At 63.9% G+C, this 106,701-nt stretch carries 108 protein-coding genes, 5 tRNA genes, 2 rRNA genes, 2 pseudogenes and 1 riboswitch; of the genes and pseudogenes, 12 read left to right on the forward strand and 105 right to left on the reverse strand.

Annotated features, from left to right (window positions below):
• Positions 1-80: 80 nt before the first annotated feature.
• The 7 genes from AB3X99_RS34920 to AB3X99_RS34950 all read right to left on the reverse strand — a co-directional run bounded on the left by AB3X99_RS34920 (position 81) and on the right by AB3X99_RS34950 (position 5,310).
• Positions 81-156: transfer RNA gene (locus AB3X99_RS34920), tRNA-Thr, on the reverse strand.
• A gap of 18 nt (positions 157-174) precedes the next feature.
• Positions 175-681, reverse strand: a complete 507-nt coding sequence (locus tag AB3X99_RS34925; RefSeq protein WP_069268268.1) for a ClpXP protease specificity-enhancing factor — start codon at positions 679-681, stop codon at positions 175-177.
• Between the two features lie 79 nt (positions 682-760).
• Complete coding sequence (locus AB3X99_RS34930; protein WP_027797364.1) at positions 761-1,372, reverse strand: glutathione S-transferase N-terminal domain-containing protein; 612 nt, start codon at positions 1,370-1,372, stop codon at positions 761-763.
• Between the two features lie 114 nt (positions 1,373-1,486).
• Positions 1,487-2,287: a cytochrome c1 gene (locus AB3X99_RS34935; RefSeq protein ID WP_083245573.1), complete on the reverse strand. Its 801-nt coding sequence runs from the start codon at positions 2,285-2,287 to the stop codon at positions 1,487-1,489.
• Positions 2,288-2,305: 18 nt separating this feature from the next.
• Positions 2,306-3,706, reverse strand: coding sequence for a cytochrome bc complex cytochrome b subunit (locus AB3X99_RS34940; protein WP_342949839.1), 1,401 nt, complete (start codon positions 3,704-3,706; stop codon positions 2,306-2,308).
• Positions 3,706-4,326 carry a ubiquinol-cytochrome c reductase iron-sulfur subunit gene (gene petA / locus AB3X99_RS34945; protein ID WP_069268266.1) on the reverse strand — a complete coding sequence of 207 codons (621 nt, stop codon included), beginning with the start codon at positions 4,324-4,326 and terminating at the stop codon, positions 3,706-3,708. The genes AB3X99_RS34940 and petA overlap by 1 nt, the downstream gene beginning before the upstream one ends.
• A gap of 237 nt (positions 4,327-4,563) precedes the next feature.
• A complete protein-coding gene (locus tag AB3X99_RS34950) occupies positions 4,564-5,310 on the reverse strand; it encodes a Nif3-like dinuclear metal center hexameric protein (RefSeq protein WP_368619591.1) in 747 nt (248 codons plus the stop codon).
• A 19-nt stretch (positions 5,311-5,329) separates the two neighbouring features.
• On the opposite strand from AB3X99_RS34950, the gene AB3X99_RS34955 reads away from it, so the two are divergent.
• Positions 5,330-6,544 carry a Do family serine endopeptidase gene (locus AB3X99_RS34955; RefSeq protein ID WP_069268264.1) on the forward strand — a complete coding sequence of 405 codons (1,215 nt, stop codon included), beginning with the start codon at positions 5,330-5,332 and terminating at the stop codon, positions 6,542-6,544.
• A gap of 128 nt (positions 6,545-6,672) precedes the next feature.
• Here AB3X99_RS34955 and tatC read toward each other — a convergent pair whose 3' ends face one another.
• The 28 genes from tatC to AB3X99_RS35095 form a co-directional block, all read right to left on the reverse strand.
• Positions 6,673-7,455, reverse strand: coding sequence for a twin-arginine translocase subunit TatC (gene tatC, locus AB3X99_RS34960; protein ID WP_069268263.1), 783 nt, complete (start codon positions 7,453-7,455; stop codon positions 6,673-6,675).
• Between the two features lie 45 nt (positions 7,456-7,500).
• Entirely contained in the window at positions 7,501-8,061 is a 561-nt protein-coding gene (gene tatB, locus AB3X99_RS34965; protein ID WP_368619592.1) for a Sec-independent protein translocase protein TatB, read from the reverse strand.
• 97 nt (positions 8,062-8,158) lie between these two features.
• Positions 8,159-8,401 (reverse strand): Sec-independent protein translocase subunit TatA, encoded by a 243-nt coding sequence (gene tatA / locus AB3X99_RS34970; protein ID WP_069268261.1) that lies wholly within the window; start codon positions 8,399-8,401, stop codon positions 8,159-8,161.
• A gap of 160 nt (positions 8,402-8,561) precedes the next feature.
• Positions 8,562-8,930 carry a histidine triad nucleotide-binding protein gene (locus tag AB3X99_RS34975; protein ID WP_069268260.1) on the reverse strand — a complete coding sequence of 123 codons (369 nt, stop codon included), beginning with the start codon at positions 8,928-8,930 and terminating at the stop codon, positions 8,562-8,564.
• Positions 8,931-8,972: 42 nt separating this feature from the next.
• Positions 8,973-9,365 (reverse strand): hypothetical protein, encoded by a 393-nt coding sequence (locus AB3X99_RS34980; RefSeq protein ID WP_069268283.1) that lies wholly within the window; start codon positions 9,363-9,365, stop codon positions 8,973-8,975.
• 44 nt (positions 9,366-9,409) lie between these two features.
• Positions 9,410-9,778, reverse strand: coding sequence for a phosphoribosyl-ATP diphosphatase (locus AB3X99_RS34985; RefSeq protein ID WP_069268259.1), 369 nt, complete (start codon positions 9,776-9,778; stop codon positions 9,410-9,412).
• Positions 9,775-10,212 (reverse strand): phosphoribosyl-AMP cyclohydrolase, encoded by a 438-nt coding sequence (gene hisI, locus AB3X99_RS34990; RefSeq protein ID WP_069268258.1) that lies wholly within the window; start codon positions 10,210-10,212, stop codon positions 9,775-9,777. Before hisI ends, AB3X99_RS34985 begins: the two co-directional genes overlap by 4 nt.
• 4 nt (positions 10,213-10,216) lie before the next feature.
• Positions 10,217-10,990 carry an imidazole glycerol phosphate synthase subunit HisF gene (gene hisF, locus AB3X99_RS34995; RefSeq protein ID WP_342924273.1) on the reverse strand — a complete coding sequence of 258 codons (774 nt, stop codon included), beginning with the start codon at positions 10,988-10,990 and terminating at the stop codon, positions 10,217-10,219.
• A 222-nt stretch (positions 10,991-11,212) separates the two neighbouring features.
• Positions 11,213-11,965 (reverse strand): 1-(5-phosphoribosyl)-5-[(5-phosphoribosylamino)methylideneamino]imidazole-4-carboxamide isomerase, encoded by a 753-nt coding sequence (gene hisA, locus AB3X99_RS35000; protein ID WP_069268257.1) that lies wholly within the window; start codon positions 11,963-11,965, stop codon positions 11,213-11,215.
• A gap of 174 nt (positions 11,966-12,139) precedes the next feature.
• Entirely contained in the window at positions 12,140-12,781 is a 642-nt protein-coding gene (gene hisH, locus AB3X99_RS35005; protein ID WP_069268256.1) for an imidazole glycerol phosphate synthase subunit HisH, read from the reverse strand.
• Positions 12,782-13,039: 258 nt separating this feature from the next.
• Positions 13,040-13,627 (reverse strand): imidazoleglycerol-phosphate dehydratase HisB, encoded by a 588-nt coding sequence (hisB, locus tag AB3X99_RS35010; RefSeq protein WP_028218451.1) that lies wholly within the window; start codon positions 13,625-13,627, stop codon positions 13,040-13,042.
• A 54-nt stretch (positions 13,628-13,681) separates the two neighbouring features.
• Complete coding sequence (hisC, locus tag AB3X99_RS35015; protein ID WP_069268255.1) at positions 13,682-14,758, reverse strand: histidinol-phosphate transaminase; 1,077 nt, start codon at positions 14,756-14,758, stop codon at positions 13,682-13,684.
• Positions 14,759-14,967: 209 nt separating this feature from the next.
• Positions 14,968-16,287: a histidinol dehydrogenase gene (hisD, locus tag AB3X99_RS35020; RefSeq protein ID WP_069268254.1), complete on the reverse strand. Its 1,320-nt coding sequence runs from the start codon at positions 16,285-16,287 to the stop codon at positions 14,968-14,970.
• Positions 16,288-16,385: 98 nt separating this feature from the next.
• On the reverse strand, positions 16,386-17,084 hold the full coding sequence (hisG, locus tag AB3X99_RS35025; RefSeq protein WP_069268253.1) for an ATP phosphoribosyltransferase: 699 nt from the start codon (positions 17,082-17,084) through the stop codon (positions 16,386-16,388).
• Entirely contained in the window at positions 17,081-18,343 is a 1,263-nt protein-coding gene (murA, locus tag AB3X99_RS35030; protein WP_069268252.1) for a UDP-N-acetylglucosamine 1-carboxyvinyltransferase, read from the reverse strand. Before murA ends, hisG begins: the two co-directional genes overlap by 4 nt.
• Before the next feature lie 108 nt (positions 18,344-18,451).
• A complete protein-coding gene (locus AB3X99_RS35035; protein ID WP_028206568.1) occupies positions 18,452-18,691 on the reverse strand; it encodes a BolA family protein in 240 nt (79 codons plus the stop codon).
• A 15-nt stretch (positions 18,692-18,706) separates the two neighbouring features.
• Complete coding sequence (locus tag AB3X99_RS35040) at positions 18,707-19,462, reverse strand: ABC transporter permease (protein WP_042269663.1); 756 nt, start codon at positions 19,460-19,462, stop codon at positions 18,707-18,709.
• Entirely contained in the window at positions 19,459-20,385 is a 927-nt protein-coding gene (locus AB3X99_RS35045; protein ID WP_368606643.1) for an ABC transporter ATP-binding protein, read from the reverse strand. Before AB3X99_RS35045 ends, AB3X99_RS35040 begins: the two co-directional genes overlap by 4 nt.
• A gap of 277 nt (positions 20,386-20,662) precedes the next feature.
• On the reverse strand, positions 20,663-20,935 hold the full coding sequence (locus tag AB3X99_RS35050; RefSeq protein ID WP_069268249.1) for a lipid asymmetry maintenance protein MlaB: 273 nt from the start codon (positions 20,933-20,935) through the stop codon (positions 20,663-20,665).
• Positions 20,932-21,564: a phospholipid-binding protein MlaC gene (locus AB3X99_RS35055; RefSeq protein WP_069268248.1), complete on the reverse strand. Its 633-nt coding sequence runs from the start codon at positions 21,562-21,564 to the stop codon at positions 20,932-20,934. The genes AB3X99_RS35050 and AB3X99_RS35055 overlap by 4 nt, the downstream gene beginning before the upstream one ends.
• A gap of 177 nt (positions 21,565-21,741) precedes the next feature.
• Entirely contained in the window at positions 21,742-22,752 is a 1,011-nt protein-coding gene (locus tag AB3X99_RS35060; protein WP_069268247.1) for a VacJ family lipoprotein, read from the reverse strand.
• A gap of 14 nt (positions 22,753-22,766) precedes the next feature.
• Complete coding sequence (gene mlaD, locus AB3X99_RS35065) at positions 22,767-23,330, reverse strand: outer membrane lipid asymmetry maintenance protein MlaD (RefSeq protein ID WP_368619593.1); 564 nt, start codon at positions 23,328-23,330, stop codon at positions 22,767-22,769.
• 73 nt (positions 23,331-23,403) lie between these two features.
• Entirely contained in the window at positions 23,404-24,180 is a 777-nt protein-coding gene (gene mlaE / locus AB3X99_RS35070) for a lipid asymmetry maintenance ABC transporter permease subunit MlaE (RefSeq protein WP_342949830.1), read from the reverse strand.
• A complete protein-coding gene (locus tag AB3X99_RS35075) occupies positions 24,177-24,998 on the reverse strand; it encodes an ABC transporter ATP-binding protein (protein ID WP_028206560.1) in 822 nt (273 codons plus the stop codon). Before AB3X99_RS35075 ends, mlaE begins: the two co-directional genes overlap by 4 nt.
• A 170-nt stretch (positions 24,999-25,168) precedes the next feature.
• Positions 25,169-26,281 (reverse strand): thiamine phosphate synthase, encoded by a 1,113-nt coding sequence (thiE, locus tag AB3X99_RS35080; RefSeq protein WP_368619594.1) that lies wholly within the window; start codon positions 26,279-26,281, stop codon positions 25,169-25,171.
• Positions 26,278-27,093 carry a thiazole synthase gene (locus AB3X99_RS35085; RefSeq protein WP_069268246.1) on the reverse strand — a complete coding sequence of 272 codons (816 nt, stop codon included), beginning with the start codon at positions 27,091-27,093 and terminating at the stop codon, positions 26,278-26,280. Before AB3X99_RS35085 ends, thiE begins: the two co-directional genes overlap by 4 nt.
• Positions 27,094-27,173: 80 nt before the next feature.
• Positions 27,174-27,371, reverse strand: a complete 198-nt coding sequence (gene thiS / locus AB3X99_RS35090) for a sulfur carrier protein ThiS (RefSeq protein WP_069268245.1) — start codon at positions 27,369-27,371, stop codon at positions 27,174-27,176.
• A 42-nt stretch (positions 27,372-27,413) separates the two neighbouring features.
• Entirely contained in the window at positions 27,414-28,562 is a 1,149-nt protein-coding gene (locus AB3X99_RS35095) for an FAD-dependent oxidoreductase (protein WP_069268244.1), read from the reverse strand.
• Positions 28,563-28,826: 264 nt separating this feature from the next.
• A riboswitch (TPP riboswitch) is annotated at positions 28,827-28,941 on the reverse strand.
• 311 nt (positions 28,942-29,252) lie between these two features.
• On the opposite strand from AB3X99_RS35095, the gene AB3X99_RS35100 reads away from it, so the two are divergent.
• The 4 genes from AB3X99_RS35100 to AB3X99_RS35115 all read left to right on the forward strand — a co-directional run bounded on the left by AB3X99_RS35100 (position 29,253) and on the right by AB3X99_RS35115 (position 34,763).
• The gene (locus tag AB3X99_RS35100) at positions 29,253-31,010 is read left to right on the forward strand and encodes an ABC transporter ATP-binding protein/permease (RefSeq protein WP_069268243.1); all 1,758 of its coding nucleotides are present in this window, start codon (positions 29,253-29,255) and stop codon (positions 31,008-31,010) included.
• On the forward strand, positions 31,007-31,774 hold the full coding sequence (locus AB3X99_RS35105; protein WP_368619595.1) for an SDR family NAD(P)-dependent oxidoreductase: 768 nt from the start codon (positions 31,007-31,009) through the stop codon (positions 31,772-31,774). The genes AB3X99_RS35100 and AB3X99_RS35105 overlap by 4 nt, the downstream gene beginning before the upstream one ends.
• Before the next feature lie 279 nt (positions 31,775-32,053).
• Entirely contained in the window at positions 32,054-33,349 is a 1,296-nt protein-coding gene (locus tag AB3X99_RS35110; protein WP_368619596.1) for an MFS transporter, read from the forward strand.
• Between the two features lie 49 nt (positions 33,350-33,398).
• The gene (locus AB3X99_RS35115) at positions 33,399-34,763 is read left to right on the forward strand and encodes a D-amino acid dehydrogenase (protein WP_368619597.1); all 1,365 of its coding nucleotides are present in this window, start codon (positions 33,399-33,401) and stop codon (positions 34,761-34,763) included.
• Positions 34,764-34,796: 33 nt separating this feature from the next.
• Here the strand turns inward: AB3X99_RS35115 and thpR are convergent, their stop codons facing one another.
• From thpR to AB3X99_RS35135, 4 genes and pseudogenes are all read right to left on the reverse strand, one after another.
• Positions 34,797-35,357 (reverse strand): RNA 2',3'-cyclic phosphodiesterase, encoded by a 561-nt coding sequence (gene thpR / locus AB3X99_RS35120; protein ID WP_069268241.1) that lies wholly within the window; start codon positions 35,355-35,357, stop codon positions 34,797-34,799.
• A gap of 157 nt (positions 35,358-35,514) precedes the next feature.
• Positions 35,515-36,981 (reverse strand): glutamate synthase subunit beta, encoded by a 1,467-nt coding sequence (locus AB3X99_RS35125; protein ID WP_069268240.1) that lies wholly within the window; start codon positions 36,979-36,981, stop codon positions 35,515-35,517.
• A 104-nt stretch (positions 36,982-37,085) separates the two neighbouring features.
• Positions 37,086-41,786, reverse strand: a complete 4,701-nt coding sequence (locus AB3X99_RS35130; RefSeq protein WP_368610404.1) for a glutamate synthase-related protein — start codon at positions 41,784-41,786, stop codon at positions 37,086-37,088.
• A 650-nt stretch (positions 41,787-42,436) separates the two neighbouring features.
• Positions 42,437-43,126, reverse strand: a pseudogene (locus tag AB3X99_RS35135) (transposase); the annotation flags it as partial.
• A 189-nt stretch (positions 43,127-43,315) separates the two neighbouring features.
• Between AB3X99_RS35135 and AB3X99_RS35140 the strand changes: the two are divergent.
• Together AB3X99_RS35140 and AB3X99_RS35145 are read left to right on the forward strand one after the other, a co-directional pair.
• Complete coding sequence (locus AB3X99_RS35140) at positions 43,316-44,035, forward strand: OmpW family protein (protein ID WP_368619598.1); 720 nt, start codon at positions 43,316-43,318, stop codon at positions 44,033-44,035.
• Positions 44,036-44,409: 374 nt separating this feature from the next.
• On the forward strand, positions 44,410-44,784 hold the full coding sequence (locus AB3X99_RS35145; RefSeq protein WP_368619599.1) for a YqjD family protein: 375 nt from the start codon (positions 44,410-44,412) through the stop codon (positions 44,782-44,784).
• A gap of 36 nt (positions 44,785-44,820) precedes the next feature.
• On the opposite strand, the gene ugpQ is transcribed toward AB3X99_RS35145, so the two are convergent.
• The 8 genes and pseudogenes from ugpQ to pilM all read right to left on the reverse strand — a co-directional run bounded on the left by ugpQ (position 44,821) and on the right by pilM (position 52,876).
• A complete protein-coding gene (gene ugpQ, locus AB3X99_RS35150; RefSeq protein ID WP_368619600.1) occupies positions 44,821-45,579 on the reverse strand; it encodes a glycerophosphodiester phosphodiesterase in 759 nt (252 codons plus the stop codon).
• A 49-nt stretch (positions 45,580-45,628) separates the two neighbouring features.
• Positions 45,629-46,762 (reverse strand): annotated as a pseudogene (locus tag AB3X99_RS35155) (deoxyguanosinetriphosphate triphosphohydrolase); the annotation flags it as partial.
• Positions 46,763-46,889: 127 nt separating this feature from the next.
• Positions 46,890-47,981, reverse strand: coding sequence for a 3-dehydroquinate synthase (aroB, locus tag AB3X99_RS35160; protein ID WP_176732982.1), 1,092 nt, complete (start codon positions 47,979-47,981; stop codon positions 46,890-46,892).
• 66 nt (positions 47,982-48,047) lie between these two features.
• Positions 48,048-48,602, reverse strand: coding sequence for a shikimate kinase AroK (gene aroK, locus AB3X99_RS35165; protein ID WP_069268233.1), 555 nt, complete (start codon positions 48,600-48,602; stop codon positions 48,048-48,050).
• Positions 48,603-48,733: 131 nt separating this feature from the next.
• Positions 48,734-50,344, reverse strand: a complete 1,611-nt coding sequence (pilQ, locus tag AB3X99_RS35170; RefSeq protein WP_368619601.1) for a type IV pilus secretin PilQ — start codon at positions 50,342-50,344, stop codon at positions 48,734-48,736.
• Entirely contained in the window at positions 50,341-51,213 is an 873-nt protein-coding gene (locus AB3X99_RS35175; RefSeq protein ID WP_368619602.1) for a hypothetical protein, read from the reverse strand. The genes pilQ and AB3X99_RS35175 overlap by 4 nt, the downstream gene beginning before the upstream one ends.
• Entirely contained in the window at positions 51,210-51,899 is a 690-nt protein-coding gene (locus AB3X99_RS35180; protein ID WP_342949814.1) for a fimbrial assembly protein, read from the reverse strand. The genes AB3X99_RS35175 and AB3X99_RS35180 overlap by 4 nt, the downstream gene beginning before the upstream one ends.
• Complete coding sequence (gene pilM, locus AB3X99_RS35185) at positions 51,896-52,876, reverse strand: type IV pilus biogenesis protein PilM (RefSeq protein ID WP_368619603.1); 981 nt, start codon at positions 52,874-52,876, stop codon at positions 51,896-51,898. Before pilM ends, AB3X99_RS35180 begins: the two co-directional genes overlap by 4 nt.
• Before the next feature lie 288 nt (positions 52,877-53,164).
• Between pilM and AB3X99_RS35190 the strand changes: the two genes are divergently transcribed.
• Positions 53,165-55,600 carry a penicillin-binding protein 1A gene (locus tag AB3X99_RS35190; protein ID WP_368619604.1) on the forward strand — a complete coding sequence of 812 codons (2,436 nt, stop codon included), beginning with the start codon at positions 53,165-53,167 and terminating at the stop codon, positions 55,598-55,600.
• Between the two features lie 121 nt (positions 55,601-55,721).
• On the opposite strand, the gene cyaY is transcribed toward AB3X99_RS35190, so the two are convergent.
• Complete coding sequence (cyaY, locus tag AB3X99_RS35195) at positions 55,722-56,039, reverse strand: iron donor protein CyaY (protein ID WP_342949811.1); 318 nt, start codon at positions 56,037-56,039, stop codon at positions 55,722-55,724.
• A 35-nt stretch (positions 56,040-56,074) separates the two neighbouring features.
• Here cyaY and AB3X99_RS35200 point away from each other — a divergent pair, with 35 nt between their 5' ends.
• On the forward strand, positions 56,075-56,434 hold the full coding sequence (locus AB3X99_RS35200) for a lipoprotein (RefSeq protein WP_368606212.1): 360 nt from the start codon (positions 56,075-56,077) through the stop codon (positions 56,432-56,434).
• Positions 56,435-56,444: 10 nt separating this feature from the next.
• The gene (gene lysA, locus AB3X99_RS35205) at positions 56,445-57,716 is read left to right on the forward strand and encodes a diaminopimelate decarboxylase (RefSeq protein ID WP_069268226.1); all 1,272 of its coding nucleotides are present in this window, start codon (positions 56,445-56,447) and stop codon (positions 57,714-57,716) included.
• A gap of 76 nt (positions 57,717-57,792) precedes the next feature.
• Here the strand turns inward: lysA and msrQ are convergent, their stop codons facing one another.
• The 5 genes from msrQ to AB3X99_RS35230 form a co-directional block, all read right to left on the reverse strand.
• Positions 57,793-58,518, reverse strand: coding sequence for a protein-methionine-sulfoxide reductase heme-binding subunit MsrQ (gene msrQ / locus AB3X99_RS35210; protein ID WP_368619605.1), 726 nt, complete (start codon positions 58,516-58,518; stop codon positions 57,793-57,795).
• Between the two features lie 12 nt (positions 58,519-58,530).
• Positions 58,531-59,532 (reverse strand): protein-methionine-sulfoxide reductase catalytic subunit MsrP, encoded by a 1,002-nt coding sequence (msrP, locus tag AB3X99_RS35215; RefSeq protein ID WP_368606210.1) that lies wholly within the window; start codon positions 59,530-59,532, stop codon positions 58,531-58,533.
• A 206-nt stretch (positions 59,533-59,738) separates the two neighbouring features.
• Entirely contained in the window at positions 59,739-60,983 is a 1,245-nt protein-coding gene (gene ccsB / locus AB3X99_RS35220; RefSeq protein WP_368619606.1) for a c-type cytochrome biogenesis protein CcsB, read from the reverse strand.
• Positions 60,984-61,029: 46 nt separating this feature from the next.
• A complete protein-coding gene (locus AB3X99_RS35225) occupies positions 61,030-63,267 on the reverse strand; it encodes a cytochrome c biogenesis protein ResB (RefSeq protein ID WP_368619607.1) in 2,238 nt (745 codons plus the stop codon).
• 164 nt (positions 63,268-63,431) lie between these two features.
• Complete coding sequence (locus AB3X99_RS35230; RefSeq protein ID WP_069268222.1) at positions 63,432-64,106, reverse strand: cytochrome c; 675 nt, start codon at positions 64,104-64,106, stop codon at positions 63,432-63,434.
• Between the two features lie 238 nt (positions 64,107-64,344).
• Here AB3X99_RS35230 and yihA point away from each other — a divergent pair, with 238 nt between their 5' ends.
• Both yihA and hemB read left to right on the forward strand, forming a co-directional pair.
• The gene (yihA, locus tag AB3X99_RS35235; RefSeq protein WP_069268221.1) at positions 64,345-65,004 is read left to right on the forward strand and encodes a ribosome biogenesis GTP-binding protein YihA/YsxC; all 660 of its coding nucleotides are present in this window, start codon (positions 64,345-64,347) and stop codon (positions 65,002-65,004) included.
• Positions 65,005-65,401: 397 nt separating this feature from the next.
• A complete protein-coding gene (gene hemB / locus AB3X99_RS35240) occupies positions 65,402-66,400 on the forward strand; it encodes a porphobilinogen synthase (RefSeq protein ID WP_069268220.1) in 999 nt (332 codons plus the stop codon).
• 95 nt (positions 66,401-66,495) lie between these two features.
• Here the strand turns inward: hemB and dsbD are convergent, their stop codons facing one another.
• From dsbD to AB3X99_RS35500, 52 genes are all read right to left on the reverse strand, one after another.
• Positions 66,496-68,463: a protein-disulfide reductase DsbD gene (dsbD, locus tag AB3X99_RS35245; RefSeq protein WP_368619608.1), complete on the reverse strand. Its 1,968-nt coding sequence runs from the start codon at positions 68,461-68,463 to the stop codon at positions 66,496-66,498.
• Positions 68,456-68,767 (reverse strand): divalent-cation tolerance protein CutA, encoded by a 312-nt coding sequence (cutA, locus tag AB3X99_RS35250; RefSeq protein ID WP_368619610.1) that lies wholly within the window; start codon positions 68,765-68,767, stop codon positions 68,456-68,458. The genes dsbD and cutA overlap by 8 nt, the downstream gene beginning before the upstream one ends.
• A gap of 248 nt (positions 68,768-69,015) precedes the next feature.
• Entirely contained in the window at positions 69,016-69,408 is a 393-nt protein-coding gene (gene rplQ, locus AB3X99_RS35255) for a 50S ribosomal protein L17 (RefSeq protein ID WP_027797304.1), read from the reverse strand.
• 128 nt (positions 69,409-69,536) lie between these two features.
• Complete coding sequence (gene rpoA / locus AB3X99_RS35260; protein WP_069268218.1) at positions 69,537-70,514, reverse strand: DNA-directed RNA polymerase subunit alpha; 978 nt, start codon at positions 70,512-70,514, stop codon at positions 69,537-69,539.
• Between the two features lie 124 nt (positions 70,515-70,638).
• Entirely contained in the window at positions 70,639-71,262 is a 624-nt protein-coding gene (gene rpsD / locus AB3X99_RS35265) for a 30S ribosomal protein S4 (RefSeq protein WP_069268217.1), read from the reverse strand.
• Positions 71,263-71,418: 156 nt separating this feature from the next.
• Positions 71,419-71,823, reverse strand: a complete 405-nt coding sequence (gene rpsK, locus AB3X99_RS35270; RefSeq protein WP_006052224.1) for a 30S ribosomal protein S11 — start codon at positions 71,821-71,823, stop codon at positions 71,419-71,421.
• A 28-nt stretch (positions 71,824-71,851) separates the two neighbouring features.
• Positions 71,852-72,217 carry a 30S ribosomal protein S13 gene (rpsM, locus tag AB3X99_RS35275; RefSeq protein ID WP_028213337.1) on the reverse strand — a complete coding sequence of 122 codons (366 nt, stop codon included), beginning with the start codon at positions 72,215-72,217 and terminating at the stop codon, positions 71,852-71,854.
• A gap of 35 nt (positions 72,218-72,252) precedes the next feature.
• The gene (gene rpmJ / locus AB3X99_RS35280; protein WP_027819338.1) at positions 72,253-72,369 is read right to left on the reverse strand and encodes a 50S ribosomal protein L36; all 117 of its coding nucleotides are present in this window, start codon (positions 72,367-72,369) and stop codon (positions 72,253-72,255) included.
• Positions 72,370-72,390: 21 nt separating this feature from the next.
• Entirely contained in the window at positions 72,391-72,609 is a 219-nt protein-coding gene (gene infA / locus AB3X99_RS35285; protein ID WP_004521905.1) for a translation initiation factor IF-1, read from the reverse strand.
• An 8-nt stretch (positions 72,610-72,617) separates the two neighbouring features.
• Positions 72,618-73,964, reverse strand: a complete 1,347-nt coding sequence (gene secY / locus AB3X99_RS35290) for a preprotein translocase subunit SecY (protein ID WP_028206524.1) — start codon at positions 73,962-73,964, stop codon at positions 72,618-72,620.
• Positions 73,965-74,023: 59 nt separating this feature from the next.
• On the reverse strand, positions 74,024-74,458 hold the full coding sequence (gene rplO / locus AB3X99_RS35295; protein ID WP_028206523.1) for a 50S ribosomal protein L15: 435 nt from the start codon (positions 74,456-74,458) through the stop codon (positions 74,024-74,026).
• Positions 74,459-74,488: 30 nt separating this feature from the next.
• Positions 74,489-74,671 carry a 50S ribosomal protein L30 gene (rpmD, locus tag AB3X99_RS35300; protein ID WP_010106952.1) on the reverse strand — a complete coding sequence of 61 codons (183 nt, stop codon included), beginning with the start codon at positions 74,669-74,671 and terminating at the stop codon, positions 74,489-74,491.
• Positions 74,672-74,682: 11 nt separating this feature from the next.
• Positions 74,683-75,201 carry a 30S ribosomal protein S5 gene (rpsE, locus tag AB3X99_RS35305; protein WP_028206522.1) on the reverse strand — a complete coding sequence of 173 codons (519 nt, stop codon included), beginning with the start codon at positions 75,199-75,201 and terminating at the stop codon, positions 74,683-74,685.
• Between the two features lie 14 nt (positions 75,202-75,215).
• A complete protein-coding gene (rplR, locus tag AB3X99_RS35310; protein WP_027819343.1) occupies positions 75,216-75,581 on the reverse strand; it encodes a 50S ribosomal protein L18 in 366 nt (121 codons plus the stop codon).
• 12 nt (positions 75,582-75,593) lie between these two features.
• Positions 75,594-76,124, reverse strand: coding sequence for a 50S ribosomal protein L6 (gene rplF, locus AB3X99_RS35315; RefSeq protein ID WP_069268216.1), 531 nt, complete (start codon positions 76,122-76,124; stop codon positions 75,594-75,596).
• 18 nt (positions 76,125-76,142) lie between these two features.
• Positions 76,143-76,538, reverse strand: a complete 396-nt coding sequence (rpsH, locus tag AB3X99_RS35320) for a 30S ribosomal protein S8 (protein ID WP_069268215.1) — start codon at positions 76,536-76,538, stop codon at positions 76,143-76,145.
• 14 nt (positions 76,539-76,552) lie between these two features.
• Positions 76,553-76,858: a 30S ribosomal protein S14 gene (gene rpsN, locus AB3X99_RS35325; protein WP_069268214.1), complete on the reverse strand. Its 306-nt coding sequence runs from the start codon at positions 76,856-76,858 to the stop codon at positions 76,553-76,555.
• Between the two features lie 7 nt (positions 76,859-76,865).
• Positions 76,866-77,405 (reverse strand): 50S ribosomal protein L5, encoded by a 540-nt coding sequence (gene rplE, locus AB3X99_RS35330; RefSeq protein ID WP_069268213.1) that lies wholly within the window; start codon positions 77,403-77,405, stop codon positions 76,866-76,868.
• Positions 77,406-77,421: 16 nt separating this feature from the next.
• Positions 77,422-77,730: a 50S ribosomal protein L24 gene (gene rplX, locus AB3X99_RS35335; protein WP_069268212.1), complete on the reverse strand. Its 309-nt coding sequence runs from the start codon at positions 77,728-77,730 to the stop codon at positions 77,422-77,424.
• A gap of 9 nt (positions 77,731-77,739) precedes the next feature.
• On the reverse strand, positions 77,740-78,108 hold the full coding sequence (gene rplN / locus AB3X99_RS35340) for a 50S ribosomal protein L14 (RefSeq protein WP_028206517.1): 369 nt from the start codon (positions 78,106-78,108) through the stop codon (positions 77,740-77,742).
• A 346-nt stretch (positions 78,109-78,454) separates the two neighbouring features.
• Positions 78,455-78,727 carry a 30S ribosomal protein S17 gene (gene rpsQ, locus AB3X99_RS35345; RefSeq protein ID WP_028206516.1) on the reverse strand — a complete coding sequence of 91 codons (273 nt, stop codon included), beginning with the start codon at positions 78,725-78,727 and terminating at the stop codon, positions 78,455-78,457.
• Positions 78,724-78,918, reverse strand: a complete 195-nt coding sequence (rpmC, locus tag AB3X99_RS35350) for a 50S ribosomal protein L29 (protein WP_028206515.1) — start codon at positions 78,916-78,918, stop codon at positions 78,724-78,726. The genes rpsQ and rpmC overlap by 4 nt, the downstream gene beginning before the upstream one ends.
• A gap of 10 nt (positions 78,919-78,928) precedes the next feature.
• Positions 78,929-79,345, reverse strand: coding sequence for a 50S ribosomal protein L16 (gene rplP / locus AB3X99_RS35355; protein ID WP_027797288.1), 417 nt, complete (start codon positions 79,343-79,345; stop codon positions 78,929-78,931).
• A gap of 2 nt (positions 79,346-79,347) precedes the next feature.
• A complete protein-coding gene (gene rpsC, locus AB3X99_RS35360; protein WP_027797287.1) occupies positions 79,348-80,139 on the reverse strand; it encodes a 30S ribosomal protein S3 in 792 nt (263 codons plus the stop codon).
• Between the two features lie 11 nt (positions 80,140-80,150).
• The gene (gene rplV / locus AB3X99_RS35365) at positions 80,151-80,480 is read right to left on the reverse strand and encodes a 50S ribosomal protein L22 (RefSeq protein ID WP_004199272.1); all 330 of its coding nucleotides are present in this window, start codon (positions 80,478-80,480) and stop codon (positions 80,151-80,153) included.
• A 12-nt stretch (positions 80,481-80,492) separates the two neighbouring features.
• Entirely contained in the window at positions 80,493-80,768 is a 276-nt protein-coding gene (gene rpsS, locus AB3X99_RS35370) for a 30S ribosomal protein S19 (RefSeq protein ID WP_027797286.1), read from the reverse strand.
• 10 nt (positions 80,769-80,778) lie between these two features.
• Positions 80,779-81,606 (reverse strand): 50S ribosomal protein L2, encoded by an 828-nt coding sequence (rplB, locus tag AB3X99_RS35375; RefSeq protein WP_069268211.1) that lies wholly within the window; start codon positions 81,604-81,606, stop codon positions 80,779-80,781.
• 2 nt (positions 81,607-81,608) lie between these two features.
• Positions 81,609-81,923, reverse strand: a complete 315-nt coding sequence (gene rplW / locus AB3X99_RS35380; protein ID WP_028206513.1) for a 50S ribosomal protein L23 — start codon at positions 81,921-81,923, stop codon at positions 81,609-81,611.
• Entirely contained in the window at positions 81,920-82,540 is a 621-nt protein-coding gene (rplD, locus tag AB3X99_RS35385) for a 50S ribosomal protein L4 (RefSeq protein ID WP_028206512.1), read from the reverse strand. Before rplD ends, rplW begins: the two co-directional genes overlap by 4 nt.
• Complete coding sequence (gene rplC / locus AB3X99_RS35390; RefSeq protein ID WP_052406167.1) at positions 82,540-83,199, reverse strand: 50S ribosomal protein L3; 660 nt, start codon at positions 83,197-83,199, stop codon at positions 82,540-82,542. The genes rplD and rplC overlap by 1 nt, the downstream gene beginning before the upstream one ends.
• 200 nt (positions 83,200-83,399) lie before the next feature.
• Positions 83,400-83,711 carry a 30S ribosomal protein S10 gene (gene rpsJ, locus AB3X99_RS35395; RefSeq protein ID WP_017777154.1) on the reverse strand — a complete coding sequence of 104 codons (312 nt, stop codon included), beginning with the start codon at positions 83,709-83,711 and terminating at the stop codon, positions 83,400-83,402.
• A 137-nt stretch (positions 83,712-83,848) separates the two neighbouring features.
• Complete coding sequence (tuf, locus tag AB3X99_RS35400; protein WP_028371383.1) at positions 83,849-85,039, reverse strand: elongation factor Tu; 1,191 nt, start codon at positions 85,037-85,039, stop codon at positions 83,849-83,851.
• A 95-nt stretch (positions 85,040-85,134) separates the two neighbouring features.
• Entirely contained in the window at positions 85,135-87,237 is a 2,103-nt protein-coding gene (gene fusA / locus AB3X99_RS35405; RefSeq protein ID WP_069269330.1) for an elongation factor G, read from the reverse strand.
• Between the two features lie 148 nt (positions 87,238-87,385).
• Complete coding sequence (rpsG, locus tag AB3X99_RS35410; RefSeq protein ID WP_006053291.1) at positions 87,386-87,856, reverse strand: 30S ribosomal protein S7; 471 nt, start codon at positions 87,854-87,856, stop codon at positions 87,386-87,388.
• Positions 87,857-88,044: 188 nt separating this feature from the next.
• Entirely contained in the window at positions 88,045-88,425 is a 381-nt protein-coding gene (rpsL, locus tag AB3X99_RS35415) for a 30S ribosomal protein S12 (RefSeq protein WP_027797953.1), read from the reverse strand.
• Between the two features lie 267 nt (positions 88,426-88,692).
• Positions 88,693-90,540: a DNA helicase RecQ gene (gene recQ / locus AB3X99_RS35420; RefSeq protein WP_342949804.1), complete on the reverse strand. Its 1,848-nt coding sequence runs from the start codon at positions 90,538-90,540 to the stop codon at positions 88,693-88,695.
• A gap of 159 nt (positions 90,541-90,699) precedes the next feature.
• Positions 90,700-91,029, reverse strand: a complete 330-nt coding sequence (locus tag AB3X99_RS35425) for a hypothetical protein (protein WP_368619609.1) — start codon at positions 91,027-91,029, stop codon at positions 90,700-90,702.
• Between the two features lie 247 nt (positions 91,030-91,276).
• Positions 91,277-95,530: a DNA-directed RNA polymerase subunit beta' gene (rpoC, locus tag AB3X99_RS35430; protein WP_069269332.1), complete on the reverse strand. Its 4,254-nt coding sequence runs from the start codon at positions 95,528-95,530 to the stop codon at positions 91,277-91,279.
• Positions 95,531-95,551: 21 nt separating this feature from the next.
• Positions 95,552-99,658, reverse strand: coding sequence for a DNA-directed RNA polymerase subunit beta (rpoB, locus tag AB3X99_RS35435; protein ID WP_069269333.1), 4,107 nt, complete (start codon positions 99,656-99,658; stop codon positions 95,552-95,554).
• A gap of 376 nt (positions 99,659-100,034) precedes the next feature.
• Positions 100,035-100,409, reverse strand: coding sequence for a 50S ribosomal protein L7/L12 (rplL, locus tag AB3X99_RS35440; RefSeq protein ID WP_027821097.1), 375 nt, complete (start codon positions 100,407-100,409; stop codon positions 100,035-100,037).
• Positions 100,410-100,487: 78 nt separating this feature from the next.
• Positions 100,488-100,985, reverse strand: coding sequence for a 50S ribosomal protein L10 (gene rplJ / locus AB3X99_RS35445; protein ID WP_069269335.1), 498 nt, complete (start codon positions 100,983-100,985; stop codon positions 100,488-100,490).
• 310 nt (positions 100,986-101,295) lie between these two features.
• Positions 101,296-101,991 (reverse strand): 50S ribosomal protein L1, encoded by a 696-nt coding sequence (rplA, locus tag AB3X99_RS35450; RefSeq protein WP_069269336.1) that lies wholly within the window; start codon positions 101,989-101,991, stop codon positions 101,296-101,298.
• Positions 101,992-102,423, reverse strand: a complete 432-nt coding sequence (gene rplK / locus AB3X99_RS35455) for a 50S ribosomal protein L11 (protein ID WP_069269337.1) — start codon at positions 102,421-102,423, stop codon at positions 101,992-101,994.
• Between the two features lie 191 nt (positions 102,424-102,614).
• Positions 102,615-103,172, reverse strand: coding sequence for a transcription termination/antitermination protein NusG (nusG, locus tag AB3X99_RS35460; RefSeq protein ID WP_028208939.1), 558 nt, complete (start codon positions 103,170-103,172; stop codon positions 102,615-102,617).
• 1 nt (position 103,173) lies between these two features.
• A complete protein-coding gene (secE, locus tag AB3X99_RS35465) occupies positions 103,174-103,554 on the reverse strand; it encodes a preprotein translocase subunit SecE (RefSeq protein WP_028208940.1) in 381 nt (126 codons plus the stop codon).
• Between the two features lie 37 nt (positions 103,555-103,591).
• Positions 103,592-103,667, reverse strand: a tRNA-Trp gene (locus AB3X99_RS35470).
• A gap of 70 nt (positions 103,668-103,737) precedes the next feature.
• The gene (gene tuf / locus AB3X99_RS35475) at positions 103,738-104,928 is read right to left on the reverse strand and encodes an elongation factor Tu (RefSeq protein ID WP_028371383.1); all 1,191 of its coding nucleotides are present in this window, start codon (positions 104,926-104,928) and stop codon (positions 103,738-103,740) included.
• A gap of 109 nt (positions 104,929-105,037) precedes the next feature.
• A tRNA-Thr gene (locus tag AB3X99_RS35480) sits at positions 105,038-105,112 on the reverse strand.
• 32 nt (positions 105,113-105,144) lie between these two features.
• Positions 105,145-105,218: transfer RNA gene (locus AB3X99_RS35485), tRNA-Gly, on the reverse strand.
• 50 nt (positions 105,219-105,268) lie between these two features.
• A tRNA-Tyr gene (locus AB3X99_RS35490) sits at positions 105,269-105,354 on the reverse strand.
• A gap of 143 nt (positions 105,355-105,497) precedes the next feature.
• A 5S ribosomal RNA gene (gene rrf, locus AB3X99_RS35495) occupies positions 105,498-105,611 on the reverse strand.
• 195 nt (positions 105,612-105,806) lie between these two features.
• Positions 105,807-106,701 (reverse strand): 23S ribosomal RNA (locus AB3X99_RS35500); the annotation flags it as partial.

Here is a 106,701-nt window from a genome sequence, read left to right on the forward strand (position 1 = left end):
TTGATGAATTTTGGAAACGCGGAGGGTGTTTTGGAAACGGCAAGGGGCTACGCAAACATCGCGTAACCCCTTGCTGTGTATGGTGCCGGCTGCAGGACTCGAACCCGCCACCTGATGATTACAAATCAACTGCTCTACCAGATGAGCTAAGCCGGCGTAGCCCGCCATTCTACTTCATTTAACGATCTTGAGGTGGCCCTTGCCGCCCTTGTTGCCGCCATCGTCATCTTTGTCGGCGGCGCGCGTCGCGACCGGCGCGAGCGGCGCGGCGGGCTCCTCGGCAGGTTCGTCGCGCACTGCAGGCGCCTCATGTGCTTCGGCTTCTTCGTGGTCCTCGGAGGACAGCACGTCGTCGGCGTCGCCGGGCGGCGACTCGACTGGGAACGCCATGCCCTGACCGTTCTCGCGGGCGTAGATCGCGAGCACGTTCGACACCGGCACCTCGATCTTGTGCGACTTGCCCGAGAAGCGCGCGTGGAACTCGATCATCTCGTTGCCCATCTGCAGCTGGCTCGTCGCCTCGAAGCTGATGTTCAGCACGATCTCGCCGTCACGCACGAACTGACGCGGCACGCGTGTGCGGTTATCGACCCGCACCGCGATGTGCGGCGTGAAGCCGTTGTCCGTGCACCACTCGTACAGCGCGCGCAGCAAATACGGCTTGGTGGAAATCTCTTGCATCAACAATCCTTTCACGAGGCGGCGTCCACACCCACGCTGTGTACGCCGCCTCTGTTACCTGCAACTGCCAGGATACTGCTTAACGGCGCATGACCTTTTCAGACGGCGTCAGCGCTTCGATATACGCCGGACGGCTGAAAATGCGCTCGGCATACTTCATGAGCGGCGCGGCATTCTTCGACAGCTCGATGCCGTAGTGGTCGAGGCGCCACAGCAGCGGCGCGATGGCGACGTCGAGCATCGAGAACTCTTCGCCCAGCATGTACTTGTTCTTCAGGAAGATCGGCGCGAGCTGCGTGAGGCGGTCGCGGATCGCGAGGCGCGCCTTCTCGTGGTTCTTCTCGGCGGCCTTGCCCTTCTCGTTTTCGAGCGTGCTCACGTGCACGAACAGTTCCTTCTCGAAGTTGAGCAGGAACAAACGCGCGCGGGCACGCTGGACCGGGTCGGCCGGCATCAGCTGCGGATGCGGGAAGCGCTCGTCGATATACTCGTTGATGATGTTCGACTCGTACAGAATCAGGTCGCGCTCGACCAGAATCGGCACCTGACCGTACGGATTCATCACGGCGATGTCTTCCGGTTTGTTGAACAGGTCGACGTCGCGGATTTCGAAGTCCATGCCCTTTTCGAACAACACCAGCCGGCAGCGCTGGGAGAACGGGCAGGTAGTGCCGGAGTACAGAACCATCATGATTTACATTTCCTCAATAAACCCAAAAGGCCAGCGGGCGAAAAAACCGTCTGACGGTCCCTGAACCGTCAGACGGCATCTCGTCGCACCGGCCCCACGTCGGTCAGGACGTGCCTATTTGATATCTTTCCAGTACGCGGCGTTCAATCGCCACGCGAAAAAGCTCAAGACGCCGAGGAACAAGAGCACCCACACGCCAAGCTGCCTGCGGGTTTTCTGCTCGGGTTCGGCCATCCAGCCGAGGTAGGCCACCAGGTCGGCCACGTCGGCATCATAATCCACCGGCGAGAGCGTTCCCGGCGTGACCTGCTGGAACCCGGCAAAGCGACGGACCTTTTCCCCGGTTTCCTCGTCCGTCGTGTCCTCGAACTTCGCCGTGCGGATGCCCTGCAACTGCCACAGCACGTGCGGCATGCTCACGTTTTCGAACACCAGATTGTTCCAGCCAGTCGGCCGCGTATCGTCGCGGTAGAAGCTGCGCAGGTACGTGTACAGCCAGTCGCGCCCTTTCGCCCGCGCTTCCACGGAGAGGTCCGGCGGCGCTACGCCGAACCACGCCTTCGCGTCGTCCGGGCGCATCGCGATGGACATCGTGTTGCCGACCTTGTCGGTCGTAAACAACAGATTATCTTCGATTTGCTTCTGCGGAATGCCGAGAACCTGCAACCGGCTATAGCGCATCAAGTTCGCACTATGGCAATTCAGACAATAGTTTACAAACAATTTGGCGCCGTGTTGCAGCGAAGCAAGATTTTCGCCGTTATCGGGAGCGCGGTCGAGCGGAATGTTTTCCTGCGCCGCGACAGATCCGACCCCAAAGACGCATGAGAACGCCAGCGCGGCCAAGCCGGCCCGGACGCCGGCAGCCCGTATGCTCACCTTCGCGAGCGTCGAAAAAAGAGAACGTTTCGTCATATCTTCCTCGCTCGTCAGTTAATGGGGCTTGAACCGCACGCGCTCGGGCGGCTGCTTGAAAGTGCCAAGCGGCGTCCAGAACGGCATGCCGAGGAAGAAAGCGAAGTAGACGAGCGCGCAGATCTGGGCGATCAGCGTGGCCGCCGGCGATGGCGGCTTCGTGCCGAGGAACGCGAGCGTCAGGAACGCCAGCACGAAGATGCCGAGAAATACCTTGTGGAAGAACGGCCGGTAACGGATCGACTTCACCGGCGAGCGGTCGAGCCACGGCAGGAAGAAGAGCGAGATCACCGCCGTGCCCATCACCACCACGCCCCAGAACTTCGACTCGGTGAAGTACATGGCGAGGATCACGAGCACCGCCAGCACCGGCAGCCCGGCGCGCCATTTGCCGCGGGCGCGCACGAGCGCGAGTAGCCCGAGCAGCGCGATCACGACCATCAGCACGATCTTGAATGGGTCGGTCGTGGCGCGCAGCATCGCGTAGAACGCCGTGAAGTACCAGACCGGCGCGATTTCGGGCGGCGTTTGCAGCGGGTTGGCCGGCACGAAGTTGTTCGACTCGAGGAAGTAGCCGCCCATCTCCGGCGCGAAGAACACGATCGCCGCGAAAATCATCAGGAAGATGCACACGCCCATGAAGTCGTGCACCGAGTAATACGGATGGAACGGGATGCCGTCGAGCGGAACGCCGTTCGCGTCCTTCTTCGCCTTGATCTCGATGCCGTCGGGGTTGTTCGAGCCCACTTCGTGCAACGCGATGATGTGACAGATCACGAGCCCGACGAGCACCAGTGGAATGGCGATCACGTGGAACGCGAAGAAGCGGTTGAGCGTGACGTCCGACACCACGTAGTCGCCGCGAATCCACAGCGAGAGGTCCGGGCCGATGAAGGGAATCGCCGAGAACAGGTTCACGATCACCTGCGCGCCCCAGAACGACATCTGGCCCCAGGGCAGCAGGTAGCCGAAGAACGCCTCGGCCATCAGGCACAGGAAGATCGCGCAGCCGAAGATCCACACGAGTTCGCGCGGCTTGCGGTACGAGCCGTAAAGCAGCCCGCGGAACATGTGCAGGTACACGACCACGAAGAACATCGAAGCGCCCGTGGAGTGCATGTAGCGGATGAGCCAGCCCCACGGCACCTCGCGCATGATGTACTCGACCGATGCGAACGCGAGCGTCGCATCGGGCTTGTAATTCATGGTGAGGAAAATACCAGTGATGATCTGGTTCACCAGCACGAGCAGCGCGAGCGAGCCGAAGAAGTACCAGAAGTTGAAGTTCTTCGGCGCGTAGTACTCAGAAGCGTGAGCGCGCCAGCTCGCCGTCATCGGAAAACGCTTATCGATCCAGCCCTGCAGGCCGGAAGATGCGCCGGTCGTTTCCACCACGTCCTTTTCGGTTCCCGTCGCCATCACGCTTCTCCTTTTTCGTCCTTGCCGATCACGATCTGCGTCGGGGACGCGAACATGTAGCGGGGAATGTCGAGGTTTTGCGGCGCCGGCTTGTTCTTGAACACGCGACCGGAGAGATCGTAGGTGGAGCCGTGGCACGGGCACAGGAAGCCGCCCGGCCAGCTGTCGGGCAGGTTCGGCTGCGGGCCTTCCTGGAAGCGCGCCGTCGGCGTGCAGCCCAGATGGGTGCAGACGGCCACCGCCACGAGAATGTTCTGATGCTCGGCGCGCGAACGGAATTCGTTCATGCAGTACTCCGGCATCGGCATCGAGAACGGGTGCTCGGAGTTCGGGTCGGCCAGATCGGGATCGGCCTTCTTCACGTCGGCCATCATGCGATCCGTGCGATTCAGGATCCACACGGGCTTGCCGCGCCAGGCGACGGTCATCATCGAGCCGGGCTGCAGATTCGTGATATCGGCTTCGACGGGCGCGCCGGCGGCGCGGGCTTTTTCGGATGGTGCAAAGGACCCTACGAAAGGTACGACAGTGGCCACGCCTCCAATGCCACCTGCTACGGACGTCGCAATCAGCCAGGTTCGGCGGCTGCCATCGACGCGGTCATTCTCGTTGTCTCGCATCACATCGCCCCACTTCTGAGTTGGATTTTTCCGTCACGCCAGCTTACCCGCGGTGCTGCCGAACGCTAGTTTGCTCGAATGGAGTTGGCATTTACAAGGGGCGCTCTCGAAAAAGCCTCGGAAGTCCTTGATATCTCGGGGTTTTCCCGCAGAAAAGAGGGCCACTTTCTTTTCAGTTTGTAAATGCCTCATGAATAAAACGATGCTGCGCCACGACAATTTGCGCCGAATACGCAATCAAACGGGATTGTCGATATCGATGAAAAGATGCTCGATGTCGAAGGCTTCCGAGAGGTGCGCGCCCACCGCCTGCACGCCGAAGCGCTCGGTCGCGTGGTGGCCCGCGGCGAGGAACGCAACACCGCTTTCCGCGGAGGTGTGCGTGGTCGGCTCGGAGATCTCGCCGGTGAGGAAGACGTCGGCGCCAGCGTCGATCGCCGCGTCGAAGAGACTTTGCGCCGCGCCCGTGCACCAGGCCACACGGCGCAGTTGCCAGTCGGGGTCGCCGAGCACGAGCGGCGTGCGGCCGAGCGTCTGCTCGACCTCGGCGGTAAAGTGCGCGAGTGTGATCGGCATGGGCAGCGTGGCCATCCAGCCAAGATCCTGGTCGCCGAAGCGTTGTTCGCCGATCCAGCCGAACCGGGCGCCCAACTGCGCGTTGTTGCCGAGTTCGGGATGGCTGTCGAGTGGCAGATGGTAGGCGAACAGGTTGATGTCGTTCGCGAGCAGCGTCTTCAGGCGACGGTACTTGCGGCCCGTAATTTGCGGTGCTTCGTTCTTCCAGAAATAACCGTGATGCACGAGCACCGCGTCGGCGCCCCACTCGAGCGCGGCTTCGAGAAACGCGAGCGAGGCGGTCACGCCCGTGGCGATCTTCTCCACGCGCCGCCGCCCTTCGACCTGCAGTCCATTGGGGCAGTAGTCCTTGAACCGCGCGGATTCCAGAAGATTGTTCAGATACAATTCCAGTTCGATCCGATCCATATAATCCTCTAATCTTCAGATGCTTAGACGCTTTTGGCTGTTCTTCGCCCAGGCGGTGACGGTCCTGCTGGCGTTGATGTTCATCATCGCCACGCTCAAACCGCAGTGGCTGCAGCACCAGGGGCAGTTCGGCAAGCAGCTTGCCGAACCGATCGTCGCACTGCGGGAAGTGGCGCCAGGCATCGGTGGAGGCGCCGCCCAGGGCTCCTATGCGGACGCCGCCCAGAAGGCCATGCCCGCGGTTGTCAACGTGTTCTCGAGCAAGGATGGGTCGCTGCCGCCCGACCCTCGCCAGAACGATCCGCTATTTCGCTATTTCTTCGGCGATCGCAACAAAAACCAGAAGCAGCAGGAGCAGCCTGCCGCCAACCTCGGTTCGGGCGTCATTGTCAGTCCGGACGGTTACATTCTAACGAACCAGCACGTAATCGACGGCGCGGACCAGATCGAAATCGCGCTTTCCGACGGCCGCACCACCAACGCCAAAGTGATCGGCATCGACCCGGAAACGGATCTCGCGGTGCTCAAGATCAATCTGCCGAACCTGCCCACCATCACGCTCGGCCGCATGGATCAGACGCGCGTGGGCGACGTCGTGCTCGCCATCGGCAATCCGTTCGGCGTGGGCCAGACGGTCACGATGGGCATCATCAGCGCGCTGGGCCGCAATCACCTCGGCATCAACACGTTCGAGAATTTCATTCAGACCGATGCGCCGATCAATCCGGGCAACTCGGGCGGCGCGCTCGTCGACGTGAACGGCAACCTGCTCGGCATCAACACCGCCATCTACTCTCGCTCGGGCGGCTCGCTCGGCATCGGCTTCGCGATTCCCGTTTCCACGGCGCGCAGCGTACTGGAGAGCATCATCACCTCGGGCTCGGTCACGCGCGGCTGGATCGGCGTGGAGCCACAGGACGTGACGCCGGAGATCGCCGACTCGTTCGGGCTGAAGGAGAAGTCGGGCGCGATCGTCGCGGGCGTGCTGCAGGGCGGCCCCGCCGACAAGGCCGGCATCAAGCCGGGCGACGTCCTGACCTCGGTGAACGGTGAGGCCATCACCGACACCACGCGCCTTTTGAACGTCATCGCGCAAATCAAACCGGGCAGCGACGCGAAGGTCCACCTCGTGCGCAAGAACAAGGACATGGATCTCGACGTACTGATCGGCAAGCGCCCGCCGCCGCCGAAGCAGCCGGCTCAGGAAGACGGCGAAGGCGACGACGGCGGTTGATATCTCAACGCAGGCGGGGCATCGCGCCCTGCCCGCGTCCGGACTCGCAACCGGAAAACGAAAAGGCCGCGAACGTGGGTTCGCGGCCTTTTGCTTTCCTGCGGCTTTCCTCCGCCAGGCCCGCGGGGCTAGCCCGCCGCCTGACTCTCGTCCGCGGGCTTCTTCTCGCCCGTGCCGATGAAGATGCGCGCCGCGATGATGCCCGCCTCGTAGAGGAGGATGAGCGGCAGCGCGAGGATGAGCTGCGAGAACACGTCCGGCGGCGTCACCACGGCTGCGACGATGAACGCGCCGACGATCACGTAGGGCCGGATCTGCTTGAGCTTCTTCACGGTGACCACGCCCATGCGCACGAGCAGCACGACGATGATCGGCACCTCGAAGGTCACGCCGAACGCAATGAACATGGTGAGCACGAAGCTCAGGTAATTGTCGATGTCGGTCGTCATCTCCGCGCCGAGCGGCGCGTTGTAGTGCGCCATCACGCGGAAGATGGTCGGGAACACCACGAAATACGCGAACGCCATGCCGCACAGGAAGAGCGTGTAGCTGCTTGCCACGAGCGGCGCGACGAGCTTCTTTTCATGCTGGTAGAGGCCTGGGGCGACGAACGCCCAGATCTGGTAGAGCACGACCGGCAGCGCGATCACGAACGCCACGAGCATCGTGACCTTCATGGGCACGAAGAACGAGCCGGTCACGTCGGTGACGATCATCTTGCCGTCACGCGGCAGGTTCTGCATGAGCGGACGCGCGAGCAGCCGGAATATGTCGGGCGCCCAGTAGACGAGCCCGACGAACACGACGATCACGGCAACGCCTGCGCGAATGATGCGGTCGCGCAGTTCGACGAGATGGGAAATGAAGGTCTCTTCGGAGCCTTCTTCCAGTTTTTGCTGGGGGTCGCTCACACCGGCCCTCTGTTGGAAATAGTCGTGCGCAAAGGCGGATCCGCGTCAGAAGAACCGCGTGGGCCGGCGCAGGCTCGCCGGCGTGTGCTGCGCCACGCGTGCAGCACCCGATTGCACCCGCGTGCGGCGCAGCGTGGCGCGTTTGTACCAGACCGGCGCGGCGCTCTGCTTCATGCGCCAGTTCTTGCGTTTCGCGCCGCTTGCGCCCGCGTTGCCGGAGCGCCATCCCGATTGCGTGGCGACGGCATCCGCGGCATTGGCGGCAGCGCCTTCCAGGCTGGCAGATTCCGCGCCGCCTGCAATGCTCGGCGACACCGAGGTGCCCGCGTTCCACGCGTCGTTCAACTCGGTTTCATGCTTGCGCAGATTGTCCTGAACGTTCTTCTCGACGTTCTGCGCCGCCGTTTCGAACTCGGTCTTCATGCGGCGCAACTCGTCGAGTTCGATCTCGCGCGTGACTTCTGCCTTGACGTCGTTGATATAGCGCTGCGCGCGACCGAACAGCGCGCCGGCCGTGCGTGCGACCCGCGGCAGCCGCTCCGGCCCGAGAACGACCAGCGCGACGACGCCGATCAGCGCCATCTTGGTTAAACCGAGATCGAGCATGAATGGAGTTTTCCGTCAGCCTTGGCTGCCTTAATGGAAACGAACGGGAAACATGCGGAAAAACTTGTGGCGGCGAAAAAGGCGGCCGCCACGCGTTTTAGCGGAAGTCGTTCGAGCGCTGCGTCTTGTCCTTGGCTTCGACGTCGACTGCACCGCCGTCGGCCGGGAGTTCGCGCTTTTGCGTGTCGGCGCCGGCGCCTTCGTTCTCGCGCATGCCTTCCTTGAAACCCTTCACCGCACCGCCCAGATCGCTACCGATATTGCGCAGCTTCTTGGTGCCGAAGACGAGCGCAACGATCAACAAGACGATCAGCCAGTGCCAGATGCTCAACGAACCCATGATTGACTCTCTCCTTAACCCCGCCGCCGCGCGAGGTGCGCGACGCGATAAATTGTGCCTGTTCGATGTTGCATGGTCGTGGCGTGCGACCCTTTAGCGCGACGCTTTAGTGAGAACCACGCCATCCGTCATTTATACCGACTTTCCCCGCCGCCGGCACTCAGCCCATGCGGTGCCACGGACGCGGCCCAGCCAGCAAATGCGCGTGCAGATGGTAGACCTCCTGCCCGCCGCCCGGCCCCGTATTCACCACCGTGCGAAACCCGGTTTCGCCACCCGTGTACGAGACGCCCAGCTCTTTGGCCAGCCGTGCGACCAATACAAACATTCTACCAAGCAGCGGTGCGTCGTTTTCACCGCAATCGGCAAGGGTGGAAATATGTTGGCGCGGAATCACGAGGACGTGAGTTTCGGCTGCAGGCCGGATGTCGCGGAAGGCGACGAACTCTTCGTCCTCGTACACGCGCGTGCTGGGAATGTGGCCGTCGGCGATCTTGCAGAAGAGACAGGTGCTGCGGTCGTGACTCATGGCGCTCCTGGTGAGCAAAACCGCACGCGCGCCCGAAAGCCCTCAGAACCAGGCGCGCGGGTTGTGCAGCGGCTTGTTGTCGTACAAGTAAAGCCAGCCTTTGATGATACGGTACAACGTCCAGATTGCGACAGCCCACAAAATCGGAATGCCGACCAGCACGAAGATGAGCACACCGCCGATCAGATGGCCGGCCAGCCCGAGCCAGAACGTGCGGATTTGCCACGTGAAGTGCTGCTCATAAGGCGTGCCGAGCGATTCGTCGCGTTTGAGGTAATTCAGGATGATGGCCACCAGCACCGAAATGCCGCCGGTCAGCCAGTAGACCGCATAGAGCGCGTACAGCACGTGCGTGAAAGTCCGCAGGCTGCGCAAACGGTCCGCGTCGACGCCGTTGCGGTACGAAGGGGGCGGGTAATCGCCGGACGTGGACATGTCGTTCATCTCCCTCTGTGGAGCGCTGTGCGCAGCGTTGGGCCTCAGTCGCCGTTCTCTTCGCGCTCGCGGCTTTTGCGCAGCGCTTTTTCCTCGAGACCCGAAAGGCCTTCGCGGCGTTCGAGTTCCGCGAGCACGTCGGCGGGACTCAGATCGAAGTGCGAGAGCGTGACGAGGCAATGGAACCACAGGTCGGCCATCTCGCCGACCAGCGCCTTGCGTGCACCGCCCTGGCGCACGTCCTTCGCGGCAAGCACGACCTCGGTCGCCTCTTCGCCGACCTTCTTGAGCACCGCGTCGTCGCCCTTGTGAAAGAGGCGTGCGACGTAGGAGGCGTCCGGGTCGCCGCCCTTGCGGCTGTCGATCACCGCCGCGAGGCGCAGCAAGGTGTCGTTGGTATTCAGTTGCGTCATTTGTAGATGTGTTCGGGGTCTTTCAGCACCGGGTCGACGGCGACCCAGCGGCCTTCGTCGACGGTGCCTTCGAATTGCTGGAAAAAGCACGAGTGGCGGCCCGTGTGGCACGCAATACCCGAGACCTGCTCGATCTTGAGCAGCACGACGTCTTCGTCGCAGTCGAGGCGGATGTCGCTCACGTGCTGCACATGGCCGGACTCCTCACCCTTGAACCAAAGGCGCTGGCGCGAGCGGGAGAAGTACACGGCGCGGCGCAGCTCGACCGTCCTGGCGAGCGCTTCGCGGTTCATCCACGCGAACATCAGCACGTCGCCGGTGGTCGCTTCCTGCGCGATCACGGGCACGAGGCCGTTGGCGTCCCAGTTGACCTTGTCGAGCCAGTTGGCGTTGGCAAGGTCGTTGTCGGGTTTGCCGGTTTGAGTGTGGCTCATCGCGTTACATCCTCACCGAAATGCCCTGGTCGGCCATGAAGCGCTTTGCCTCGCCCACCGTGTGCTCGCCATAGTGGAAAATGCTCGCGGCCAGCACGGCGTCGGCACGGCCCTTGACGATACCGTCCGCGAGATCCTGCAGGCCGCCCACGCCGCCCGAGGCGATCACGGGAATCGGCACCGCGTCGGACACCGCACACGTGAGGTCGAGGTCGAAGCCGCTCTTCGTGCCGTCGCGGTCCATGCTCGTGAGCAGGATTTCGCCCGCGCCCAGTTCCGCCATCTTGCGCGCCCATTCCACGGCGTCGATGCCCGTGGCCTTGCGCCCGCCGTGCGTGAACACTTCCCAGCGCGCGGGTTCGCCCGGCGCCGACGTTCGCTTCGCGTCGATGGCGACGACGATGCACTGCGAGCCGTATTTGTCGGCGGAATCGCGCACGAGTTGCGGATTGGCGACCGCCGACGAGTTCATGCTGACCTTGTCGGCACCGGCGTTGAGCAGGCGCCGCACGTCCGCCACGGCGCGCACGCCGCCGCCCACGGTGAGCGGAATGAAGACCTGCGAAGCCACCGCCTCGATGATCGGCAGGATCAGGTCGCGCTGGTCGGAGGTCGCGGTGATGTCGAGGAACGTGAGTTCGTCGGCGCCCTGGTCGTCGTAGCGGCGCGCGATTTCGACGGGGTCGCCCGCGTCGCGCAGTTCGACGAAATTGACGCCCTTGACGACGCGCCCGGCGGTCACGTCGAGGCAGGGGATGATGCGTTTGGGTAGAGCCATGATCTTGCCGAAGTTGCCAGTCGGTGTGTGTGCGGCGAGCACCTTTCGCGAGAAGGCTGCCGGCCCCGATTCGGGCGTGGCGCGCAGCCCATTGTCGCGCGCTTTGCACCGTGCCTTGCGCCCTGAGGCGAAATTATCCCGCGCGAGCGCCAGTCCCCTTGGAGATGGCGGCGCAGCGCCAAAACAAAAGGCCTCCAGTGACGGAGGCCGGCATTCGACGCTTTACGCGTCGTCCGATTCGCGCAGGCTGTCTGCACGCGTTTGCGCGGCAGCGAAATCGAGGTCGCCCGAGTAGATCGCGCGGCCGCAGATCACGCCTTCCACGCCTTCGTCCTCGACTTCGCACAGTGCGTCGATATCGCCGAGGTTGGAAAGCCCGCCACTCGCGATGATCGGAATCTTCACCGCGCGCGCGAGGCGCACCGTCGCTTCGATGTTGATGCCCTGGAGCATGCCGTCCCGGCCGATGTCGGTGTAGATGATCGACTCGACGCCGTAGTCCTCGAACTTGCGCGCGAGATCGACGACTTCGTGACCGGTGAGCTTGCTCCAGCCGTCGGTCGCGACCTTGCCGTCTTTCGCGTCGAGGCCCACGATGATATGGCCCCCGAATGCGGTGCACGCTTCCTGGAGAAAGCCCGGATTCTTGACGGCGGCGGTGCCGATGATCACATAGGACAGGCCGTCGTCGAGGTAACGCTCGATGGTGTCGAGGTCGCGGATGCCGCCGCCGAGCTGCACGGGAATCTCGTCGCCGACTTCGCGGATGATCTCGCGAATCGCGTCTTCGTTCTTCGGCTTGCCGGCGAACGCGCCGTTGAGGTCGACGAGGTGCAGGCGCCGCGCTCCGCGCTCGACCCAGTGTCGGGCCATAGCCGCCGGTTCCTCGGAGAAAATCGTCGCCTGGTCCATATCGCCTTGTTTGAGGCGCACGCAGTGACCGTCTTTGAGATCGATGGCCGGAATCAGCAGCATAGCTTCGGGTGTGTCTGGGAATGGGGTTGAAGTCTGCAGCGCCGGCGGAAAAAAGGCCCGATCCGACGCCGTTTCGCTAGTTTAGTACAACTCTTTCGGCGGCCTTGCTAACGCAAATCTAATGCCGCGGCGCGCGTGCGCGAAGGCGGCTGTGAGCGTCAGCGCCGCAGGAAATCAGGGGTTCCAGTGGACGAAGTTGCGGTAGACGCGCAAACCCGCAGCGGCGCTCTTTTCCGGGTGGAATTGGGTGGCGAAGATGTTATCCCGCGCCACTGCCGAGGTAAAGGCCGCGCCGTACGGCGTTTCGCCTACGGTGTGCGACGCATCCGCCGGAACCACATAGTAGCTGTGCACGAAGTAGAAGAAGCTTTCGTCGGGCACACCGTCCCACAGGGCGTGCGCGCGTGCCTGACGCACGCGGTTCCAGCCCATTTGCGGGACCTTGAAGCGCGAGCCGTCGTCCTGCAGCTGGCCTTCCAGATCGAAGCGCACGACCTTGCCGGGCAGCAGGCCCAGGCCCTTCGTGCCGCCTTCCGCGCTCCAGTCGAACAGCATCTGCTCGCCCACGCACACGCCCATGAGCGGCTTCGTGCGCGAGGCTTCGAGCACCGCGTCCTGCAGGCCCGACTCGGCGAGGCTGCGCATGCAGTCGGGCATCGCACCCTGCCCCGGCAGCACCACGCGGTCGGCAGCACGGATCGCCTCGGGACGCTCGACGATGGCCACGTCGGCTTCCGGCGCGGCCTGCCTCAGCGCCTGGGCCACCGAACGCAGGTTGCCCATTCCATAATCAACAATCGCAATTGAAGTTTTCATCTCGAATCCGGCCTGCTCAAAAGGCCTTGCCCTTGGCTGTGTGGACGCATGTGCGCCGCGATGTGCCCTGATCTGCCTTCGAAGCCGTCAATGTACGCCAGTCGGCGCGTGCGAGCCCATAAGCCGAATGGCTAATGTGGCGCGCACGCCGCATGTGGGCGACGGCCCCGGCGCGGCGCGCTGGAGGTCCTGCCCCAGGCATGCGCCCGGCACAGTGCGCGTAGCGCGGCCGGCCTTCTGGTCGGTGAAAGGCGTCGCCTAGAGGCTGCCCTTCGTCGACGGAATCTTGCCCGCCTGACGTTCGTCCAGTTCGGCCGCCTGGCGCAGCGCGCGGCCGAATGCCTTAAACACGGTTTCCATCTGATGGTGCGCGTTGAGGCCGCGCAGATTGTCGATGTGCAGCGTCACGCCTGCGTGGTTCACGAAGCCGCGGAAAAATTCGATCGACAGGTCGACGTCGAACGTGCCGATGCGCGCGCGCGTGAACGGCACGTGGAATTCGAGGCCCGGTCGGCCCGAGAAGTCGATCACGACGCGCGAGAGCGCTTCGTCGAGCGGCACATAGGCGTGGCCGTAGCGGCGAATGCCCTTCTTGTCGCCGATGGCCTGCGCCACCGCCTGGCCGAGCGTGATGCCGACGTCTTCCACCGTGTGGTGGTCGTCGATATGCGTGTCGCCATGCGCCTCGACCTCGAGATCGATCAGACCGTGTCGTGCGATCTGGTCGAGCATGTGGTCGAGAAACGGCACGCCGGTCGCGAGCTTTTGCTCGCCGGTGCCGTCCAGATTGAGTTTCACGCGGATTTGCGTTTCGCTGGTGTTGCGAACGACTTGCGCGACGCGCATGGCAATATCCTTCAAACAGCCCGTAACAGGAGAGTGGGAGAACGAAGCATCGGCCTAACGGAGCACGAGCTTCAGGGCGGCGAGCAATTGCGCGTTTTCGTCGGGGGTGCCAACGGTCAGGCGCACGCAGTTCGCAAGCAATGGGTGCATTTTACCCACGTTTTTGATCAGAATCCGGGCAGACAGCAGCGTGTCGAAAACGGCCGCCGCGTCGGGCACGCGCACGAGCAGGAAATTGCCCGCGCTTTCGAACACCTCGGCGCCCGGCAGCTTCGCGACTTCGGCGGCCAGCGTCGCACGTTGCGCGCGCAATTCGGCGGCCTGCGCATCGAGCACGTCCACATGATCGAGCAGCAGATCCGCCGCCGCTTGCGTGAGGACGTTCACGTTGTAGGGCGGACGCACCTTGTCGAATTCGTTGAGCCACGAGGGACGCCCGGCCAGATAGCCGAGGCGGATGCCCGCGAGCCCGAGCTTCGACATCGTGCGCATCACGACCACGTTGTCGAACTCGCCCGCGCGCGGCATCCAGCTTTGCATCGCGAACGGCTGGTAGGCCTCGTCGATCACCACGAGGCTCTTCGCTTCTTTCGCCGCCGCGATCACGCGCTCGATGTCGGCGTCGTCGAACAGCGTGCCCGTGGGGTTGTTCGGGTAGGCCAGCCAGATCACCGCAGGCGTGTGCTCAGCAATGGCCGCGAGCGTCGCTTCGAGGTCGAGCGTGAAGTCGCTCTTGAGCGGCACGCCGACGAATTCCAGCTGCGCGAGCTTCGCCGACATCGCGTACATGACGAAGCCCGGCACCGGCGCGAGCACCTTCGCGCCCGGCTTCGCGCACGCCATGGTGATCATGCTGATGATCTCGTCCGAGCCGTTGCCGAGCAGCACGTCGCAGTCCGCGGGCACGCGCATCGTCTCTTTGAGCTTCGCGATCAGCGCCTCGGGGCGCGGCGCAGGATAGCGGTTGAGCGCGACCGCCGCGAGGCGTTCGCCCAGAAGCGCTGCGAGGTCGGCGGGCAGGGCAAACGGGTTCTCCATGGCGTCGAGCTTCACGAAACCGGAAGCGTCGGGCACGGGGTAACTCGTCATCGCGAGCACGTCGCGACGGATGATGTCTTGTGGTGTCGTCATGTCGAAAGGCGGCTCGCGAAAGCGGGGCCGCCGGCACGGGCAGCTCGGCAAGCCGGCTGCCCTGGTTATCGTCGTGGTCTCTGCTGCGTGCGGGTCAAACTGAAGGCCAACTGCTGCGCCCCGCGCACTCGCGGGACTTGCTGCCGCGCAACGTCTCCATGCTGCGCGGCGGCGCATTCAACCGGCTTCTGCCAGTTGCGAGGCGTGCCTTACACCTGCTTCATGCGGAATTCGGCACTGCGCGCGTGGGCTTGCAGGCCTTCGCCGTAGGCCAGCTCGGCCGCGATCTCGCCGAGCGTTTGCGCGCCTTCCGCGCTCACCTCGATGAGGCTCGAACGCTTGATGAAATCATAGACGCCAAGCGGCGACGAGAAACGTGCGGTACGAGACGTAGGCAGCACGTGATTCGGCCCCGCGCAGTAGTCGCCGAGGCTCTCGCTCGTGTAGCGGCCAAGGAAAATCGCGCCCGCGTGGCGGATTTCGGCGCCCCACTTCTGCGGCTCCAGCGCCGAGATCTCGAGGTGCTCCGGCGCGATCTCGTTGGCGATGGCGCAGGCCTCGGCCATGTCGCGCACCTTCACGAGCGCGCCGCGGTTCGTGAGCGACGTGGCGATGACTTCGGCGCGCGGCATGGCGGGCAGCAGCTCGTCGATGGCGTCTTCCACGCGTTTGATGAAGCTCTCATCCGGGCACAGCAGGATGGATTGCGCGAGCTCGTCGTGCTCGGCCTGCGAGAACAGGTCCATGGCCACCCAGCGCGGATCGGTCGTGCCGTCGCAAATCACGAGGATTTCCGAGGGGCCCGCGATCATGTCGATGCCGACCGTGCCGAACACGCGGCGCTTGGCCGACGCGACATAGGCGTTGCCCGGGCCGCAGATCTTGTCGACGGCGGGGATCGTATCCGTGCCGTAGGCGAGCGCCGCCACGGCCTGCGCACCGCCGATCGTGAACACGCGATCGACGCCGCCGAGCAGCGCCGCCGCCAGCACGAGCGGGTTCTTCACGCCGTCCGGCGTGGGCACGACCATGATGATTTCGCGTACGCCCGCGACCCGCGCGGGAATGGCGTTCATCAGCACGGACGACGGATACGCGGCCTTGCCGCCGGGCACATAAAGGCCCACGCGGTCGAGCGGCGTGACCTTCTGGCCGAGCACCGTGCCGTCGGATTCGGTGTACTGCCAGCTATGCGAGCCGCACTCGATGCGCTGCTTCTCGTGGTAGCCGCGCACGCGCGCCGCCGCGGCTTCGAGCGCCGCGCGCTGCTTGGGCTCGAGGCTCTCCAGCGCCGCTTCGAGTTCGCTGAACGGCAGTTCGAGCGCCGCGACGCTCGGGGCGGCAAGGCGGTCGAAGCGGTTCGTGTAGTCGAGCACGGCGGCGTCGCCGCGCGCCTTGACGTCGGCGAGAATCTGCGCGACGGAGCGCTCGATGGCCTCGTCCTCGCTCGCCTCGAAGGCGAGCACCGCGTGCAGCGCCTTTTTGAAGCCTTCGGCGCCGGAATCGAGTTTGCGCATCGTGATAGCCATGCTGGTATCCATCCGTTACGTTTGTGCGCGCCGCGCCGTTTGAGGCGCACTGCGCGCGAGGCGGCGCGTCATTGCGCCTGCCCTTTGCTTCTACCCGGTCAGCTCGCCTGCGTGCCGCGCGACGCGCGTTCGAACGCGTCGATGATCGGCCGCAGCGCGGCGCGCTTGAGCTTGAGCGCCGCCTGATTCACGACGAGGCGCGAGGAGATCTCCATGATCTCCTCGACCTCGACCAGATTGTTCGCGCGCAGCGTGCCGCCCGTGCTGACGAGGTCGACGATCGCGTCGGCGAGGCCCACGAGCGGCGCGAGTTCCATCGAGCCGTACAGCTTGATGAGGTCGACGTGCACGCCCTTGGCCGCGAAGTGCTGGCGCGCGGCTTCCGTGTACTTGGTCGCCACGCGCAGGCGCGCGCCCTGGCGCACCGCGTTCGCGTAGTCGAAGCCGCCCTTCACGGCCACCGAAAGACGGCAGCGCGCGATGTCGAGATCGATCGGCTGATACAGGCCGCCGCCGCCGTGCTCGTTGAGCACGTCCTTGCCCGCCACGCCGAAGTCCGCGGCGCCGTACTCCACGTAGGTGGGCACGTCGGTCGCGCGCACGATGATCACGCGCAGGTTCGGGTCGGTCGTCGGCAGAATGAGCTTGCGCGAGGTTTCCGGGTCTTCCGTCACATGCACGCCGGCCGCCGCGAGCAGCGGCATCGTCTCTTCGAAGATGCGGCCCTTCGAGAGCGCAAGCGTGAGCGGCGCGCTGGCCGCGGCCGCCGGCGTGGGCCTCGACTCGACCGTGCTCATTGCGCGCTCCCCTTGATCCGCTTCACGTTCGCGCCGATCTTCGTGAGCTTCTCTTCCATGCGGTCGTAGCCGCGGTCGAGGTGATAGATGCGGTCGATCAGCGTTTCGCCGTCCGCGCACAGGCCCGCGATCACGAGGCTCGCCGAGGCGCGCAGGTCGGTTGCCATCACCTTCGCACCCGAGAGCTTCTCGACACCGGCGACGAGCGCCGTCTTGCCGTCGATCGTGATGTGGGCGCCCAGGCGATTGAGTTCCTGCACGTGCATGAAGCGGTTTTCGAAGATGTTTTCGACCACTTGCGAGGTGCCGTCCGCGATCGTGTTGAGCGCCATGAACTGCGCCTGCATGTCGGTCGGGAACGCCGGATATTCGGAGGTGCGCACGTTTACGGCGCGCGCGCGCTCGTGCATGCGCACGCGCATCCAGTCGTCGCCTTCTTCGATCGTCACGCCCGCTTCGCGCAGCTTGTCGGTGACGGCGTCGAGGATGTGCGGACGCACGTGGCGCAGCGTGACGTCGCCCCCCGCGGCCGCGACCGCGCACAGGAACGTGCCCGCTTCGATACGGTCCGGAATGACGGTGTGGTGCGCGCCGTGGAGCTTGTCCACGCCTTGAATGACGAGGCGGTCGGTGCCGATGCCTTCGATCTTCGCGCCCATCGCCACGAGCAGGTGCGCGAGGTCGCCCACTTCGGGCTCGCGCGCGGCGTTCTCGATCACCGTTTCGCCATCGGCGAGTACGGCGGCCATCAGCAGGTTTTCCGTGCCGGTGACCGTGATCATGTCGGTGACGATGCGCGCGCCCTTCAAGCGCTTCGCGCGCGCCTCGATGAAGCCGTGCTCGATGTTGATCTCGGCGCCCATCGCCTGCAGGCCCTTGATGTGCTGATCCACGGGGCGCGCGCCGATCGCGCAGCCGCCCGGCAGCGACACCTTCGCCTCGCCGAAGCGCGCGACGAGCGGCCCGAGCACGAGGATCGACGCGCGCATGGTCTTCACGAGCTCGTACGGCGCCACGAGATTGTTGACCTTCGAGGCGTCGAGCTGCACGCGCGCGCCGTTCTGCTCGGTACGCACGCCCATCTGGCCGAGCAGCTTGAGCGTGGTGCGCACGTCCTGAAGGTCGGGCACGTTGTCCAGATGAACGGGTTCCGCGCTCAGAAGGCCCGCGCAGAGAATGGGCAGCGCCGCATTCTTTGCACCGGAAACAGCCACTTCCCCTGCGAGCTTCTGCCCGCCGACGATGACGAGTTTATCCATGCCTGAGGTTTCCTGATCGGTGCGGCCGGTTTGCAGGGTCGCTTGGTGTTGAGCTGCGCCGCTCGCGGCGGCGTCTTTGTCCTGGGTAATTCGCACTGAGATTCCAGATTATGCGTTCTGCCATTCGGCGGGCGTGAGCGTCTTCATGCTGAGCGCGTGGATTTCCTCGCGCATGCGGTCGCCGAGCGCCGCGTAGACGAGCTGATGGCGCTGGATCAAGCGCTTGCCGTCGAATGCTGAGGAGACGATCGTCGCGAAGAAGTGCTGGCCATCGCCTTCGACTTCGAGGTGCTCGCACGCGAGCCCTGCCGAGATGTACTGCTTGATCTGTTCCGGAGTCGGCAACATGAGTATGGCTCCTGCTTAGTGACGCAGCTTGTACCCGCTCGCGAGCAAACGCATGGCGAGCGTGGCCAGCGCCACGAAAAACACGAAAACGATCGACAGGCTCACGAGCGGGTTGATGTCGGACAGGCCGAAGAACCCGAAGCGGAAGCCATCGATCATGTAAAAGAACGGATTGAGCCGCGACACTTCGCGCCACAGGGGCGGCAGCGTATGCGTCGAATAAAACACGCCCGAAAGAAACGTGAGCGGCATGATGAGAAAGTTCTGAAACGCCGCGAGCTGGTCGAACTTCTCCGCCCAGATCCCGGCGATCAGGCCGAGCGTGCCGAGGATCGCCGAGCCGAGCACCGCGAACGCGAGGATGTAGAACGGCGCGGCGAAGCTCATCGGAATGAACCAGATCGTCACGACGAACACGCCCGCGCCAACGGCGAGGCCGCGCACGATCGAGGCGAGCACGTAGGCGCCGAACATCTCCCATGCAGCGAGCGGCGGCAACAGCACGAACACAAGATTGCCCGTGATCTTCGACTGGATCAACGACGACGAGCTGTTCGCGAAGGCGTTCTGCAGCACGCTCATCATCACGAGGCCCGGAATCAGGAAGCTCGTGTACTCGACGCCCGGATACACCTCGACATGGCCGCGCAGCGCATGGCCGAAGATCGTGAGATAGAGCAGCGCGGTAATGACGGGCGCGAGCACGGTCTGGAAAGCGACTTTCCAGAAACGCAACACTTCCTTGTAGAACAGCGTACGGAAACCGCTCATGCGAGACCCTCGACCACTTCAGGACCGTTCATCACCTGCACGAAGACATCCTCCAGATCGGCCTTGCGCACTTCCACTTCTTCGAGCTTGCAGCCGTTCGCGCGGCACTTGGCCAGGATGCGCTCCACGTCGTCGTAGCTCGCGAGGCGCAGCAGATGCTGGTGCGGGCTGGCGTTGGAAAGATCGACTTCGAGCGCGCGCAAATCGCTCGGCAGCACGCCTTCCGAGAAGCGCAGGAACAGCTGCGTGCCCGCGAAGCGCTGCAGCAGCGCGCTCGTGCGCTCCAGCGCGACCATCTCGCCGCGCCGGAGCATGGCGATGCGGTCGCACAACTGCTCGGCTTCTTCGAGATAGTGCGTGGTGAGCACGATGGTGTGCCCTTCGCGGTTCAGGCGCGCGATGAACTTCCAGAGCGTCTGGCGCAGTTCCACGTCCACGCCGGCGGTCGGTTCGTCGAGCACGATCACGGGCGGCCGGTGCACGAGCGCCTGCGCCACGAGCACGCGGCGCTTCATGCCGCCGGACAGCGCGCGCATGTTCACGTCGGCTTTCTCGGTGAGATCGAGATTGGCCATGACTTCGTCGATCCACGCGTCGTTGTTGCGCAGGCCGAAGTAGCCGGACTGGATGCGCAGCGTCTCGCGCACCGTAAAGAACGGATCGAACACCAGTTCCTGCGGCACGACGCCCAGGTTGCGGCGCGCGTTGCGGTAGTCGGCGACGACATCGTGGCCGCGGACGGCGATCGAGCCCTCGTCCGCGCGCGCGAGGCCGGCAAGAATGCTGATGAGCGTCGTCTTGCCCGCGCCGTTCGGGCCGAGCAGCCCGAAGAACTCGCCGTCTTCGACCGTGAAGCTGACGCCCTTGAGCGCCTGAAGCGACCTGTAGCGCTTCTTGACGTTACGGATTTCTATGGCTGGCATGACTAATACGCCGCCCGTTTGCGAACGGCGCGGCTCAAGAGTGCATCAATGCTGCGGGGAAGACCGGAATTGGGGACGGCTTATCAGGCCGGCTTTGCTGTCTCACTGCACGCTTATTACGTACCAGGCGGCACTTTTTGCGCCGAGGCAGCGCCCAAAAAACGGTTGATTATAGGCCAAGTCGGGAAGCGCGGCCTGGCCCTGGAGGGGAACGGCGTCGGCCCGGCAGTGCGGTGTGATCCCGCTTGAACGCTAGCGTCCGGCCAGGCGACGCGGGTCAATGTCGCTCGTTGAGAAGCGAATCGACGCCGTAGGCGCGCGCGAGAGAGGCGAGCGCGGGGGGCATGTTGAGCACGGCAAGGGAAGCGCCGCGCTCACGCGCGGCACGCTGCCACGCGATCAGCACAGCGAGCGCCGATGAATCGAACTGGGTGAGCGCCGCGCAGTCCACGGCGGTTGCGCCCGCCGAGATCTGCGCGAACCCGGCCGAGAGCGCGGCCTTAGCGCTCTCGTGGGTCAGGTTGGCGCCGGTGGCGAAACGCTCGCTCACGAGGTCGCCTTGCCCGATGCGAGTTGCTGGTTACGCTGCGTGAGGAACTGGATCAGGCCGTCCACGCCGCCTTGCTGGATCTTTTCCTGGAACTGCTGCTGGTACGCCTGGATGAGCCACGCGCCGAGCACGTTGATGTCATACACGCGCCAGCCTTGCTGCGTCTTGTAGAGGCGATAGTCGAGCTCGATCGGCTGGCCGCCGTTCATGACCGTCGAACGGACCACGACGTCGGTGTCGTCCGGGTTCGCGCGGAACGGCTTGTACTGGATCTGCTGGTCGCGCACCTGGGCGAGCGCGCCCGAGTACGTGCGGATCAGCAGCGTCTTGAACTGTTCGATGACCTGTTGCTGCTGCTCCGGCGTGGCCGTGCGCCAGTTGCGGCCCATCGCGAGTTGCGTGGTGCGGCGGAAATCGGTGTACGGCAGGATCTTTTCGTTCACGAGCTGCGTGATCTTGCTGATGTCGCCGGACTGGATGGACTTGTCACCCTTGATCTGGCTCATGACCTGCTGCGTGACTGTCTGGACCATCGCGTCGGGATTGCTGGTGTCTACCGTCTGGGCAAATGCGCCGCCGGCAAACGAAAGAAACATGGCGAAAAACGGGTACAGAAAGAATTTTTTCATCTCGAGCCCTGCTAGTTGGGGGACATCGCCCCGTTGGAACCAACGATATCACGCGAGATCTATCGCGCTGTGTCAAAACCGCCAGCAAAGTGCGACAAGCGTTTCTGCTTGTTACGTCAGACGTATACGTCGGACGAACGCTCCGGCGAGGCGTTCCAGCACGCCGGAGCGCAGCGCTCAGTGCAGCCGCAGCATGCTCGGGAAGCCGATGCGCGCGGGCGGAATCATCTGGTCGCCTGGCACCGTGGTTTCCGACGCGCCCGTGGGCGCCGCGGCGCCGGCCGGGCCTTCCAGCGTGGCCGGGGCGGTCGTTGCGCCGTTGGGGTTGGCGGGTGCCATGCTGGCCGCATTCGGGGTGGCCGCAGGCGCAGTGCCCGAAGCGGGCACTGCCGCACCGGCAGCCGCACCCGAAGCGGGGGCCGCCGCGCCCTCGTCGGTGTCGTCGTACTTCGGCAGCGGCGCGCCATCGCCGTAATCCGGCAGATTGCTGTTGCCCGACGACGCGCGGCCGTCCGACAGCAGATAGCGGCGGCGCTGCAGATAGGCGTTGCGGATGAACGAGTACCTGTCGATCGCCGCGCCTTCGAGCAGGTCGCTCGCGCCAAGCAGGTTGGCGCGCGTGCTCACCACGTTCAGCCCGTAAAGGCCCCACGACAGCGCGGCCGGATCCACATAGGTGAGCGGGTTGATGAAGTAGTTCGGCACGAGGCCCACGCCGTCACGCACCGTGCTCGGACCGAACAGCGGCAGCACGAGGTACGGGCCGGGCGGCACGCCATAGTGACCGAGCGTGAGACCGAAGTCCTGGTTGTGCTTGGGCAGCTTTGCGAGCGTCGCGACGTCGAACAGACCGCCGAGGCCGAAGACCGTGTTGATCACGATCCGCATGATGTCCTCGACACCATCGGTGATCTTCAGCTGCAGGAAGTTGTTCGCGGCGTTGTACACGTCGCCGATGTTCGCGAAGAAGTTCGTCACGCTGTCGCGCACGGGCTGCGGCGTCACCTTCACGTAGCCCTGCGCCACCGGCTTGAGCGCGTACGTGTCAACCTTGTCGTTGAACGTGTACACCGTGCGGTTGAACCCTTCCCATGGATCTTCCTTCGATGGCGTCTGCACCGTCGAACAACCCCCGAGTGCAAGCGCTGCGACGCCAAGCGTAATGGCGCGCATGCGTATGGTCGTCATTCTTTTTCTCCTTCTTATTGGGCCGCCGAAGCCGCCGGTGCAGGCGCCTGAGCCGGTGCGGGCGCGGGTGCTGCAGCAGGCGCCGCATCCGTGCTCGCGCCGCTGGACGGCTTCGCGGCGCCCGAATCGGCCGCCTTGCTATAGAGGAACTGGCCGATCAGGTTCTCGAGCACGATGGCCGACTGCGTCATCGAAATGGTGTCGCCGGCCTTGAGCATTTCCGAATCGCCGCCCGGTTCGAGGCCGATGTACTGCTCGCCGAGCAGACCCGACGTCAGGATCTTCGCCGACGTGTCCTTCGGAAACTGGTACTGCTGGTCGAGGTTGATCGTCACCAGCGCCTGATAGGTGTTGGAGTCGAAGCCGATCGAGGCCACCCGGCCCACGGTCACGCCCGCGCTCTTCACGGGCGCGCGCGGCTTGAGGCCGCCGATATTGTCGAACTTGAGCTTCACCGGGTAGGTGGCCTGGAACGACAGGGAACTCATGTTGCCGGCCTTCAGCGCGAGAAACAGCAGCGCGATAAAGCCCAGCACCACGAACAGGCCGACCCAGAAGTCGAGAGCATTCTTTTTCATCGTCATCCCAATGAGAATCCGTTGCAGCGTCGCTCATATGCGCGCCGCGCGGCCGGGTCGCAGCCCGGCCTCTTTAGCTGAACATCAGCGCGGTGAGCAGGAAGTCGAGGCCGAGCACCGCGAGCGACGCGTACACGACCGTCCTGGTAGTCGCGCGCGACACGCCCTCGGGCGTGGGCTTCGCCTCATAGCCCTGATAGAGCGCGGTAAACGTCACAGCGAAGCCGAACACGATGCTCTTCATCACGCCGTTGCCCACGTCTGCCCAGACATCCACGCCGCCCTGCATTTGCGACCAGAACGCGCCGGCGTCCACGCCGATCAGCAGCACGCCCACCACATAGCCGCCCAGAATGCCGACCGCGCTGAAGATGGCCGCGAGAATCGGCATGGCGATCACGCCCGCCCACATGCGCGGCGCGACCACCACGCGCACGGGGTCCACCGCCATCATCTCCATGGCCGTGAGTTGCTCGCCCGCCTTCATGAGGCCGATCTCGGCCGTGAGCGAGGTGCCCGCGCGGCCCGCGAACAACAGCGCGGTGACGACGGGCCCGAGCTCACGCACGAGCGAGAGCGCGACCAGCAGCCCGAGCGCCTGCTCGGAGCCGTAGCGGTTGAGCGTGTAATACCCTTGCAGACCGAGCACGAAGCCCACGAACAGGCCCGACACGGCAATGATCAAGAGCGAATAATTACCGACGAAGTGGATCTGCTTCGTGACAAGACGCGGCCGGCGCAGCAGCGGGAAGAATTCGAGGACGAGGCGCACGAAAAAGCGCGTGGCGTGCCCCGCGCGCGCGATCGTTTCGAGCACGGTGCGCCCGATCGAGCTGATGGCACCGGTCATGAGCGGCCTCCGCCAATGCCGAAGTCCGCTTCGAGCGGCAGGTTCGACGGGTAATGGAAGCGGAACGGGCCGTCCGGCGCGCCGTCGATGAACTGGCGCACGATCGGGTCGGTCGAGGCGCGCAGCTCGGCGGGCGTGCCCTGCGCCTGCACCCGCCCGTTCGCCATGAAGTACACGTAGTCGGCGATCGCGAACGACTCGGGCACGTCGTGCGTGACGAGGATCGAAGTTGCGCCGAGCGCGTCGTTGAGCGTGCGGATGAGATTCGCGGTGATGCCGAGCGAAATCGGGTCGAGACCCGCGAACGGCTCGTCGTACATCATGAGTTCGGGGTCGAGCGCGATGGCGCGCGCAAGCGCCACGCGCCGCGCCATGCCGCCGGAAATTTCCGAAGGCGCGAGGTCGCGCGCGCCACGCAGGCCGACGGCGTTGAGCTTCATGAGCACGAGGTCGCGGATCAGCTCTTCAGGCAGGTCGGTGTGCTCGCGCAGGGCGAAAGCGACGTTCTCGAACACCGACATGTCGGTGAAGAGCGCGCCGAACTGGAAGAGCATGCCCATCTTGCGGCGCAGGGCGTAGAGGCCGTCGCGCGATTGCGCGCCGACGTCCTGGCCGCCGAACAGCACCTGGCCGCGCTGGGCGCGAACGAGGCCGCCGATCAAGCGCAGCACTGTCGTTTTTCCGCCACCGGAACCGCCCATGACTGCCACGACCCGACCGCGCGGGAAGCGCATGTTCAGTCCGGACAGGACGAGCCGGTCGCCGTAGCCGAAGTCGACGTCGCGCAGCTCCAGGAGGGTCTCAGAGGTTGAGGGCACGTGGTCTGACAGTCCATTTACACGAAGGCGGGATTATAGGGCCATCGTGGAAAACCTGCCGTGACGCCCCCGGACCCGCCGATGTAAGCCGCAAGCGCCCGCTGCTGCGGGTTGCGGCCCCCTTGGCCCCGGGTCGCGCTCGCGGCGCAGCCCGAAGCCAGGGCGGACCATTATTGCGTAAACGCGTTGCGCAATGCAGCAACCGCGGCAGCCGGGTCGGCCGCCTCGGTCACGGCGCGCACCACCGCCGCGCTGCCGGCGCCCGTGGCGAGCACTTCGGGCAGCACATTGCCGTCGATGCCGCCGATCGCCACCATCGGCACGACGCCGTCCAGCAGCTTCACGTAGCGGGCAAGACGCGCGAGGCCCTGGGGCACCGTGGGCATGGCCTTGGTCGTGGTGGCGAACACGGCGCCGCACGCGAGATAGCTCGGACGGAAGTGAAGCGCCGTGAGCATCTCGAAGTAGCCGTGCGTCGAGAGGCCAAGACGTGCGCCCGCCGCCGCGATCGCGCCGAGATCGGCTTCGCGCAGGTCTTCCTGGCCGAGGTGCACGCCATATGCGCCGGCCGCGACGGCCTCCTGCCAGTGATCGTTGATGAAGAGCTGCGCGTCGTGCTTGCGGCCCGCCGCGACGCAGCGCTCGATTTCGTTCGTGAGCGCCGGCGACTTCGGCTGCTTGCTGCGCAACTGCACCGTCTTCACGCCGTAGTCGAGCACGCGCTCGACCCAGTCGGCCGTGGGCAGTACGGGATACAAGCCAAGCTTCGCGGGACACGGCGCAAACGGCTGTGCGGGCGCGTCGGGCAGGCCCAACACCCGCGGAAAACGCTCGATGTCGACGGGCCAGGCGTCAGCCTGCTGCTCGTCGCCGTCGCGCCAGGCGAGCGCGAGCACGAGCGCGTCGTGCGGATCGAAACCGCAGTCGAGGAACGCCGCCAGCGCCGGAATCCAGTCTTCCGCCAGCTCGCCTTCGAGCGCGTAGCGCTCGCCGCCCAGATGCAGCGTGGCGCGCGCCGCCTTCGGGTTTTCGCCCGCGGCTTCGATCACGCCCGCGCCGTCGGTCATCCAGCGCGCGATGTTGGCCAGATGCGGCGCCGCGTCGGTCACGATGATCAGATCGCCGCCGTTGGGCGCGTCGGGCGGCGTGAGACAGATGCGCCACGGCGCATGCGTGGGCTGCCAGTCGCCCAGGCGCGCGCGGATGCGCTCCGCCGTTTCGGTGAGTTCGTCGGCGGGCGGCCAGAACAGTTCGCGGTCTTGCAGGCGCAGCGTTTCAGTCATCGCTTGTCTCCATCCTGGTGCCAGAAAGGCATGCCGACCACGGGCGTGCTCGCGACCGCCGCTTCGCGCTCGGCCATCGGTCCGGCGAGAAACGCGGCGCGCCCCGCCTCGACACCCAGCGCGAACGCGCGCGCCATCGCCTCGGGGTGCGTGGCCTGCGAAACGGCCGTGTTGAGCAGCACGCCGTCGAAGCCCCACTCCATTACCTGGCACGCGTGCGAAGGCACGCCCAGGCCCGCATCGACGATGAGCGGCACATCGGGCAAGCGCTCGCGCAGCACGCGCAAGCCGTAGGGGTTGATCACGCCCTTGCCGGTGCCGATCGGCGCGCCCCACGGCATGAGCGCCTCGCAGCCGGCGTCGAGCAGACGCCGGCCGATCACGAGGTCCTCGGTGCAATACGGCAGCACCTTGAAGCCGTCCTTCACGAGGCGCGACGCGGCCTCGATCAGGCCGACCGGGTCGGGCTGCAGCGTGTAGTCGTCGCCGATCAGTTCGAGCTTGATCCAGTCGGTTTCGAAGACTTCGCGCGCCATGTGCGCCGTCGTCACCGCCTCGTTGACGGTGAGGCAGCCGGCCGTGTTCGGCAGGAGCGGCACGCCGTGGCGCTTGAGCAGATCGAAGAAGCCGGCCTCGGCGGTGCCCTCGTTCATCTGGCGGCGCAGCGCGACGGTGATCATGCCGGGGCGCGCGGCAGCCATGGAGTCGGCGAGCGATTGCAGCGACGGATAGCGCGACGTGCCGAGCAGCACGCGGCTCGCGAAGGTTTCGCCGTAGAGCGTGAGCGCGTCGGCAGTGGTTGTGGTGGTCATGGGTTGGAATCCTTGGCGGTGTCGTGAACGCGCTCGCCGTGTATGCGATGCGCGCGACCGGTGGCCTGGGCGAGCGAGGCTCAGCCGCCGGCCACGGGGCTCACGACGTCGAGGCGGTCGCCCGCCTGGAGCGAGCGCGCGCCATGCTGGGTACGCGCCACGAAATCGCCGTTCAGCGCGACGGCGAACGGCGGACGCGCGCCGAATGCGGTGAGCGCATCGGCGACAGTCGCGCCCTCGGGCAGCGTGATCGGCTTCTGGTTGATTTGAATGTCCATGGCAAATACGTTCTCAAACTGCGGATTATTTCTGGTGAGGCGTCAGGCCGGCTCGTGCGCGCCCTGCGCGTGCAGCATGTCGCCCCAGCGAGACGCGCGGCGCAGCGACTCGAAGGATTCGGCATCGCTCACGCGGGCGTCGAGCAGCGCCTGGGCGAAGCGCGCGGCTTCGTCGGCGACTTCCGGCGCGATCATGAAGCCGTGCCGATAGAGACCGTTCACACGCAACGTGGTCTTGCCGTCCCAGATGAGCGCCGGGCGGTGGTCGGGCAGCGTCGGGCGGCACTGCGTGTTCAACTCGAGGATGCGCGCCTCGCCGAACGCCGGATGCACCGCGAACGCCGCGCTCAGCAGTTCGAGCGCCGAGCGCACGCTCACCGGCGAGCGGTCCTCGCCTTCGATCTCGGTCGCGCCGATCACGAAGACATCGTGTTCCTTGGGCGCGATATAGAGCGGATAGCGCGGATGCAGGAGCCGCACCGGGCGCGTGAGCGTGATGCCCGGCGCGTGCACGCGCGCGACTTCGCCGCGAATGCCGCGCAACCCCGGCAGCGCAGGTTTGGCGCCCAGCCCGCGGCAATCGATCGTCACGCGCGCGGGCGGCGGATTGGCCTCGTCGACCGTGGTGTGCCAGTGGGTTTCCACGCCGCGCGCAGCGAGCCCCGCCGCCAGAGCGGCCAGGGCCTGGCGATTGTCGAGCTGGCCCTCGCCTTCGAGCAGCCAGCCGCGCGCGAAGCGCCCCGCGAGCGCCGGTTCGGCGGCGTCGAGCTGCGCACCGGCGAGCGCGACGAAGTTGGCATCGGCGAGAGAACGCGGCGCGTTGGCGCGCACGCGGCGCTCGAAGAGCGGCGCTTCGGTGCGATCGGCGCTATGCCAGACCACGAGCGTGCCGTTGCGCTGGAAGAACACGGGCTCCGGCAACTCGGCCAGAATGCGCGGCCAGGTTTCGAGCGATGCGACGCCCAGCTCGGTAATGAGCATTTCGGCGACGGCAGCCTCCGCGAGCGGCGCGAGCATGGCCGCCGCGACCCAGGCTGCGGCTTCGCCGCCTTCGGGGCCGCCGCGCTCGTAAAGCGCGACGCGATGGCCCTCGCCGGCCAGACGCCATGCGACGAGCCGGCCGCTCAGGCCGCCGCCGAGCACGGCGAAGTCGGGCACGCTGCCCACGTCAGGGTTGCGGGCGCGGCTCATGACGACGCTCCGTCACGCAAGGCGAACGGCAAGGCGAACGCGATAAGAATCGGGGAACAAAGAGAATAGGCGGTCATCGTATCCTTTCCGTACGGCAGCAGCAGACGTACCCAAGGACGAAACCGGCTGGCAAGGCCGACCGTGGAGGCTATGCGGCGCAGACGGCCCGATACGGAATGCGTATACGAACCCAGGCGCCCAAAGCGCAGCCCGGCGGGAATCCTGGCGCCCCCGCCTTTTCAAAACCCAGGCTGGGCGCTCCGGTAAGACTTTCTGGAAACTTCCCGCGCCGGTATTACCCGGATCGGGTGCAAAGGGTTTCTCTCAGCCTCACTGGCGGCATGCCCGGCATACCGGTGAAGCACCCCTGTTTCGTCAACGACGATTAGACCACAAAACGCGCGCGGCCCGCAAACCTCGGCGGAACCGGGGGGCGTGGTCTGGCACAATGCCCTGAACCCGCCTCTTTCGCCTCGCGAGCCCGCGCGGTGAGACAATGAGCGCCACGCTACGGCGGCGCCAGCGTGCGCTTTTGTCTCCACGCCTCGCGCCGGTTTTGGCTCCGCCTGTGGCCCGTTAAGACTCACTTAAGCGCCCGACGACAGAATCGCTGCAAAAATCGCTGCAACGCTGCCGCCGTGCGGCGCGCGGCGCATGCCCCCAGCGGGCCGCCACACCTTCAGGACGCACATGACCAACCAACCTGCCCGCGCCACGCCCGATCAGAACGAGCATCAGAAGATCACCGCGTGGAGCCTGATCAAGCCCTACTGGGTCTCCGAGGAACGCTGGATCGCCTGGGGCCTGCTCGTCGCGATCATCGTGATGAACCTGCTCGTCGTGTGGATCAACGTGCGCCTGAACGGCTGGAGCGCGGAGTTCTACAACGCGTTGCAGGCCAAGGACGTCAAGCGCTTCCCGCCGCTGTTGATGACCTTCACCGAACTGGCGTTCGGCTTCATCATCCTCGCGGTGTATGGCCGCTATCTGCGCCAGATGCTCGGCTTTCGCTGGCGTCAGTGGCTCACCACGCGGTTCCTGAACGAGTGGCTCGGCAAGGGCGCGTTCTACCGCATCGAGCGCGACCGCCTCGCCGACAACCCCGACCAGCGGATCAGCGACGACCTCCAGTCGTTCGCCACGACCACGCTCTCGCTCACGCTCGACCTGCTCTCGACGGTCGTCACGCTCATCTCGTTCATCACGATCCTGTGGACGCTCGCGGGCGCGCTCACCGTCACGCTGGGTGGGCAGCCGCTCGCGATTCCGGGCTACATGGTGTGGGCCGCGGCGCTCTATGCCGTGTTCGGCTCGCTCGTGATCCAGAAGGTCGGCCACCCGCTCGTGTCGATCAACTACCAGCAACAAAAGGTGGAAGCGGACTTCCGCTTCGGCCTGATCCGCCTGCGCGAAAACGCCGAGCAGATCGCCCTCTACGACGGCATGGACACCGAGCGCAGCAACGCGCAGGGCCTCTTCGCGCACATCAAGGACAACTGGTGGCGCGTGATGAAATACACGAAGCGCCTCACCTTCGTGCTGAGCTTCTACGGCCAGATAGCCATCATCTTCCCGCTCGTGGTGGCCGCGCCGCGCTACTTCGCGGGCGCCTTCACGTTCGGCGTGCTGATGCAGATCTCGCAGGCGTTCGGCACCGTGAGCGACTCGTTCTCGTGGTTCATCAACAGTTACTCCACGCTGGTCGAATGGCGCGCTACCGTGAATCGTCTGCGCGAATTCGTGCGTGTGGTGCACTCGCCGCGTCTGAAGGAATCGGTCTCGCCCGCCACCGAGCACGGCGGCATCAACCTGCACTTCATCGACAACAACGAGCTCGCCACCGAGCATCTCAAGCTCTCGCTGCCCAACGGCACGCCGCTCTCGGAAGTGCGCGACATCGCCATCAAGCCGGGCTCGCGCTGGCTCGTGCGCGGCCCCTCGGGCGCAGGCAAGAGCACGCTGATGCGCGCGCTCGCGGGCCTCTGGCCCTTCGGCGAAGGCTCGATCGACGCGCCTGTCGATGCGCGCATGATGTTCATCCCGCAGCAGAGCTATCTGCCCATCGGCACGCTCAAGGCAGCGCTCACCTACCCGTCGCCTGCCGACGACTACAGCGACGAAGACTGCCGCGAAGCGCTGCGCGCCTGCCGCCTCGAAGAGTACGTGGATCGTCTCGGCGAATCGGCGCACTGGACGCGCGTGCTCTCGCCGGGCGAGCAGCAACGCCTTGCGGGCGCGCGCGTGCTGCTGCACAAGCCCGACTATCTGTTCCTCGACGAAGCGACGAGCGCGCTCGACCCCGACAACGAAAGCCGTCTCTACAAGCTGTTCATGGAACGTCTGCCCAAGGCAGCGATCGTGAGCGTCGCGCACCGTGAGTCGCTCGCGGCGTACCACCACGAAACGCTCGAGATCGAGCGCATGCCCGAAGAGCGGGTTGCCGCGTGAGCGCAAGCGCGCTGCGCGTCGTGCTGATCACGGGCGCGGGCTCGGGCATCGGCGCGGCGCTCGCGCGTCGCCTCGCGGCGCCGGGTGTAGCGTTGATGCTGCACACGCGCGGCGCGGATGAGGCATCGCGCGCCCGGCTCGCCGCCGTTGCCGCCGGGTGCGAACAGCGCGGCTCGACCTGCGCCACCGCGTACGGCGATCTCGCGCTGGCCGGCCAGGCGAGCGCGCTCGTGGACGCCACGCTCACGCGCTTCGGCTCGCTCGACCAGCTCGTCGCCAACGCCGGGCACGCGCAGCGCCAGACGCTCGCCGCGCTCGACGCCGCGTCGCTCGAAGGCGCTTTCGCGGCCATGCCTGCCGCGTTCGCCGGGCTCGTGCAACGCGCGCAGCCGGCGCTGGAACGCTCGGCGGGCGCCCGCGTGGTCGCGCTGAGCTCGTTCGTCGCGCACCGCTACCGCGCCGGCGCGCCCTTCGCGGCCACCGCCGCCGCGAAGGCCGCGCTCGAATCGCTGGCGAAAACCGCCGCGGCAGAACTGGCGCCGCACGGCGTGACCGTGAACTGCGTCGCGCCCGGCTATACGCGCAAGGACAAGGGCCCCGCGCCGGAAAACGCGCCGGTGTGGGAGCGTGCGGCACAGGAAACGCCGCTCGGCCACGTGGCCGATCCCGCCGATGTCGCCGAACTGATCGCCTTCCTGCTCTCGGATGCCGCGCGCCACATCACCGGCCAGGTGATTCATGTCGATGGCGGGCTCACGCTCTAGCGCCTTGCGGTTCCCGCGCGCCATCGTTCGCTCGCTATCGAACTAGATATCGGAATACAACGATAGCGGGCGCCCCCAAATTGCCCCTCGCCTCAGCGCGGTTTCGCACCGTAAAATACCCCTCCAGCACACCGGAGACGGGCGGCGTCGCACCGCGCAGCCCGCCAGCGTCAAGCGCACACGCCACCCAACGCGTCTGCGCCAGCCGGGTCGCTTGCGCAGCACGGGCCGCTCAGCCCGGTTCGTTGCGCGCACAACAAATATGGGGGAAGACACGCGATGGGCTACTTTCACTGGTTCACCGAATTGAACGCGCGCGAGCGGCGCACGCTTTATGCGGGATTCGGCGGCTACGCCGTCGACGCGTTCGACTTCATGATCTACTCGTTCCTGATCCCGACGCTCATCGCGACCTGGGGCATGACCAGGAGCGAGGCCGGCATGATCGCGACCAGCTCGCTGATCTCCTCGGCGGTCGGCGGCTGGCTCGCCGGCATCCTCGCCGACCGTTACGGCCGCGTGCGCGTGCTGCAGTGGACCATCGCCACCTTCGCGCTCTTCACCTGCCTCTCCGGCTTCACGCATTCATTCTGGCAACTGCTCGCCACGCGCACGCTGCAGGGCATCGGCTTTGGCGGCGAATGGACGGTCGTCACGATGATGATGGCCGAAACGATCCGCTCGCCGCAGCATCGCGCGAAAGCCGTGGGCACGGTGCAGAGCAGCTGGTCGTTCGGCTGGGGCGCGGCTGCCATCCTGTACTGGGCCTTCTTCGCCCTGCTACCCGAGGAATACGCGTGGCGCGCGTGCTTCTGGATCGGCATCGTGCCTGCGCTCTGGATTCTCTATGTGCGCCGCAACGTGAGCGATCCCGACGTGTTCGTCGCCACACGCCGTGCGCGCGAAAGCGGCGCGGTGCAAAGCCACTTCATGCAGATCTTCGCGCCCGCGCATCTCGTCACCACCCTGCTCGGCAGCGCGCTGTGCACCGGCATGCTCGGCGGTTACTACGCGATCACCACCTGGCTGCCCACCTACCTCAAGACGGTGCGCCATCTCTCGGTGTTCAACACGAGCGGCTATCTGATCGTGCTGATCGTCGGCTCGTTCACGGGCTACATCGTCGGCGCGATCCTGTGCGACAGGATCGGCCGGCGCGCGTCGTTCATCCTGTTCGCCATCGGCTCGTTTGCGCTCGGCATGGCCTACACCATGCTGCCCATCACCGACACCGCCATGCTCCTGCTCGGCTTTCCGCTCGGCATCGTCGTGCAAGGCATTTTCGCGGGCGTGGGTGCGTACCTCTCGGAGCTTTACCCCAACGCGATCCGCGGCTCGGGCCAGGGCTTCTGCTACAACCTCGGACGCGGGCTCGGCTCGTTTTTCCCCATTCTCGTAGGCACATTCGCGCAAACCACCTCGCTCGTGAAGGCGATCGGCGTGGTGGCCGGCGCGGGCTATCTGCTCGTGATCGTCGCGGCGCTGTGCTTGCCGGAGACGAAGGGCAAGACGCTGACCGAGGAAGTGCCTGCTGCCGGGAGCGAGCGAGCGTCTGCGGAGTCCACTGCACGATGAGCGCGAACATGCTGCAATACCGACCGTCCCTCCCTGTTGTGCGACCGGCATGAAAACGATCGTCCTCGGCGCCGGTGTGATCGGCGTCGCTACTGCGTACTATCTGAGCGAACGAGGCTGCGACGTCACGGTCGTCGAACGGGAACCGGGCGTCGCGCTCGGCACGAGCTTCGGCAACGCCGGCGTCATCGCGCCCGGCTATGTCACGCCGTGGGCCGCGCCCGGCATGCCCGCGAAGCTCATCAAGTATCTGCTCAAGCCGACCTCGCCGCTGATCTTCCGGCCCACGCTCGATGCCGCGCAGTGGCGCTGGATCGCGCGCTGGCTGCGCGAATGCGATCTCGCGCGCTTTCGCGTGAACAAGCAGCGCATGCAGCGCATTGCCTATTACAGCCGTGAATGCCTGCACGCTTTTCGCGCCACGCACGCGTTCGAGTACGGGCGCAGCCAGGGCTATCTGCAGCTCTTTCGCAGCGACTACGACCTCGAGCTCGCGCAACCGGCGCTCGGCGTGCTGCGCGATGCGGGCATCGTCTATCGCGAACTCGATGCCGCCGCTTGCGCGCAGGTCGAGCCGGGGCTTGCGTGGTCACGTGTGAAACCGGTGGCGGGCGTCTATCTGCCGGAAGACGAGGCCGGCGACTGCGCACGCTTCACGCGCGAGCTGCGCTCCGTCTGCGAATCACGCGGCGTCACGTTTTTGTTCGATACCGAAGTGCTCGCGCTCGAAGCCGCGGGCGGCAAGGTGAACGGCGTGCGCGTGCGCGCCGTGCCCGGGCGGCGCACGGCCAACAACCGCAAGGACCGGCGCGAGCAGCGCCGCGCGCCGGCCGAGGTGCTGCGCCCGGCCGAGCGCAGCGAGCCCACCGACGACACGCCCCACACGCTCGCCGCCGACGCCGTGGTGGTCGCCCTGGGCGTGGAGAGCGCGGCGCTCGTCGCGCCGCTTGGCGTGCGCGTGCCGTTGTATCCGGTGAAAGGCTATTCGGCCACGCTGCCCGTGGTCGACGAGCAGAAGGCCCCGCGCGCCGCGCTCATGGACGAGTCGCTCAAGACGGCGATCACGCGCTTCGGCCCGTATCTGCGTGTGGCGGGGACGGCGGAACTGGGCGACCACCGCGCGACGCTGCGCGAGCAGGCGCTGCAAACGCTCATGAAGGTGCTCGACGACTGGTTCCCGCACGCCGCGACGCCTTCGTCGGCGCAATTCTGGGTGGGGCGCCGGCCGATGGTGCCGGACGGCGCGCCGCTGCTCGGCACGTCGGGCGTGGATGGCCTGTGGCTGAACGTCGGGCACGGCTCGACGGGCTGGGCGATGTCGATGGGCTCGGGCCGCGTGCTCGCGGACCTCGTCACGCAGCGCGTGCCGGAAATCGATCTCGATGGACTGACGCTGGCGCGGTATCGCCACTAAGCGTCGGTCGAGACTCCAACGCAGGGCGACACCTCAATCGAGCGCGACGCTCGCCAACGCCTCGTAGCGCGCGCCCTGCCTCGCCAGCGTGCTCGAATACAGCACCAGCGACTCGAAGCACAACGGCGGCAGCGCTTCGCCGCCGCTTGGCGCCGGCGCGCCCACGGCGTCGCGCGCGAAGCGCGCGAGCGTCACATGCGGGCGGAACGCTCGTGCGTCGAGCGGCAATCCCACGTCTCCCATGAGTGAGCGCACGTGCCAGTCGAGCGCCGTGAACGCATCCGACATCGCGAGCACGGCCACCATGAGGCGCGGATGGGCGCGTCCCGGCCAGCATTCGATATGCGTGACTTCAGCGGGTGGGAGGAGCGGCGCGTGCTCGGCGAGCCGCCGCGAGAGCACGTGTCCCTGGTCGAACGACATTGCGCCGATGAACGTCACTGTCAGATGGAGTTGCGCATAGGGCACGCGCCGCGCATTGGGCGGCACGTCCAGCGCGGCGAGCGCATCGCGCGACGCCGCAGTGGGCGAAAGCGCGATGAAGCAGCGCCGCCATTGCTGCGTGTCACGATCGGTCTCGCGGGCTTCGGACATGATCGGCGGGCCTCGTTCGGTCGGGCAATCGCGTCATGGTAATCCTCTCGCGCGCAGACGTAAAAAAGCCGGGTCATCCTTGCGGATGCCCGGCTTTCTGGCTTCGTGTCTCCTGCCGTCTCCCGTGCGTCCCAGCGAATAGCGGGACGCACCGGATTTAACGCGGCAACTCCGAGCTGCCCATCAGGTACGCATCGACCGAGCGCGCGCATTGACGGCCCTCACGGATCGCCCACACCACGAGCGACTGGCCGCGGCGCATGTCGCCGGCGGTGAAGACCTTGTCGACCGACGTGTAGTACGCCTTCTCGCCCTCGGTCGAGGCACGCACGTTGCCGCGCGCATCCTTCTCGACGCCGAATGCTTCGAGCACCGGCGAAACCGGCTGCGTGAAGCCCATGGCGAGCAGCACGAGATCGGCCTTCATTTCGAATTCCGAGCCTGGCACTTCGACCATCTTGCCGTCCTTCCACTCCACACGTGCGGCGATCAGCTTCTCGATCTTGCCGTTCTTGCCTTCGAGGCGCTTGGTGGCGACCGACCAGTCGCGCGAGCAGCCTTCGTCATGCGACGACGACGTGCGCAGCTTGATCGGCCAGTACGGCCACACGAGCGGCTTGTTCTCTTCCTCGGGCGGCTGCGGCAGCAGTTCGAACTGCGTGACGCTCTTCGCGCCGTGACGGTTCGAGGTGCCCACGCAGTCGGAACCCGTATCGCCGCCGCCGATCACGACCACATGCTTGCCCTTGGCGAGCAGCTGGTTTGGCAGCTTGTCGCCGGCGTTGACCTTGTTCTGCTGCGGCAGGAACTCCATGGCGTAGTAGATGCCTTCGAGTTCACGGCCCGGCACCGGCAGGTCACGCGGCGTTTCCGAACCGCCTGCGATCACCACGGCGTCGAACTGGTCCTTCAGTTCGTCCGGCGAGATCGTTTCCTTCGCCGTGTTGCCGATGTACGCAGGCAACTCGCCACGGCCGATGAACACGTTGGTGCGGAACGTCACGCCTTCGGCCTCCATCTGCCGCATGCGGCGGTCGATCAGCCACTTCTCCAGCTTGAAGTCGGGGATGCCGTAGCGCAGCAGGCCGCCGATACGGTCGTTCTTCTCGAACACCGTCACGTCGTGACCGGCGCGCGCGAGCTGCTGTGCGGCGGCGAGGCCCGCGGGGCCCGAACCGACCACGGCAACCTTCTTGCCCGTCTTGTGCTTCGCGACTTGAGGCGCGACCCAGCCTTCGGCCCAGGCCTTGTCGATGATCGCGTGCTCGATCGACTTGATGCCGACCGGGTCGTCGTTGATTCCGAGCGTGCACGCCGCTTCGCAGGGCGCCGGGCAGATGCGGCCCGTGAACTCGGGGAAATTGTTCGTGGAATGCAGGACGTCGATCGCGCTCTTCCAGTCCTGGCGGAACACGAGGTCGTTGAAGTCCGGAATGATGTTGTTGACCGGGCAGCCGTTGTTGCAGAACGGGATGCCGCAGTCCATGCAGCGTGCGCCCTGGATCTTCGCGTCGGCGTCGGAGAGCGCCGCCACGAATTCCTTGTAATGCTTCACGCGCGTGAGCGGTGCTTCGTACGCCTCATGCTGGCGCTCGAACTCGAGAAAACCGGTTGCCTTACCCATAGGGTTCTCGTCTATCTCTATCTATTCGGTGAGGGGCCCGCGCCCGCCGCCGCTTCAGTGAGCGCGGCGGGCGCTTCGTCTTCGTTCAGTCGTCGTCTTGCGGATCAGGCGGCCAGTTCTTCCTGGTTCGCCTTCTTCGCGCCGAGTTCGCCCAGTGCGCGCTTGTATTCCGTCGGGAACACCTTCACGAACTGGCGGCGCGCCGCATCCCAGTTTTCGAGCAGCGCCTTGGCGCGCGTCGAGCCCGTGAACTGGAAGTGACGCTCGACGAGTCCCTTGAGCAGCGCTTCGTCGGTCTGGCCCGTGTGCCACAGTGCGCGGTCCACAGTGCGCTCCTGTTCGGCCTGCTGCAGGACCGGGTCGAGCGCGACCATCGACTTGTTGCACTTGCCGGCGAAGGTGCCGTCCGGGTCGTACACGTAGGCGATACCGCCCGACATGCCCGCCGCGAAGTTACGGCCCGTTTCGCCGAGCACGACCACCGTGCCGCCCGTCATGTATTCGCAGCCGTGGTCGCCCGTGCCTTCGACGATCGCCGTCGCGCCCGAATTACGCACCGCGAAACGCTCGCCCGCGACGCCGCGCAGGAAGGCTTCGCCTTCGAGTGCGCCGTACATCACCGTGTTGCCGCAGATGATGTTTTCTTCGGACTTGCCGCGGAAGTCGTTGGTCGGACGGATGATGATGCGGCCGCCCGAGAGGCCCTTGCCGACGTAGTCGTTGCCGTCGCCCACGAGGTCCAGCGTGATGCCGCGTGCGAGGAACGCGCCGAAGCTCTGACCCGCCGTGCCCTTCAACTGGATGTGGATCGTGTCTTCCGGCAGACCGTCGTGGCCGTACTTCTTCGCGACGACGCCCGAGAGCATCGCGCCGACCGTGCGGTTCACGTTGCGCACCGGCTGGATGAACGAGACGTGCTCGCCCGTTTCGATCGCCGCCTTCGCCTTCTCGATCAGCGTGTGATCGAGCGCGCGGTCCAGACCGTGGTCTTGCGTGTCGACGTGCTTCTTCGCGACTTCAGCGCCGACCGACGGCTGATAGAACACGCGCGAGAAGTCGAGACCCTTCGCCTTCCAGTGCTCCACGCCACGGCGCGTGTCGAGCAGATCCGCGCGGCCGACCAGATCGTCGAACTTGCGGATACCCAGTTGCGCCATGATTTCGCGGACTTCTTCAGCGATGAAGAAGAAGAAGTTGACGACGTGCTCGGGCTGGCCCGAGAACTTCGCGCGCAGCACCGGATCCTGCGTCGCCACGCCGACCGGGCAGGTGTTCAGGTGGCACTTGCGCATCATGATGCAGCCCTGGACGACGAGCGGCGCCGTCGCAAAGCCGAATTCATCCGCGCCGAGCAGCGCGCCGATCACCACGTCGCGGCCCGTCTTCATCTGACCGTCGGCTTGCACGCGGATACGGCCGCGCAGCTGGTTCAGCACCAGCGTCTGCTGCGTTTCCGCCAGACCGAGCTCCCACGGCGTGCCGGCGTGCTTGAGCGACGAGAGCGGCGAGGCGCCCGTGCCGCCGTCGTGACCGGCGATGACGACGTGGTCGGCCTTGGCCTTCGCCACGCCGGCTGCCACCGTGCCCACGCCCACTTCCGACACCAGCTTCACCGAGATCGACGAAACCGGGTTCACGTTCTTCAGGTCGTGAATCAGCTGCGCCAGGTCTTCGATCGAGTAGATGTCGTGGTGCGGCGGCGGCGAAATGAGGCCCACGCCCGGCACCGAATAACGCAGCTTGCCGATGTACTCCGAAACCTTGTGGCCCGGCAGCTGACCGCCTTCGCCCGGCTTCGCGCCCTGCGCCATCTTGATCTGGATCTGGTCCGCCGACGACAGGTACTCCGCCGACACGCCGAAGCGGCCCGACGCCACCTGCTTGATCTTCGAACGCAGCGAGTCGCCATCCTTGAGCGGGATGTCCTTGACGACTTCCGGCCCAATGATCGACTGCATCGTGTCGCCGTTCTTGATCGGAATGCCGCGCAGTTCGTTGCGGTAGCGCTTCTCGTCTTCGCCGCCTTCACCCGTGTTCGACTTGCCGCCGATGCGGTTCATCGCAACGGCCAGCGTGGCGTGCGCTTCCGTCGAGATCGAGCCGAGCGACATCGCGCCAGTCGCAAAGCGCTTGACGATTTCCTTGGCCGGCTCGACGTCGTCGATCGAGATCGCGCGCGCCGGGTCGAGGCGGAATTCGAACAGACCGCGGAACGTCATGTGGCGCCTGGTCTGATCGTTGATCAGGTGCGCGTATTCCTTGTACGTCTGGTACGAGTTGCTGCGCGCCGAGTGCTGGAGCTTGGCGATCGCGTCCGGCGTCCACATGTGGTCTTCGCCGCGCACGCGGTAGGCGTACTCGCCGCCCGCGTCGAGCATGTTGGCGAGAACCGGGTTGTCGCCGAATGCGTCGCGGTGCAGACGGATCGCTTCTTCAGCCACTTCGAACAGGCCGATGCCGCCCACCTTCGAGGCCGTACCCTTGAAGTACTTGGCGATCAGATCGTCAGCCAGACCGACGGCTTCGAAAATCTGCGCGCCCGTGTACGACATGTACGTGGAGATGCCCATCTTCGACATCACCTTGAGCAGGCCCTTGCCCACTGCCTTGGTGAAGTTGTAGACGGCCTTCTCGCCCGACAGGTCGCCCTTGAGGCCCTGCGCCATTTGCGCGAGCGTTTCCATCGCGAGGTACGGGTGCACGGCTTCCGCGCCGAAACCGGCGAGCAGCGCGAAGTGGTGCGTTTCACGCGCCGAACCCGTTTCCACGACGAGACCCGTGCTCGTGCGCAGGCCGTGCTGCACGAGGTGCGAGTGGATCGCCGAGGTGGCGAGCAGCGCGGGAATCGCGACGTTGTCGCGGTCCGCGCGGCGGTCCGACACGATCAGAATGTTGTAGCCCGACTTGACCGCATCGACGGCTTCCGCGCACAGCGACGCGAGACGCGCTTCGATGCCTTCCTTGCCCCAGGCCACCGGATAGCAGATGTTCAGCTCGTAGCTGCTGAACTTGCCGCCCGTGTACTGCTCGATCGCGCGGATCTTCGCGATGTCCTTGAAGTCGAGCACCGGCTGCGACACTTCGAGACGCATCGGCGGGTTGATGTTGTTGGTGTCGAGCAGGTTCGGCTTCGGGCCGATGAACGACACGAGCGACATCACCATGTTTTCACGGATCGGGTCGATCGGCGGGTTCGTGACCTGCGCGAACAGCTGCTTGAAGTAGTTGTAGAGCGTCTTGTTCTTGTTGGACATGACCGCCAGCGGCGAGTCGTTGCCCATCGAACCGACCGCCTCTTCGCCCGACATCGCCATCGGCGCCATCAGGAACTTGAGGTCTTCCTGCGTGTAGCCGAACGCCTGCTGACGGTCGAGCAGCGCGGCGGCTTCGGCGCGCGCGGTCGCGACGTCTTCCGCCTTCGGCTCGATCTCGTCGAGCTTGATGCGCACGGCGTCGATCCAGCTCTTGTACGGCTTGGCGTTGGCGAGGTTGTCCTTGAGTTCCTTGTCGTCGATGATGCGGCCGTGTTCCATGTCGATCAGGAACATCTTGCCCGGCTGCAGACGCCACTTCTTGACGATCTTCGACTCGGGGATCGGCAGCGTGCCGGCTTCCGACGCCATGATGACCAGGTCGTCGTCCGTGACGATGTAGCGCGCCGGACGCAGACCGTTACGGTCGAGCGTCGCGCCGATCTGGCGGCCGTCGGTGAATGCGATCGCGGCGGGGCCGTCCCACGGTTCCATCATCGCAGCGTGGTATTCGTAGAACGCCTTGCGGTTCTCGTCCATCAGCGTGTGCTGTTCCCAGGCTTCCGGGATCATCATCATCATCGCGTGGACGAGCGGGTAGCCCGCCATCACCAGCAGTTCGAGACAGTTGTCGAACGATGCGGTGTCGGACTGGCCCGGATAGATCAGCGGCCAGAGCTTGGGCAGGTCGTCGCCGAGCACGTGCGAGGCGATCGCGCCGGTACGGGCGTTCAGCCAGTTCACGTTGCCCTTGACGGTGTTGATTTCACCGTTGTGGGCGATCATGCGGTACGGGTGAGCCAGTTCCCACGCCGGGAACGTGTTGGTCGAGAAGCGCTGGTGCACGAGCGCCAATGCCGACACCACGCGCTCGTCCTGCAGGTCGCGGTAATACACGCCAACCTGGCCGGCGAGCAGCAGACCCTTGTAGACGACCGTGCGCGCCGAGCACGACGGCACGAAGTATTCCTTGCCGTGCTTGAGCTTGAGCGCCTGAATGCGGTGGCTCGCGGTCTTGCGGATGATGTACAGCTTGCGCTCGAGCGCGTCCGTAACCATCACGTCCTTGCCGCGGCCGATGAAGATCTGGCGGATCAGCGGCTCGCTAGCCTTCACCGTGGGCGAGATCGGCATGGCGTGATCGACCGGTACGTCGCGCCAGCCCAGCACGACCTGGCCTTCTGCACGCACCGTGCGCTCGAGTTCCTGCTCGCAGGCGAGACGCGAGGCGTGTTCCTTCGGCAGGAAGATCATGCCGACGCCGTACTCGCCGAACGGCGGCAGCGTCACGCCCTGCTTGGCCATCTCTTCGCGGTAGAACGCGTCCGGAATCTGGATCAGGATGCCCGCGCCGTCGCCCATCAGCGGATCGGCGCCCACGGCGCCCCGGTGGTCGAGGTTCTCGAGAATCTTCAGGCCTTGCTGAATGATTTCGTGGCTCTTCTTGCCCTTGATATGGGCGACGAAACCGACGCCACAGGCGTCGTGTTCGTTTTGCGGGTCATAGAGACCTTGCGCGGCGGGCACCGCGGCGCGCTGCTGGTGATCGTTCATGGGGACACCGTCAGAGTGGGGCCGTTGCCAGCCGTTGAATCCGTTTTCTTGATTTACGCCGCTTACGTGACCGCTGTACGGCGTTGCGCGGGTACTACGTGCTTCCCGCGTTATGCGCCCAGGAGAGCCGAAAGGCGAATATACGCGACGAATCAAGGGGATGCAAATAAAACGTGATGTTCGAACCCCAATTATCGAGTTGGTGCATTCGCACATTTTTTTATTGGGGTCACATTAAATTCGGGCAAAAGAAAACGGCATCCGGGGATGCCGTTTATTTCGTAAACACTTGAGCCGAAAAGCAATCAGTGAGTGCCGGTGCCCGGCTTGCGCTCGTCGTGTTCCGAACTCGAACCGGAGGAGCCTCCGCTGCCGGAACCCTGCGAACCACCGGAATGGCCGCCCGCGCCACCCGGATTTCCACCCGATGTTGTAGCCGAACCACTCCCAGGGTGACCTCCTCCCTGCGTCGAGGTCGGGCCAGCCGGGTTGGCGCCGGCGTGCGAGGTAGAATGGGGGCCAGATTGTGTCGCGCCATGGCTCGCCGGCTGACCACCGGCCCCGCCCGATCCGGCCGCAGGCGTCGAAGCCGGGCTCGCGGTGGCCGCGGCGCCAACGGCGCCCGGCGTCGCCGCAGACGTGCCTGGCGCCTCGCGCACCTTGCGCGGGCGCCCACGCGGCAGCGGCGAGACGCGCCGGTTCGCCGTGCGCGACGCCCAATCGCGGTACGTGTCGCTGCCGAGCACCCAGCCCTTGAGCGTGGCCTGCATGAGCTGTGTCGTTTCGCGTTCGTCGAGCACCTGCTCGCAGAGTTCGCGATACGCGCGCTGACGCTCGAAAGGCGTATTGCCGAGCGCCCAGTACAGCGGATGGTCGGTGATGAGGCTGTCGACGGTGAGGCCGATGTGATGCCGGTAGCTCGACCATCGATAGTCTTCGGGCGCCGTCACGAGGTGGCTGCGCACCGGTGCGAGCTCGACGACGCGGCTCGCCAGCAGGAAGAAGCGCTCGCCCTCGATGACCGTCGCGCGATAGCGCCCCTCCCAGAGCGTGCCGCGACGCGCATAGCGCCGGTTGAAATGCGCCACGTAGCGCCGGCCGACCGCCTGCATTGCCTTGGGCAGGCTGGATTCGTCGGAAGGCGTGACGAGCAGTTGCACCGCGCCGGGCATCAAAACCCACGCATGCACCGCCAGATGATGATCGCGCGCCGCGGCCTTCAGGCAGTCGATGAACAGTTCGTAGTCCTGGTCATCGACGAACGCGGGCTGCTGATCGAGTCCGCGCAGGATCACATGCTGTGGCTGATCGGGAACATAAAGACGTGCAAGCCGTGCCATGCTCGATTTTCCTGGTTCCGTTGGTGAATACCCGCAGACCCGCCAGGCCCCACCAGCGCTAGTTCTCGCTGGCATGCGGCTTCGGCGGAAAGCTCGCGGCGCTTAGTAAAAAAGCTCTAACGGTCGCGTCTGGTTTGTTGCAAACGTTGTGTTCATAATGAGCGGGCCTTTCATGGAGGAGCAATTAATATGAAATTAAAACAGGCGCTGGCAGGGGTCGCCGCGCTCGCCAGTTTCACGGCGGCACACGCACAATCCGCAAACACGTTCTACGTCACCACCGGCTGGTTCCGCTTCATGCCGCAGGACACCAGCGATCCGCTCAAGATCGACAGTGTCGGCGGCACGCCCGTCAACATGGCCATTCCGAACACCGGCGCCAGCGTCGGCTCGGCCGACACCGTGGGCTTCTCCCTCGGCTACTACATCACCGACCACTTCGCGACCGAAGCCGAACTCGGCATTCCGCCGAAGTTCGATATTTCCGGCGGCGGCAGCTTCAGCAGCTTCGGCAAAGTCGGCTCGGCGAAACTGTGGAGCCCCGCGCTGCTGTTCAAGTACTACTTCAACAGCCCGGAAGCCAAATTCCGTCCTTACCTCGGCGTCGGCGTGACCTACGCCTGGTTCACCGACGCGAAGATAACCAACGGCTCCTTCGAAAACGGTGTGCTTGGGGGTCCGACCAGTGTTTCGACGGATCGTTCCTGGGCCCCCGTGTTTAACCTGGGCTTCAACTACAACTTCACGAAGCACTGGTTCGCCGGTTTCTCGCTCTCGTACATTCCGATCAACGTGACGGCTACGTACAACACGACGCTGAACAACCAGTTCGGGACGCAGCGAGTCGCGGAATCGAAGATTCACCTGAACCCGCTCGTGACGTACCTGAAGGTCGGCTACAACTTCTGACGCCCTTCGGCGCCCCGCACCACCTCGCGCCGGCCCTTCGCCTCGCCCTTGCGGCGTCTGGCGGAGGGCGGCGTTTCCCGCCCGGCCGTGCCCTTCCCGTCTTGGCGTCTCCATCGATTTTCCCCGCCTTCGCATAGGCTTATCCTGATTCTATGCCTCTGCGAAAAAGCGTGCTGTCCCCGTAATCACCTGTTTTGTCACCAGAGAAGGAAGCCCCGCCTGGCGGGCGTTTGCGCCCGGCTCGCTGCGCGCGTTCAAGGCTCGGGCACTGGAATTGCGCAATACTTGCACTCCGGTCCTCGCCCTCCCGCGCCCTTTTTCGTGCGCGCCGCGGCGAGCCTTTTACCTGTGACTTTTCAACGACGGAGCTATACATGAGCGCCTTTCCGAACACGCGAGAAGCCCTCGGAGATTCCTGGACGCGCACGAGCCGACACGCGCGGCGCATTGCACGCCGCGGCCGCAGCGCCGCCGCCGATATCGCCGACGAGTTGCGTGATCTGCTCGCCGAGCTGGAAAACACGCTGGGCGAAGGAACCCAGGCCGATGCAGCTGCGCTGCGCGCCGACATCCGCAAGCGTCTGGACGCCGCCCGCGAGCGGCTCGAAGTCGCGCGTGCAGCCGCGCGCGACCACACTGACGCGGCCATCGCCGGCGCCGACGACTACGTACACCGCAATCCCTGGCAGGCCGTAGCGATTGCCGGCGGCGTCGCGCTGGTACTGGGCGCGCTGCTCTCGCGCCGCTGAAGGAGGAGCCGGGCACCGGCCGCCCGGCCCGGGGCCTCAGGCGTCGAGCGCGTGCGGCCCGATCAGGTCGATACGGTCGGTGCAGACCGTATCGACGCCCCAGCTCACGAGTTGGCGAGCGCGGTCGAGTTCGTTCACCGTATAGGCGAGGATGAAAAGCCCCGCCGACTTGATGCGCTCGACGAGCGCCTCGTCCAGATGGCGATGGCTCGCATGCAGCGACACACACTCGAGCGCCGCCGTCTGCTCGCGCCAGTCGGCGGGCACCCGCTCGAATAGCAGCCCGCGCGGCAGTTCCGGCGCGCTCTCGCGCGCCGCCTCGAGCGCCGCATAAGAGAACGACGACAGCAAAGGCGGCGTGCCTGCCCGCGCTTCGCTCTCCCATAGGCGCGCCGTTTCGGCGCCGACAATGCGCCCTGTCTCCACGTCGCGACTCGCGCAGGGCTTGATCTCGACGTTCGCCGCAAGCCCCAGTTCGCGACAACACGCTGCAACTTGAGCGAGCGTAGGCATTGGCTCGCCCGCAAAACGCGCGTCCCGCCAGCTGCCCGCGTCCAACGCGGCAAGTTCCGCATAGCGCATGGACGCGGCCGCGCCGTGCCCGCTCGACGTGCGATTCACCGAGTCGTCATGGAGCAGGAACGCGACGTTGTCGACGGACAGCTTGGCGTCGAACTCGACCATCTTATGGCCGAGGCTCGCGCCGGTGCGCAGACCCGCCAGGGTGTTCTCGGGCGCGAGCGTGCCGCCCCCTCGGTGCGCGGCAACGCGCGGATACGGCCAGGACTTGATCAAATCGGCTCCCGGAATCGGCAGGGGCGGTGAGAGGGGGCGAGCCGCGCCCTCAAACGTCATCGGCGACGACGAAGAGGCGGCGGTACTCCTTCAGGGCATAGCGGTCGGTCATGCCCGCGATGTAATGCGCGATCAGCCGCGGCTGCAGGGCGGCGTCCTGCGTCTGGTACGGCGGCGGCAACAGGCGCGAGTCTTCGCTGAACGCCTCGAACAGCCCCTTCACCACGCGCCGCGCCTTGTTGGCCATGCGCATCACGCGATAGTGGCGGTACAGGTTGCGGTACAGGAAGCGCTTGAGCGCCGCCGCCTGCGCGGCCACGCGCTCGCTGTGCGCGACGAGCGCAGGCGCCGCGCGCACGTCGTCGAGCGACTGCGGCGCGCACTCGGCGAGATTGCGCCGCGTCTGCCCGATCAGATCGACGATCAGCGTGTTGATGATGCGCCGCACCGTCTCGTGAATCAGCCGACGGCCCTCGATCTGCGGATATTCGGCGCGCGCGGCGTCGTAGTGCGTTTGCCAGAGCTCGACCTCGGCGAGTTGCTCGATGGTGAGCAGGCCCGAGCGCAAGCCGTCGTCGACGTCGTGGTTGTTATAGGCGATTTCGTCGGCGATGTTGGCGATCTGCGCTTCGATGGACGGTTGCCGGCCGAGCAGAAAACGCTCACCCAGATCGCCCAGATGCCTCGCATGCTCACGCGAGCAGTGCTTGAGAATGCCTTCGCGCGTCTCGAAGCACAGGTTCAGGCCGTCGAACGCGCCGTAGTGCTCTTCGAGCTCGTCCACGACCGCGAGACTCTGGAGATTGTGCTCGAAGCCACCGTGCTCGCGCATGCACTCGTTGAGCGCGTCCTGGCCCGCATGGCCGAACGGCGTATGGCCGAGGTCGTGGGCGAGCGAGATCGCCTCGACCAGATCCTCGTTCACGCGCAGGTTACGGGCGACCGAGCGGGCGATCTGCGCGACTTCCAGGCTGTGCGTGAGCCGCGTGCGAAAGAGATCGCCCTCGTGATTCACGAACACCTGGGTCTTGTACTCGAGGCGGCGAAACGCCGTCGAATGGACGATGCGGTCGCGATCGCGCTGGAACTCGCTGCGCGCGGCGGGCGGCGGCTCGGGATAGCGCCGCCCGCGCGTGCGCGAGGCGTGCGCCGCGTAAGGCGCGAGGCCCGCCTCGAATGACGCGATCAGCGCGGCGCTGGCGTCGCCGCCATGCGCGTCGCTACCTTCCTGGACACTACGGGGATCACTACGGTTGTCGCTGCGGGTGTCGCTCACCGTTCCTCCGCAAGGGGTTGTCGCCGGCGCCGCCTCAGCTCTGCGTCGCGGCGGCGAGCGTGGCCTGCACGGCTTCGTCCGGCGCGCGGCCGATGTGCGTCTCGCCGAAGCGCTTGAGCAGGATGAACTTGATCGCCCCGCCCTCGGCCTTCTTGTCGACCTGCATCAGCTCGACATAGCGGTCCGCGCCGAGCGCGGGCGCACGCACCGGCAGCTTCGCGGCCTCGACCACGCGCACGAGGCGCGTGCGCGAGGCTTCGTCCAGCATGCCCATGCGCACCGAAAGGTCCGCCGCCATCACCATGCCGCAGCCCACCGCCTCGCCGTGCAGCCACTCGCCGTAGCCGAGCCCGGCCTCGATCGCGTGGCCGAACGTATGGCCGAAGTTGAGGATGGCGCGCAGGCCGCCCTCGCGCTCGTCGGCGGCCACGACCGATGCCTTGATCTCGCACGAGCGCTTGACGGCGTGCGCGAGCGCTTCGGGCTCGCAACGGTTGAGCGATTCGACGTTGGCTTCGATCCAGTCGAAGAATTCGGCATCGGCGATTGCGCCGGTCTTGATGACCTCGGCGATGCCCGCCGCCAGCTCGCGCTCCGGCAGCGTGGCGAGCGCGCCGATGTCGGCGATCACGGCCTGCGGCTGGTAGAACGCGCCGATCATGTTCTTGCCGAGCGGATGATTGATGCCCGTCTTGCCGCCCACCGACGAATCGACCTGCGAAAGCAGCGTGGTCGGCACCTGGATGAACGGCACGCCGCGCATGTAGCAGGCGGCCGCGAAACCCGTCATGTCGCCCGTCACGCCGCCGCCCAGCGCGATGAGCGTGGTCTTGCGGTCGGCGCGCGAGGTGAGCAGCGCGTCGAAGATCTCGTTGAGCGTTTCCCAGTTCTTGTGCGCCTCGCCATCGGGCAGCACCACCGTATTGACGTCCTTGCCGAGCGGCGCGAGCGCGGTGCGCAGCGTCTCGCCGTAGAGCGGATCGACGACGGTGTTCGTTACGATCGTGACCGACTTGCCGGCGATATGAGGCGCGAAGAGCGCCGTCTGACCGATCAGGCCGGAGCCGATATGGATGGGGTAGGCGCGCTCGCCCAGTTCGACGTTGACGGTAATCATGCTCTGAATCTTTTGGGTTTCCGATGCACTGCCTGCTTCACGACTCACTGCGCGACTCACTGCGCCACCTGCGCCCTACTCGCGCGCAGTGGCCCGCACGACGCCGGCCATGTCGAGCTGCATCAGTACCATGTTGACGAGTCCGTTGACGGAAGGCCGGCCGGTTTCGATCACGAAGTCCGCGACTTCGCGATACAGCGGGTCGCGCACTTCGTAGAGCGCTTCGAGCCGCGCCTTGGGGTCTTCGGTTTGCAGGAGCGGACGATTCTTGTCGCGCCGCGTGCGCAGCCACAGGTCGTGCGGATGCGCGCGCAGATACACGACGAAGCCGCGCGCCTTGAGCGCCGCGCGATTCTCGGGCCGCAGCACCGCGCCGCCGCCGGTCGCGAGGACGATGCCTTCACGCCCCGTGAGCTCTTCGATCATCTGGGCCTCGCGGTCGCGAAAGCCCGCTTCGCCTTCGAGTTCGAAGATCACCGGGATGCGCGCGCCCGTGCGCGCCTCGATCTCGTGATCGGAGTCGAAGAACGGACGCTCCAACCGGCGCGCGACCGCCCGGCCCACGGTCGTCTTGCCGGCGCCCATGAGCCCTACGAAAAATACATTGGCGTTTGCGTCCCGCACTTGCAGCGTTTCCTACGAAAGGTTGGTGCCGCAGCTTACTGGCAAAGCGGCGGCATTGTCGAGCCTGCGGCCTCGGTGTTCCGGCCCCGCAAGCATGCGGCTTCGCGCTTGCGGCCGGGTCGCCCGATCAATCAGGGTCAATTCGGCTCCACGACGCGCGGCGTGATGAATACCACCAGCTCGCTGCGTTGATCCCGGTGCGCGCGATGCGAAAAAAGCGCGCCCAGAACCGGTATTTTGCCCAGGAGTGGCACGCGCGTCACATCATCGCGGTCATCCGTCGCGTCGATGCCGCCAATTGAGACCGTCCCGCCGTCCTCGATCTCCACGCGCGTCTGCACGTGTTTGGTGTTAATTGCAGGCCCGGCGGCCGTTTGCTCGCCGACACTGTCCTTCGCCACATCGAGGTCGAGTATCACGCGGCCATCGGGTGTGATCTGCGGCTCGACTTCGAGTTTCAGGCTTGCGCGCCGGAACTGCACGCCCGAAACGCCCTGCCCGACCTTGGCCTGATAAGGCAGCTCGGTGCCCTGCTCGACGACGGCCTTCGTGCGGTCGGCGGTGACGACGCGCGGACTCGACACCACGCGCCCGCGCCCTTCGGCCTCGAGCGCGCTCAACTGGATGTCGAGCAGGCGCGTGGCGCGCGCGGCCAGCAGCGTGAGCCCAAGGCCTGCAGGCTCGAAGCCGGAAATCGGGCCCGCCGCGAGGTCGTACACCGTGCCGTCGGCTCGGGCGGTCAAGCCGCGGGCCGTCGAGCCGTCCACACTCACCGGCGTTACGCCAAGACGCACGCCCAGCTCGCGCGACAGCCCCTCGTCTCCTTCGACGATGCGCGCCTCGATCAGCACCTGACGGGCGGGCGCGTCGAGCCGCCACACGAGCTCGCTGATCTGGTCGAGTCGCGCCGGCAGGTCGGTGACGAAAAGGAGGTTCGTGCGCGCGTCCGCCACCGCCGTGCCGCGCTTCGAGAGTGCGCGCTGTGAGCCCGTGCCTGTCAGGAAACGCCGCAATTCCTCGGCGCGCGCGTAATGCAGCTCGAACGAGCGGCTGGCGAGCGGCTCCAGCTCCGCGGCCCGGGCGTGCGCCTCGTAACGCTGCCGCTCGCGCGCGGCCAGCTCCGCGGCGGGCGCGACCCAGATCACATCGCCGATGCGCGACATCGCCAGGCCGTTCGCCTCGAGCAGCAGGTCGAACGCGGTACGCCACGGCACGCGGTCGAGGCGCAACGTCACCTGGCCGCGCGCTCGTTCGCTTGCGACGATATTGAGCTTCGTGAACTGGGCGAACGCTTGCAGAACGGCGATGATTTCAGCGCGCTGGAAGTTGAGCGTGATCGGCCGGTTTGGCGGCAAACCGTCGTTGTCTGCCGCCGCGTCGCCAAGCCGCATCGGCGCGCGCAGCGGTACGGGCGGCCCTTCGAGCGGCCCGGCTGCCGACGCGTCGCCGGGTTCGCGCGAAGGTTCGGCTGCAGGTTGGGATACGCGAGCGCCGCCGTCTGCGCGTGCCTGCGAAACGTCTTCGGGCATCGGGGCATCGCTGCCTCCTACGAACGGATTGGCGGTCCACTGTTTCGCTGCGGGCTCCGCCGCACCATCGGGCAACGGCGGCACTTCGTAGTGCGCGAGCGCCGCCGGCGAATGTGCCCACCCGGGCCGAGGCTGAGGCACCGCGGCCCATGCAGCGCCCGCGGCAACACTCACCATCAACGGGGCGAGGACGGCAACGGTCCACTTCAGCGCGCTCATTTCACCGGCTCCGCCCAGTCGAGCGCGCGCGTCGTCCCACTCGCCGCGACGACGACCCCCGCCGGCCTGATTTCCAGCACGCGAGCGTCGCCGATCGCCTCTCCCGCCTGCGCGGTCACGACGCCATCAGGCGTTTCCACCAGCGCGACGATGCGCTGCCGATCCTGGAGGATGCCGGTAAGGCGCCACCCGTCTTCCGCCGTACCGGCCGCAGCCGCATGCGTGAAGGGATCACGAGCCGCCGCTCCCGGAGCCACCGCCAGCGGCACTGCGGGCAGCGCATCGTACACACGCAACGTTGCCGAGACCGACAAACCGGTTCCCGTGCGCCGGACTGCAAGCTCGGATGGCACCGTGAGCGCCGGCTCGCGCGCCAACCCTTCGAGCAGTCCGCGCAGTTGCGCGAAGCTGCCTTGCGCGACCAGCTTGATCGACCGGAACGCCTCGGCTTGTGCGCCGCCCGCAACGCCAGGCTCCAGCGCATGCAGCACGAGGCCCGATTGCGCGGCGAGCTGCGAGATGCGGCGAATATCGTCAGCGGAATTGCCAGCACGCGGCGCACGCGAAGCCGTTCGCGCCGCAGCGTCTCGCAGCGCGGGCAGGCGCGCCAGGACTTGCTGGGCATCGCCGTAGCGCTTTTGAGCGGTTTGCAGCTCGGCGCGAGCTGCATTCACACCGAGTGGATCCCCGACGATGCAGGCGACGCCCGCGGCGGCGAGAGCCAGCACGGCAATCATCGACGCGACAGCCCGGCGGCGGCGCGTGCTCCACGCGTGAAGCGGCGGCCATCCGCGCAATGCGCTGCCCCTGCCTGACTGCGGCGAAACAAGCCCCCGCTCCTGTCCAGCGTGCGCAGGCATCGTGCTCATGTCGCCTCCTTCGCGGCGGCGCCGCTCGACGCTCGGGACGCCTCGCGCACTCGCGGTGCGCCGCCCTGCGGCACAGTGCTCGCGCCTTGCCAGACGAGATGAGCTGCCACGCGAATCGGTTCGCCATCGGGCACACGCTCGCGTGCAGCGCCAGCCGGCACGCCGCGCTTGAGTTCGCGCACGCTCAAGGCCTCGACGTCGGGCAGCGAGCGTAGGCGTCCGAGCCAGGCCGCAGCCGCCGATTCGTCCGCCGCGCTCGCCTGTAGATCGGTTTCATCGGCGGACTGCGCAAGCTGCTGCAAGCCGACGCCTGGAGCAGGCTCACTCGCCAACGCGTCCGCAAGGGCGAAAAAGCGCGCCGTCGCCTGCGCGTGCTGTCGGGCGAGTCGATCGCCGATGCGGCGCGCTTCGATCTCCCGCGTGAGGCGCTGCGCCTCGGCGAGCGGTGCGCGCCACTGCGCCAGTGGCCGCTCCAGCGCCTCGCGCCGAGCCTCGAGCGTGCTGCATTCGATGCGCTGCCAAAGCACGACACCCAGCGCACACGCGCATCCGCCAAGCGCCGCGGCGCCCCATTCGAGCAGGCGCCAGCGGAGCCTCCTGCGGATGGCGCGGCGCCGCCACGGCAGCAAGTTGAAACCGCCGACGGCCCGGCCCGGAAAGCCGCGCACAGCGCGCGCGAGCGTCATTCCGCCACCCCGCGCAGCGCGAGCCCGAAGGCCACCGCGCACGCCGGATCGTGCAACAGCGTCGCCGCGAGCGGCCACTCGACGTCGGCCAGCGGTGCGCATTCGAACGGCAGCACTGGCGCACCCAGCGCGTCGCCGATGTCGGCCATCGTGAAGTTTGCGCCGCGAAGCATGGCAAGCTCGCCCGAGACCTGCACGCAGCCGGCCTGCTCGCCGTCGACGAGGTCGTGCAGCGCCTCCACGAGATCGGCATGTTCGAGCGCGGGAAAGCGCATGTGCCGGATGACCGAGTCGTCGACGAGCAACCAGCCGTGCACGCCTTCCGGGCCGACCCAGATCGCCACCCAGGGTTCGTGCGGCGGCAACTCGTACACCGCCGCGTGCCGCATGGCGCGCAACGCGGCGTGCGCCTCGCCGTCCACGGCGCACAGCGTGATGCCCGCCATAGCCGCGCATTCGATGCGCGATTCGAGATGCTGCCGCGGCGTCGCCGCGATGGTCACCTGTGCTTCGCGGCTGCGCGGGGTAGCCGGCAGCACGCTCCAGTCGACCGCCAGCTCGCCGCGCTCCACGGCCGCCGTGCGCTCGGCCTCCGCCAGCACGAGCGGCTCCAGCGCTGCGTGAATACCCGATTCGTCCGTCGCGCCCGCCGGCGCCAGACGCGCAAGCGGCACGGTCGCGACGAGCGTCGCGCTCGTGGGCAGCGCCATGGCGCAACGCAGCGACGCCGCCGCGCTGGCGCGCGGCAACTCGCCAAACACGCAGCGAAGCGCCGCGACGATGGCCGCCCGGTCGACGATCTCCGCGCCGGCGAGCGCCTCGCGCGCGAGCGGCGCGCTCGCCAGCCATTCGAGGCGGACCGGCCCCGCCCCGACAATGCGCTGGCTCAACACCACCAGCGTGACCCCGCGCGCGCTTAAATCCACACCCGCGGCAAACCGGCGAGCGCCCAACAACAGCGGATTCCCGAAACCCATCGCATCCCTCCCGTACGTCCGCGCGCCGCAAACCGTTCGCAGCGCGTCGATGGAGAAATTGTGCGAATCGCGGTGGCGCACGAATACTCGGCCGAACGGCCAACGGTCGCCGCCAGCGCTATCCACGCGCCAGGGGCGCGTCTACAGTGCGAATATCAGCAGAGGCGTCAGCGGACGCATCGACAGAAACAGCGGATCGCGTGCTCGCCCGCGCCGTCCATGTAAGCGTATCGAAAGCCAGCGGGCGAGCGGCGGCTATAATCGCGGGACTGTTTTTCTGGTGTTCGTATGCAAGATCAGCTTCCTTCGTCCGTACCGCCTTCCACGCCGCCCGAGCCGCCCCGGCGGCGCAAGCGCCCGTGGTGGGCCACGCTGCTGATCGCCTTTTTCGGCCTCATTTTCGCCGGCGTGGTGTGTGTGGCGCTCGTACTCGGCTACGCGCTCGTCGTGGCGACACCGAACCTGCCGTCGCTCGAGGCGCTCACCGACTATCGCCCGAAGGTGCCGCTGCGCATCTACACGCGCGACCATGTGCTGATCGGCGAATTCGGCGAGGAGCGGCGCGACATCGTCCATTTCAAGGACGTGCCGGACAACCTCAAGAAGGCCATTCTCGCCATCGAAGACGCGCGCTTCTACGATCACGGCGGCGTCGACCTCGCCGGCATTGCGCGCGCGGGCTTTGTCGCGCTCACCAATGGCCATGCCACCCAGGGCGCCAGCACGATCACCATGCAGGTGGCGCGCAACTTCTTCCTTTCGAGCGAAAAGACCTACACGCGCAAGATTTACGAGATGCTGCTCGCCTATAAGATCGAGTCGAAGCTCTCGAAGGATCAGATTCTCGAGGTGTACATGAATCAGATCTATCTGGGCCAGCGCGCATATGGCTTCGCGAGCGCCGCGCGCGTGTACTTCGGAAAGGATCTGAAAGATCTCACACTCGCCGAGTGCGCGATGCTGGCCGGGCTGCCCAAGGCGCCGTCGGCCTACAACCCGGTCGTCAATCCGAAGCGGGCGAAGGTGCGCCAGGAGTACATTCTCCAGCGCATGCTCGAGCTGCATTACATCACCCAGCAGCAGTACGACGAGGCCGCGGCGCAGCCGCTCGTCGTCAAGGGTGCGGGCAAGGAATTCAGCGTCCACGCCGAGTACGTCGCGGAAATGGTGCGCCAGATGATGTACGCGCAGTACCACGAGGAGGCGTACACGCGCGGACTGAACGTCGTCACCACCATCGACTCCGCCGATCAGGATGTCGCCTATCGCGCGCTGCGCAGGGGACTGATGGACTACGAACGGCGCCACGGCTATCGCGGGCCCGAGGCGTTCATCGACCTGCCCACGGACAGCGACGAGCGAGAGCAGGCCATCGACGACGCGCTCGTCGAGCACCCCGACAACGGCGAACTCGTGGCGGCGGTCGTCACGGCGGCGAGCCCGAAGGAAGTGCGGGTCACGTTCATGGACGGCAACACTACGAGCGTCACTGGCGACGGGCTGCGCTTCGCGCAGTTCGCGCTCTCCACGCGCGCGCAGCCGTCGCAGAAGATCCGGCCGGGCGCGATCATCCGCCTCGCGCGCAACAACGCAGGCGACTGGTCGATCACGCAGCTGCCGCAAATCGAAGGCGCATTCATCTCGATCGTGCCGCAGGACGGCGCGATCCGCGCGCTCGTGGGCGGCTTCGACTTCAACAAGAACAAGTTCAACCACGTCACCCAGGCGTGGCGTCAGCCGGGTTCGAGCTTCAAGCCGTTCATCTACTCGGCGTCGCTCGACAAGGGGCTCGGGCCGGCGACGGTCATCAACGACGCGCCGCTCTTCTTCAGCGCCGCCGAAACGGGCGGCCAGCCGTGGGAGCCGAAGAACTACGGCGGCGGCTTCGACGGCCCCATGAGCATGCGTACGGCGCTCATGAAGTCGAAGAACCTCGTGTCGATCCGTATCCTCAACCACATCGGCACGAAGTACGCGCAGCAGTACATCACGCACTTCGGCTTCGACGCCGGCCGGCATCCCGCCTACCTGCCGATGGCGCTCGGCGCGGGTCTCGTCACGCCCCTGCAGATGGCCGCCGGCTACTCGGTGTTCGCCAACGGCGGGTATCGCGTGAATCCGTATCTGATCGCCGAAGTCACCGACCAGCGCGGCATCGTGGTCGCCCAGGCACAGCCGCTCGTGGCCGAGCAGAACGCGCCGCGCGCCATCGACCCGCGCAACGCGTACATCATGAACAGCCTCTTGCAGAGCGTCGCGCAGCGCGGCACGGGCGCGAAGTCGAACGTCCTCAAGCGCACCGACCTGGGCGGCAAGACCGGCACGACCAACGACTCGCGCGACGCGTGGTTCGCGGGCTATCAGCACACGCTGGCCGCGATCGCCTGGATCGGCTACGACAACCCGCGCAGCCTCGGCGACAAGGAAACGGGCGGCGGTCTCGCGCTGCCGGTCTGGATCGACTACATGCAGAAGGCGCTCAGCGGCGTGCCCGAGTACAAGATGGCGATGCCGGACGGCATCGTTACGCTCGGCGACGAGCTCTACTACGCCGACGCCACGCCGGGCCACGGCTTCGTCTCGACAGTGGGCATCAGTCAGGCGGCGCTCGAAGCGTCGGCTGGCGGCGCATCGGGCGCCGACGATGCCGGTGCAGATCCGACGCCCGAGCACGTGAATGCGAAGGAGAAGGAAGACATCATGAATCTGTTCCGCGGGCACTGAGGCACACCGCAGCAATGGCCATGAAAAAACCCCAAGGGTCGGATCTATGTCCAACTCTTGGGGTTCAGTTCACAGTCTTGCGACTCGCGCCCGTTTCTTTTATGAGCTCACGCTTGCGCGCTTATGGCTCGAACCGTACCGGCTCGCCCGCCTGCTCCGTTGCATAGGCCGTGAGCGCCGAGAAGAATTCGGTGCCCGTGCGCGTGTCGCGCCATTTGTCGTCGATGAAGCGATAGTGGAAACCGCCCGCCTTCGCCGCGATCCAGATTTCGCGCATCGGCGGCTGCAGGTTCACGATGATCTTCGTGCGATTCTCGAATTCGAGCGTCAGAACGTTGCCGCTGCGCTCGAGTTCGATGTCCGCTTCGGCCTCGTCCACGGCCCGCTCTACGGCCGCCAGCACGGCCTCCGCGCGGCTCAGGTAGTCATTGTCTGGCATGCTAAACTCCACCGGTTATTCATTCAGGGACAATTATGCGTGTCATTTCCCGGACGCGCGCAGCGGCCCCCAGCGCATGGACGCCCCGCGCGATTCTAGCGGCTTTTGCGATCGGCGCCGTCGCGCTCGCAGGCTGTGGCCAGCGCGGCGCGCTCTACATGCCCACCGTGCCGCCGCTTCCGCCCAAGCCCAATTTCGAAACCACGCAGCCGGAAACCGGCGCGACGAGTGCAGGCGCGCCCGCGAGCGCTCCCGAGTCTGCATCGGCGCCCATCGGCACGATTCCGGACACCTCCGGCACGCCGCTGTCGTTGTCCCCGGACACCGAACTCGGCACCCCACCCGCGACCACCGGCAGCCCGCAGGCGGCTTCCGACGCCACGCCAACCCAGTAAAAACGCTCGCATGACCCAGTCCGCTTTTCACCGCGATAACGGCACGCTCTTCGTAGAAGGCGTCTCGGCCGCAGATCTCGCCGCACAGTACGGCACGCCGCTTTATGTGTATTCGCGCGCGGCGCTCACCGCTGCATGGCACGCCTACGCCGACGCCTGCGCCGGCCGCCGCGCCAAGGTGCACGTCGCGGTCAAGGCGAACAGCAACCTCGCCGTGCTCAACGTGTTCGCGCGCGAAGGCGCGGGCTTCGACATCGTTTCGGCGGGCGAGCTCGCCCGCGTGCTCGCGGCAGGCGGCAAAGCGCAGGACGTGGTGTTCTCGGGCGTCGGCAAGACCGCCGGCGAAATGCGCGAGGCGCTCGAAGCGGGCGTGAAGTGCTTCAACGTCGAATCGATTCCCGAACTCGACCGCCTCAACGAGGTGGCGGGCAAGCTCGGCAAGAAGGCGCCGGTTTCGCTGCGCGTGAATCCGGACGTCGATCCGAAAACGCATCCGTACATTTCCACCGGCCTGAAGGCGAACAAGTTCGGCGTGGCATTCGACGAAGCGCGCGCGACCTATCGCGCGGCCGCGGCCATGGCGCACCTGGACGTGGTCGGCATCGACTGCCATATCGGCTCGCAGATCACCGAAATCGCGCCGTATCTCGACGCCATCGACAAGCTGCTCGAACTCGTCGACCAGATCGAAGCCGACGGCGTGAGCATCCGCCACATCGACGTGGGCGGCGGCCTCGGCATCACCTACGACGACGAAACGCCGCCCGACATCGGCGAGTTCGTGCGCACGGTGCTCGACCGCATCGAGGCGTATGGCGCGAAAACGGGCAAGGCGCGCGAGGTGTACTTCGAGCCGGGCCGCTCGCTCGTGGGCAATGCGGGCATCCTGCTCACCACGGTCGAGTTCCTGAAGCCGGGATCGGAGAAGAACTTCGCGATCGTCGACGCCGCGATGAACGACCTCGCCCGTCCCGCCATGTACGACGCGTATCACGCGATGGAGCCGGTCGTTGCGCGCCAGTCGGCACCGCAAACCTACGACGTGGTCGGCCCGGTGTGCGAAAGCGGCGACTGGCTGGGCCGCGCACGCTCGCTCGCGATCGAACCGGGCGACGTGCTCGCGATCCGCTCCGCGGGCGCCTACGGCTTCGTGATGAGCTCGAACTACAACACGCGCGCGCGCGCCGCCGAAGTGATGGTCGACGGCAAGCGCGTGCATCTCGCGCGCGAGCGCGAAAACGTGGCGGAGTTGTTTGCCAGTGAGCGCGTGCTGCCGGACTGAGTCTTTCGTCCGCCCGCCCGTGAAAAAAGCGACGCCTCGGCGTCGCTTTTTATTTGCCTGCCTGCGTGCTCTGCACCTACGCGGCGCCCGCACCCGCGCGCGCGGCACGCCAGCGCGCAAGCAGCCACACGGCCACGCGCCAGCCGAGCAGCGCCAGCATGATCGCGCCGTAGAGCTTGGGCAGCACGAGGTCGTGCTTGCCCGCCTTCATCCACCAGAAATGCAGAATCGCCAGCACGCCGATCGCGTAGATGAGCCGATGCAGCGTCTGCCAGCGCCGTCCGAGCCGGCGCGCCATCGCGCGCGTGGACGTCACGGCGAGCGGAATCAGCAGCACGAACGCGGCAAAACCCACCGTGATGAATGGCCGCTTGCCCACGTCCTTGAGCATCGCGGCGACGTCGAACCACTTGTCGAACCAGATGTAGGTCGTGAAGTGCAGCGTCGCGTAGAAAAACGCGAAGAGGCCCAGCATGCGTCGAAAGCGGACCAGCGTATTCCAGCCCGTGATTCGTCGCAGCGGCGTGACCGCGAGCGTGATGCAGAGGAATACCAGCGTCCACAGGCCCGTGGAACGCGTGATGAACTCGATCGGATTCGCACCGAGCCCGTCCGTGAAGCCGAACAGCACGAGGCGCGCAAGCGGATACAACGCCGTGACGAACACCGCCACCTTCGCCCACGGCAGCCAGCGCGGGCCCGTCACGCTCGCCACACCCGCCTTTCGCGCAGGGCGCGCCTGGCCCGCCCCCACGCGCGCGGCGGCCTGTGGTGTCGTCGTCGATTCCATCTCTCGCTCCATCAAGCTCGTTGCTCAGAAGTTCTTGCGCAGATCCATGCCTTGATACATCGACGCGACGAGGTCGCCGTAGCCGTTGTACATGAGCGTCTTGCGCTTGGGCTGGAAGAAGCCGTCTTCGCCGATGCGCCGCTCCGTGGCCTGGCTCCAGCGCGGGTGATCGACGTTCGGGTTCACGTTCGAATAAAAGCCGTACTCGTTCGGCGCGTACTTGTTCCAGCTCGTGGGCGGCTGGTTCTCGACGAAGCGGATCTTCACCAGCGACTTCGCGCTCTTGAAGCCGTACTTCCACGGCACCATCACACGCACGGGCGCGCCGTTCTGGTTCGGCAGCACCTGGCCGTAAAGGCCGACCGTGAGCAGCGTGAGCGGATTCATCGCTTCGTCCATGCGCAGGCCTTCGGAATACGGCCAGTCGAGAATCGGCTCGGCGAGACCCGGCATTTGCGAGGGGTCGGCGAGCGTGATGAACTGCACGTAGCGCGCGTTGCCCGTGGGCTGCGCGCGGCGGATCAGTTCGGAAAGCGAAACACCGATCCACGGCACGACAATCGACCAGCCCTCCACGCAACGATGCCGGTACACGCGCTCTTCGAGCGGCGCGAGCTTGAGAATCTCGTCGATGTCATAGACCTTCGGGTTCTTCACCTCGCCCTCGACGCTCAGCTTCCAGGGACGCGGCCGCAGCGTGTGCGCGTTTTGAGCCGGATCGCCCTTGTCGGTGCCGAACTCGTAGAAGTTGTTATAGGTCGTGATGTCCTTGTAGGGCGTGACCTTGTCGAGCGCGACGAACTTCGTGTTCGTCTGCGCGGCGAGCTTCTGCGCCTTCGGGTCGCCGGGGGCGTATTCCGCAAACGCCTCTCTTGCACCGAACGGCCCCGCAATGCTGCCGAGCGCAAGCGCGCCCGCTGCCCGCAGAATGCGCCGACGCTGTTCGTACACCTTTTGCGGCGTGATTTCGCTCGCGGGGATGTCATCACCGTTGAGCAAGATCCTGCTGCTCCGCTTGATCCACATATCGCTGCTCCTGCTCCTTGCGTGGCGTGCGCCGCCAGCACATTGATCGTATGTCGACCCGTCCTGCCGTGCTGTGCACGACGTGGATCGACGGGATGACCTCAAGCGGGCAAACGCGCAATTCGCAGAAAACTTCCCGGCGGACGAAAAAAAACCGTCGGAGCGCGAGGCATCCGACGGTTAGTTCGTCTTGCAGGCCGATTCGGTTACAGCTTGCCGTAGCTGTGCAGGCCCGAAAGGAACATGTTCACGCCGAGGAATGCGAAGGTCGTGACGAGCAGCCCGGTAAGTGCCCACCAGGCCGCCACGCCGCCTCGCAGGCCCTTCATGAGGCGCATATGCAGCCAGGCGGCGTAGTTGAGCCACACGATCAGCGCCCAGGTTTCCTTCGGGTCCCAGCTCCAGTAGCCGCCCCAGGCCTGCGCCGCCCACAGCGCGCCGAGAATGGTCGCGATGGTGAAGAACGCGAAACCCACGGCGATCGACTTGTACATGACGTCGTCGAGCACCTCGAGCGCGGGCAGACGGTCCGCCAGCACGCCGCGCTCCTTCATGATGTACGCCACGCCCACCATGGCCGAAAGCGCGAAGCTGCCGTAGCCGATGAAGTTCGCCGGCACGTGGATCTTCATCCACCAGCTCTGCAGCGCGGGCACGAGCGGCTGGATCTGCTGCGCGTCGCGCGAGATCGAGTACCACATCAGGAAGCCCACGGCCGCGCTGATCACGAGCAGCACGAACGCGCCGAGCGCGCGCGTGTTGTAGTGCCTTTCGTAATACAGATAGAAGAGCGCGGTGATGAGACTGAACAGCACGAACACTTCGTAGAGGTTCGAGATGGGAATGTGCCCGACGTCCGCGCCGATGAGATAAGACTCGTACCAGCGCACCATCAGGCCGACGAAGCCCATGAGCACCGCCGCCCATGTGAGCTTCGAGCCGATCGAGCCGCCCGAGGGCGAGCGCGAGAGCAGGCCGATCCAGTAGAACAGCGTGGCGAGCACGAACAGCGCGCTCATCCACAGAATGGCCGACTGGCTGGAGAGGAAATACTTGAGAAAGAACGCCTGATCCGCGCGCGCGAGGTCGCCCTGGTAGATCTGGATCGCGAACAGCGCGAGCACCGCGATACCGGCCATGAGGAGCCGCGCCGGCTTCCAGCGCCAGCCCAGCACGACGAGCGCCGGCGTCGTGCCGCACAGCACCAGCTTGTCGTAGTAGTTCATGTGCGCGTGGTAGCGCGAGAGCGCGAAACCCGCGCCCCCCACGAGCGCCAGTGCGAACAGCCAGTCCACCACCGTCAGGCGGCGCAGGAAAGGACGTTCGTCGAACAGGACGCCGGCGAGCGGATCACGGGCAGTCGCGGCGCCGTGCGCCACAGCGGCATTGGCCACCTGCGCACGTTCGGCGCGGCGAGCCTTCGCGGAGGAGGAAACCTGAGACAAGTCCATGGGCTTACCGGTGTTGATCGTGAGTGGCTGCAATCACGTGCGTGAATCAGGGCGCACGGTCCGTGCCGCTGCCGTTCGTGTCGCCCGCATCGTCCGCGGCGCCCGTTTGCGGCGCCGCGCCTAGCGCACGGCCGACCGCATCGCGGGTACGGGCGAACTCCTTCTCGAAGTCGAGGGTACGGCGGGCGGTCGACATCGCCATGATGACGTCGACGCCGTGGTCCTGACCGTCCTGCCCCTTCCGGTCCTTCAGCCAGAACCACAGACGCCGCTCACGCACGTAGAACATCGAGAAGATGCCGAGCACGAGCAACAGGCTGCCAAGATACACGACTTTCTTGCCCGGCGCGCGCGTCAACTGAAATACCGAAGCTTGCACCTGCTTGAATGAATCGAGCTGTAGATAGACAGGAGATCCATACAGGAAGCTGTCGGATATCGCGTTGATCGAGTCCTGCACGAAGCGCGCGGCGTCGGCATCGGGCTTCAGGTCGGGCTCGCCGGCCTGCTCGCGCGCGAGCTGCCAGAGATCCCATGTCGCACCCTCGAGCATGCGCAGCAGGAGGCTCGCGGCCTTTTCCTGCTGCTCCTTCGGCACCGACTTGTCGATGAACGCGGCCACGGCCTGGAAGCCGCCAGCGGCGCCTGCAGCAACCGCAGCACCTGCCTGCGGCGCGTCCGAGCCCGCGAAAAGGGTCAAGACGCGCTCGGCGCTGTCTTCGAGATGCTGTTGCAACTCGCGGTTCGAATCGGGGACGGAGCGCGCGGCGAAACGCTTCGCGGCCTGCGCGCGCAAGGCGGGGTCCTCGAAAGCCGCGCGCAGCATCATCCACTCCTTCGGCGTGCCGCCGGTGTCGGCGGGAATACGCAGGTAGCGGAACGGATCGTCGGGATTCTCGCGCATGCCCGCGAGGAACATGCGGTCGCCGCCGCCCACGTCCACGGGCAGCATGTAGTTGTTGTACTCGCGCGCCTGGCCGTTCTTGTCGCGCACCTTGTACTGCACCGAGGGGCCGACGTTATGCAGATCGAGCGGCTTCGAGCTCTTCGCACCGGAGCCGAGGCGCTCGTCGAACGCTTCCTTGAGCGACTGGTGGGCCACACCGCGCGCGTCGTTCGCGCCGCTGCCGTTCGAGATGTTCTCGACGTTGATCGCCCGGAAGTCCGCGAATTCGATCGTCTGCCCATCCACGCCCGGCACCGTCTGGCCGGCGGGCACCGCGAGCGGCGCCGAATTGCCGATCGTGCCGCCGAACGGGAAGTGCTTCGCGCTCGCGCCCGACATGGGCCACGCCGTCATCGACATCTGCGAGCCGCCGTCCTGGAAGCTCGACTGATAGATCGACACGCCGTCGTACTCGAACGGCTCGTTCACCTCGATGCGCGCCGGAACGCGCTGGCCCGTCTTGTGGTCGATCACGACGATGTCGCTCGCAAAGAGCTTGGGCATGCCGGTCGAGTAGTAGTCGACGATGAACTTGTTGAGCTGGATGGAGAACGGCAAGTCCTGGATCAGCGAGCCGTCGGGCTGGTTGAGGATGGCCGTGGAAACGAACTGGCCCTCGGGCACCCAGGCGTAGCCGCGGAAGGTCGGGTTCGACTGCGAGAGCCGGTGCTCGGGGGGAATGTCGTTGATGACCGCGTTGCTGCGGATGGGCGTCTTGTCGAACAGCCACATCTGGAATTTGATCGGCAGATTGCTGTCGAGCAGGCCGCCGAGGCAGATGATCACGATCGCGAGGTGCGCGAAGATATAGCCGATCTTCGTGAGCGCACCGCGCTTGGCGGCGATGAGCGTGGCCCCATCGCTCTCGCGCGTGACGAACCGGTAGCCCATGCGCCCCGCCAGCTTCTCGAGCGTGGCGGCCGTTTGCTCGCGCGTGCCGCCCTCCACCGCGAACTCGCCCTTGTGATGGAACGCGCGCAGGCTGCCTTCGCGGACCTTGTCCTTCCAGCTCTTCATGTCGGCGATCATCTTCGGCGCGTTGCGGATCACGCACAGCGAAACCGACACCACGAGAAAGCCGAGGATCGTCATGAACCACCACGCGCTGTAGACCGTGTAGAGGCTCAGCGAGCGGAAGATGTCGGCCCAGAAGGGGCCGAACTGGTTGACGTAGTTCGGGTACGGGTCGTCCTGCGTGAGCACCGTGCCGATGATGCTCGCGATGGCGAGCACGACGAGCAGCGCAATCGCGAAGCGCATCGAACTGATCAGCTCGACGGCGCTTTTCACGGCCTTCTGGCGAACATTCAACTGCAAACCCTGCGTGGTGACGCTCATTCAAACTCCGCTTTTTCGCTCTTGCTGCTTTCTTGCCGATGAGGCGCTACAGCAAAAAAGGGTGCAGGCGCGCCGTCAGCGTGACGACGCCCTCACCCTTTTCTTGTTTTCCGGCCAGCCGCGCCGTGAGACTGCTGATCACACGCGCGGCGAACCTGCTGCGCTCAATGCAGGCCGGCGGCGTAATCGGCGACGGCCTTGATCTCGTCGTCCGAGAGCCGGTGCGCGATGGTTCGCATCGGATCGTTATTGTTACGCGTGCCCTGCTGGAAAGCATTGAGTTGTGCAACGACATATTCCGACCACTGGCCAGAAAGGCGCGGAAACTGGATCGGAATTCCCTGTCCCGTGGGTCCGTGGCACGCTGCACAGGCTGGCACGCCCTTGTCGGCAATGCCGCCGCGCCAGATCGACTGGCCAAACGGCACGGTCTTCGCGTCGTGCGCGTAGCCGGGCTTGGGTGTCTGGGAGGCGAACCAGGCTGCGACGTTGATCATATCCTGGTCTGACAGCGCGGCAGCGAAGCCGGCCATGATGGGGTTTGCGCGCGCCGCCGGCTTGCCGCCGGGCTGCGGTTTGAAGTCCTTGAGTTGCTTGACGAGATAGTCGGCGTGCTGCCCGGCGAGCTTGGGATACGCGCCGCCGGAGCTGTTGCCGTCGGCCGCGTGACAGGCCGCGCAGACCTGCGCCGCAATGGCTTGCCCCCGGGCGACGTCGGGCTTGGCCGGCGTTCCCTGATCCGCCGCGCTTGCCTGCCCCGCCATCATGAATAAACCTGCTGTAAGACCTGACGCTATCGCACTCTCGAACACCTTCAAGCACTTGCCCAGTCGATTCATTCGCGCACCTTGTTTCGTCTTGTGGGAATCAGGTTCTGCAATGTACGACAGCGACCGATCTACCTCGAAAGGCCCGCGCTGGCCTTGCTGGTATTCAGTAAACCATCGCATTGTACAATAGCGCGCAAGGCGCCACGGCGCCAGTCGGGCCTGCCCCCGATATCCCAGAATCCATCCCGGGCGCGTCCGGGCCCGGCGGGCCAACCGCCGCGTTGTCTCACATTGTGGTCCTTTTCCGATGGCCTTCCTGCTGCACCAAGCCCGCTTCTTCACGACGGTGAATCATCTGCGCGACCTGCCCGCTACGGCGCGGCCCGAGGTCGCGTTCGCCGGCCGTTCGAACGCCGGCAAGTCCACCGCCATCAATCTGCTGTGCAACCAGAAGCGGCTCGCCTTCGCCTCGAAGACGCCGGGCCGCACCCAGCACATCAACTACTTCTCGGTCGGCCCCGCCGACGAACCCGCGGGCTATCTCGTCGACCTGCCCGGCTACGGCTATGCCGAGGTGCCGGCCGCCGCGAAGGCGCACTGGGAGCAACTTCTCTCGCTGTATCTGCAAACGCGCGCGCAGCTCTCGGGCCTCATTCTGATGATGGATGCCCGCCGCCCGCTCACCGACCTCGACCGCCGCATGATCGAGTGGTTTGCACCGACGGGCAAGCCGATCCACGCACTCCTCACAAAGTGCGACAAATTGACGCGCCAAGAAAGCCTGCTCGCGCTGCGCACGACGAACAAGGCGTTCGACGAGTACAGCAAGCAAGGCTACGAAGGGAAGCTGAGCGCCCAGCTTTTTTCGGCGCTCAAGCGCGTGGGGCTCGACGAGGCGCATGCCGTAATCGAGAGCTGGATTGTGCCGCGGGAAGCTGTCGGCGAAACCGACACGCAAGCGGAATAGCGCACCTCGGGCCAGTCGCTTCGGGCAGGCCCTCAGTCGTCTGAAAGCCCACACTGTCGGGCTTTTCATGCGCTTTCATCATATCTTTTCGCAAGGCCGGCGCGGCATTTTCCGCGTTATGTGCGCTACCGCATACAGACCACGCCAAACGCTGGCACAAGCGCCCGTTCCGGCTTGCGCCGCGGGGCCTTGCCACGCGCCCTTTCGGCGCACATAAAAAAACCCGCCGTGATTTCCGGCGGGTTAAACAGCCTTATCGAAAAACGACAGGCACCCGCTCAGGGAGGAGAAGCGGGGAGCTCGGCGCCAGGCGCCTCGCTCGATCGGTATGATATACCATTGTCCCGAAAAGTTTCCTGCGCCCCGGGACCCATCCCGTTTCAAGATATCCGCCGACATGAGCTTCTATCCGCATCATCGTCCGCGCCGCATGCGACGTGACGATTTCTCGCGCCGTCTGATGCGCGAAAACCTCCTCACCACGAACGACCTGATCTACCCCGTATTCGTCATCGCGGGCAACAACGTGCGCGAAGCCGTGCCGTCGATGCCCGGCGTCGAACGCGTGTCGATCGATCTGCTGATGGGCGTCGCCGAGCAGTGCGTCGAACTCGGCATTCCGGTGCTTTCGCTCTTCCCCGTTGTCGATCCGGCGCTCAAGACGCCCGATGGCATCGAGGCGACGAACCCCGACGGCGTGATTCCGCGCGCCGTGCGAGAACTGAAGAAGCGTTTCCCCGACCTCGGCGTGCTTTGCGACGTCGCGCTCGACCCGTACACGAGCCACGGCCAGGACGGCGTGCTCGACGAGAACGGCTACGTCATCAACGACGAGACCATCGAGATCCTCGTCGCGCAGGCGCGCGCGCAGGCGCAAGCCGGTGTCGATATCGTCGCGCCTTCGGACATGATGGACGGGCGCATTGGTGCGATCCGCGAGATGCTCGAAAGCGAGAACCACATCCACACGCGCATCATGGCGTACTCGGCCAAATACGCCTCGGCGTTCTATGGTCCGTTCCGCGATGCCGTGGGCTCGGCGTCGAATCTGGGCAAGGGCAACAAGATGACCTACCAGATGGACCCGTCGAACTCCGACGAGGCGCTGCGCGAAGTGCGCCTCGACATCGAGGAAGGCGCCGATATGGTGATGGTGAAGCCCGGCATGCCGTATCTCGACATCGTGCGCCGCGTGAAGGACGAATTCCGCTTTCCGACCTACGTGTACCAGGTGAGCGGCGAGTACGCCATGCTCAAGGCCGCCGCGCAAAACGGCTGGCTCGATCACGACAAGGTGATGATGGAATCGCTGCTCGCGTTCAAGCGCGCGGGCGCCGACGGCATCCTCACGTATTTCGCGCTAGACGCCGCGCGTTTGCTGCGCGCACAGAAGTAAGCACTGCACGCGTCGCATGAAAAAAGGCACGTCCATGGACGTGCCTTTTTGCTTTTGGGCCGAGGCGCGTTCTCACGCGCGCGCCTTGCCGCCGATCAGGCCGATGGCGCTGCCGGCGTCTGCGGCGCCGGCGCCGTCACGCGATCGAGACGCGCGAGGAACCGGTCGGCATTTTCGTAGCCGACCACGCGCAGCACTTCGCGCCCTTGCGTATCGAAGAAGATGATGCCCGGCGGTCCGAAGAGGCCGAAGCGCTTGAGCAGTGCCTGGTCGTCCGAATTGTTGGCGGTCACATCGGCGCGCAACAGGCCCAGCTCCGCGAGGCGCGCCTGCACGCGCGGGTCGCTGAAGGTGAACTTCTCCATTTCCTTGCAGCTCACGCACCAGTCGGCGTAGAAGTCGAGCATCGACGGCTTGCCCGCGGTCTTGAGCGCCGCATCGAGTTGCGCGGGCGAGCGCACGGGCGCGAACACCAGCGCGTTCGCTTCGTTGGCGCCGCCGGACTGCGCCGCGCCTGCAGCGGCAACATCGCTCGCGCCGCCCACGCGCGCGGCCAGCACCGCGAGCGGACGCAGCGGATCCGTCGAACCCGCCGCAAGACCGACGATCAGCGTCGCCGCCCAGATCGCGAACGCAGCGCCGAGGCCACGCCCGAGGCGCCGCCACACATTGGCCGCACCCGCGTTCGGCGTGAAGAGGCCAAGCGCGGCGGCCGCGAGCAGCAGCCAGAGGGCAGCGAGCAGCATCTGCGCGGTGGCGCCAAGCACCGGCCAGACGATCCAGAGCGCGGCCGCGAGCAGCACGACGCCGAAGAACACCTTCACGCCATCCATCCACGTGCCCGCACGCGGCAGCAGCGAGCCCGCGCCGAGGCCGAGGATCATCAGGGGGACGCCGAGACCCAGGCCCATCGCAAAGAGCGCCGCGCCGCCGAGCACGGCGTTGCCCGTGTGCGCGATGAACGCCAGCACCGCGAAGAGCGGCGCGGTCATGCAGGCGCCCACCACGAGCGCGGAAAGCGCGCCCATCACGGCGACCGCGGCGAATTTGCCGCCGGAACGGCCCTGGGTGGCGCGCGAGGCGCCGTCCTGCCAGCGCTGCGGCAGGGCGATGTCGTAGCCCGCGATCAGCATGACGGCGAATGCGGTGAGGAGCACTGCGAACACGCCCAGCACCCACGGGTTCTGCAGCCATGCGCCAAGGCTCTGCCCGACCAGCGCAGCGGCAATGCCCAGCACCGTGTAGACGAGCGCCATGCCGAGCACGTAGACGAACGAGAGCGCGAAGCCGCGCGAGCGCGTGACGCGCTCGCCCTCACCGACGATGATCGCCGACAGGATCGGGATCATCGGGTACGAGCAGGGCAAGAGGCTCAGCACCATGCCGGCTACGAAGTACAGGCCGACCACGGCGAAAAAGCCGCCGCCTTGCAACAGCGATTGCGCGTAGTCGGCGCTCGTGGCGCGCTCGTACCAGGGTTCTTCGGTGTCACCTGCTGCGGGTACTGCGGTGGTTTGCGGCTGAGGCGCGGGCGTCGGGTTCGCTGCGCCCGGCACGGCGCTCTGGCCAGCCGTCGCGTCCTGCAAAGCGGCGCCGCTCACGTGGAACACGTGTTCCGCGGGCGGATAACAGATGCCAGCATCGGCGCAGCCCTGCGATGTCACCGCAAGATCGAACGGACCGCTCGCCTTCTGCACCGGCACGCGGATCGTCAGCTCGCTGCGATAGGTTTCGACATTCTTCTGGAAGGTCGGATCGAACTTGACGTGGCCGGGCGGGATTTGCGCCTCGCCCAATTGCGCCGTGCCGTTGCGGACTGCGAAGGCGAAGCGCTCGCGGTACATGTAGTAGCCGTCGGCGATCTTGAAGTGCACGTCGACCATGCCCGGCGCTTCGCTCGCACTGAACGTGAAGGCCTGGTCGGGCGGCAGGAAGTCGTCGTCGGCCGCACGCGCGAGCGACGCACCGAGCAGCATTGGCAGCAGAGCGCAGACGAGCAGGAGAAAGCCGGACAGCGTAGCGTACGGCGCGGCGCGCAAGCGCCGATCGAAGCGGTTAGACATGTAGGGTGCGCTGAGTCTCGGCATTGACCCATTGCCCGTAGGCGTTCGACGCCATGGCTTGCCACGAGAGAATCTCGGGCGTCTCGTAGGGATGCTGGGTCTGGATGAACTGTTCGAGCTCGGCCGCGCGGGCGAGACTCGTCTTGAAGAGCAGCTGGATCTCGTTGCCCGACTCGATGCTGCCCTGCCAGTGATACTGCGAGTGCACGGCGCCCAGGCGCGTCACGCACGCGGCGAGACGCTGCGCGAGCGCTCCGGCAGCGAGCGTTTCGGCGGTGCCCTCATCGGGCACCGTAGTCAGCATCAGGGTCACATTGAGGGTCACGACGAACTCCGGCGTGGTGCCCGCGTGCGACGGCAAACGGGCTTCGGGGCAGAACGTAATCGTACCATCGGCGCCGATCGGCTTCTCTCGTGCACCGTGTGGCAAAAGGGGACTGCAACCGGCAAACACGGTACGGCGCGCTTTCATCCACGCCGGAAAACAAAAAAGCCAGGCTAGGCCTGGCTTTTTCGCATGCCGCTCAATCCGGGGATCGAGCGACGGAAAGCTTATTCCGCTTCCTGGACGTTCTCTTCCGCGACTTCCGGACGGTCGAGCAGTTCGACCAGTGCCATCGGTGCGTTGTCGCCAACACGGAAACCGAACTTCAGGATACGCAGGTAGCCGCCCGGACGGTTCGCGAAACGCGGACCGAGCACGTCGAACAGCTTCGTGACCGAGTCACGATCGCGCAGGCGGTTGAACGCCAGACGACGGTTTGCGAGCGACGGCTTCTTGCCCAGCGTGATGAGGGGCTCGACAACCTTACGGAGTTCCTTCGCCTTCGGCAGCGTCGTCTTGATGACTTCGTGCTCGATGAGCGAGTTGGACATGTTACGGAGCATTGCCAGACGGTGGCTGCTCGTGCGGTTCAGTTTCCGCAGACCATGACGGTGACGCATTTCAATTTCCTTGAAACAAAGTTTTGGTCCAGCTCTTCTATCGCCCTGCAACTACCAGGGCACGGGCCGGTACGTGAAAAAGGCAAGACGCGGATTTTAAAGGAAAATCCGCGTCCGTGCCAGACTTCTTACTTGTCGAGACCAGCCGGCGGCCAGTTTTCGAGCTTCATGCCGAGCGTGAGACCGCGCGAAGCGAGCACTTCCTTGATCTCGTTGAGCGACTTGCGACCCAGGTTCGGGGTCTTGAGCAGCTCGTTCTCGGTGCGCTGGATCAGATCGCCGATGTAGTAGATGTTCTCGGCCTTCAGGCAGTTCGCCGAGCGAACCGTGAGTTCGAGATCGTCCACCGGACGCAGCAGGATCGGGTCGATCTGCGGGGCGCGCGAAGGCGCTTCCGCGGCCGTTTCTGTGCCTTCCAGAGCCGCGAACACCGACAGCTGATCCACGAGGATGCGGGCCGACTGGCGGATCGCTTCCTCAGGCGAGATCACGCCGTTGGTTTCGATGTTCATCACGAGCTTGTCGAGGTCGGTACGCTGCTCGACACGCGCGCTTTCCACGGCGTAGCTCACGCGGCGAACCGGCGAGAACGACGCGTCCAGCACGATGCGGCCAATGATCTTGGCCGACTCTTCGCCGTAACGGCGCACGTTGCCCGGCACGTAGCCACGGCCCTTTTCGATCTTGATCTGCACGTCGAGCTTGCCGCCCTTCGTCAGATGCGCAACCACGTGATCGGGGTTGATCACTTCGCAGTCGTGCGAGAGTTCGATGTCGCCAGCGGTGACAACGCCTTCGCCTTCCTTGCGCAGCGTAACCGTCACTTCGTCACGGTTATGCAGCTTGAAAACGACACCCTTCAGGTTCAGCAGCAGGTTGACCACATCCTCTTGCACACCATCGAGCGTCGAGTATTCGTGCACGACGCCTGCGATCGTCACTTCGGTCGGCGCGTAGCCCACCATCGACGACAGCAGCACGCGCCGGAGCGCGTTACCCAAGGTGTGGCCATAACCGCGTTCGAACGGCTCCATGACCACTTTCGCGTGGTTGTCGCCGAGCGATTCCACAGCGATGATCTTGGGTTTCAACAAACTGGTTTGCATAGGTTTTCCTTTTCAATACCCTCGGCTCGTTACACCGATAAGGCTGAGATGGCAACAACCTGAAAAAAACGGCCGAGGCCGCCTCCTGCGCGAAGCACAGAGGTTACCCCGGCCGTCAATCCGATTACCGCGAATACAATTCGACGATCAGGCTTTCGTTGATGTCGCCAGCGATGTCGCTGCGCTCAGGCATGCTCTTGAACGTGCCTTCGAACTTCTTCGCGTCGACCGACACCCAACCTGCCATGCCGCCTTGCTCTGCGAGCGAGAGGGCTTCGACGATACGCGCCTGCTTCTTCGCCTTTTCGCGAATCGCGACGACGTCGCCTGCCTTCACTTGCATCGACGGGATGTTCGAAACGACGCCGTTCACCGTGAGAGCCTTGTGGCTCACGAGCTGACGCGCTTCAGCGCGGGTCGAAGCGAAGCCCATGCGGTACACGACGTTGTCGAGACGCGATTCGAGCAGTTGCAGCAGGTTTTCGCCGGTGTTGCCCTTGATACGGTCAGCTTCCGCGAAGTAGCGGCGGAACTGGCGCTCGAGCACGCCGTAGATACGCTTCACTTTCTGCTTTTCGCGAAGCTGCGTGCCGTAGTCGGACGTACGTGCGCCCGAGGTGCGGCCGTGCTGACCCGGCTTGCTGTCGAGCTTGCACTTGTCGGCGAGCGAGCGGCGTGCGCTCTTCAGAAAGAGGTCGGTGCCTTCACGGCGGGACAGCTTGGCCTTCGGGCCGATATAACGTGCCACGTTGCTTTCCTTCGATAATTGATCACGCGAGGGCTAAACGCCGGCCTTCGCGCTAGTCCGGCTCTTTGAACCGAACGGTGGGCTTAGTCAATTCAATAACGCCGAGAGCCTGGGTCGCCGTTTCCGGCGGCTCAGGCGTTCGGCTAAAGCGACGCCTTAGATACGGCGGCGCTTCGGCGGACGGCAGCCGTTGTGCGGGACCGGCGTAACGTCGGAGATCGCGGTGATCTTGATGCCAAGACCATGCAGCGCGCGCACCGCCGATTCGCGACCCGGGCCGGGGCCCTTGATACGCACTTCGAGGTTCTTGACGCCGTATTCCATTGCAACACGGCCAGCCGATTCAGCTGCGACCTGAGCTGCGAAGGGCGTCGACTTACGCGAACCCTTGAAGCCCTGACCGCCCGACGTTGCCCAGGCAAGCGCGTTGCCTTGACGGTCGGTGATCGTGATGATCGTGTTGTTGAACGACGCGTGAACGTGAACCACGCCCTCGGCGACGTTCTTCTTAACCTTCTTGCGAACGCGTTGCGCCGCGGAGTTGTTCGAAGCCTTAGCCATTACGTTTTCCTGTAACTTTCAGTTCCGCTTACTTCTTCAGCGACTGTGCTGCGCGGCGCGGACCCTTACGCGTACGTGCGTTGGTACGCGTACGCTGGCCACGCAGGGGCAGGCCCTTGCGATGGCGCACGCCGCGGTAGCAGCCGAGGTCCATCAGGCGCTTGATGTTCATCGTCACTTCACGGCGGAGATCGCCTTCGACGACAAACTTGCCCACTTCCTCACGCAGCTTTTCCAGATCCGCGTCGTTCAGGTCCTTGACCTTCTTGTTGAACGGCACACCGGCGGCCACGCAGATGTTGCGCGAACGCGTGCGGCCAACACCAAAAATTGCCGTCAGGCCGATTTCGGTGTGCTGGTGGTTCGGGATGTTAACCCCTGCAATACGAGCCATTGTTTTTCCTCAAACAAAAAGCGCAAGCGCGCTAATCAGCCTTGGCGCTGCTTGTGGCGCGGGTCCGAGCTGCAGATCACGCGAACGACGCCGTTGCGCTTGATGATTTTGCAGTTGCGGCAAATGCGCTTTACCGATGCCATCACTTTCATGATATTACCCTTTTTCCTAAATCACTTCGCCCGGAACACGATCCGCGCACGCGACAGATCGTAAGGCGTCAACTCAACCGTCACCTTGTCGCCCGGGAGAATGCGGATGTAGTGCATCCGCATTTTTCCGGAAATATGTCCCAGAACGACATGGCCGTTTTCCAGCTTCACCCGGAAGGTTGCGTTGGGGAGGTTTTCGATAACCTCGCCTTGCATCTGGATTACATCGTCTTTGGCCATAGGTCCTTTTAACGCATCGGGACGCCGCCGCCCTTGAAGTTAGCCTTCTTGAGCAGCGATTCATATTGTTGCGACATCACGTACGACTGCACCTGCGCCATGAAGTCCATTGTGACGACGACAATGATCAGCAGCGACGTTCCACCAAAATAAAACGGCACATTCCAGCGCAGCACCAGAAACTCCGGCAGCAGGCAAACAAACACGATATAGATCGCACCGGCCAGCGTCAGACGCGTGAGGATGCGGTCGATATAGCGTGCCGTCTGATCGCCCGGACGGATGCCAGGTACGAACGCGCCACTCTTTTTCAGGTTGTCGGCCGTTTCCCTGCTGTTGAACACCAGTGCGGTGTAGAAGAAGCAGAAGAACACGATCGCCAACGCGTACAGCAACACGTACACGGGCTGGCCAGGCTTGAGGGCTTCGGCCACGTTGTGCAGCGTGTCCGCAAACCAGCCGGTTCGCGAACCCGAACTGAACCAGTTCAGGATGGTTGCCGGGAACAGGATGATCGACGACGCGAAGATCGGCGGAATCACACCCGACATGTTCAGCTTGAGCGGCAGGTGGGACGACTGCCCGCCGTAAATCTTGTTACCGACCTGGCGCTTCGCATAGTTCACGAGGATCTTGCGCTGGCCGCGTTCGATGAACACCACCAGGTAAGTCACGGCTGCGATCAGAACGACCACGATGATCGCCGAGATGATGCTCATCGAGCCGGTGCGAACCAGTTCGAAAAGCCCACCGAGCGCATTCGGGAAGCCTGCCGCGATCCCGCCGAAGATGATGATCGAGATACCGTTGCCAAGCCCGCGTTCCGTGATCTGCTCACCAAGCCACATCAGGAACATCGTGCCCGTTACGAGCGTCACGACCGTCGTCAAGCGGAACACCATGCCCGGATCGATCACGAGGCCAGGCTGGTTTTCCAGCGCGACCGCGATGCCGAACGCCTGAAACGTCGCCAGCACCACCGTGAAGATCCGCGTGTACTGCGTGATCTTGCGTTGTCCAGCCTGCCCTTCCTTCTTCAGCGCTTCCAGCTGCGGCGAGACGATCGCCATCAGCTGCAGGATGATCGACGCCGAAATATACGGCATCACACCCAGCGCGAAGATCGTGAACCGAGACAGTGCGCCACCCGAGAACATGTTGAACATGCCAAGGATGCCGCCCGACTGGCTCTGAAAGAGCTTCGCCAGTTGGTCCGGATCGATACCCGGAACCGGAATATGCGCGCCGATACGATAAACGACCAACGCCAGCAGCAGGAACACTGCACGCCGGCGCAGGTCGCCGAACTTCGGAGCGCTGCGACCGGTTTTTGCGAGACTCGGGCTGTTAGCCAAGTAGCTTCTCCGATGCAGATGCTAGTGACGGCGGGCAAGCCCGCACGCACCACTCACAATCACTCGGCAAAAGAACCGCCTGCTGCTTCAATCGCAGCACGCGCATTCTTCGTCGCACCCAGACCCTTCACGACGACCTTACGCTTGATCTCGCCGGTAGCGATGATCTTCGCGCTCCTGGTCAGTTCGCCCACGAGGCCTGCCTGCTTGAGAGCCAACAGATCGATTTCGTCGACCGGCAGCTTCTCGATGTCGGCGAGGCGCACTTCACCAACGAATTCCTTCGTCAGCGAGGTGAAGCCACGCTTGGGCAGACGACGCTGCAGAGGCATCTGACCGCCTTCGAAGCCGACCTTGTGGAAGCCGCCCGAACGCGATTTCTGACCCTTGTGACCACGGCCAGCGGTCTTGCCGAGGCCGGAGCCGATGCCGCGGCCGACGCGACGCTTTGCGTGCTTCGCGCCTTCTGCCGGCTTCAGGTTATTCAATTCCATTTTCAACTCCTGGAGTCTTTGGTCGACCGCTTAGCCGATGACCTTAACGAGGTACGAGACCTTGTTGATCATGCCGCGCACAGCCGGCGTGTCCTGCAGCTCGGAGACCGAGTTCAGGCGGCGCAGGCCGAGACCGCGCACAGTGGCACGGTGCGTTTCGCGGGTCCCAATCAGGCTCTTGACGAGCTGAACCTTGACAGTTTTTTCAGACATGGTACCCACCCTTAGCCCAGAATGTCTTCGACGGACTTGCCGCGCTTCGCCGCGATGTCAGCCGGGGTCGACTGCTTGCGCAGACCGTCCAGCGTGGCGCGAACGAGGTTGTACGGGTTCGTCGAACCGTGGCTCTTGGCCACGACGTTCTGCACGCCCATCACGTCGAACACTGCGCGCATCGGGCCGCCGGCGATCACGCCCGTACCTGCCTTCGCCGGAGCGAGGAGGACGACCGATGCGCCATGCTTGCCGTGCACTTCGTGTTGCAGGGTGCCGTTCTTCAGGGGCACCTTGAACATGTTGCGGCGAGCTTGTTCCATCGCCTTCTGGACAGCGACGGGCACTTCCTTCGACTTGCCCTTGCCCATACCGACGCGGCCATCACCATCGCCAACCACGGTCAGAGCGGCGAAGCCGAGAATACGGCCGCCCTTCACAACCTTGGTCACGCGATTGACCGAAATCATTTTTTCGCGGAGGCCGTCGTCGCGTTCGTCAGCCTGAACTTTCGCTTGCATCTTTGCCATGACGAATTCCTTCCTTAGAACTTGAGCCCGGCTTCGCGCGCAGCATCAGCCAGCGCCTTGACGCGGCCGTGATAGCGGAAACCCGAGCGGTCAAAGGCGACGGATTCGATGCCGGCGGCCTTAGCCTTTTCTGCAATACGCTTGCCGATCAGCGAGGCTGCAGCGACGTTGCCGCCCTTGCCCGACTGGTCAGCCAGTTGCGCACGCACTTCAGCTTCAAGCGTCGACGCGCTGGCCAGCACCTTGGTGCCGCAGGGCGAGAACACTTGCGCATAGATGTGCGTGTTCGTGCGATGCACGGCCAGACGCGCGACCTGCAGCTCAGCGATCTTGAGACGCGTCTGACGAGCGCGGCGCAGGCGAGATTGAGTCTTATCCATGATTGCGCACCCTTACTTCTTCTTCGTTTCTTTGAGGATCACAACCTCGTTGGCGTAGCGCACACCCTTGCCCTTATAGGGCTCCGGCGGGCGGTAGCCGCGGACTTCCGCAGCGACCTGGCCAACTTGTTGCTTGTCGATCCCCTTGATCACGATTTCCGTTTGCGACGGGGTTTCAGCCTTCACGCCTTGCGGCATCTGGTGCACCACCGGGTGCGAGAAACCCAGCGACAGGTTCAGCTTGTCGCCTTGCGCTTGAGCACGATAACCAACGCCAACCAGCGTCAGCTTGCGCTCGAAACCCTTCGTCACGCCTTGCACCATGTTCGCGACAATCGCGCGCATCGTGCCCGACATCGCATTGGCTTCGCGGCTTTCGTCGGTCGGCTCGAACTTGAGCGTACCGTTGTCGTTCACCACCTTCACGAGGCGGTTCGCAGCTTGCGAAATCGTACCCAGCGGGCCCTTGACGGTAATCTTCTCGTCGCTGAGCGTCGCTTCTGCGCCTTGCAGCGCGATCGGGCTCTTACCTACTCGAGACATGTTTCTTCTCCTTAGGCCTTAAGCGACGTAGCAGATAACTTCGCCGCCGACGCCAGTAGCGCGCGCCTTGCGGTCCGTCATCACACCCTTCGGCGTCGAAACGATCGCCACACCAAGGCCGTTCATGACCTGGGGGATTTCGTTGCGGCCGCGGTACACGCGCAGACCCGGCTTCGAGACGCGTTCGATGCGCTCGATAACGGGACGGCCAGCGTAGTACTTCAACGCGATGTTCAATTCCGACTTCGCACCTTCGGTCTTCACCGCGAAGTCGTCGATATAACCTTCGTCCTTCAGAACCTGCGCAATCGCAATCTTCACTTTCGACGAGGGCATAGCAACCGAAACCTTCTCGACCATCTGCGCATTGCGGATGCGAGTCAGCATATCGGCGATAGGATCACTCATGCTCATTTATGTTTCTCCTATTACCAGCTCGCCTTGGTGATGCCAGGGATCTCACCACGGAACGCGATTTCACGAATCTTGTTACGTGCGAGACCGAATTTGCGGAACGTGCCACGCGGACGACCCGTGAGTGCGCAGCGGTTACGCTTGCGAGTCGGGTTCGAGTTGCGGGGCAGTTGTTGCAGTTCCAGGCGAGCCGAATAGCGCTCTTCTTCCGACTTGCTTTGGTCGTCGATGATCGCCTTCAGCGCTGCGCGCTTCGGCGCGAATTTCGCTGCCAGACGAGCGCGCTTCTTTTCACGTTCGATCAGTGCCAGTTTAGCCACGGTAACCTCAGTTTCTGAACGGGAACTTGAAGCCGGCGAGCAGTGCCTTTGCTTCTTCGTCGGTCTTCGCGGTCGTCGTGATGCTGATGTTCAGCCCACGCAGCGCGTCGATCTTGTCGTAGTCGATTTCGGGGAAAATGATCTGCTCTTTCACACCGATGTTGTAGTTACCACGGCCGTCGAATGCCTTGCCCGACACGCCACGGAAGTCGCGCACGCGGGGCAGCGCAACCGTCACGAAACGATCCAGGAATTCGTACATGGCATTGCCACGCAGCGTAACCATCGTGCCGATCGGGTAGCCTTCGCGAATCTTGAAGCCGGCGATTGCCTTGCGCGACTTCGTGATGACGGGCTTCTGGCCGGCGATCTTCGTGAGGTCGCCAACGGCGTGCTCGAGGACCTTCTTGTCAGCGACGGCTTCACCAACACCCATGTTCAGGGTGATCTTGGTGAGGCGCGGCACTTCCATGACCGACTTGTAACCGAACTTCTCGATCAGGCCAGGAACGACCTTCTCTTTATAAAATTCTTGCAAACGTGCCATTTTTTACTCCGCAGCGTCAGGCGCTCAGAACAGCACCGGTCGTCTTCAGGAAACGAACCTTCTTGTCCCCTTCGACCTTGATGCCCACGCGCGACGGCTTACCGTTCGCGTCGACCAGTGCGACGTTCGAGATAGCCAGCGGCATTGCCTTGGCTTCCACGCCACCCGTCGTACCCTTCATGGGGTTCGGCTTCACATGCTTCTTCGCGATGTTGATGCCTTCGACAGTGACGCGCTCTTCGCCGATGGCCAGCACGACGCCGCGCTTGCCCTTGTCTTTGCCGGTAACGACGATAACTTCGTCACCCTTGCGAATCTTGTTCATCGCGGCTCCTTACAGCACTTCCGGCGCCAGCGAAACGATCTTCATGAATCGTTCGCTACGCAGCTCACGCGTAACCGGCCCGAAGATACGGGTGCCGATCGGCTCAAGCTTGGTATTCAAAAGCACGGCGGCGTTGCCATCGAACTTGATCAGCGAGCCGTCTTGACGGCGCACGCCCTTCGCAGTGCGAACCACAACAGCGTTGTAGATTTCGCCCTTTTTCACGCGCCCGCGCGGCGTTGCTTCCTTGACGCTCACCTTGATGATGTCGCCAATGCTGGCATAACGACGCTTCGAGCCGCCGAGCACCTTGATGCACAGAACTTCGCGTGCACCCGTGTTGTCGGCTACTTCAAGCCGAGTTTCGGTCTGGATCATGGTTTATCTTTCCCAACTTAATCCGGTCGCGCCACCATGGCACATCCGGTCAGTCTTGGTCCCGTCAGCCGCGCCGCCACTAGAACGACCGCTCAGCTGCTTGGGTAAGAACAGCAGCGACGGCAAACGAAACCGGCCATCGCATTCCGGTGAATCTTGCTAACCCGGACTGGCGCCCGAATCTGCTTCCCCACCTACATCCGCCTGCTGCTTTGCCAACAGCAAACCCATAAGCAGGGAAGACCAAGACTATAACTCGATAATCTTGGTCTAGCAAGCGAAATCTTCAGCGATTTCAATTACTTCTACACCCCGGGAAATGGCTCCCCGGGGTGTTGCGTCACTTTTAGATGACGCGTGCTGCTTCGATCAGCTTCGACACGGTCCAGGCCTTCGTCTTCGAGAGAGGACGGGTCTCCTGGATTTCAACGAGGTCACCCTCGTTGTACGTGTTCGCTTCGTCGTGCGCGTGGTACTTCTTCGACTGCACAACGTACTTGCCGTAGATCGGGTGCTTGACGCGGCGCTCGACCAGGACGGTGACCGTCTTGTCCATCTTGTTGCTGACGACTTTGCCGACCAGCGTCCGCTTAAGCGAGGTTTTCACGCTTTCGTTCATTTCTGGTTCGCCTTCTGAGTCAGGACGGTCCGCACACGTGCGATGTCGCGACGAACCTTCTTCAGCTGGCTCGTGTTGGTGAGCTGCTGGGTCGCGAGTTGCATGCGCAGGCCGAATTGCGCCTTCAAGAGGTCCGACAGCTCTTTGTCGAGCGCGGCCTTGTCTTTCTGAAGAAGTTCAGATGCCTTCATCAATCACTCCTTAGGCGCCGAGCTGGCGAACCATGAAGACCGTCTTCAGCGGCAGCTTGGCTGCAGCCAGACGGAAGGCTTCACGGGCCAGTTCTTCGGACACACCATCCATTTCATACAGCATCTTGCCCGGCTGAATCTCGGCGACGTAGTACTCAGGGTTACCCTTACCGTTACCCATACGCACTTCCGCCGGCTTTTGCGAGATCGGCTTGTCCGGGAAGATACGGATCCAGATGCGGCCGCCACGCTTGATGTGACGCGTCATTGCACGACGCGCTGCTTCAATCTGACGCGCGGTCAGGCGACCACGACCGATAGCCTTCAGACCGTATTCACCGAACGAAACTGCGTTGCCGCGCGTTGCGACGCCGGTGTTACGACCCTTCTGCTCTTTGCGATACTTCCTGCGTTTCGGTTGCAGCATCGTTATTCTCCACTCTTGCCGTCACCGCCGGCGCCACGGCGCGGTGCGCCACGACGGGCACCCGGTGCGCCTTCGCCATCACGGCGCGGACGACGATCGCCCGGACGCGCGTTGCGGCGCGGACGCTTTTCTTCGGCGACTTCTTCCACCACCGGTGCGTCGTTGCGGCCGAGCGTGTCGCCCTTGTAGACCCAAACCTTCACGCCGATGATGCCGTACGTCGTCTTCGCTTCCGAGGTTGCGTAGTCGATGTCAGCACGCAGCGTGTGAAGCGGCACTCGACCTTCGCGGTACCACTCGGTACGTGCGATTTCGATACCGTTCAGACGGCCGGCGCTCATGATCTTGATGCCCTGGGCACCCAGACGCATCGCGTTCTGCATCGCGCGCTTCATTGCGCGACGGAACATGATGCGGCGCTCGAGCTGCTGCGTGATCGAATCGGCGATCAGTTGAGCATCGGTTTCCGGCTTGCGGATTTCTTCGATGTTCACGTGAACCGGAACGCCCATGCGCTTCTGGAGTTCGGCCTTGAGGAGTTCGATGTCCTCGCCCTTCTTGCCGATCACCACACCCGGACGCGAGCTGTAAATCGTGATGCGAGCATTCTTTGCCGGACGCTCGATCACAACACGGCCCACCGAAGCGTTCTTCAGCTTCTTCTTCAGGTATTCACGAACACCGATGTCTTCCTTCAACATCGCCGCGAAATTGTTGTTGTTCGCGTACCAACGCGAAGCCCAATTGCGGCTGACGGCCAAACGGAAGCCAGTCGGATGAATTTTCTGTCCCATCGTATGGCTCCTTAATTCCCGACCGTCACAGTGATGTGACAGGATTGCTTCTCGATGCGGTTGCCGCGGCCCTTGGCGCGCGCGGTGAAACGCTTCAGCGAAGCTGCCTTGTCGACGTAAATGCTCTTGATCTTGAGCTCGTCGATGTCAGCACCTTCGTTGTGTTCCGCGTTTGCGATCGCCGAGAGCACAACCTTTTTCACGATGCCAGCCGCTTTCTTCGGCGAGAACGTCAGAACGTTCAGTGCCTTGTCGACCGGCAGACCGCGGATCTGGTCAGCCACAAGGCGCGTCTTCTGCGCCGAGATGCGGGCACCGCGATGAATTGCCTTCACTTCCATCTTGATTGCCCCTTATTTCTTGGCCTTCTTGTCGGCCGCGTGACCCTTGAACGTACGGGTCAATGCGAACTCGCCAAGCTTGTGGCCGACCATGTTTTCCGTGACATACACCGGAACGTGTTGACGGCCGTTGTGCACGGCAATCGTCAGACCGATGAAGTCCGGCAGGATCGTCGAACGACGCGACCAGGTCTTGATCGGTTTCTTGTCGCGCGTAGCTGCAGCCGCCTCAACCTTCTTCAGCAAATGGGCGTCGCAGAACGGACCTTTCTTAATAGAACGTGCCATTGCCTACTCCTTAACGCTTGTGACGGCGCTGGACGATCATGCTCGTCGTGCGCTTGTTGCTGCGGGTGCGATAGCCCTTCGTCGGCGTGCCCCACGGGCTCACCGGGTCGCGACCAGCCGCAGTCTTGCCTTCGCCACCACCGTGCGGGTGGTCGACCGGGTTCATTGCAACGCCACGGACCGTCGGGCGGATACCGCGCCAGCGGTTCGCGCCAGCCTTACCGATTTGACGGAGGCTGTGCTCTTCGTTGCCGACTTCACCGATCGTTGCGCGGCATTCAACGTGCACGCGGCGGATTTCGCCCGAACGCAGACGAACCTGCGCGTAGACGCCTTCACGTGCCAGCAGCATTGCCGACGTGCCAGCCGAACGCGCCATTTGCGCGCCCTTGCCCGGCAGCATTTCGATGCAGTGGATCGTCGTACCGACCGGAATGTTGCGGATCGGCAGCGTGTTGCCTGCGCGGATCGGCGCTTCCGAACCCGACATCAGCTGCGTGCCAACCGTCACGCCCTTCGGCGCGATGATGTAGCGGCGCTCGCCGTCTGCGTAAAGAACCAGCGCAATGTTCGCGCTACGGTTCGGGTCATACTCGAGACGCTCCACCTTCGCGGGGATGCCATCCTTCGTACGACGGAAATCGATCACACGGTAGTGCTGCTTGTGACCGCCACCCTGGTGACGCGTCGTGATGCGACCGTTGTTGTTACGGCCGGCCGTCGAGGACTTCTTTTCGAGCAGTGCCGCGAACGGCGCGCCCTTATGGAGGTCCTTGTTGACGATCTTGACCATCGCGCGGCGACCCGGCGAGGTCGGCTTAACTTTCACGATTGCCATGATTACTTGGCCTCCGCTTCAAAGTTGATTTCCTGGCCGGGCTTCAGGCAGACATACGCCTTCTTCACGTCCTTGCGCTTGCCGTTGAAGCGGCCAAAGCGCTTGGCTTTGCCCTTCTGGACCAGCACGTTGACGGACTCGACTTCCACCTTGAACAGCAGCTCGACAGCAGCCTTGACTTCCTGCTTGTTCGCGTCCGGCGCGACTTCGAAGACGACTTGTTCGTTCTTCTCCGCAACCAGCGTCGCCTTTTCGGAGATCACCGGTGCGAGCAGGACCTGCATCAAACGATGATCGTTCTTGCGAATCTCGCTCATGACAGCAACTCCTCGATCTGGGCGACCGCTGCCTTCGTGATCAGGATCTTCTTGAAGTAGATCAGCGAGAGCGGGTCGGCAAAACGCGGCTCAACGACTGCCACGTGGGGCAGGTTGCGCGACGCGAGATACAGGTTCTCGTCGACCGTGTCGGTGATGACCAGCACGGATTCGAGACCCATGGCCTTGAACTTTTCGGCCAGCAACTTCGTCTTCGGCGCTTCGAGCGAGAGCTCTTCGACGACCGAGATGCGGCCTTCGCGGGCCAGCTGCGAGAAGATCGAGCAGAGACCTGCGCGATGCATCTTCTTGTTGACCTTGTGCGAGAAGTTTTCTTCCGGCGAATTCGGGAAGATGCGACCACCGCCACGCCACAGCGGGCTCGACGACATACCGGCACGAGCGCGGCCCGTACCCTTCTGACGCCACGGCTTCTTGGTGGTGTGCTTGACCTGTTCGCGGTCCTTCTGCGCGCGGTTGCCGCTGCGCGCGTTCGCCTGGTAGGCGATAACGATCTGGTGGATCAGCGCTTCGTTGTAGTCACGGCCGAACACGACGTCCGACGCGTTAACAGCTGCGCCTTCCTGACCATTAGCGTTCAGGAGCTTCAGTTCCATTATTGCGCTCCTTTCTTGGCGCGCGCCTTGACGGCGGGCGTCACGAAAACCTTGCCGCCCTTTGCACCCGGCACGGCACCCTTGACCAGCAGCAGCTTGCGCTCTGCGTCGATACGGGCGATTTCGAGGTTTTGCACCGTCACGGTTTCGTCACCCATGTGACCGGTCATGCGCTTACCCGGGAACACGCGACCCGGATCCTGCGCCATACCGATCGAGCCCGGCACATTGTGCGAGCGCGAGTTACCGTGCGAAGCACGACCCGAAGCGAAGTTGTAACGCTTGATGGTACCGGCGTAGCCCTTACCGATCGAGGTGCCTTGCACGTCGATCTTCTGGCCTTCTTCGAAGAGTTCCACACCGATCACGGCGCCAGCGGACAGTTCGGCGGCCTTAGCGGCGTCGATCTGGAATTCCTTGAGGATTTCACCGGCTTGAACGCCAGCTTTGGCGAGATGACCTGCGAGCGGCTTCGTCACGCGCGATGCGCGGCGAGTACCGAAAGCAACCTGCACGGCCGTGTAGCCGTCGGTTTCAACAGTCTTGATCTGCGTCACGCGGTTGTCGGACACGTCCAGCACGGTCACGGGAATCGAATCCCCTTCGGCCGTGAAGATACGGGTCATGCCAACCTTGCGACCTACGAGTCCAAGGCTCATCGTTTTCTCCATTCCCGACTGCGATTGGTCGGGGCTAATTTACAAAGTACCGGCATGTTTTCGAGGTAAAGGCTCGAAGGGGACACACCGATTTTTTGCGCAAACGCGCGAAAAGACGTCAAGTATAACGTCCTTTTTCGTTTTCCGCAAGCAATCAAAGACTTAGCGCCACCCGAAGATTCTGGCGGCGCTGGAGGCTCTTACTGCAGCTTGATTTCGACGTCCACGCCAGCCGGGAGGTCCAGCTTCATCAGCGCGTCAACGGTCTTGTCCGTCGGGTCGACGATGTCCATCAGGCGCAGGTGCGTGCGGATTTCGAGCTGATCGCGCGACGTCTTGTTGACGTGCGGCGAACGCAGGATGTCGAAACGCTGGATACGCGTGGGCAGCGGCACCGGGCCACGAACGATTGCACCCGTACGCTTCGCCGTGTCGACGATTTCAGCAGCCGACTGGTCGATCAGGCGGTAGTCGAAAGCCTTCAGGCGGATACGGATTTTTTGGTTCTGCATGATGATTCCTTGAAAAGAGCGAGGCGGACTTGCGCCGCCAGACGATATAAAGAGCGCAGGACCACCCCGCGGCAAGGCGCCGCGAGGTGGTCCCTGGGTACATCAACTTCTACAGCAAGCCGGGTATTCTACCCGATTTACTCGATGATCTTTGCAACCACGCCGGCGCCGACGGTACGGCCACCTTCGCGGATTGCGAAGCGCAGACCTTCTTCCATCGCGATCGGAGCGATCAGCTTCACCGTGATCGACACGTTGTCGCCCGGCATGACCATTTCCTTGTCCTTCGGCAGCTCGATCGAGCCCGTCACGTCCGTCGTACGGAAGTAGAACTGCGGACGGTAGTTGTTGAAGAACGGCGTGTGACGGCCGCCTTCGTCCTTGCTCAGCACGTACACTTCAGCCGTGAAGTGCGTGTGCGGCGTGATCGAACCCGGCTTGGCCAGCACCTGGCCGCGCTCCACGTCTTCACGCTTCGTGCCGCGCAGCAGGATACCCACGTTGTCGCCTGCCTGACCCTGGTCGAGCAGCTTGCGGAACATTTCCACGCCCGTGCAGGTCGTCTTCACCGTCGGCTTGATACCGACGATTTCGATTTCCTCGCCGACCTTGACGATGCCGCGCTCGACGCGACCCGTCACCACCGTGCCGCGACCCGAGATCGAGAACACGTCTTCCACCGGCATCAGGAACGCGCCGTCAACGGCACGCTCCGGCGTCGGGATGTACGTGTCCAGCGCGTCGGCCAGGTTCATGATCGCCACTTCACCCAGTTCGCCCTTGTCGCCTTCCAGCGCCAGCTTGGCCGAACCCTTGATGATCGGCGTGTCGTCACCCGGGAAGTCGTACTTCGACAGGAGCTCGCGCACTTCCATTTCGACCAGCTCGAGCAGCTCGGCGTCGTCGACCATGTCGCACTTGTTCAGGAACACGATGATGTAAGGCACGCCAACCTGACGGGCGAGCAGGATGTGCTCACGCGTTTGCGGCATCGGGCCGTCAGCGGCCGAGCACACCAGGATCGCGCCGTCCATCTGTGCCGCGCCCGTGATCATGTTCTTCACGTAGTCAGCGTGGCCCGGGCAGTCGACGTGTGCGTAGTGGCGGTTAGCCGTTTCGTACTCGACGTGCGCGGTGTTGATGGTAATGCCACGCGCCTTTTCTTCCGGCGCTGCGTCGATCTGGTCGTACGCCTTCGCTTCGCCGCCGAACTTGGCGGTCAGAACCGTCGTGATCGCTGCCGTCAGCGTGGTCTTGCCGTGGTCAACGTGACCGATCGTGCCCACGTTCACGTGCGGCTTGGTCCGTTCGAATTTACCTTTTGCCATGTTTCTCTTCTTTCAAAAAAGTGGTGAATCGGTGACTGAGCGATGCGAACCAGACCCATGCCTGGTTCGCCGCATGGTCAACTGAATGCCGATGCTTACTTCGCCTTCGCGCTGATGATCGCGTCGGCCACGTTACGCGGTGCTTCTGCGTAGTGCTTGAATTCCATCGTGTACGTTGCGCGGCCTTGCGACAGCGAGCGCAGCGACGTCGAATAGCCGAACATTTCCGACAGCGGCACTTCGGCGCGAACGATCTTGCCGCCGCCAACCATGTCTTCCATGCCCTGGACGATACCGCGACGGCTCGACAGGTCGCCCATCACGTTGCCCATGTAGTCTTCCGGCGTTTCGACTTCCACAGCCATCATCGGTTCGAGGATGACCGGGCTTGCCTTGCGCATTGCTTCCTTGAAGGCCATCGAGCCGGCCATGCGGAACGCGTTTTCGTTCGAGTCAACGTCGTGGTACGAACCGAACGTCAGGTGAACCTTCACGTCGACGACCGGGAAGCCCGCCAGCACGCCAGCCTTCAGCGTTTCCTGGATACCCTTGTCCACCGCCGGGATGAATTCGCGCGGAATCACACCGCCCTTGATCTCGTCCAGGAACTCGTAGCCCTTGCCCTGCTCGTTCGGCTCAAGCGTGATGACAGCGTGACCGAACTGGCCGCGACCGCCCGACTGCTTGACGAACTTGCCTTCGACGTCCTTCGCCGTAGCGCGGATCGTTTCGCGGTATGCAACCTGCGGCTTGCCGACGGTCGCTTCCACGTTGAATTCGCGCTTCATGCGATCGACCAGAATTTCGAGGTGGAGCTCGCCCATACCCGAAATGATGGTCTGGCCCGATTCCTCGTCCGTCTGGACGCGGAACGACGGGTCTTCCTGCGCCAGGCGGTTCAGGGCGAGGCCCATCTTTTCCTGGTCAGCCTTGGTCTTCGGCTCGACGGCCTGCGAAATCACCGGCTCCGGGAACACCATGCGCTCCAGGATGATCGGGTTCGCCGGGTCGCACAGCGTGTCGCCCGTGGTTGCTTCCTTCAGGCCAACGGCTGCAGCGATGTCGCCTGCACGAACTTCCTTGATTTCTTCGCGGTTGTTCGCGTGCATCTGCAGAATACGGCCGAGGCGTTCCTTCTTGCCCTTGGTCGAGTTCAGCACGGTGTCACCCGAGTTGACGACGCCCGAGTACGCGCGGAAGAAGATCAGCTGGCCGACGAACGGGTCGGTCATGATCTTGAACGCGAGTGCCGAGAACTTCTCGTCGTCGGATGCGCGGCGCTCTGCCTTCTCGCCGTTTTCGAGTTCGCCCGTGACCGGGGGAATGTCCACCGGCGACGGCAGGAAGTCGATCACGGCGTCGAGCATACGCTGCACGCCCTTGTTCTTGAACGCGGTGCCGCACAGCATCGGCTGGATTTCGCAAGCGATGGTCCGGTCGCGGATCGCCTTGACGATTTCCGCTTCGGTCAGCTCTTCGCCGCCGAGGTACTTTTCCATCAGCTCTTCGCTGGCTTCAGCAGCCGACTCGATCATCTTTTCGCGCCACTCGTTGCACGTATCAACGAGTTCGGCCGGGATGTCGACGTAGTCGAACTTCGTGCCTTGCGAGGCCTCGTCCCAAATGATCGCCTTCATCTTCAGGAGGTCGACGACGCCCTTGAAGTTTTCTTCAGCGCCGATCGGCACCACGACCGGAACCGGGTTTGCCTTCAGGCGGTTCTTCAGCTGGTCGTAGACCTTGAAGAAGTTCGCGCCGGTACGGTCCATCTTGTTGACGAACGCGAGACGGGGAACCTTGTACTTGTTCGCCTGACGCCACACCGTTTCCGACTGCGGCTGCACGCCGCCCACTGCGCAGTAGACCATGCACGCGCCGTCGAGCACGCGCATCGAGCGCTCGACTTCAATCGTGAAGTCGACGTGGCCCGGGGTGTCGATGATGTTGATGCGGTGCTCGGGGTAGTTGCCGCCCATGCCCTTCCAGAACGCGGTCGTAGCAGCGGACGTGATCGTGATGCCACGCTCCTGTTCCTGCTCCATCCAGTCCATGGTCGCGGCGCCGTCGTGAACTTCACCAATCTTGTGGTTCACGCCGGTGTAAAACAGAATGCGCTCGGTCGTCGTCGTCTTGCCGGCGTCGATGTGAGCGCTAATACCGATGTTACGGTAGCGCTCGATAGGAGTCTTGCGAGCCACTTTGATCCTCTATCGGGAGGTGCGCGCCGGATCGATCCCGACCGGGTTGATCCCAACGCGCCTGAACACAAACGGGCGAGGCGCTCGATAAGCGCACCCGCCCGGAATTTTTTCCGTTTTTTGAGCAAACCCCGGTAGGGGCTTTCTCTTAGAAGCGGAAGTGCGAGAACGCCTTGTTCGCTTCTGCCATCCGGTGAACTTCGTCGCGCTTCTTCATCGCGCCGCCACGGCCTTCGGCCGCTTCGGAGAGTTCACCTGCCAGACGCAGGGCCATCGACTTCTCGCTGCGCTTCTTCGCGGCTTCACGCAGCCAACGCATCGCCAATGCCATACGACGCGAGGGGCGCACTTCGACCGGAACCTGATAGTTCGCACCACCAACGCGGCGGCTCTTCACTTCCACCACCGGCTTCACGTTGTTGAGCGCGACAGTGAACACTTCCAGCGGGTCCTTGCCACCCTTGGTCTGGATCTGTTCGAAAGCGCCGTACACGATACGCTCGGCAACCGACTTCTTGCCGGAGAGCATCAGCACGTTCATGAACTTGGCTACATCAACGTTGCCGAACTTCGGATCCGGCAACACTTCCCGCTTGGGGACTTCGCGACGACGCGGCATGTTTCTTCCTTTAACTTTTCAGTTGAAGCGCGGGTTCACACCTTGCGCTCCGCGGCCACCAACTAACCCGATTCATCCATTACGACTTACCAGCCTGGTCGGGTGACCACTTACTCGACAGCACCGGCCAATCCGGCACCTGTCGCTTTTATCGCCGGCACTCTTGCGAGCACGACGACACCTGACTCTTACTTCGCAGCCTTCGCGCGCTTTGCGCCGTACTTCGAACGAGCCTGCTTACGATCCTTGACGCCCTGGGTATCCAGCGAGCCACGAACCATGTGGTAACGCACACCCGGCAAGTCCTTCACACGGCCGCCGCGGATCAGCACGACCGAGTGTTCCTGCAGGTTGTGGCCTTCACCACCGATGTACGAAATGACTTCGAAGCCGTTCGTCAGGCGCACCTTGGCGACCTTACGGAGTGCCGAGTTCGGCTTCTTCGGCGTCGTCGTGTACACACGGGTGCACACGCCGCGACGCTGCGGGCAGTCCTGCAGGGCCGGCGACTTGCTCTTCGTAGCTTCCGAAGCGCGGCCTTTGCGAACCAGTTGATTGATGGTTGGCATTGTTTATTCCTGAAATTGAACAAAATCGACGCATTTATTTCCGGGCAAAGCGGAAAACCATACGTATCGAACTCCGGACTGGGTATTTGACGTTAGTTTTCGTCAAATCGATCGACGAGCACAGACATCCCAAAGACCGGAACCCAGCATGATATTCCGAAAAGACCAAGCGAGTCAATGGCTTGCGACATTTCGGACGACGGAGGAAGCGACAGCGCCGTGACAATCCGGCGGCGTCCGGAATACCCGGTGCGGGAACAGCGCGCCTTATTCGTCGCCGACGACCTCGACGAGTTCCTCGCCGAAGCGCTCGAGCTTGCGCGCGCCGATGCCGGGGATGTCACGCAATTCGTCCACCGACTCCGGGCCGTTGCGCGCGATTTCCGCCAGCGTAGCGTCGTGGAAGATGACGTAGGCCGGCACGCCCTCGCTCTTCGCGGTTTCGGTGCGCCACAGGCGCAGGCGCTCCCAGCGCGAGCGCTGACGCGGGCTCATGCCAAGGGTCGGATCGGCCCGCTCGCTGGTGCGGCTTGACGAAGTCCGCGTACGCGTGGGTTTCACGTAACGACGCATCGTGACATTCTGCTCGCCCTTGAGCACCGCCTTGCTCGCCTCGGTGAGCACGAGCGAGCCGTAGCCGTCGTGGTCGACGGTGAGATAGCCGAATGCCACCAGTTGCCGGAAGATCGCGCGCCATTCCGGCTCGGAAAGCGCGGAGCCGATGCCGAAGGTAGAGATTTTCTCGTGCCCGCGCTGCAGGATCTTCTCGTTGCGGTTGCCGCGCAGGATGTCGATCAGGTGGCCGGCGCCGAAATTGAAGCCGCTCGCGCGCTGCGCGCGGAACACACACGAAAGCGCCATTTGCGCCTCACGCGTGGCGTCCCACGTGGCGGGCGGCTCGAGACAGGTATCGCAGTTGCCGCACGGCTTGCTCTCTTCGCCAAAGTACGCGAGCAGGCGCACGCGCCGGCATGTGGCCGCTTCGCACAGGCCGAGCAGTGCGTCGAGCTTGCCCGTCTGCACGCGCTTGTGCTGCTCGTCGGCTTCGGACTCGTCGATCATCTTGCGCTGCTGCACCACGTCGCCCAGACCGTAGGCCATCCATGCGTTGGCCGCCAGCCCGTCGCGCCCCGCGCGGCCGGTTTCCTGGTAGTAGCCTTCCACGCTCTTGGGCAAATCCAGATGCGCGACGAAACGCACGTCCGGCTTGTCGATGCCCATGCCGAATGCGATGGTGGCGCACATCACCACGCCTTCTTCGCGCTGGAACAGCTCCTGGTGCTTCTGGCGTACCTCGAATTCCATGCCGGCGTGGTACGGCAGCGCGCGCAAGCCCTGCCCCTTCAGCCACTCGGCCGTTTCCTCGACCTTGCGGCGCGAGAGGCAATACACGACGCCGGCATCCGTGGTGCCGTCGGCGCGCGTATGCTCCGCGCGGATGAAGTCGAGCAGCTGCGAGCGCGCGTTGTCCTTCTCGACGATGCGGTAGCGGATATTCGGCCGGTCGAAGCTTGAAACGAACACACGGGCGTCGTCGAGCGCGAGACGGTGCGCGATCTCGTCGCGCGTGATGGCGTCCGCGGTTGCCGTGAGCGCGATGCGCGGCACGTTCGGAAAGCGCTCGTGCAGCACCGAGAGCTGGATGTATTCGGGCCGGAAGTCGTGGCCCCATTGCGAGACGCAGTGCGCTTCGTCGATGGCAAAGAGGCCGATGCGCGTGCGCTCGAGCAGGTCGAGGAAGCGCGACGTCATGAGGCGCTCGGGCGCGACGTAAAGCAGGTCGAGATCGCCCTCGCGCAGCGCCCGCTCGGTCGCCGCCGCTTCGGCGCCGCTCAGCGTCGAGTTGAGATACGCGGCGCGCACGCCCACTTCCGTGAGTGCGGCCACCTGGTCCTGCATGAGTGCGATGAGCGGCGACACGACGATGCCGGCACCGAGCCCGGCTTCGTGCCGCACGAGTGCGGGAATCTGATAGCAGAGCGATTTGCCGCCGCCGGTCGGCATGAGCACCAGCGAATCGCCGCCCCCTGCGACGTGCTCGACGATTTCGGCTTGCTGCCCTCTAAACGCGGGATAGCCGAAGACTTCGTTGAGGATTTCGAGGGAACGGGACATGAAGGCGGTGAGCGTGCGGAGCAAAGGCGGTGGGCCGGATTTTACCAACCCGGACGCGCCTTGACCGCCGCTACCGTGAAGATTGGCCATTCGGCCAGGAGAAACCGCGGAAATCGCGCGCAGATTGCGAACGCGAACAACCAGGATGAAGCGGGCTCGTCAGGCAGCGAGGCGCCGGCGCGCGATCCGAAACGCACCGACGATCGTCACGACGGCCACGACCGCGGCGGCGATCGTGAATGCGCTCGCCCCGAAGAGCACGACGTTGGCGCCGACGAACATGAGTGAGCCGATCGTGAGCAGCGCGGCGCCGCCCTTGACCCTGCCCGCCAGCAGCATGATGAAACCGATGATCAGGAAGGCCCACATCACGAGGAAGGTCGCGAAGAAGTTCGCCGCGGACTGATTGCTGACGTGATGCAGCAGCTGCGAAAAGCTGGCGACACATGCCACCAGATTCAGGATGAGACCGCCCCCGACCACCCACATGATTACCGCCTCCAGATTCAGATAAACGCCGCCAGTGTCGTACGAAAAGACCCACACAGGCGGACTTGGCGCGCTACGTTAGCACGCCTCACCGATGTGCGCAGCGAGCGGGCCGGCACTGCGGCACGAGGCCGCAGGCGTAAGCGAGAAACGCGCGCGCCAATAAAAAAGCCGCCCGGTGAAAACCAGGCGGCTTTTGCGAGGGCATGGGAGCCCGCAGCGAAAGGCGGCTTGCGCCGCCCCGCGCTTACTCGTCCGTCGTATGCGGCTGTTGCGGCTGCGGCTCGGCGGCCGGGGTTTCCGGCGTACCGAACTCGAACGCTTCTTCCGCTGCGATCTGGTCGAAACGCTCGCGATCCGACGATTCCTTCGCACGGCGCGCCTTGTGGAAGGCGAGACCCGTACCAGCCGGAATCAGACGACCGACGATCACGTTTTCCTTCAGGCCACGCAGATCGTCGCGCTTGCCCATGATCGCCGCTTCGGTCAGCACGCGGGTCGTTTCCTGGAACGATGCCGCCGAGATGAACGAATCGGTCGAGAGCGATGCCTTCGTAATACCGAGCAGCACGTTCTCGTACGTTGCCGGGCGCTTGTCCTCGGCGTTCATCTTGTCGTTTTCGTCCAGCATGTCCGAACGCTCGACCTGCTCGCCCGGGATGAAGCGCGTATCACCGTTGTCGGTGATCTGCACACGACGCAGCATCTGACGCACGATCACTTCGATGTGCTTGTCGTTGATCTTCACGCCCTGCAGACGGTACACGTCCTGCACTTCGTCCACGATGTAACGCGACAGCGCTTCGATACCCTGCAGACGCAGGATATCGTGCGGATCGGCCGGGCCGTCCACGATCATTTCGCCCTTGTTGACGACCTGACCGTCGTGGACCAGCACCTGCTTTTCCTTCGCGATCAGGAACTCGTGCTGATTGCCTTCGAGGTCCGTAATAACGAGACGCTGCTTGCCCTTCGTGTCCTTACCGAACGACGTCGTACCCGTGACTTCCGCCAGGATACCTGCGTCCTTCGGCGAACGTGCTTCGAACAGTTCCGCCACACGCGGCAGACCACCGGTAATGTCACGCGTCTTCTGGGCTTCGGTCGGGATACGTGCGAGCACTTCACCGACCTGCACCTGCTGACCGTCCTTCACGGTGATCAGTGCGCCGACCTGGAAGCCGATCTGCACCGAATGCTCCGTGCCCGGGATCTTCACTTCGTCGCCGTTCGCGTCGAGCAGCTTGACCTGCGGACGCACGCTCTTCGCCGCCTGCGAACCGCGGCGCTTCACGTCGATCACGACGAGGGTCGACAGACCCGTGACGTCGTCGATCTGCTTGGCCACGGTCACGCCTTCCTCGACGTTCTCGAACTTCACCGTACCGCCGTACTCGGTGATGATCGGACGCGTGAGCGGATCCCACGTTGCGAGCTGCGTGCCGGCCTTGATCGCTGCGCCATCGAGCTGCAGCAGCGTCGCGCCGTACGGCACCTTGTGACGCTCGCGCTCGCGGCCGTGATCGTCGGCGATGATGGCTTCGCCCGAACGCGAGATGACGACTTGCTCGCCCTTCGCATTCGTGACGTAACGCATCGTCGCCGTGAAGCGCACGGTACCGTTCGACTTGGCTTCCACCGACGAGGCCACTGCCGCACGCGACGCCGCACCACCGATGTGGAACGTACGCATCGTGAGCTGCGTGCCCGGTTCGCCGATCGACTGTGCCGCGATCACGCCGACGGCTTCGCCGACGTTCACGCGCGAGCCGCGGCCGAGGTCGCGGCCATAGCAGGCTGCGCACAGGCCATAACGCGTTTCGCAGGTGAGCGGCGTGCGCACGCGCACTTCGTCGATGCCGAGGCTTTCGATCGTTTCGACCGCGTCTTCGTCGAGCAGGTCGCCCGAAGCGTAGATCGTTTCCTGCGTTTCCGGATTGACGACGTCCGCCACCGCAACACGGCCGAGAATGCGGTCGCGCAGCGCTTCGACGACTTCACCGCCTTCCACGAGGGCCTTCATCGCCACGCCGTTCGACGTGCCGCAATCGTCCTCGACGACCACGAGATCCTGGGTCACGTCGACGAGACGACGCGTCAGGTAACCCGAGTTCGCGGTCTTCAGTGCCGTATCAGCCAGACCCTTACGTGCACCGTGGGTCGAGATGAAGTACTGCAACACGTTCAGACCTTCGCGGAAGTTCGCGGTAATCGGCGTTTCGATAATCGAGCCGTCCGGCTTCGCCATCAGGCCGCGCATACCCGCGAGCTGGCGAATCTGCGTTGCGGAACCCCGCGCGCCCGAGTCGGCCATCATGTAGATCGAGTTGAACGATTCCTGACGCGTTTCCTTGCCGTCGCGGTCGATGACCGGTTCCGTCGCGAGCTGCTCCATCATCGCCTTGCCGACCGCTTCCGACGTGTTCGACCAGATGTCGACCACGTTGTTGTAGCGTTCCTGCGCGGTGACGAGACCCGACATGTACTGACGGTCGTACTCCTTCACCTTCTTCGCGGCTTCGCCGACGATGGTTTCCTTCTGCGGCGGGACGAGCATGTCGTCCACGCAGATCGAAATACCGGCGCGCGTTGCCAGGCGGAAGCCCGACTGCATCAGCTGGTCAGCGAAGATCACCGTTTCGCGCAGACCGCACTTGCGGAACGCGGTGTTGATCAGACGCGAAATTTCCTTCTTCTTCAGCGGCTTGTTCAGCACCGAGAACGGCAGACCCGGCGGCAGAATTTCCGACAGGATCGAGCGGCCAACGGTCGTTGCGTACAGCGAGATCTTCGGCACGAATGCCGGTGCGCCTTCCGACTTGTCCTCGTTGTGGACCATTTCGGTAATACGCACGTTCACGCGCGAGGCCAGCTCGACTTCCTTGTTCTCGTACGCGCGGAGCACTTCCGACACGCCCGTGAACGTCATGCCTTCGCCCTTGCCGTTGATCGCTTCACGCGTGGCGTAGTACAGGCCCAGCACGATATCCTGCGACGGCACGATCGACGGATCGCCGTTGGCCGGGAACAGGACGTTGTTCGACGCGAGCATGAGCGTACGCGCTTCCATCTGCGCTTCGAGCGACAGCGGAACGTGAACGGCCATCTGGTCACCGTCGAAGTCGGCGTTGAACGCCGCGCAAACGAGCGGGTGCAGCTGGATTGCCTTACCTTCGATCAGCACCGGCTCGAAAGCCTGAATGCCAAGACGGTGCAGCGTCGGCGCACGGTTGAGCATCACCGGGTGCTCGCGGATCACCTCTTCGAGGATGTCCCACACCACCGGCGTCTGGTTCTCGACTTCCTTCTTCGCAGCCTTGATGGTCGTGGCAACGCCCATCGTTTCCAGCTTGTTGAAGATGAACGGCTTGAAGAGTTCGAGCGCCATCAGCTTCGGCAGACCGCACTGGTGCAGCTTGAGCGTCGGACCCACCACAATGACCGAACGGCCCGAGTAGTCCACGCGCTTGCCCAGCAGGTTCTGACGGAAGCGGCCGCCCTTACCCTTGATCATGTCGGCGAGCGACTTCAGCGGACGCTTGTTCGCGCCCGTCATCGCCTTGCCGCGACGACCGTTGTCGAGCAGCGAGTCAACCGCTTCCTGGAGCATCCGCTTTTCGTTGCGGACGATGATCTCCGGCGCCTTGAGCTCGAGCAGACGCTTCAGACGGTTGTTACGGTTGATCACGCGGCGATACAGGTCGTTCAGGTCCGAAGTCGCGAAACGGCCACCGTCCAGCGGCACCAGCGGACGCAGTTCGGGCGGCAGCACCGGCAGCACTTCGAGCACCATCCATTCGGGCTTGATGCCCGAACGCTGGAAGGCCTCGAGCACCTTCAGGCGCTTCGCGTACTTCTTGATCTTCGCTTCCGAGCCGGTGTTCTTCAGCTCGGTGCGCAGCGTTTCGACCTGCTCGTCGATGTTGATCGCGCGCAGGAGTTCACGCACGCCTTCCGCGCCCATTTCGGCACGGAATTCGTCGCCGTATTCCTCGACCTTGTTGTAGTAATCCTCTTCGGTCATGATCTGACGCGCCTTCAGCGGCGTCATGCCCGGTTCGATCACCACGTATGCCTCGAAGTACAGCACGCGCTCGATGTCGCGCAGCGTCATGTCGAGCACCATGCCCAGACGCGACGGCAGCGACTTCAGGAACCAGATGTGCGCGACCGGCGAGGCCAGCTCGATGTGGCCCATGCGTTCGCGACGCACCTTCGCCAGCGTGACTTCAACGCCGCACTTCTCGCAGATCACGCCACGGTGCTTCAGGCGCTTGTACTTGCCGCACAGGCACTCGTAGTCCTTGATCGGCCCGAAGATCTTCGCGCAGAACAGACCATCCCGTTCCGGCTTGAAGGTACGGTAGTTGATCGTCTCCGGCTTCTTCACTTCGCCGAACGACCACGAGCGGATCTTGTCCGGCGAGGCCAGACCGATCTTGATCGCGTCAAAAACTTCTTCTTGTTGGACTTGCTTGAATAGATCGAGCAGAGCTTTCATTGCCTTCTCTCCGTAGTCCGATTAGTTGCGGTCGAGGTCGATGTCGATGCCGAGCGAGCGGATTTCCTTCACCAGCACATTGAAGGATTCCGGCATGCCCGCGTCGATCACGTGGTCGCCCTTGACGAGGTTTTCGTACACCTTCGTCCGGCCCGTCACGTCATCGGACTTCACCGTCAACATTTCCTGCAGCACATACGAAGCGCCATACGCTTCGAGCGCCCACACTTCCATTTCACCGAAGCGCTGACCACCGAATTGCGCCTTACCACCCAGCGGCTGCTGCGTAACGAGCGAGTACGGACCCGTCGAACGCGCGTGCATCTTGTCGTCGACAAGGTGATGCAGCTTCAGGTAGTGCATGTAGCCCACGGTGACCGTACGTTCGAACATCTCGCCCGTGCGGCCGTCGTACAGACGCACCTGGTTCTTCGACGGCGTCATGCCGAGGTTCTGGGCGACGTCGTCCGGGAATGCCAGATCGAGCATCTTGCCCATTTCCTCTTCGGTCGCACCGTCGAACACCGGCGTTGCGAACGGCACGCCTTCGCGCAGGTTCTTCGCGAGTTCGAGGATCTCGTCGTCGCTGAAGCTGTCGAGGTCTTCCTTGTGGCCCGATTCGTTGTAGATCTTCGTGAGGAATTCACGCAGCTCTGCAACCTTCGTCTGACGCGCAAGCATCTCGCCGATACGCCAGCCCAGACCCTTCGCGGCCCAGCCCAGGTGCACTTCGAGAACCTGACCCACGTTCATCCGTGACGGCACGCCGAGCGGGTTCAGCACGACGTCTGCCGGACGGCCATCGGCCATGTACGGCATGTCTTCGATCGGAACGATCTTCGACACCACACCCTTGTTACCGTGACGGCCTGCCATCTTGTCGCCAGGCTGCAGACGGCGCTTCACCGCGAGGTACACCTTGACCATCTTCAGCACGCCCGGCGGCAGTTCGTCGCCTTGCGTGAGCTTCTTGCGCTTCTCTTCGAAGGCCAGATCGAACTGGTGACGCTTCTCTTCGATCGAGTTCTTGATCGCTTCGAGCTGCGCCGCTGCTTCTTCGTCCGCGAGGCGGATGTCGAACCAGTGGTAGTGATCCAGATCTTCGAGGTACGCGCGCTCGATCTTCGTGCCCTTCGCGAGCTTCTTCGGACCGCCGTTCGCGACCTTGCCTTCGAGCATGCGTGCGAGACGCTGGAACGCGTCGCCTTCCACGATGCGCAGCTGGTCGTTCAGGTCGAGGCGATAGCGCTTCAGTTCATCGTCGATGATCTGTTGTGCGCGCTTGTCGCGCTGGATGCCTTCACGCGTGAACACCTGCACGTCGATGACCGTACCGCTCATGCCCGAGGGCACGCGCAGCGACGTATCCTTCACGTCCGAAGCCTTCTCGCCGAAGATCGCGCGCAGCAGCTTTTCTTCCGGCGTGAGCTGGGTTTCGCCCTTCGGCGTGACCTTGCCCACGAGCACGTCGCCCGCTTCGACTTCCGCGCCGATGTACACGATGCCCGACTCGTCGAGACGGCCAAGCTGCACTTCCGCGAGGTTCGAAATGTCGCGCGTGATTTCTTCCGGCCCGAGCTTCGTGTCGCGTGCAACGACATTCAGTTCTTCGATGTGGATCGACGTGTAACGGTCGTCCGCAACCACCTTCTCCGAGATCAGGATCGAGTCTTCGAAGTTGTAGCCGTTCCACGGCATGAACGCGATCAGCATGTTCTGGCCGAGCGCGAGCTCGCCCAGATCGGTCGATGCGCCGTCAGCCAGCACGTCGCCGCGCGCAACCTTGTCGCCCATCTTCACGATCGGACGCTGGTTGATGTTCGTGTTCTGGTTCGAACGCGTGTACTTGATGAGGTTGTAGATGTCCACACCCACTTCACCAGCAACCGCTTCGTCGTCGTTCACACGAATCACGATACGGCCTGCGTCGACGTAGTCGACCACGCCGCCACGCAGCGCCTGAACCGTCGTACCCGAGTCGACCGCAACCGTGCGCTCGATACCCGTACCGACGACCGGCTTTTCCGGACGCAGGCAAGGCACGGCCTGACGCTGCATGTTCGAGCCCATCAGTGCACGGTTCGCGTCGTCGTGCTCGAGGAACGGAATCAGCGAGGCTGCAACCGAGACGATCTGCGACGGCGCCACGTCCATGTACTGGATGCGGTCCGGCGTGACCATCAGCGTTTCGCCCGCTTCACGCGACGAAACCAGTTCGTCGGTCAGCGTGCCGTCTTCCGCCACTGCCGCGTTCGCCTGAGCGATCACGTAACGGCCTTCTTCGATCGCCGACAGGTAGTCGATCTGGTCGGTCACCTTGCCGTCTGCAACCTTGCGATACGGCGTTTCGAGGAAGCCGTATTCGTTCAGGTGCGCGTACAGTGCGAGCGAGTTGATCAGACCAATGTTCGGACCTTCCGGCGTCTCGATCGGACACACGCGGCCGTAGTGGGTCGGGTGCACGTCGCGGACTTCGAAGCCTGCGCGCTCACGCGTCAGACCGCCCGGGCCCAGTGCGGAAACACGACGCTTGTGCGTGATTTCCGAGAGCGGGTTGGTCTGGTCCATGAACTGCGACAGCTGCGACGAACCGAAGAACTCGCGAATCGCCGACGAAATCGGCTTCGAGTTGATCAGGTCGTGCGGCATCAGGTTTTCGCTTTCGGCCTGGCCGAGGCGTTCCTTCACTGCACGCTCGACGCGCACGAGACCCGCGCGGAACTGGTTTTCCGCGAGTTCGCCCACGCAACGCACGCGACGGTTGCCGAGGTGGTCGATGTCGTCCACTTCGCCCTTGCCGTTGCGCAGCTCGACGAGGATCTTGATGGTCGCGAGGATGTCGTCGTCCTGCAGCGTCATCGGGCCGACGATTTCGTCACGGCCGACGCGGCGGTTGAACTTCATACGACCCACCTTCGAGAGGTCGTACGCTTCTTCGCTGTAGAACAGGCGGTTGAACAGCGCCTCGACCGCTTCTTCGGTCGGCGGCTCGCCCGGACGCATCATGCGGTAGATCGCGATGCGCGCGGCCATCTTGTCGGCGGTTTCGTCGATACGCAGCGTCGACGAGATGTACGGACCCTGGTCCAGATCGTTCGTGTAGAGCGTCTGGATGTCCTTGATCTTCGCTTCGCGCAGCTTCTCGAGCACGCTTTCGGTGATCTCGTCGTTCGCGTTCGCGATCACTTCGCCCGTGTCGCCGTCGACGACGTTCTTCGCGAGAACGCGGCCGAGCAGATAATCTTCGGGGACCGAAATGTACGTCGTCTTCGCGCTTTCGAGATCGCGAATGTGCTTCGCGTTGATCCGCTTGTCCTTCTGGACAATGACCTTGCCTTCGCGATCGCTGATGTCGAAGCGCGCGACTTCACCGCGCAGACGCTCCGGCACGAACTCCATCTGCGCGCCTTCCGGCATCAGCGTGAAGTTGTCGAACACGAAGAAGTTCGCGAGGATCTGTTCCGGCGTGAGGCCGATGGCCTTCAGCAGGATCGTGACCGGCATCTTGCGGCGACGGTCGACGCGGAAGTACAGCACGTCCTTCGGGTCGAACTCGAAGTCGAGCCACGAACCGCGGTAAGGAATGATACGGGCCGAGAAGAGCAGCTTGCCCGAGCTGTGCGTCTTGCCCTTGTCGTGTTCGAAGAACACGCCAGGCGAGCGATGCAGCTGCGAGACGATGACACGCTCGGTGCCGTTGATGACGAACGAACCAGTCGGCGTCATGAGCGGAATTTCGCCCATGTACACTTCCTGCTCCTTCACTTCCTTCACGACCGGCTTGCTCGGCGATTCCTTGTCGAGCAGGACGAGACGGACCTTGGCGCGCAGCGCCGAGCAGTACGTCAAGCCGCGTTGCTGGCATTCCTTGATGTTGAATGCCGGCGACGACAGCATGTAGCTGACGAACTCTAGACGAGCAAAGCCGTTATGGGAAACAATAGGAAAAACGGACGAAAACGCTGCCTGCAGACCTTCCGGTTTGCGTTGTGCGGTCGCCGTTTCTGCTTGCAGGAATGTGCTGAATGATTCAAGCTGGGTAGCCAGCAGGAAAGGAACCTGGTGAACGATGGGGCGTTTCGCGAAACTCTTGCGAATACGCTTCTTCTCGGTGAAGGAATAGTGCATACGATCTCCGAATCACGGCGGGTAGGACGACCCGAGTGTTCACCGACTGAGACCCGATGGCTTCGCGAGCCCTGGAAGCTTGGTGGTTGGCCTCTACCAACCGCTGGCTGACGGCAACGGATTTCGGCTTGTCATAACGTGCCCGCTGCCCGACCAAACTTGCCTTCTGCAGTCGCTTCAGAAGACAAAGAGAAGCGTCGTGCGCAAGGATCGTGCCCTTGAGGCACTCACCCGGCGAAAGACGTTTTTCTTTGGCTTCTGGGTCCCGCATCCCGCCTCCGACTTCTAAAAAATCGAACACAAAAACGCAGAACCCACAAAGCACAAAAAGGCCGGCGGTGTAAAAACCGCCAGCCTTCGCACAGCGCGCTGAAACTTACTTGATTTCAGCCTTCGCGCCGGCTTCTTCCAGCTTCTTCTTCGCTTCTTCAGCAGCAGCCTTGGGCACCGCTTCCTTCACGGGCTTCGGTGCACCGTCGACCAGGTCCTTCGCTTCCTTCAGGCCGAGACCCGTCAGTTCGCGAACGGCCTTAATGACCGAAACCTTGTTTGCGCCGGCTTCGAGCAGGTTGACCGTGAATTCGGTCTGCTCTTCAGCAGCAGCAGCAGCGCCGCCGCCTGCCGGGCCAGCGACTGCCACAGCAGCTGCCGACACGCCAAACTTCTCTTCGAACGCCTTGACCAGTTCGTTCAGTTCAAGAACCGACATCGAGCCAACGGCTTCGAGGATGTCTTCTTTTGCGATTGCCATTTGAAATTACTCCAGATTTGAATTCGGAAACAGCTAGCGATCTTTCTCGCTTGCTCTTGCTCGTTCGTCTGCCTGAAATCAGGCAGCTTCTGCTTGCTTCTTCTCCGCCAGCGCGGCCAGAGCACGCGCGAAGCCGGAAACAGGAGCTTGCATAACGAACAGCAGCTTCGAGAGCAGTTCTTCGCGGCTCGGGATGTTGGCCAGCGCTTGCACGCCTGCCACGTCCATCACCTTGCCTTCGTAGGAACCAGCCTTGATGACCAACTTGTCATTGCCCTTCGCGAAGTCATTGACGACCTTCGCAGCAGCAATTGCATCTTCCGAGATGCCGTAGATCAGGGGGCCAGTCATCTGCTCTGCCAGCGGAGCAAACGGGGTACCTTCGACAGCGCGACGCGCCAGCGTGTTCTTCAACACGCGGAGGTACACCTGCTGCTCACGCGCTTTCGCGCGCAGCTTGGTCAGATCGCCAACCGCGATTCCACGATACTCGGCCAGCACCATGGTCTGAGCCTTCGCGACTTGCGCGGAGACTTCAGCCACGACGGCCTGCTTACCTTCTTTGTTCAGTGGCACGGTTAACCTCCAGATTCGACACACTTCGCTTTCGCATCATGTGCCGCGTTCAACAACGGCGACCGACCAGTCCGGAGTAAATCAGTTTGCATCGTCAGGCGTTACCGCCTGCATCCGCTCACATCAGCACTTCAAAACCTTTTCGGGTTCGCCATCTGCGTTGGCTTTGCATTAAGGAAGCACCCAACTGCTGCACTTCCGCCAACGGTCTTTGACAACCGGTTGCACCGCGCTTACTGCCGCTGCACAACCGCCCAAAGCCCTTTAAATCCGCGCTGCCGCCCTCTCGGGCCTCAGCGCGGCAAAACCATTACGCTGCGAGCGACGTCTGGTCGACGCGAACGCCAACGCCCATCGTGCTCGAGACAGCGATCTTGCGCAGGTACACGCCCTTGCTCGTTGCCGGCTTCGCCTTGGTCAGCGCGTCGAGGAGCGCGTCCAGGTTGGTGCGCAGCGCGGTCGGCTCGAACGATGCACGGCCGATCGTGGCATGGATGATACCGGCCTTGTCGACACGGAATTGCACCTGACCAGCCTTCGCGTTCTTGACCGCGGTCGCCACGTCCGGCGTCACGGTGCCGACCTTCGGGTTCGGCATGAGGCCGCGCGGGCCAAGGATCTGACCGAGCGTACCGACGACGCGCATCGTGTCCGGCGAAGCGATCACGATGTCGAAGTTCAGGTTGCCGCCCTTGATCTGCTCGGCGAGGTCTTCCATACCGACGATCTCTGCGCCTGCTGCCTTGGCTTGTTCAGCCTTTTCACCTTGCGCGAACACTGCGACGCGGACCGACTTGCCGGTACCAGCGGGCAGAACGACCGAGCCGCGAACGACCTGGTCCGACTTCTTCGCATCGATGCCGAGCTGCACTGCAACGTCGATCGACTCGTCGAACTTCGCCGTGGCGCATTCCTTCACGAGCGACAGTGCATCGCCGATCGGGTACTGTTTTTGGCGGTCGATCTTGGCAGCCAGTGCCTTTTGACGCTTCGAAACCTTAGCCATTTACACGCCCTCCACGATAATGCCCATCGAGCGGGCGCTGCCAGCGATCGTGCGGACCGCTGCGTCCATATCGGCTGCCGTGAGGTCCGGCATCTTGGTCTTGGCGATTTCCTCGGCTTGCGCGCGGGTGATCGTAGCGACCTTGTCGGTGTGCGGCTTGGCCGAACCCTTGTCGACCTTCGCTGCCTTCTTGATCAGAACCGTAGCCGGCGGCGTCTTCAGGATGAACGTGAAGCTCTTGTCCGCGAATGCCGTGATCACGACCGGAACCGGCAGACCCGGTTCCATGGCTTGAGTCTGCGCGTTGAACGCCTTGCAGAACTCCATGATGTTCAGGCCGCGCTGACCCAGTGCCGGGCCGACCGGCGGCGACGGATTGGCTTTACCTGCAGGAATCTGCAGCTTGATAAAGCCGATGATTTTCTTTGCCATGTTGAAAACCTCTTTGGAACGCGTGAGCGTTCTGGTGAGTGGTAGCGCGCGTTCACCACAATCTTCGCTGTGCCAACTGCTTTGGCGACATCTACAGCCGACTGGACTACTGGCGCTCCTCTACGGCCATAACGCGGACCGTAAGCGCGGAAAAACGGATCGCACTCGAGGCGCGATCCGTAGTATTCGATTTACAGCTTTTCGACCTGGCCGAATTCGAGTTCGACCGGTGTGGCGCGACCGAAAATGGTGACGGAGACCCGGACGCGCGACTTTTCGTAGTTGACTTCTTCGACGCTGCCGTTGAAGTCCGTGAACGGACCTTCCTTCACGCGGACCATCTCGCCGACTTCGAACAGGGTCTTGGGGCGCGGCTTCTCAACGCCTTCCTGCATCTGCGACATGATCTTTTCGACTTCGCGCGGCGAAATCGGGCTCGGGCGATTACGCGCCCCGCCGACGAAACCGGTCACCTTTGCCGTGTTCTTCACGAGGTGCCACGTTTCGTCCGTCATTTCCATCTCAACCAGGACGTAGCCCGGGAAGAAACGACGTTCGGTCACCGATTTGTGACCGCCCTTCACCTCGACAACTTCTTCAGTCGGAACGAGGATCTGGCCAAACTTGTCCTGCATGCCAGCACGTTCGATACGCTCTTGAAGCGCACGTTGCACGCTCTTCTCCATGCCGGAGTAGGCGTGCACAACATACCAACGTTTTCCGCTCGGGGATGCCGGTGTATCGCTCATATCATTTCCAACCCAGAATCGCCGAGAAAATCACCCACTCGATGGATTTGTCGCAAACCCACAGAATGATGGCCATGGCCAGCACAAAACCGAAGACCACCAGGGTCGTTTGCGTGGCCTCTTTGCGAGTCGGCCAGACGACCTTGCGAACTTCCTTGTACGAGTCTTTGGCAAACGCGATGAAGCTCTTGCCGGGCGCCGAGAGAAGACCGACTACCACCCCCGCGATCACGCCCACTGCGAGCGCTGCACCGCGGACATACCACTCCTGGCTACCGAGCCAGTAGAACCCTACGAACCCGGCCACAACCAACAATACGCCCGCCGCAAGCATCAGCTTGTCGCTGGAAGTATTAACAGTTTCGACGGAAGGATTCGCCATAACACCTTAAAGAACAACGCGCCGAGGCGCGAGAAGTTGGCAGGGGCAGAGGGAATCGAACCCCCAACCTTCGGTTTTGGAGACCGACGCTCTGCCAGTTGAGCTATACCCCTAAACCATTTTGGGGTTGACGGCATCGCCAACCCCGAAACCACTTAGTCGATCAACGAGACTGGCAAAAACTTACTCGATGATCTTTGCAACCACGCCGGCGCCGACGGTACGGCCACCTTCGCGGATTGCGAAGCGCAGACCTTCTTCCATCGCGATCGGAGCGATCAGCTTCACCGTGATCGACACGTTGTCGCCCGGCATGACCATTTCCTTGTCCTTCGGCAGCTCGATCGAGCCCGTCACGTCCGTCGTACGGAAGTAGAACTGCGGACGGTAGTTGTTGAAGAACGGCGTGTGACGGCCGCCTTCGTCCTTGCTCAGCACGTACACTTCAGCCGTGAAGTGCGTGTGCGGCGTGATCGAGCCCGGCTTGGCCAGCACCTGGCCACGCTCCACGTCTTCACGCTTCGTGCCGCGCAGCAGGATACCCACGTTGTCGCCTGCCTGACCCTGGTCGAGCAGCTTGCGGAACATTTCCACGCCCGTGCAGGTCGTCTTCACCGTCGGCTTGATACCGACGATTTCGATTTCCTCGCCGACCTTGACGATGCCGCGCTCGACGCGACCCGTCACCACCGTGCCGCGACCCGAGATCGAGAACACGTCTTCCACCGGCATCAGGAACGCGCCGTCAACGGCACGCTCCGGCGTCGGGATGTACGTGTCCAGCGCGTCGGCCAGGTTCATGATCGCCACTTCACCCAGTTCGCCCTTGTCGCCTTCCAGCGCCAGCTTGGCCGAACCCTTGATGATCGGCGTGTCGTCGCCCGGGAAGTCGTACTTCGACAGGAGCTCGCGCACTTCCATTTCGACCAGCTCGAGCAGCTCGGCGTCGTCGACCATGTCGCACTTGTTCAGGAACACGATGATGTAAGGCACGCCAACCTGACGGGCGAGCAGGATGTGCTCACGCGTTTGCGGCATCGGGCCGTCAGCGGCCGAGCACACCAGGATCGCGCCGTCCATCTGTGCCGCGCCCGTGATCATGTTCTTCACGTAGTCAGCGTGGCCCGGGCAGTCGACGTGTGCGTAGTGGCGGTTAGCCGTTTCGTACTCGACGTGCGCGGTGTTGATGGTAATGCCACGCGCCTTTTCTTCCGGCGCTGCGTCGATCTGGTCGTACGCCTTCGCTTCGCCGCCGAACTTGGCGGTTAGAACCGTCGTGATCGCTGCCGTCAGCGTGGTCTTGCCGTGGTCAACGTGACCGATCGTGCCCACGTTCACGTGCGGCTTGGTCCGCTCAAACTTACCCTTGGCCATTTTCGACTCCTAAGAGGATTTTTCCGTACGTTGCGCGGGGCGCGCAAACAATCACTGGCTTGCTGCTGCCTGCTCGATGCGAGGCTTCTGAGGCCCGCTAGATACCGGCTGGTGCCCATGGGCAGGATCGAACTGCCGACCTCTCCCTTACCAAGGGAGTGCTCTACCACTGAGCCACATGGGCGAAAACTGCTCTGAACCGCTTTAATGCTTCGCTGGAGCGGGTGAAGGGAATCGAACCCTCGTCGTAAGCTTGGAAGGCTTCTGCTCTACCATTGAGCTACACCCGCGAGGTTCGCCGGCTACTGCCGACCCAACACTAACTGCTACAGCTGAATTCTGGTGGAGGAGGTTGGATTCGAACCAACGTAGGCGTAAGCCAACAGATTTACAGTCTGCCCCCTTTAGCCACTCGGGCACCCCTCCGCAGAGAACTGATGATTATGGGGGAACATCCGATAAGTGTCAAGCACTTTGTTCGGAGCAGAACCCACAACGCTCTCACTTATAGGGAGAGCGGAAAAGCAAAAACCCCGGCTTTTTAGGGCCGGGGTCTCGCTTGTAGAGGAGCCTGACGATTACCTACTTTCACACGGGCAATCCGCACTATCATCGGCGTGGAGCTGTTTCACGGTCCTGTTCGGGATGGGAAGGGGTGGGACCAGCTCGCTATGGTCATCAGGCATGACGGGTTGCTGCGTCGCGCTTTGTGTTCGCGCCACAGCCAATCGGGAAGAAGCGTAAAGAGGGTGATGCTGAATTGGGGTTGTGTTGTTTCAGGCACAACACACATAGTGTGGGTTCTACGTAAATGCTGAAGCATTAACGTAGACCGACACGTGATCTCAACCGTGCGTCTTTAAAAACACACCTGTTATAGGATCAAGCCTTACGGGCAATTAGTATCAGTTAGCTTAACGCATTACTGCGCTTCCACACCTGACCTATCAACGTCCTGGTCTCGAACGACCCTTCAAGGGGATCAAGTCCCCGGGGAAGTCTCATCTTGAGGCGAGTTTCCCGCTTAGATGCTTTCAGCGGTTATCTCTTCCGAACATAGCTACCCGGCGATGCGACTGGCGTCACAACCGGTACACCAGAGGTTCGTCCACTCCGGTCCTCTCGTACTAGGAGCAGGCCCCCTCAAACTTCCAGCGCCCACGGCAGATAGGGACCAAACTGTCTCACGACGTTTTAAACCCAGCTCACGTACCTCTTTAAATGGCGAACAGCCATACCCTTGGGACCGGCTACAGCCCCAGGATGAGATGAGCCGACATCGAGGTGCCAAACACCGCCGTCGATATGAACTCTTGGGCGGTATCAGCCTGTTATCCCCAGAGTACCTTTTATCCGTTGAGCGATGGCCCTTCCATACAGAACCACCGGATCACTATGACCTGCTTTCGCACCTGTTCGACTTGTGAGTCTCACAGTCAAGCACGCTTATGCCATTGCACTATCAGCACGATTTCCGACCGTACCTAGCGTACCTTCGTACTCCTCCGTTACCCTTTGGGAGGAGACCGCCCCAGTCAAACTGCCTACCATGCACTGTCCCCGATCCGGATCACGGACCAAGGTTAGAACCTCAAACAGATCAGGGTGGTATTTCAAGGACGGCTCCATGCAGACTAGCGTCCACACTTCACAGCCTCCCACCTATCCTACACAAACCGGTTCAAAGTCCAATGCAAAGCTACAGTAAAGGTTCATGGGGTCTTTCCGTCTAGCCGCGGGGAGATTGCATCATCACAAACACTTCAACTTCGC

Source organism: Paraburkholderia sp. BR10882, assembly GCF_040948855.1.
GTDB lineage: Bacteria > Pseudomonadota > Gammaproteobacteria > Burkholderiales > Burkholderiaceae > Paraburkholderia > Paraburkholderia nodosa_A.

Excerpts from the sequence above, each read along its gene's own strand:
- rplD (WP_028206512.1), bottom strand. The coding sequence starts at position 82,540 with ATGGAACTGAAGCTCCTGAACGCTAATGGTCAGGAAGGCGCAGCTGTT.
- rplE (WP_069268213.1), bottom strand. The coding sequence starts at position 77,405 with ATGGCACGTTTGCAAGAATTTTATAAAGAGAAGGTCGTTCCTGGCCTG.
- rpmC (WP_028206515.1), bottom strand. The coding sequence starts at position 78,918 with ATGAAGGCATCTGAACTTCTTCAGAAAGACAAGGCCGCGCTCGACAAA.
- hisF (WP_342924273.1), bottom strand. The coding sequence starts at position 10,990 with ATGGCTCTACCCAAACGCATCATCCCCTGCCTCGACGTGACCGCCGGG.
- AB3X99_RS35040 (WP_042269663.1), bottom strand. The coding sequence starts at position 19,462 with ATGAGCGGTTTCCGTACGCTGTTCTACAAGGAAGTGTTGCGTTTCTGG.
- cyaY (WP_342949811.1), bottom strand. The coding sequence starts at position 56,039 with ATGCCAGACAATGACTACCTGAGCCGCGCGGAGGCCGTGCTGGCGGCC.
- petA (WP_069268266.1), bottom strand. The coding sequence starts at position 4,326 with ATGCGAGACAACGAGAATGACCGCGTCGATGGCAGCCGCCGAACCTGG.
- AB3X99_RS35115 (WP_368619597.1), top strand. The coding sequence starts at position 33,399 with ATGAAAACGATCGTCCTCGGCGCCGGTGTGATCGGCGTCGCTACTGCG.
- rpsQ (WP_028206516.1), bottom strand. The coding sequence starts at position 78,727 with ATGAACGAAAGCGTGAAAACCTCGCTTAAGCGGACGCTGGTCGGCAAA.
- tuf (WP_028371383.1), bottom strand. The coding sequence starts at position 104,928 with ATGGCCAAGGGTAAGTTTGAGCGGACCAAGCCGCACGTGAACGTGGGC.
- mlaD (WP_368619593.1), bottom strand. The coding sequence starts at position 23,330 with ATGAAAAAGAATGCTCTCGACTTCTGGGTCGGCCTGTTCGTGGTGCTG.
- tatA (WP_069268261.1), bottom strand. The coding sequence starts at position 8,401 with ATGGGTTCGTTGAGCATCTGGCACTGGCTGATCGTCTTGTTGATCGTT.
- rplQ (WP_027797304.1), bottom strand. The coding sequence starts at position 69,408 with ATGCGTCACCGTCATGGTCTGCGGAAACTGAACCGCACGAGCAGCCAC.
- murA (WP_069268252.1), bottom strand. The coding sequence starts at position 18,343 with ATGGATAAACTCGTCATCGTCGGCGGGCAGAAGCTCGCAGGGGAAGTG.
- nusG (WP_028208939.1), bottom strand. The coding sequence starts at position 103,172 with ATGAGCGATACACCGGCATCCCCGAGCGGAAAACGTTGGTATGTTGTG.
- AB3X99_RS35190 (WP_368619604.1), top strand. The coding sequence starts at position 53,165 with ATGCAAGATCAGCTTCCTTCGTCCGTACCGCCTTCCACGCCGCCCGAG.
- yihA (WP_069268221.1), top strand. The coding sequence starts at position 64,345 with ATGGCCTTCCTGCTGCACCAAGCCCGCTTCTTCACGACGGTGAATCAT.
- AB3X99_RS35035 (WP_028206568.1), bottom strand. The coding sequence starts at position 18,691 with ATGTTGCCGACTCCGGAACAGATCAAGCAGTACATCTCGGCAGGGCTC.
- AB3X99_RS35425 (WP_368619609.1), bottom strand. The coding sequence starts at position 91,029 with ATGTGGGTGGTCGGGGGCGGTCTCATCCTGAATCTGGTGGCATGTGTC.
- rpsE (WP_028206522.1), bottom strand. The coding sequence starts at position 75,201 with ATGGCAAAGATGCAAGCGAAAGTTCAGGCTGACGAACGCGACGACGGC.
- rpoC (WP_069269332.1), bottom strand. The coding sequence starts at position 95,530 with ATGAAAGCTCTGCTCGATCTATTCAAGCAAGTCCAACAAGAAGAAGTT.
- AB3X99_RS35060 (WP_069268247.1), bottom strand. The coding sequence starts at position 22,752 with ATGACGACCATACGCATGCGCGCCATTACGCTTGGCGTCGCAGCGCTT.
- rplC (WP_052406167.1), bottom strand. The coding sequence starts at position 83,199 with ATGAGCCTTGGACTCGTAGGTCGCAAGGTTGGCATGACCCGTATCTTC.
- AB3X99_RS35110 (WP_368619596.1), top strand. The coding sequence starts at position 32,054 with ATGGGCTACTTTCACTGGTTCACCGAATTGAACGCGCGCGAGCGGCGC.
- AB3X99_RS35055 (WP_069268248.1), bottom strand. The coding sequence starts at position 21,564 with ATGAAAAAATTCTTTCTGTACCCGTTTTTCGCCATGTTTCTTTCGTTT.
- rplN (WP_028206517.1), bottom strand. The coding sequence starts at position 78,108 with ATGATCCAGACCGAAACTCGGCTTGAAGTAGCCGACAACACGGGTGCA.
- AB3X99_RS35180 (WP_342949814.1), bottom strand. The coding sequence starts at position 51,899 with ATGACGCTCGCGCGCGCTGTGCGCGGCTTTCCGGGCCGGGCCGTCGGC.
- rplV (WP_004199272.1), bottom strand. The coding sequence starts at position 80,480 with ATGGAAGTGAAGGCAATTCATCGCGGTGCCCGCATCTCGGCGCAGAAG.
- rplL (WP_027821097.1), bottom strand. The coding sequence starts at position 100,409 with ATGGCAATCGCAAAAGAAGACATCCTCGAAGCCGTTGGCTCGATGTCG.
- lysA (WP_069268226.1), top strand. The coding sequence starts at position 56,445 with ATGACCCAGTCCGCTTTTCACCGCGATAACGGCACGCTCTTCGTAGAA.
- ccsB (WP_368619606.1), bottom strand. The coding sequence starts at position 60,983 with ATGGACTTGTCTCAGGTTTCCTCCTCCGCGAAGGCTCGCCGCGCCGAA.
- AB3X99_RS35125 (WP_069268240.1), bottom strand. The coding sequence starts at position 36,981 with ATGGGTAAGGCAACCGGTTTTCTCGAGTTCGAGCGCCAGCATGAGGCG.
- rpsH (WP_069268215.1), bottom strand. The coding sequence starts at position 76,538 with ATGAGCATGAGTGATCCTATCGCCGATATGCTGACTCGCATCCGCAAT.
- AB3X99_RS35230 (WP_069268222.1), bottom strand. The coding sequence starts at position 64,106 with ATGAATCGACTGGGCAAGTGCTTGAAGGTGTTCGAGAGTGCGATAGCG.
- secE (WP_028208940.1), bottom strand. The coding sequence starts at position 103,554 with ATGGCGAATCCTTCCGTCGAAACTGTTAATACTTCCAGCGACAAGCTG.
- AB3X99_RS34925 (WP_069268268.1), bottom strand. The coding sequence starts at position 681 with ATGCAAGAGATTTCCACCAAGCCGTATTTGCTGCGCGCGCTGTACGAG.
- AB3X99_RS34935 (WP_083245573.1), bottom strand. The coding sequence starts at position 2,287 with ATGACGAAACGTTCTCTTTTTTCGACGCTCGCGAAGGTGAGCATACGG.
- rpsS (WP_027797286.1), bottom strand. The coding sequence starts at position 80,768 with ATGGCACGTTCTATTAAGAAAGGTCCGTTCTGCGACGCCCATTTGCTG.
- AB3X99_RS35095 (WP_069268244.1), bottom strand. The coding sequence starts at position 28,562 with ATGAGCCGCGCCCGCAACCCTGACGTGGGCAGCGTGCCCGACTTCGCC.
- rplA (WP_069269336.1), bottom strand. The coding sequence starts at position 101,991 with ATGGCTAAGGTTTCGAAGCGTCAAAAGGCACTGGCTGCCAAGATCGAC.
- pilM (WP_368619603.1), bottom strand. The coding sequence starts at position 52,876 with ATGGGTTTCGGGAATCCGCTGTTGTTGGGCGCTCGCCGGTTTGCCGCG.
- thiS (WP_069268245.1), bottom strand. The coding sequence starts at position 27,371 with ATGGACATTCAAATCAACCAGAAGCCGATCACGCTGCCCGAGGGCGCG.
- pilQ (WP_368619601.1), bottom strand. The coding sequence starts at position 50,344 with ATGAGCGCGCTGAAGTGGACCGTTGCCGTCCTCGCCCCGTTGATGGTG.
- hisB (WP_028218451.1), bottom strand. The coding sequence starts at position 13,627 with ATGCGCGTCGCGCAAGTCGTTCGCAACACCAGCGAAACGCAAATCCGC.
- tuf (WP_028371383.1), bottom strand. The coding sequence starts at position 85,039 with ATGGCAAAAGGTAAATTCGAACGGACCAAGCCGCACGTGAACGTGGGC.
- thiE (WP_368619594.1), bottom strand. The coding sequence starts at position 26,281 with ATGACTGAAACGCTGCGCCTGCAAGACCGCGAACTGTTCTGGCCGCCC.
- rpoB (WP_069269333.1), bottom strand. The coding sequence starts at position 99,658 with ATGCACTATTCCTTCACCGAGAAGAAGCGTATTCGCAAGAGTTTCGCG.
- recQ (WP_342949804.1), bottom strand. The coding sequence starts at position 90,540 with ATGTCCCGTTCCCTCGAAATCCTCAACGAAGTCTTCGGCTATCCCGCG.
- rpmD (WP_010106952.1), bottom strand. The coding sequence starts at position 74,671 with ATGTCTGAAAAAACTGTCAAGGTTCAGCTCGTCAAGAGCCTGATTGGG.
- rpsG (WP_006053291.1), bottom strand. The coding sequence starts at position 87,856 with ATGCCGCGTCGTCGCGAAGTCCCCAAGCGGGAAGTGTTGCCGGATCCG.
- dsbD (WP_368619608.1), bottom strand. The coding sequence starts at position 68,463 with ATGTCTAACCGCTTCGATCGGCGCTTGCGCGCCGCGCCGTACGCTACG.
- AB3X99_RS35140 (WP_368619598.1), top strand. The coding sequence starts at position 43,316 with ATGAAATTAAAACAGGCGCTGGCAGGGGTCGCCGCGCTCGCCAGTTTC.
- AB3X99_RS35145 (WP_368619599.1), top strand. The coding sequence starts at position 44,410 with ATGAGCGCCTTTCCGAACACGCGAGAAGCCCTCGGAGATTCCTGGACG.
- rplX (WP_069268212.1), bottom strand. The coding sequence starts at position 77,730 with ATGAACAAGATTCGCAAGGGTGACGAAGTTATCGTCGTTACCGGCAAA.
- hisG (WP_069268253.1), bottom strand. The coding sequence starts at position 17,084 with ATGAGCACGGTCGAGTCGAGGCCCACGCCGGCGGCCGCGGCCAGCGCG.
- rplK (WP_069269337.1), bottom strand. The coding sequence starts at position 102,423 with ATGGCAAAGAAAATCATCGGCTTTATCAAGCTGCAGATTCCTGCAGGT.
- rpmJ (WP_027819338.1), bottom strand. The coding sequence starts at position 72,369 with ATGAAAGTGATGGCATCGGTAAAGCGCATTTGCCGCAACTGCAAAATC.
- AB3X99_RS34980 (WP_069268283.1), bottom strand. The coding sequence starts at position 9,365 with ATGTCCACGTCCGGCGATTACCCGCCCCCTTCGTACCGCAACGGCGTC.
- rpsC (WP_027797287.1), bottom strand. The coding sequence starts at position 80,139 with ATGGGACAGAAAATTCATCCGACTGGCTTCCGTTTGGCCGTCAGCCGC.
- AB3X99_RS34930 (WP_027797364.1), bottom strand. The coding sequence starts at position 1,372 with ATGATGGTTCTGTACTCCGGCACTACCTGCCCGTTCTCCCAGCGCTGC.
- hisH (WP_069268256.1), bottom strand. The coding sequence starts at position 12,781 with ATGAAAACTTCAATTGCGATTGTTGATTATGGAATGGGCAACCTGCGT.
- AB3X99_RS35225 (WP_368619607.1), bottom strand. The coding sequence starts at position 63,267 with ATGAGCGTCACCACGCAGGGTTTGCAGTTGAATGTTCGCCAGAAGGCC.
- AB3X99_RS35175 (WP_368619602.1), bottom strand. The coding sequence starts at position 51,213 with ATGAGCACGATGCCTGCGCACGCTGGACAGGAGCGGGGGCTTGTTTCG.
- hisI (WP_069268258.1), bottom strand. The coding sequence starts at position 10,212 with ATGAGCCACACTCAAACCGGCAAACCCGACAACGACCTTGCCAACGCC.
- AB3X99_RS35200 (WP_368606212.1), top strand. The coding sequence starts at position 56,075 with ATGCGTGTCATTTCCCGGACGCGCGCAGCGGCCCCCAGCGCATGGACG.
- rplB (WP_069268211.1), bottom strand. The coding sequence starts at position 81,606 with ATGGCAATCGTGAAAGTTAAGCCGACCTCGCCGGGTCGCCGCGCGATG.
- AB3X99_RS34955 (WP_069268264.1), top strand. The coding sequence starts at position 5,330 with ATGCTTAGACGCTTTTGGCTGTTCTTCGCCCAGGCGGTGACGGTCCTG.
- AB3X99_RS35085 (WP_069268246.1), bottom strand. The coding sequence starts at position 27,093 with ATGACCACCACAACCACTGCCGACGCGCTCACGCTCTACGGCGAAACC.
- tatB (WP_368619592.1), bottom strand. The coding sequence starts at position 8,061 with ATGCTCGATCTCGGTTTAACCAAGATGGCGCTGATCGGCGTCGTCGCG.
- rplF (WP_069268216.1), bottom strand. The coding sequence starts at position 76,124 with ATGTCTCGAGTAGGTAAGAGCCCGATCGCGCTGCAAGGCGCAGAAGCG.
- AB3X99_RS34940 (WP_342949839.1), bottom strand. The coding sequence starts at position 3,706 with ATGGCGACGGGAACCGAAAAGGACGTGGTGGAAACGACCGGCGCATCT.
- AB3X99_RS34985 (WP_069268259.1), bottom strand. The coding sequence starts at position 9,778 with ATGACGCAACTGAATACCAACGACACCTTGCTGCGCCTCGCGGCGGTG.
- mlaE (WP_342949830.1), bottom strand. The coding sequence starts at position 24,180 with ATGACCGGTGCCATCAGCTCGATCGGGCGCACCGTGCTCGAAACGATC.
- rplR (WP_027819343.1), bottom strand. The coding sequence starts at position 75,581 with ATGGATAAGACTCAATCTCGCCTGCGCCGCGCTCGTCAGACGCGTCTC.
- AB3X99_RS35100 (WP_069268243.1), top strand. The coding sequence starts at position 29,253 with ATGACCAACCAACCTGCCCGCGCCACGCCCGATCAGAACGAGCATCAG.
- hisA (WP_069268257.1), bottom strand. The coding sequence starts at position 11,965 with ATGCTGCTGATTCCGGCCATCGATCTCAAAGACGGTCACTGCGTGCGC.
- rpsM (WP_028213337.1), bottom strand. The coding sequence starts at position 72,217 with ATGGCTCGTATTGCAGGGGTTAACATCCCGAACCACCAGCACACCGAA.
- thpR (WP_069268241.1), bottom strand. The coding sequence starts at position 35,357 with ATGTCCGAAGCCCGCGAGACCGATCGTGACACGCAGCAATGGCGGCGC.
- hisD (WP_069268254.1), bottom strand. The coding sequence starts at position 16,287 with ATGGCTATCACGATGCGCAAACTCGATTCCGGCGCCGAAGGCTTCAAA.
- rplW (WP_028206513.1), bottom strand. The coding sequence starts at position 81,923 with ATGAGCGAGATTCGCAAGAACGATCATCGTTTGATGCAGGTCCTGCTC.
- hemB (WP_069268220.1), top strand. The coding sequence starts at position 65,402 with ATGAGCTTCTATCCGCATCATCGTCCGCGCCGCATGCGACGTGACGAT.
- hisC (WP_069268255.1), bottom strand. The coding sequence starts at position 14,758 with ATGACGACACCACAAGACATCATCCGTCGCGACGTGCTCGCGATGACG.
- cutA (WP_368619610.1), bottom strand. The coding sequence starts at position 68,767 with ATGCTGACTACGGTGCCCGATGAGGGCACCGCCGAAACGCTCGCTGCC.
- msrP (WP_368606210.1), bottom strand. The coding sequence starts at position 59,532 with ATGTGGATCAAGCGGAGCAGCAGGATCTTGCTCAACGGTGATGACATC.
- infA (WP_004521905.1), bottom strand. The coding sequence starts at position 72,609 with ATGGCCAAAGACGATGTAATCCAGATGCAAGGCGAGGTTATCGAAAAC.
- msrQ (WP_368619605.1), bottom strand. The coding sequence starts at position 58,518 with ATGGAGCGAGAGATGGAATCGACGACGACACCACAGGCCGCCGCGCGC.
- AB3X99_RS34975 (WP_069268260.1), bottom strand. The coding sequence starts at position 8,930 with ATGAGTCACGACCGCAGCACCTGTCTCTTCTGCAAGATCGCCGACGGC.
- AB3X99_RS35130 (WP_368610404.1), bottom strand. The coding sequence starts at position 41,786 with ATGAACGATCACCAGCAGCGCGCCGCGGTGCCCGCCGCGCAAGGTCTC.
- rpsK (WP_006052224.1), bottom strand. The coding sequence starts at position 71,823 with ATGGCTAAGGCTTCGAACAACTCCGCGGCGCAACGCGTTCGCAAGAAG.
- rpsL (WP_027797953.1), bottom strand. The coding sequence starts at position 88,425 with ATGCCAACCATCAATCAACTGGTTCGCAAAGGCCGCGCTTCGGAAGCT.
- rpoA (WP_069268218.1), bottom strand. The coding sequence starts at position 70,514 with ATGCAAACCAGTTTGTTGAAACCCAAGATCATCGCTGTGGAATCGCTC.
- rpsJ (WP_017777154.1), bottom strand. The coding sequence starts at position 83,711 with ATGCAGAACCAAAAAATCCGTATCCGCCTGAAGGCTTTCGACTACCGC.
- rplO (WP_028206523.1), bottom strand. The coding sequence starts at position 74,458 with ATGGAATTGAATAACCTGAAGCCGGCAGAAGGCGCGAAGCACGCAAAG.
- AB3X99_RS35045 (WP_368606643.1), bottom strand. The coding sequence starts at position 20,385 with ATGCCAGCCATAGAAATCCGTAACGTCAAGAAGCGCTACAGGTCGCTT.
- rplP (WP_027797288.1), bottom strand. The coding sequence starts at position 79,345 with ATGCTGCAACCGAAACGCAGGAAGTATCGCAAAGAGCAGAAGGGTCGT.
- AB3X99_RS34950 (WP_368619591.1), bottom strand. The coding sequence starts at position 5,310 with ATGGATCGGATCGAACTGGAATTGTATCTGAACAATCTTCTGGAATCC.